This window comes from Acidobacteriota bacterium (assembly GCA_026393755.1).
Classification (GTDB): domain Bacteria; phylum Acidobacteriota; class Vicinamibacteria; order Vicinamibacterales; family JAKQTR01; genus JBAXOX01.
This window is the reverse complement of the sequence record JAPKZO010000028.1, coordinates 173,015-288,357: the sequence shown is the minus strand read 5'-3', so window position 1 is coordinate 288,357 and position 115,343 is coordinate 173,015. Positions and strand designations below refer to the sequence as shown.

Below are 115,343 nucleotides of genomic sequence, written 5' to 3'. Positions count from 1 at the left end.
CAGTGAGCGTTTCAAGAAGATGCGCGTGAAGGCAAGCGAGACATAGGGCGCGAAAGGGTTGGCGACGGACGTCCGGTTCGGCGGGCAGGGGCAGGTGTTGAAGCCAAGGCCCTGACCGCCTGGACGCGGGTGCGATAGACTGATCGCGCCGTCACGCAACAGCTTCGGCGGCGCAAGCGTAGCCAGCGGTTCGCGTATGACCAATCCCGCACCCATCATCAATGCCCTGACCATCGACGTGGAGGACTACTTCCAGGTCTCCGCGTTCGAGCGCGTGGTGGCGAGGGAGCGTTGGGGCGAGTACGAGAGCCGCGTGGCGGCGAACACCGACCGGTTGCTGGGGATTCTTGCCGAGGCGGACGTGCGGGTGACGTTCTTCGTTCTAGGGTGGGTGGCCGAGCGCGACGCGATGATCGTCAAGCGCATCGCCGGGGCCGGTCACGAGATCGCGTCGCACGGCTACGGGCACAGGCTGGTCTACAACCAGACGAGGGACGAATTCAGGGAAGACATCCGGCGGGCGAAGGGTGTGCTCGAGGCGGCGGGCGGGAAACCCGTGATGGGCTACCGGGCGCCGAGTTTCTCGATCACCGAGCGGTCGCTCTGGGCGCTCGACATCCTGATCGAGGAAGGGTTCACCTACGACGCCAGCATCTTCCCGATCCACCACGACCGGTACGGGATCCCGAACGCGCCGAGGCATCCGTTCTGGATATCCGCTGGCGCCGGAAGTGCGGGTGCGGCCGGGGCAGGCAATCTGGTTCGTGTAGGCGGGGACCACAGCCCCGGCGCCGTCAATGGTCCCGGGTTGCTCGAAATCCCCGGCTCCACCATCCGCGTTGGCGGCGTGAACTTTCCAGCTGGCGGCGGCGGCTTCTTTCGCCTTCTGCCGTACTGGTGGACCCGCGCCGGCATCCGTCGTGTGAACGAAACGGAAGGGCGGCCGGCGATCTTCTACCTGCATCCGTGGGAAGTCGATCCGAATCAGCCGAGGCTGGCCGCGTCCCCGCTCAGCCGGTTCCGGCACTATTGCAACCTGGCGAAGACCGAACCGAGGCTTCGACGGCTGCTCGGCGACTTCCGTTTCGGCACGATCGCGGAGACCATCGCGGCAACGGTCTGACGTGTTCGGCAGTTGGTGAGCTATTGTGTCTCTTGGCCAAGACCAGTTGACGGATGACGACTCTACTCTGGAAGTGTCTTCCACCGTCACTCCGGCCGAATGGGACGCCTATGTCGCGGCCCATCCTGACGCCTCCGGCTACCACCAGTGGTGCTGGCGGGGGCTCTTCGAGCGCGTCTTCGGCCACGAGACGATCTATCTAGCAGCTCGCAGGGACAGGCGGGGGGCGGAGGGCCCGCCTTCGCCTCACGGCTTCGGCGAGGCGAGCGGCAGCGCCAACGTCGTTGGCGTGCTGCCGCTCGTCAGCTTCAGGAGCCTCTTCTTCGGCAAGTTCCTCGTCTCCCTTCCTTTCGTCAACTACGGCGGCGTCATTGCGGATGACGACCACGCCGCGCGGGCGCTCGTTGACGCGGCGGGAATAGAGGCTGCGCGCCGCGGCGCCGCCTCAGTTGAACTGCGGCACACGCGCCGAATGTTCCCGGATTTGCCGGTGAAACAGCACAAGGTGGCGATGACGCTGGCGTTGCCGGCGGACGAGGAAACCGCCTGGAAGGGATTCGACAACAAACTGCGCAACCAGATCCGGAAGGCGGAGAAGAGCAACCTGGAAGCACGGGTCGGCGGCCTGGAGTTGCTGGACGATTTCTACACAGTGTTCGCACGCAACATGCGGGACCTCGGAACACCGGTCTACTCGCGCCGGCTCTTCGAACAGGTGCTTGAGAGCATTCCGGATGCGCGCGCCTACTCAGTTCGAATGGACGGTTCCCCAGTGGCGGCCGGGATTACCATAGGCTACCGGACGGCGGTTGAGAACCCGTGGGCGTCGTCGCTTCGCGAACACCGAGCGCTGAACCCGAACATGCTTCTCTATTGGACGATGCTCCGTGACTCAATCGGGCGGGGCTACAGGGTTTTCGACTTTGGGCGCTCGACGCCCAATGAAGGGACGTATCAGTTCAAGAAACAGTGGGGCGCGCAGGAGAGCCCGTTCTTCTGGGAGTACATCCTGAAGGACGGCGCGACGCTTCCTGATCACAATCCGAAGAGCACGAAGTTCTCGATGGCCGTTTCCGCTTGGCAGAAGCTGCCGCTTGGAATTGCCAACGCGCTTGGTCCACGCATCGTTCGGAGTATTCCATGATGATGATGCTGGCGCCCATCTTCATCCGGCTCCCGAGAAACTTCGGCTCATACGAATGCCTGCAGCCACGCAGCCAGTAGGCCCTGTCATCACTACCTATGGCCGAACCAGCATCATCTGTCATGCCCCGGCGTCTTGAGATCCACTTCGCCCATTCGACCCTTCGCGGCTGCGCGCGTGTGAACGAGCCGGTGACGCTAAGTGTGCCGCTGTCCAAGGGCCTTTGCGTCGACACGAACCAGTGGACCCTGTCCGGCACGGATGGCGTGCCGCTGGCTCTGCAGACGAGAGTCCTGAATCGCTGGAGTGACGGCTCTGTACGGTGGGCGTTGCTCGATTTCCAGGCGACGGCGGACGAATCTACGAACTTGCTGGCCGTTCTGGAACTTGACCGTGGAGGAACAGAGCTTGCAGGCCCGAAGATCGCCATCGCCGTGTCGGCTGAGGCGCTGGTGGTTGACACTGGTGCCGTCGTCTTTCACCTGGGCCCCGACGCGCCATGCCTTTTCCGCAGTGTCATCGCTGCGACCTCTTCTGTCATCGACGGCTCAGGGTCTCGGCTGAGGGTCCTGGCTGCAGACGGCGCGCCATGCGACGTCAAATGGCGGCCGCCGACGGTGGAAGAGCAGGGACAGCTGCGGACGGTTGTCAGGTTCGGTGGCGCGGTCACGGGCAAGCGACTCCGGTTGGAACTGGTCGCGCGGCTCCATTTCTTTGCAGGTTCCGCCGCCGTGCGGATTCAACTGACCGTTCGTAACCCGCGGAGGGCGAGGCATCGAGGCGGTTTCTGGGAACTCGGCGATTCAGGGTCAGTGTTGTTGAAGGAGCTGACCCTTGTGCTCAGGCGGGCCGCGGCCGCATCTCGACTTCAGTGCTCACTGGAACCCGGCACGCCTCCGCTGACGACCGAGCGGCGGATCGAGGTGTACCAGGATTCGAGCGGCGGCGATAGCTGGCAGAGCCCGAACCACGTGAATCGAGAAGGCAGAATCCCATGCCGATTCCGAGGCTATCGGGCGATGGCTGACGGGAGGGCGATCGAAGGGCTGCGCGCCACGCCGGTGGTCGTTACCCAAGGAGAAGAGCGATTTCTCGCGGCTTGCGTCCCTGAGTTCTGGCAGAACTTCCCACGCGCGGTGTCGGCCACGACGGCGGGAATCAGAGTTTCATTTTGGCCCTCTGAATGGGCCGACGTCCACGAACTGCAAGGAGGCGAGCAGAAGACGCACGAGGTCTGGCTTGCGTTCGGTCCCGATCCTGTGACCGATCTTCCTCTCGACTGGTCTCGGTCGCGTCTTCTCGTGCACGCGTCGCCCGAATGGTACGCGGCATCAGGCGCCGTGCCGTATCTCACGCCGGCTGCCAGCGACCCCCACACTAACTATCTGGCGCTGGTCAACGCTGCGATCGAAGGCGACGACACGTTTCTGCGCAAGCGAGAGCGAATCGACGAGTACGGCTGGCGGAATTTTGGCGACCTCTACGCAGACCACGAAGCAGTGAACGCTCCGGCCGGCCATTCGTTCGTGTCGCACTACAACAACCAGTACGATGTCGTCGGCGGCTTCGCCGTCCAGTTCCTGCGGAGCGCGGCCCCCCGCTGGTGGACGCAGATGGACGAGCTCGCTCGGCATGTCGTGGATATCGACATCTACCACACGGACGAGGACAAATCGGCTTACAACCACGGCCTGTTCTGGCACACCGCGCACTACTTGGATGCCGGGAGGGCGACCCATAGAACATACGCAAGAACGGGTGGAACAAACGGGGGCGGCCCGTCCAACGAACACGATTACACCACCGGGCTCCTGTACCACCACTTTCTCACCGGGGACACTTTGTCACGCGACGCTGTGCTCGAGCTGGCCCGGTGGGTCATCGACATGGACGATGGGCGAAGGACCGTCTTTCGATGGCTCGATAGAGGGAATACCGGACTGGCAAGCTCGACCGGATCAACTACCTACCACGGTCCCGGCCGGGGTTCGGCGAACTCGATTCTGACGCTGCTGAACGCTCACACACTGACCGGGAATAACCAGTACATCGCCAAGGCCGAAGAGTTGATTCGCAGGTGCATTCATCCGGCGTCCGACATTGCAACCCTAGATCTTCTGGATGCCGAGCGGAAGTGGTTCTATACAGTATTCCTGCAGGCGTTGGGAAGATATCTGCACTACAAGGCGGAACGCGCCGAACTGGATTCCTCCTACGCGTACGCCCGCGCGTCACTATTGCACTTCGCGCGTTGGATGGCCGCGAACGAGTATCCATACCTTGACAAGCCGGAGATCCTGGAATATCCGAATGAGACGTGGGCGGCGCAGGACATGCGCAAGAGCGAGGTCTTCATGCACGCCGCGCTGCACGCCGGCGGTGACGAGCGCCAGCGGTTCGAGGCGCGGGCCGGGTTCTTCTTCGACTACTCAACGCGGGCGCTTCTCTCCATGTCGTCGCACGTGCTGACCCGGCCGACCGTCCTCATGCTCACGAACGGCTACATGCGAGCCTGGTTCACCGGTCACCCCGAGACTCGGATGCCAGAGGCAGCGCAGCCGCTACCTGATTTCGAACCGCCGGGGATTTTCGTTCCGCAGCGGGTGAGGGCCGAGAGACGTGCCATCTTTGCAGCCGTGGCTGCCTGTCTGCTGGCGCTTGCGGCGGTTGTGGCGCTGTTCGTGAGATAGAGCGGGCCTGGAGGCTTCCCTAACCAGGTGGGCCTCCCGACCCGATAATCATGGATGAGATTCCGGGGATTCCATGCCTTCGCGTGGGCAACAGGGTTGAACGGATGACGACAACTGGCGAGCGCGGGCGACCTGTGGGTGGAACACGATTGAGATTGGTGTGCGTGGCAGGAGCTCGCCCGAACTTCATGAAGGTGGCGCCGGTCCTCGATGCGGCGCGGAGCCATTCCGACATTGACGCCAAACTGGTCCACACGGGACAGCACTACGACGAGCGGATGTCGGCGCTCTTCTTTGAGGAGCTGGGCCTGCCCAGGCCGGATGCGCACCTCGGCGTCGGGTCGGGAACCCACGCGGTTCAGACAGCCCGGATCATGGAGGCGTTCGACGGGTTCCTCGACAGGTCTCCGGCCGACATCGTGCTGGTTGTCGGCGACGTGAATTCGACAATCGCCTGCGGCCTCGTGGCGGTGAAGAGAGGTATTCGGGTGGCGCACGTCGAAGCAGGGCTTCGAAGCCGGGATTGGACGATGCCCGAAGAGGTCAATCGCATTCTGACGGACCAGATCTCCGACTACCTCTTCACGACGGAGCGTTCGGCCGAAGACAATCTGCGGGCGGAGGGCATCGCGGCGGAGCGGGTGCATTTCGTCGGCAACGTCATGATCGACACGCTGCTGCGCCACCGCGAGAAGGCTCGTGGGCGCGAGATTCTCCACGACCTGCGGCTGACGCCGCGAGGCTACGCCGCGTGCACGCTTCACCGGCCAGGCAACGTGGACACGCCGGAAGCCGCCGAGAACACCGTGCGGGCGCTCGAGGCGCTGGCTGCCCGATTGCCGGTGGTGCTGCCAATCCATCCACGGACCGAGTCGCGGTTCGCCGACTTCGGCTTGCTCGATCAATTGCGGGCGTGGCGGAACGTGATCCTGGTCGAGCCCCTTGGGTACCTGGACTTTCTGGCGCTGATGGACAACGCCAGGCTCGTGTTCACCGACTCGGGCGGAATCCAGGAAGAGACAACCGTGCTGGGCGTCCCGTGCCTCACATTCAGGGAGAATACGGAAAGACCAATCACCATCACCCAGGGAACGAACCAGCTCGTCGGGCTCGACCCCACCCGTGTCGCGGCGGCCGCCGACGAGATTCTCTCCGGGCATAGCCCGGCCGGCCGTATCCCCGACCTGTGGGACGGTCGGGCAGCGGAGCGCATCGTCGCAATTCTGGCGTGAGCTTCACCTCCTGGTCGCCATGAGCCGGATCACCATCATCGCCCTGTTGTTCCCACCTATCCAGCAGATTGGAGCCAGGCGTCCACTCCGCCTGGCCAACCACCTGGTGCGACAGGGCCACCGTGTGACCGTCTACGCCGTGCATCCACGCACGCCTGGGCTCGGCGACTACACGGGCGTCGATCCCGCCACGCTCTCCGAGATCGACCCCCGCGTGCGCGTGATCAGGACGCCGTCGTTTCACGGGTTCAAGATCATCATCGGATGGCGCGACCGCTGGCGCCGGCGGCGTGGTGGTCCGGGTGCCGGGGCCGCGGGTACGCCGGTCGGCGGACCGGCGCCGTCGCCCAAGGTGGCGTCCTCTGCCGCGACGACATCTGGCGGTGTTAAGCAGGTCATTTCGCGGATCCAGGGGTGGTTCGCCATCCCCGATACGTTCACGGGCTGGATCGTGACGACGCTGCCCGGGCTGCTGGTACGAAGTATCCTTCGGAGGCCGCACGCGATCTATGTGACCGCGCCGCCGTGGTCTCCGTTGATCCTGGGCGTGCTGACCGGGAAGCTGCTGCGCGTGCCGGTCCATGTCGATTTCCGCGACCCGTGGACGCTCAACCCCTATGTGCAGGCTCCTCCGCTGAGCGTCCGCCTCGAACGGTGGGTTGTCAGGAACAGCGCATCACTCATGGCGACGACCGAGGTCATGGCACAGAATTTCCGCCGCGTGTACCCGGAATGTGCGGATCGGGTTCTTGCCGTCTACAACGGCTACGACCAGAAGACCCGGCGACGCATCGAGGAGCTCCGGCGGCGGACACCGCGCCGGCAATCCGGGAAATTTGTCGTGTGTCACCTGGGCACGCTGTATCCGGCACGAATGCCGCGTTCGCTTGCGGAGCTGCTGGCACAGGTTGCAGTCGGGTGGGGACAGCCGCGCCCGCTGCGGTTCCGGTTTCTGGGACGCGTGTGGGAGCCAGCGACGCTGATCGAGGCATTCGCGTCGGCGGGCATTGGCAGCGCGCTGGAGTTGCCGGGCGAGGTGGGAAGCCAGGAGGCGCTCGGGGAAGCGGTCGGGGCAGACGTCCTCCTCCTCCTGCAGCTTGGGACAAGCCAGCAGGTGCCCGCGAAGCTGTTCGAATACGTCTTCACGGGAAACCCGCTGGTCTGTGCGGCCGACGAGGGGTCGGAGACCGCCCGCCTGGTTGAGAAGTACCATCTGGGCCACGTGTTGAGCAGCCGCGAGAGTGCCGACGCGCTTTTGCGGTACCTGGAAGGGCAGTGCCGTGGGAGCATCGTGACCGGCCGACTGGACAAGGCCTTCGAGGGCGACTTCGACGGCGAGCGCCTGGCCGAGGTCATGAGTCGCGTCGTTCTTGCGGGTGGCAGCCCCTCGTCTTCCCCTTCGGCATGAGCCTGACCGACATGGGCTGTGTGCTGGACTTCCGAATGACTTGCCGTGTGTCCCAGTCTGGCATGTGACGACCTTCGACTGGGACGCCTTCTGAGGGGCTGCTGCGGTTCCTCCTGCGCCGTTAACGCTACCCGGCCGTGAGTCAGTCGTCAGCCAGACGCGTCCAGGTGATCGCCCAGGACCGGCTTGCACGTTCTCTGCTTCTGGTGGCGTGATCACGGGGGAGTCTGGGACCGTTTCTTGCACTGTCCGCCTCGTGGGGTTTCCTTGCAGTTTGGGGAGACCACGGGGCGGGGAGTATCATCATTCGTCGAGGAGCCGCGCATGCCCAAAGACCAGAAGCCGAATCGTCGTGATTTTCTCGGAACTGTGCTCAAGTCATCCGTCGCCGGCACGGTGGCGGCTCTGGGGACTCTTCCCGCCTTCGGCCAGATAACTGCCCCCAGGAACGTCAGGATCGGGTCGAAAAGTGTAATCAGCCCGAGGGACCTGACGTGGCTGGGCGCGTGGAAGACCGCCGGGACGTTCAACGGATCATATTCCGGCCCGGCCTTGGGTCTGCGCTATGTGAGCGGTGAACGCCGATTCCTCTTCCATGAATGGAATGGTGGCGTGGGAATCCCTGGCGACATCGTTGAGATGAAAGCGCCGGCCAGCCCGACGCTCTATACCGGCACTGACATGGCAAATGCCCCCGCCATGATCGAAACGCGACGCTGGGCGGCGGCGGATTGGGCGCCCGCGTGGTACATCAGCGGCACCTTTGCTCAGGGAGGCACCATTAGTGACCTCTACTGGGACGACGCTCACGGGGTGCTTTGGTTTGCGGCGTACGGGCCATATTCGGCGGGTCTGAACGTACCAGCGTGGGGCGCCGTTCAACTCTTGGATACCGTGAAGACCGGCGTCTACCGCAACGTCGGGACGAAGTACGGGCCGTGGTCCTATGTCACGACTGACATTCGCGCGGCTTATACATACGCACGCATGGTCAATCAGTGGATCATTCCAGTCCCGCCCGACGAGCGGTCACTGGTCAATGGCGCGAAGTTCCTGATCGGCGCGGGGCATACGGGCTACAACGGCGATGCGCCGTTGGGACCGAACCTCCACGCCATGGCCGACTTTACCACCGGCATGGCTAACCCTGTGCCGATGGTGAAACAGTTGGCTGAGTACAGTCCGCTATCGCCCCTGGCTCGACGCGGCGCAAGGCGAAGCTCGACTAACTACTATGATGCACTAACCGACGATAGTACGTCCTACACCGTTGTTGATGGCGAGGGGAGTTGGAACGGAACCGGGATGATCAGTGGCGTCAAGGGTGCAGTGTGGGTCGACACAGGAGCCAAGCATGGGTTGATTATGTTTGGGTGTGAGGGGCAGGGAGGATGTGGGTATTGGCACCACAACCCAAAGGGGGACGCCCCATATCCAACACTGGTTGACCCAACCCTGCCGACCAACCCAGATCCCGGGAATGGTCCCAAGGCATCTGAGCATTATTTGTGGTTGCGGATTTTCAACCCTGACCACTTTGCTGAGGTCTATGCGGGTACCCGGTGTCCGTATGCCGACACGTACCTTGGCAAGCCCGGGATGCGGTACGCCCACGAAGTGAACATGCGGACGAACGTCACGAATGGAGCCAATATTCCGCTTTTCTACAGCCTGCTGGGTAATGCGACCCAGCCACGAGTCACCGGTCCTAATACGGACTACGGTGGCGCGGAATGGGATGCCACGGCGAGGCAGATCATCTGGATGCAGTACGGCACGGCCCCCCGCGCATCGGTCCTCAGTTTCTTCTCGGTGAGCTAGGGGAACGTACGGCAAGGCGTTCGACCGTATCCAGCAACGGTTGCAGGCGACGGTCCCACTGCATATCGCCGAGGCGAGCGGTGCTCGCGATGCGGCGACGGTCTCCAGGGGCAAGCGCCAGCAGGTTCGTCAGGGCTTCGGCGAATGCCTCGGGTGAGCCGGCCACGCGACAAGCGGGCATGACCTCGACCGGGAGTCCTTCGGCAACGACGGGGGTAACTACCGCCGGAAGACCAGCCGCTACGGCCTCCAGCACTTTGTTCTGGACTCCCCGCGCAATCATCAAGGGCGCCGCGGAAACCGCTCCGTTCCACAGATAAGGCCTGACGTCTGACACGGAGCCCGTCACAACCACCGACGTGTCCCGTCGAGGCAACTGCAGCAGCCGCCTCGTCGGGTTGGCGCCGACGAGCAGCAGGCGCGCCTCTCGCCGCGCTGCCGTCACCCGGGGCCACACCTCGCCCGCCATCCAAAGAGCCCCTTGCTCGTTCGGGGCGTAGTCCATCACACCGCAGAACACAACGTCGCTCGACGTCGCCGGCGGAGAAACCGGCGCCAGGCCAGACAGGTCGACGCCGTTTGGCAGGACCGTAATCCGGGCATGTTGTCCCGCCAGCGCCCGCAGGCTGGCGGCCTCGCGATCGTTGACCACGAACGTCCACCGCGCGCGGCAGGTCGCCTCAGCCTCGAACCGCTTCAGTTCTCTGGCTTCTCGCGCGTATATCCATCGCATCAGACGAGGTCCAGTCCGAGCCAACGCGGCCCACTTCTCAGAGTCCACGTCCACCATGTCCAGCAGGTAGGGGACACCTGCAAGCGGCGGTTCGAAGGCAAACCGGACCATGCCGGAGCAGTAGGCGATCACGAGGTCTGGACGAACCCGCGACACAAGACGCTCCAGCATCGGGAGAACCTGTGGAGCGTCGAGCAGGCTGTGGGTCAGAGGACGCGCTGTGGCGAGTCTCAATGCTCCGCGGGCGAGGTTCCGGAACCGTGGCACGAGCGCGGTACTCACGCTGGCGACCGTGCCGTGGAGGTCGCGGCCGTGCGAGCGCTCCTCCCGATCGTGCACCAGCGAGAGCAGATGTGTCTCGTGACGCGTGGTCAGCAGCCGGAGCTCGTGGAAGGCGCGAGTGCGGTCGCCGCGGTTCGGGGCGTAAGGAAGCCGGTGGGTGAGGAAGACGATCCTCATGCCGCCCCGCCTGCGCGCCTGGCCATCAATGCCTCGTAGATGCCTTCAACTGTCTTCATCCTCGTTTCAAACGACAGGGGTCCCTCGATGCGCTTTCTTGCTGCTGCAACTCGCGCGGCCGTGGCGGTTGGGTCCGAGATGGCGCGCTCTATGGCGGATTGCAGCGCACACACATTTCTCGGCGGCACGATGAGCGCATCTACTTCGTCCCGGGCGATTTCAACCGTTCCGCCGACATCCGTCGCAACGATCGGGGTCTCCATCGCCATGGCTTCGAGAACTGCGTTCGGCGTGCCCTCGCGGTCGGACGACTGGACGTATACGTCGAACGCATGATGGACCTTCGCGACGTTCGAGACCTGGCCGAGCAGGCGGCAAGATCCTCCGAGCCCGAGCTGCGTTATGGCACTCTCGAGCTGCGGCCTTACGCTCCCTTCGCCCGCGATCAGCAGCTTCAGATGGGCACGGTTGGCAACCAGGCGGGCGAACGCCTCGATCAACAGGTCGAATCGCTTCTCTGGCTCCAGCCGACCGATGCTGCCTAGAACGATGTCGTCTCTCGTCGCGCCGTACTCGCTGCGCACCGTCGATTCCTGCGCGCGATCCCGTCGAAAGAGCGTTGGGTCGATCCCGTTCAAGACGATCGTGATCCGATGCGGTCTGGCGCCCGCCTGCACGAGCTCGTCCCGAATCTTTCCTGAAACGGCGATCAGTCTGGGGTACCTCGCGAGGATTCTCTTGTCCGCCGGGTAGTACAACCACCGTTCGCGGGAACTGTACCCCGACCACCCATGCACTGTGGACAGGGGGATGACACCTTCGGCGCGGCGGAGCAGGAGGGCCAGCAGATTGGTCTTGTAGTCGTGGGCGTGAATGATCTCTATACTCCGGTGGCGAACAAGGCGCCTGAGTTGCGGCCAAATCCTCCAATCGAGCGAATGTCGCTCGAACACTTCGACGTAGTCGATGCCGAGGGGTCTCGCGCGATTGTCTATCTTGAACGCCTCATCCCGTTCGTCTCGCAGATAGCATACGGTGATCGCAAACCGCGAGGGATCTGTGCGCTTCGTGCCGAGCAGGATGGTCTTTTCCGGTCCGCCCCCGGTGCCCCGGACGCTTCGGAGCTCGAGGACGCGGATGGGGTCTGCCATGATGCCCCCTACCGGGAACGCCGATGCCGTGTGCGGAAAGCCAGGGCGAGCGCGCGCGCAACGTCGTAGGTGATCGCAACGGAGAACGCCTGAATCCATGCAAGTGGGCCCGAGGATCCGGGAGAGCGCAGCAGGCGGGCAGCGCGGAGCACAGCTGACGTAGCGACGACGAGCGCCGCTCCGGCGGCCAGCCAAAGGCCACTCCAGCCCGCGACGGCCAGTGAAAGGGAGATTACCGCAAGGCATGCCAAATCCACGAGCGGAATGACGACGCTGGGCAGGCCGCGCAGCGTCAGGCGTCGCAGGCTGACCCGCAGGTTGTCGCGCCCACGCCACAACTCGGATCGGAACAGGGCGCCGAGCGTCGCGGGATCGCCATGGTGAATGCTGCCGAGCCGCTCGTCGCTGACCAGTCGCCAGCCGGTCGCCTGAATCCTCTGACACAGATCGACATCCTCGCAGACTTCCAGCCGCGTGTCGAAGCCCCCCAGCTCGGTGAACACGTCCCGCCTGACGGCCAGGTTGCCGCTTCCGAGCCACTCCACGTCGCAACGCCCTGGCGGGCGGCTTCGGAGACGGCTGTACATGCGTTGAACCCACGTTCCGCCCGCGGGTGCCAGATACGCCGCTCCGGCGCCGCCGACGCCTCGTTCGGCGAGCAGCCTACAGGCGGCTTCGACCCAACCCGATACAATCTCGTGATCGGCGTCGACGAAGGCGAGGATCTGCCCGCGCGCTACCGCTGCACCCTGGTTTCGAAGCTGGCCAACGCGGAGCCCCGGGGACTCGAGGACGCAGGCGCCGGCCTCTCGAGCAACCGCAGAGGAGCCGTCGGCTGACCCGTTGTCTACCACGATGACCTCCGCGATTGCGGACGGGACGGCGTTGTTCCGGAGGCTTGCCAGACAGCGACGGAGGCCTGTCGCGTCGTTGAGCACTGGAATGACGACGGACACGCGCAAAGCGCCAGGTGGTTGCATCGGTGGCGGGCTCGCTCTCGTAGCATCTAATGTTATCCTACATGAGCCGTGTTACGAACGATCGCCTTCATCGTGATGATGACCGTCGGGACCGTGGCGGCGGCGTTCAACCGCTTTGCTGCGCTCCTCGTCTACCTGTGGTTTGCGCTCTTCAGACCGCAGGAATGGGTGTGGATTGACGTTTCGCAATTCAGGTTCTCTCTCGTACTGGGCGTGCTCCTGGTCGTTCCGGCGCTGTTTTCGGGGATCCTGCCGAACCTCACGCATCCGCTGAGCATCGGATCCGTTCTTTTCCTCGCTATGGGACTGCTCGCCCAGTTCGGCGCAGTCCGCCCGGACATCGGATGGCAGTGGCTCGATTTCCTGGCGCGGCTCATCCTGGTGTGCCTGCTGCTCGTGACGATGGTCAACACGAAGCGAAGGTTCGTCCTTGCCGTGGCCGTTATCGCCGGCTCGTTTGGATATCATCCCGCCAAGGCTGGCCTGGCGTCGCTCATCGGCGGAGGCGTGCAGTTCTACGAGGGATTGAGCGGGGCATTTGCCGACAACAACGGCTACGCGCTCGGGACGGTGATGATCATGCCCCTTCTCCTGGGTGCCGCCCAGAACCTGTCCAAGAGTGGGTCTTTCGAGCGTTGGGTCCGGATAGCGTTCTTCGCCTCGGTGCCCTTGAGCGCCTTCACCGTCGTCAGCTTGTTCTCGAGAGGCGGCTTCCTGGGCCTCGCCGCGGCCAGCTTGACGCTTGTGCTCCTGCAGAAGCGGCGGCTGCTTGCGATGGGTGGACTCGTCCTGGGGCTCGCCGCCGTGCTGCCCTTCGTCCCGATCCAGGCGGGCTACGTTGAACGCATGCAGACAATCGGGGCGTACCAGGAGGTTGGCGACGAGTCCGCCCTCGGCCGCCTGCATTTCTGGCAGGTCGCGGTGGAGATGGCAAAGCAGCACCCCGTTGGTGTCGGCGTGTGGAACTTCCAGTACGCCTACGACGCGCATGACTTCTCCGGGGGTCGATACGGTACCGGCCGCTCTGTACACAGCAGCCACTTCCAGGTGCTCGCGGAGATGGGATTTCCCGGCGCGATCCTGTGGGCTGGCGTTTTTGCCCTGGCTGTTCGAATTGCATGGAGGATCAGGCGGCGTGCTTCGACCCCGGGGTTGACGGACGCCGATCGGCACTTCCTGTTCACCATGTCGAACGCACTGGTCGCTTCGATGGCTGGTTTCGTCGTAGGCGGAGCCTTCGTTGCCCTCGCGTTGAACGACCTGACCTGGTTGACCTTTGCCCTGCTCGCCGCTCTTGACCGCCTTTCCGTGCGCGTGCTCGCAGGGGAAGCAACAGAGACGCAGCCCGTTGGGCCGCCGGCGCCAGCGGGCGCCGCGGGCGTGTAGTATGCCGGTGATTCGTATCTGCCACCGCGCCGTGGAGGAAACGCTGACGTGTGCGGCATCTGCGGCGTGATGGCGCTGGACGGGCCGCTGGACCCGCGGTACGGGACTGCGTTGCCGGCAATGACCGACGCGATTCGTCACCGGGGACCGGATGCCGGCGGCTCCTTCCTCGACGAGGTGGTGGCTCTCGGCCACCGTCGGCTGTCGATTATCGACCTCGCGACCGGCGACCAGCCCATCCCCAACGAGGACCGGAGCCGGTGGATTGTCTTCAACGGCGAGATCTACAACCACCGCGACCTGCGCCGCGACCTGGTCGCGCGCGGGCACGTCTTCCAGACGTCATCGGACACCGAGGCGATTCTCCACGCCTACGAGGAGTACGGCACGGCGTGCGTCAGCCACCTCGAAGGAATGTTCGCGTTTGCTGTCTACGATTCGGCCAGGCGCGAACTGTTCGTCGCGCGGGATCGTCTCGGCAAGAAGCCGCTGTTCTACGCGGTCCTAGGGGGTGTTTTTCATTTCGCCAGCGAGATGAAGTGCTTCTACGCGAGCCCCGCCTGGGACGGGTCGGTGGATCTGAGCAGCCTCGAAGGCTATCTGTCACTCGGGTACTTCCTGGCGCCCGACACCGTCTACCGAAACGTCAGAAAGCTCGAGCCCGGCCACTGGCTGCTCGCGTCGAACGGCAAGGTCGAGACGCGCCAGTACTGGGACGTTCCTGAGTTCGACACCGACCGGCGGCCCGAAGACGAAGTGCTCGAGGAACTCGACCACCTGCTGGCGGCGGCGGTGACCGAGCGCCTCGAGAGCGAGGTGCCCCTCGGTGCCTTCCTCTCGGGTGGCATCGACTCCGGCCTGGTCGTGTCGTACATGGCGGGAGCAGGAAGCGACGTCGTCACCGCGTCGGTCGGCTTCAGCAACGACACGCAGAACGAACTCGAGGCGGCCGCGCTCACCGCGGAGTTTTTTCATACGCGCCACCATCCCCACACATTGGAGGCGCGTCTCGAGGAGGTCCTCAGCCCGATCGTGACCGCCTTCGACGAGCCGTTTGCCGACTCGTCGGCCATCCCGACGTGGTACGTGTCGAAAGCTGCCCGCGAGCACGTGACCGTCGCGCTCAGCGGCGACGGCGGCGACGAGTTGTTCGCCGGGTACGACTTCAGGTACGTGCCGCATGCGCTCGAGGGCAGGGCGCGGCGTTTCATGCCAGGTGCGTTCGGCCGAGCGGCCGCCCGGGGCCTCGCCACCGTCTGGCCCCGGCATCCCGGGCTCCCGAAGCCGCTCCGACTGGGCACGATCCTCGACAACCTTGGACGCCAGGCCTGCGACGCGTACTACAACGACCTCTGCTTCCTGAAGCCGGCCGCCACGCGGCGTCTGCTTGGACGCACGCCTTCCGGAGATCCGCGCGAGAGCCCGATCTACGAGGCCGTCACCGCGCCGTACCGGCGCTGCTCGTCACCGAGCGCGGTGCAGCGGGCGCAGTACGCGGATCTCAAGGTGTATATGCCGAACGACCCGCTCGTGAAGGTGGACCGGATGGCCATGCAGCACGCCCTCGAGGTCCGCTGCCCGCTGCTCGATCGGCGCGTCGTCGAGTTCGCCTTCCGGCTGCCCACCGAGACCAAGATGAAAGACCTGCGCGGGAAGCACCTGCTGCGGGCGCTCGCCAGGCGCCGTTTGCCAGAGCGCCTGTCGCGACTCCCCAAGCTTGGCTTCACGGCTCCGGTCGCGACCTGGCTGGCCGGACCATACCGCGGAGTGCTGGCAGATGAGCTGTTTGCAGCCGACGCGTGCATCTCATCGCACATGGACATGCAGCACCTGCGGCGGCTGTACGACCAGCACGTGCGCGGCGAGGCAAACCACTGGTACCCGCTGTGGGCGTGCTGGGTGTTCGAGCGGTGGGCACGGAAGCGGCCCGGGACCGTCCGGCAGGGGCAGGGCTCGGTCGGGGCGACCGTGACGGCACAAGGACCCGCGTAGCAGGCGGAGGCGATGTGGAGCCGTTCGGCTGGATGCGAGAACTGAAACAGCGGGCATTTCCGAAAGGCGTGCGGCGATGGGGCGCACGCCAGGCCGCACGTGTCCTCGATCGGACCGGGGAGCGTGATTTCATTTGCTGCTTCGGCGCGCTGCAGATCCCTGCCGGCTCGGTGGTGTGCGTGCATGCGGCCATGAGCGGGTTCGGCTTTCTCCCCGACGGCCTCACCTCGGTGTTTTCCGCCCTGCAGAAGGCGGTGCCAGACTGCACGGCGATGATGCCGTCTTTCCCGTTCAGCGATTCGACCCTCCAGTACCTCGAGCAAGATCCGGTGTTCGAGCGCGACACGACGCCGTCGCAGAGCGGTGCATTGAGCGAGGCGTTTCGCCGGGTCCCCGGAGTGCTCCGGGGCTACCATCCGACGCATCCGTGTCTGGCGTTCGGCCCTCAGGCGGTCGCGCTCATCGATGGTAGCGAGAACTCGCCGACGCCATTCGGCGACGATTCCACCTACGGTCGCTACTCGAGACTGCCGAACGCGGTGCTCCTGGTGCTTCACACGAACAGCACGAGCCACGTCCACCGGCTCCAGGAACTCGTTGAGTGGCCGAACCTGTTCCTGCCGGGTACCGTACCCGCGCGCGGGTACGACGCGTCAGGCGCAGTCCGCACGTATCAGGTGCGCATCCATCGTCCGAGGCTGCCGCTCTACCCGGCTGTTCCCGGCGCCGCCGGCGAACCCAGGTATCTCTGGCTTCCCGACTACGTGCTTCAATTTCCAGCTGCGCGACGCGAGAAGATCCTCGCCCGGCTGGCCGGAACGAAGGCGGCCGAAATGTTGGCGGCCAGACAGGAAGCACTCCAGCGCGACGGCACGTTGAGGATCGCGCCGTGCGGTCCCGGGGAGGTGATGGCGGTTGACCTGCAGCGGTGGCAGGCGCGCATGTGCGACGATCTCCGTCGCTCGTTCGCCGAGTGGCAGGAAGCATACTCGCTCGAGGCCCTGACGGAGGCCGAGCGAAAGGGGCTGCTGGCATGATCCGGACCGTCAAAGGAGCGGCCAGGCGCGTCCGGAACGCGGCGACCGTTGCTTGGGAGAAGCAGACGCTCGGGAGGCTGTACTCGGATGCGGCCGGCAACCTCGATCCGGAGCTCCACCTGCGGGAGGCGATCGACTGGCTGCGTCGGGCTCAGGATGCGGGCAACGATCGCGGCTTCTCGTACGGTACACGGCTAGGCGGCGGCTTCCTGCCCAGTTATCCCGAAACCACCGGTTACATCATCCCGACTTTGCTCAGGGCGGCCGACGCGCGCTCGAACGCGGACCTCGAGGAGCGGGCCATCGAAGCTGCCGACTGGGAGATCGACGTGCAGATGACCTGCGGCGCGGTCATGGCCGGACGGGTCACCGAGAAGCCCAGGCCGGCCGTCTTCAACACGGGGCAGGTGCTGCTTGGGTGGGTGGCCGTCTTCGAGAGGACGCGCGAGGACCGGTTCCAGGCCGCGGCACGGCGGGCTGCCGACTGGTTGCTGGAGATGCAAGAGCCGGGCGGCGAGTGGATCAGGGGCAACTCGCCGCTGGCCAATCCCCGGTCCACCGTCTACAACGTGAAGGCCGCCTGGGGACTCTGCCGCGCGGGGATTGTATTCGAGAATCCCGCCTGGGTGCAGGGGGCGCTCCGGAACGCCGAGCAGGCGCTGCGACACCAGACCGACAACGGATGGTTCAGCTGCTGCTGCCTCACGGATCCGGATCGTCCACTGCTGCACACGCTCGCGTATACGCTGCAGGGTCTCGTCGGGATTGGGCTGCTGACCGGCAGGAGCGAGTTCTTGTCGGCGGCGGCGGCCAGCGCAGACGCGTTGATCCGGCTGATGGACGGTGGCGGCTTCATCCCCGGCCGGATCACCGCCGATTTCCAGGGCGCGGTCGACTGGTGTTGCCTGACCGGCAGCGCGCAGATGTCGGTCGTCTGGGCGCAGCTGTACGGCATAACGGGGAAGGAGCATTACCGTGAGGCGTGCGCGTGCGTCAATCGCTACCTGCTGGCGCACCACGATGTCAGCTCGCGAGATCCTGCCATTCGAGGCGGCGTTGCAGGGTCCTGGCCTGTCTGGGGCGAATACGGGCAGTATATGGTGCTGAACTGGGCGACGAAATTCTTCGTGGACGCGTTGCTGGCTGAGCGCGGCTTCGGCCAGCGCTCTTCCTCGGCAAACGCGGTCATGGGTTGAAGCGGGGAGCGGCAATGACTGACGTGGAGTCGACTATCGAACTGCGCTTCGATCTGCCCCCTCATCCGCCGCAGCTCAGCGACAACTACTTCTTCGGCGCGTGGCATCCGTCGGCGACGCTCAGTGTGGACTGCGCGGCGTTGCGACGATTGTCCGAAGTCGAAACGGCTGCCAGACGGAACTGGTTTGTGGCCGCGCGCCGATCGCCTCTCCATCCGGGGAACTCCTCGCTCGTCCACGTGGGGGCGCCGCCGGGTGGCGAGACCATCGCTGTCGCGTTCCGGGGCTACGTGCTCGAACCGCCAGCGCACTCGTACTCGCCGAGCGACGCGGTCCTCGCGTACTGGACGAAGCCGCTTGGCCGTGAACACAACGGTGTCTTCTCGGCAGTCGTCATTGCGGATGGGGGGGCGAGGCTGGAGCTCGTGGCGGATGCGTTCGGCATCGGGCCCCTGTACTACCGGACGATCGGCCGGACCGTGCTCTTCGCGACGAGCCCGAGGTATCTCACGACGCCCGATGATCGTCCGGACTACGTGGCGTGGCGCTGTCTGATCCAATCGGGACTTCTCGCCGCCGACCGCAGTCTGATCGAGGGCGTGCGGTGTGTGCCGGCAGCACACGTGGCCAGCTTCAACGAAGCGGGCGGGCACGCGGCCTCCTGGTTTGACTATGCGGGCCTGCCGGCGGGAGAGCGCCCAGTGAACGATACGGCTGTCTCCGAAGCGATAGAGGCCTTCGGCACAGGGCTCTCACGCTGCCTTCGGCTCGATGGCGCGCTGCCGCTGCTGGCTCTTTCCAGCGGCTGGGATAGCCGCCGAATCCTCGGCGGCCTCCTGAAGAGCGGTGTGCGGTTCGAGGCAATGACGAACCGCGTCTTCCACAAGCGGTCGTTCGACGTTGATGCCAGCGTGGCCGCGCGAATGGGGCGGGATTTCGGCTTTCGACACCGCGTGACCGAAGAGAACTCGCGGATCGGCACGCCAGAAGACGTCCACGACTACGTCGGGTACGACCGCATACGCCGCCTCATCGTCGACGCCGAAACGGGTGAGAACACCTGTATGGTACCGTTCCTCATGCAACTGCCGACCGAGCCTTGTTTCGTGATGGACGGCCTGGCGGGCGACGTGCTCGGCAACTCAGGGTTCGTGATTCAGGGCTTACACGATCATCCCGAGCGAGATCGCGACCTGATTGCGGACGACCTTGTTGGGGACAGTCACGACCGGGTCCTTTCGGACGCCTGGCCGTCGGCTGCGGATGTGCGTGTGGACCTGCTGCGATACCTCACGAAGCTGCCGGACGGCCGGAACGCATCGGAGCTCGCGTTTCTGCTTCTTCAGTCTCGGCGGAAGACTGCACCTTGGACCGCGCAGATGCTGCCGCCGGGTCACGTCGCGGTCTGCCCGTATCTCGATCTGGATCACGTCCGGGGACTTCTGGCGTTCAATCCCGCGCAGAAATATGCGGTGTTCATGCAGCGGGCCTGCCTCGAGAAGGCCGACCCCGAGCTCAGCGTATACGAAGGCAGTCGGTCGATGCCTCCCGACGTCCCACGGTACCCTGCGCGGTTCGTGGACGAGCGCTACCTGGGGTGCTACCGGCAACTCGAGCGGGAGACCGCATCTGCCAATGTGAGCGGCACGCTCGGCGGCCTACTGACTGGGAGGGGTTACGATGAGACGGCGTGCCGCGGCGTTCAGCGACGGATTCGCCGCACAAACGATGTGGGCGCTCGGACCCCTGATGGAGGTCGTGGCGCAGGACCGCACCAGAGCGACGTGCTGGACCCTCGTGCAGAACATGTGACAACAACGTGCAGCCGATGGGTGCTTCGCCCGTCGTCGTGGTCGAGGTCGCACCAAGTGGGAACGGCTGTGGCAACCTGCTGGCGACACACCAGCCGAGTCCGTCCACCGAGAGGATCAGGAAGGAGATCGGTGACTGCGACGTGGTCGTCGACGCGGTGCTGTGGGACGTGTTCCGGACCGACCACATCGTGGACCGAGACGACCTCAAGAGGATGAGGCCGAGGCGCTTGATAATCGACATCAGCTGCGACCCAGCCATGGCATCGAGAGCAGCCGGGGCACGACGATGGCGGCCGCCGTCTACTGGGTCGACCAGGTTCCACTAGGGCGTCGACCAGCAGGTGCGGCGGTTCGTGGACGATCTCGTCGAGGGACGTGAGAATGAGGTTCTGGCGGCGGTGACGATCATGAAGGACGCGGTCATGCTGGACGACGGCATGATTCGCTTTCAGGGACGGACGCTCGGAGTGTAGCCCGACTGATGGGACTCTCCGGCGGAGGAGCGCACGCACCCATGACGAGGTTCGCCCGGCACAGACGAGGAGCCCGTGGCCAAATCGATGGATAGGGTTCTCGTCCGAGGACTGGCATGGACGAGCGCCGGCAGTTGGGGCGGGCAGGTTGTGGCCTGGGGGGTCACGCTCCTGGTCGTCCGCCTGCTGACCCCTGCGGACTACGGTCTGGTCGCGATGGCGAACTTATACATGGGGCTGCTGAGGCTGGTCAACGAGCTCGGCCTCGGCGCGGCCGTCGTTCAGCGCCGGGACCTCACCCGCCAGGAGGTTGCTTCGTTGGGCGGCGTCTCGGTGCTGGTCGGCCTGGCCTGCTGCCTCGCGTCGGTTGCGGTGTCCGGGTGGCTTGCCGCGTTCTATCGTGAGCCCAGGCTGCAGCCGGTGCTCTGGGCGTTCAGCCTCAGTTTCATCGCAGCGGGTTTTCGCGTCGTGCCCACTTCGTTGCTCACGCGCGACCTCCGGTTCGGTCTGCTGGCGGCCCTCAATCTGGGCGAAGTGCTGGTCGGCGCGCTGGTCAGCTTGATCCTGGCGCTCACCGGCTTTGGGTACTGGGCTCTCGTGTGGGGCAGCGTGATTGGGGCGGTGGCAGGCACCGTGATCACGACGGCGGCGCGACCACACCCTATCGGCGCTCCGTTGCTGGTGCCAAATGTCAGATCGGCAATTGTCTTCGGCCTGCAGCTGGTGACGTCGAGGGTTGCGTCCTACGCCTACCGCAACGCCGACTTCGCGATTATCGGACGATGCCTTGGGGCTGCTCCGCTCGGGTTCTACCAGGTCGGCTGGGAAATGGCCGGGCGACCGGTAGAGAAGGTGAGCGCCGTTGCATCGCAGGTGGCCTATCCCGTGCTGGCCGCCGTCCGCGACAGCAAGGATAAACTGCGGCGCTATCTTCTGGCGTTGTCCGAGGGCCTGGCCGTGATGGCGTTCCCGATGGGGGTCGGCCTTGCCCTTGTGGCGGACGAGCTCGTGCAAGTGCTCCTCGGCGACAAGTGGCTTGGGGCGGTTCCGGCCTTCCGCATCCTCGCGCTCGCGCTGGCGGTGCGCATGCTCAACAGCGTAATGCACCAGGTGCTCGTTGCTGCTGGCAATACCAAGGTGGTGATGCGGATCACCCTGTGGGGCCTCGTCACCCTCCCGCCGCTCTTCTACCTTGGCACCCGATGGGGAATCACTGGCGTGGCCATGGTCTGGCTGGTCGGAAATCCGCTCCTGCTCTCTCTTCCTTCGACGGTCGCCGCGCTTCGCACGGCTGACACGCGCGCGCTCGATTACCTGTCCTCCCTGTGGCGGCCCGCGGCGGGTTCGATTGTCATGGCGGGCGTCGTGCTTGGAGTGATGTTCCTGGCCGGGCGAGATCTCGGCATCTGGTACCGCCTGGGGGTCAAGGTCGTCCTCGGCGGTGCGACCTATTCCGTCTGGGCATGGGCCTTCTACGGCTCACGGTTGTGGAGGATGGTGCGCCCTTCAGACGCCCTCGCAGAACTCTGAAGCGACAGCCGTGGGTGCGGAATGAGGCCAGGCTGAACCGGATGAGGACGCGTCGCGGGGCGACAACTGTGCTGAAGTTGGGGACGTGAACAGGGCAAGCGAGGATCGGCAAGCCGGCGCGCGGACGGGGATTCGTGACCGTGCGTGTCTGCTCATGTCACGCATCTTTGGCCGAGAGGGTCGGGCATGAGCACTGAAAAGCAAAGGGCGTGTTCCATTCCGTCTCTGGAGCAGGAACGACTGGAGAGAACGTTCGCAGCGCTGCCGGCGGACATCTCGAACGGTCTCGAAATCGGGTGCTACGACTTTCTCGTAACGGACCGCTTGCGCGCAAGAATGGACCTGGTGAGCATCGACCTGCCAAGGCGTGTGCCTGCGCATCAGGGATACAAGCTCGCCTTCGCGGATATTCAGGACCAGCCGTTCAGGGATCGCGCCTTTGATGTGGTGTTTTGCACCGAGGTGCTCGAACATCTCCCACCGGATGTTCTGGCGAGCGGCGTGAAGGAGATGCAGCGCGTCTGTCGCCGATACATCCTGGTCACGGTGCCGTACCGGCAACGTGTGTGGAACGAGAATGCGCGCACTGCGGATTCATAGGCAACAGAATGGGTCATCGTCGCTCCTTTGAAGAGGGAGATTTGCTACGATTGTTCGATTCGGCCGTCAGCCTGCGGACCGAGTTCATCGGGCGCGCCACCGGTTATGCTCCTGACTGGCTGTACGCAGCGGCCAACAGACTCGGCGGTGCCTGGTCCGACCACATTTTCGGTCTGTGCCCCAATTGCGGGGTGACAGCCAGGGCGGTGAGGCCGAACGTCTTCGGCTACGTCTTGCAGCGGCTTATCTGGCGGGCAGAGGCCAGGGCAAAGCCCGGGCCGGCCTGGGTTCTCATGCTCTTCAGGGTGCGCGAGTAGACGCTGCCACTCGGTCGATGCGGAAAACGGCAACGCGCAGATGTTTTGTGGGGCACTCATACGGTCATGACTCCTTTGAGACTTGTCATCGTCGGTTGCGGTGCGATCACCGCGAATTCTCATCTGCCATCCGCCCTTCGTTCGTCGAAGGTCGAAGTGACAGCTTTGGTGGATTCGGATGTGAGCCGTGCCGCGGCGTTGCTTCGGCAGTATGTGTGCCAGGCACAGGTCAGTGATCGGCTCGAGAAAGTCCTCGACCGGGCCGACGGTGTCCTGATCGCCACGCCAAACCACACGCACGCGGCCGTGGCGAGAATCGCCCTGGGTGCCGGCATTCCGGTTCTGATCGAGAAGCCGATCACCACGACCTACGAAGAAGCCCTTCGCCTGTGCGAGTTCGCCCTGGAGAACAAGACCTTCATTTCGGTTGGGTTCCGCACACGTCATCAGGGGAACGTGCAATTGATGAAGCGCCTTATCGACGACGGGTATTTCGGGACGCTGCGGAGCTTTCACTACGAGTTCGGCACGCGGGGCGGCTGGGCGCCGCTGTCGGGCTACAACCTAAACCGCGCGAGCACCGGAGGCGGGGTGCTCGTTGTCACGGGCACACACATTCTCGACAGGCTGCTGTACTGGTTCGGAGATCCTGAAATCGTTGAGTTCCAGGATGACAGCCGGGGCGGTGTCGAGGCCAACTGCAAGGCGCGGCTCCGCTTCCAGGCGCCCGGTGGACCGTTTGAAGGGACGTTCTTCTTCTCGAAGACCGTCGTGCTGAAGAATCGCTTCACGTTGGACAGCGACCTGTACCGTTGCGAATGGCCGGAGGCAGCGACTGAGGAGATCAAGGTCTATCCCAAAGATCGACCGGACCTGGAGATGCACTTGTTTCAGCGAGAGTCGTCCGACGCGAAGGCGCCGCCCGATTACTTCCTAATCCAACTGGATGAGTTCGCCGACTGCGTTCGCGCGGGGAAACCGCCCCTGGTTGACGGTTGGTTCGCCGCGCGATCGGTCAAACTCACCGAGGAACTGTACGCTTGCCGAACAGAGCTGCCGGAGCCGTGGGTCAGGTACGGTCGGCGGGAGAAGACACATGGCAAATGACAGGCTCGCCGTCATTGGCGCGTCGGGCTTCGTCGGTTCCGCGCTCTGTGAACGGTTGTGGTTCGAGGGCAATCGAGACTTTACGCCGTTCATACACGGCTCGGGCAGCGCCGCGCGGCTGGCCCGGCTGCCTCTGACGTTCAAGACAGTCGATGTGCTCGATCCTCAGCAGACACGCGAGGCGCTTGCCGGCCACTCGGTGGTCGTCAACTGCAGCCGGGGCGACGATCGGTTGATGATTCAAGGGCTGAAGAACCTGATCGACGCGGCGAAACGCAACGGCGTCCGGAAGCTCATCCACCTCAGCAGCATCGCCATCTACGGTGACGATCCGCCTTCGGAGAGCCAGAGCGAATCCTGTCCCGTGGCCAGGAAAGCGTCCGGTTACGGGTTGGTGAAGAAGAAGCAGGACGAAATGGTGCTCGAGTTGCGCCGGTCAGGGATTGCGTCGTACGCCTTCTGTCCGTCGAATATCTCGGGACCGTACAGCCCGTTCTCCCTCGGGCTCGCCCGGGCGCTGGAACGAGGCGTCATTGGACTCGTTGAGGACGGAAGCAATGCCTGCAACCTGGTGCACGTCGACAACCTGGTCGAGGCCATGCTGACCGCAGTGCGGGTGGACAAGGGAGCCGGGGAGCGGTACTTCGTGAACGAGCTGCGTCCGGTGAGCTGGAAGCAATATTTCGACGACATGATGGGCCTCACCGGGCTGAAGTGTGAATTCGTGCCGGTGTCACGCGACGAGATTGTCGCTGATCTCACGCCCCGGAAGGTGCCTTCGGGGATCGGCGACCACTTGAGAATCGCGGTCTCGGGTGAGTTTCGCAACGGGCTGTCCATGCTGCCGGTGTTCGGGCGACTGAACAGCCTGGCGTCCAAGACGTTCAACCGTCTTCCGATCCGCTTTCAGCAGACGGTGCGTGGCCGGGTTGAGGGCCCGGTTTTCATCCCCCACGAGAAACCCAGGCGTCCATTCTCGATCGACGAACCGTGGATCCGGGCGCAGATTCGACGTCCGTTCCATTCGCCCGAAAAGGCGGTGCGTGAGCTTGGATTCCAGCCGGTTCTGAGCTACCCAGGAGGGTTGGAGACGATTGCACAGTGGATGGAGTCTGTCGGCGTAGGTCGATCGTGAGGCCAGGCGGGAGCCTCAGCTTGCCTCCGAATCCTTGATCGCTGTCTGGGGATCTATGGGTTGCGCAGGCACACAACGCCGAGACGACCACGCGCTCAGGTCACATCGGCGACTGAGACTCGGTGGGCGTGAGCCTCTCTCACCGACGGAGAGTCGTCCTCAGGAACTGGTAGTCTGCGTTGAAGCGCTGGGCATCCGGCGGGTTCATGTAGTCCATGCGATTCAACGACTTCGTCTTAATGGCCAATTCGCGTGACCAAGGCTCGCCTCTCGATCGTGATACATCGCGGATGTTCTTTGTCAGCACCTCCGTAGCCAGCTCTGGTGTCATGTTCTGCATTACCCACTCTCTCGGCGAGAACTCCCGGTGTCTCTCCACCATCGTGAGCAATGTAGCTGGAAGGCGGCTCTCAGACGAGTAGCAACCCGTCATCCTGTTGATGTAGGGATACCGGAATCCGTAGTTAAACCCCTCCCGCAAGATGCACGGCACACCGGAGAGCATCCCTTCAATGATTGCCTTATTACAGCCCTCTTTCCTTGACCACACGATGTTCACTTTCGCGCGGTTGTACTGCTCATTGACCTCCGGCGGTCGCATCCCCTCGTAGGCCTCGACCTGGTCTTCCACGCCACAGTGTTCCGCGAGGTTCAAGACGTCCTGCTTTGTGAACTCAACGGCATACCCTACCAACACTGTCTTCAAGCGACGGCCTCGCAATCGATTCGTTCGCAGTGCCGAAAAGAGCGCCCTATGCCTCTTGAATCCGGCCCAACCCGCCACCATTATCAAATCGGTGTCCTTCTCAACGCCTCGGAGAGGTCGGAACACTCGATGGTCGATCCACCAATTCGACGCAGTTGAAACTGCCCTCAGATTGGTCCCCAGCCCCTCAATGAACTCCGCGTCGCGTGGCTCGCTGCACTGCACAAACACTGGCGTAGAGACTTGAGTGTAGACGAGAATCTCTGGAGTACAGTATCCGTTCCAACTCGGCTCGAGTACCAAGTAGTAACGATCTGTGATCGCCTCAAGGTCGAATAGCTTTGCCAGCAGGAAGAACGTCAGAGAGTAGTCGATGATGATCACGCCACGCTCAAGGGGCGAGGATTCCTTGACGACCAGCAATCGACTGCCGATGATCCTAAGCGGATCAGAGAAGAATTGCACCGTCCCACTATTCGGGGAGAAGTCCAGTGCCGCTTGGCGGTACGCCGCTGAGATAGGTGTCTCCCTTGACTTACCTCGCAGGAAGGCCTCGACAAACGAACTGACTCGCCGCGAGTATCCGGCTCGATGAACGGTCGACATCAGCGCCACGGCCCTTGATGTTTGGCCGAACACGTGCAGCATGAGCGCGGCACCAAAGAGAACGTATGCCAATGGCACCGTGAGTAGTGGGAGATCAAACTGGACGAGCTCCCTGGCCCTGTCCACCCAGAATCTGAATTCGTGGCCCCACCGCCTTCGCAGCCTGTCTTGGGTCCGCTCGATCTCTTCTCTCATTTGACCACCCACGCCTGTCCCCTGACCTGAGAGGCTCGGCATGATCCGCTGGGGATCGGCACATTCATTCCGGCGTTTCCGCTAATCAGGTGTTTCTGCCGGATCCTTCCGCATTTGCTCTGACGAGCCACGAGAACAAGCGGCGGACGCCGTCACACATCAGGTGCCGTGCAACGGCTAGAAAACTGACGGCGGCGACAATCAGGTGAGCGCCGGATTCTCTGCGTAGTTCCGGAGTCACTGTCCTCGCGATTCGGACACGAACGTTATCGGCTGAGCAGCACCGCTGGTTGAGTGGCGTTCGCCTTGTCTTCGCCCGATCTGGTCCGCTCTACGCCCCCATGCAGCGATCGTAGAGGTCTTTGTGCCTCCGAAGCATCAAGGGGAATCCGAACTCTTCCTCGCAGCGCCGTCGGTTCTGGCTCCCGAGGAGGCTGCGGAGGCGGGCGTCGGCAACCAGTTCAGCGATCGCCGCGGCGAACGCCGGGGCATCGTTCGGTGGGACGACGAACCGCCTGTTGCCCTCGCACACCATCTGACGCACGTCGCCCACGTCGGTGCTGACGATGGGTAGGGCGGTTGCCATGGCTTCGAGGACGGCGATCGGCATCTGCTCGCTCCGGGAGGACAGGCAGAAGACGTCGAATGTGCGGAGCAACGGCGCCGGTTCTGTCTGGTGACCGATCAACTTTATGTGGGCCGCGACCCCGTAGTCCGCGGCCTGCGCGGCGAGTCGGCTCCGTTCGGGACCGTCGCCGACGACGTAGAGTTCGGCCGCTCCCAGAGGCAGGCGCCGAAACGCGTCGAGCAGCAGGAGGTGGTTCTTCACCGAACTTAGGGATGCCACGATGCCGAGCACCGCAGGCGAGGTCCGACTAGGGGTTGAACGAGGCGAGAACCGTTCGAGATCGATGCCGTTCGGGATGTAGACGACATTGTCTCGCCTCACCTTCCACGAGGTCAGCGCAAGCGTCTGGAGTCGCAGGGAACACGCGTGCAGCCGGGTACAGCGGCCCGCGAAAATGCGGCGCACGATGCGGCGCTTGGGCAGTTCGACGTCGGCCTCGTCGGTGATGAAGCCCTCGATCGAGAACACATCCGGACAGACCTTGCGTACGCTGTTGCCGACGAGCCACTCGAATCCGCCCCACGAGTATGCGATCAGGAGGTCGGGACGGAGGCGCTCCAGCCATCGCCTGCTCACCGCAGCGTTTGCCAGGAACGAGCGTTCGGCAAAGCCCGGAGCGTGCAGGAGCGTGACGCTGTCCTGTTTGTCAATCAGGGCAGCCGCGGTGAAGTCGCCGTCGAGTGCGACGATGGTGTGGCGATAGCGGTCGCCCAGGCCGTTGATGATCTGGCACGTTCTCACTTCGGATCCACCGACTCGAAAGCCGTGGAACACGTGGACGATGTGCTTCTGGTCCATAGTCGGATTCGGCAGTGGTCGAAACGGCTAGAGGTGGGAGCGCATCCACAGCTCCAGGATCACGAGCGCATTGACGGGGTAGTCCAGATTGGCCGCTCCTGATACGTGGGTGTTCCAGACGGCGGCGATTTCCTTGCCATCGAGGTATCGTGAGATCTTGCTGTCCGGGCCCGTCAGCAGGTCCGACACGAAGTCCTTCAGGTCCTTCCGATACCACACGCTGGTCGGCTGGCTGAACCCGCGAGCCTTCTTCCGGCGCAGGATGGCCTCCGGGACGATGCCTTCCATCGCCTTCTTGAAGATGAGCTTCGTCATGTCCTGGGTGGCGGTTGGCTTCTGCAGCTTGAACCGCGCCGGCACCGCGAACCCAAGTTCCATCAGACGGTAGTCGATAAACGGTGTTCGGTTTGTGATCCCGTGCGCCGCGGACATGCGCTCGTTCTTGTACAGCAGGTCGTCGGCGAGGAACAACCGGGTTAGCAGGTAATTGTACCGGTTGATCGGATCCTTCACGGCCGTCGTGGACAGGTAGTGCCGAGTGGCGGGGTAGCCATACGTCGGGTTCGTGGTGCCCGGGTGCAGGCTGCGACGCAACGGGTTGTGGACGACCGGCGGCCACGTTGAGAGGCGTTCGTAGGTGGGCATGCCGAGGCGGCAGCCGAACCGGCGGACCTTGTGGGCAAACGAGCCGCCGGTGGGCATACCTCGGAAGACAACGCCGAGCGTCGATCGCCGGAGCCACTCCGGTACCGCCATGAATGGCTGAATGGAGCGCTCGCCGTGGGAGTGCCCAGTACAGAAGATCTCGTCGGACCCTTCACCTTCGAACGCCGCCTCGAGGCCAACCTCCCTGACCAGTTGCATGGCCTTGTACATCCCGACGTAGGCAACGTCGTTGACAGGAGAGTCGAGGTGCGCGGCGCCGGCAATCAGCCCTTCGCGGAACGCGTCCGGGGTAAGGAGCAGTTGGTGTCTCTCCACCTTGTGGCCCCGGTACACGTATTCCTGGAGGGCCGCATCCGAGTAGGCCAGTTCGTCGAACACGATGGAGAAGCCGTGCAGCGCACCGCGCGAGGCATCCTGAGCAAGGATGGATGCGATGGCGGTCGTGTCGACGCCGCCGCTGATCAGAGCCCCGAACGTGCCGGGAGCGGCGGCGCGGATCTTCACCGCATCGGTGAACACCTGCCTGATTTCGTCCGCGAACTCCTCCTCCGAACGGGTCCGGTCCTCCATGACCGCATGGAACGGCCAGTAGCAGTATTCCGACGTTACGCCATTCGCGTCGATAGCCATGTGGCCGGGACGGATCGACATGATCCGCTCGAAGATCGTCTCGGGCGGACTGATGGCGAGGCAGGCGAGGTAGCCGTCGAGGCCGCTCGGCGAGAGCCGCCGCTCCACGAGGCCGGTGGCGAACAGGGCCGGGATGGTCGTGGCGAAGCACGTCGCGTCCCCGGTGACAGAGTAGAAGAGGGAATGGGAGCCGGCATGGTCGCGAACGAGGTAGAGCGTCCGGGTGCTGGTGTCGAAGAGGGCAATGGTGAAGATCCCGTTCATCTCGCGCGGGAAGTCCTTCCCTCTCTTCTCGAACAGCGCCGGGACGATTTCGAAGCCCCGGGACGCCTCAGGGGAGCCGAGAGCCCTGGCGAGGTCGCGAGCGTTGTACAACTCGCCCTCGCACACGGCGAACACCGTGCCGGCCTGATTCGCAACGAGAAACGGGCCGACCTCGTACGGATGACATGACGCGCCGAGCGCGTAGCCCGGGCCCCGCTCCGTCGCCAGTTGCGTGCCGCGGAACGCCAAGGCAGCGTGCATCTGCCTGATCAGTGCATCCGACTGGGCCGCTCGTGAACCCACAACGCCGAGGATCGCAGCCATCGTGCCTCCTTCATTGACCCCTGGGCACGGGACACAGCCAAGGATCAGGCTCACAGATAACATCGACTATCGGGGCGCCCCAAGGGTCTCAAACCCGCGACCATCGAATGAAGACGCCGCCGCTCATCGATTCGCGAAGCTGCTGGTCAGTCCAAGCCGCGCGGCCAGCCACTGTCGGGCAGCGACGGGCCGAACCGCCTTTCGGATGAACTCGGAGACGAATGCCAAGCCCACCAGACACACGGAGACGTGGATGATCGATCGCTGGAGATATGAGAGCCGGAGACCGTTCAACAGGTCCCCAAGTGCATAGTACACGGGCATGTGCGCGATGAAGATGATCAGTGTATTGCGCGCGATGAACCGTACCCAACCTGGCGCCGAAGTCCTCCTCGCAACATGGAAAGAGAGCAGCGTGTACACGAGGTAGACGGTGGATGCGGCGATGGACGTAATCAGCGCGTCGGACACTCGTCCCGTCGACGACAGTCTCATGAACGGAAACGAGAACTCCCGGACTAGTGGCCGAACGGCGAGCGCCCACCCCGCGGCCCAACCCGCAAGCAGCAGTGAATAGCCAAAGACGCCGTTCCGCCAACCGCCAGACCGCGCCTCATCGGGACCACCTGTCGCCACGTGCGTTCGTTGCCCGAACCAGGTACCGAGTAGAAACACGGTAATCCAGTTCGGAACGAGCATGTAGGCGATGAACTTACCAACCGTCGCGAGCAGAACGGCTCGAGCGGCGATTTCCAGGAAGACCGACACCGCCAGCATCCACGGCTGGATGCGAAGCCGTCTGACGATGACAGCCCACACGATAAGCACGTGGAGGTAGGTGCCGATGTACCACGTCGTGGGATTAGCAGGAAAGTTGTTGAACAGGACGTTGACGCCGAGGAGGAAAGGCAGATAGTTGCTGAGATTGAGCGTGCCTTTCGTCAGGTACATGACTACCGACAACAGCAGGGCAATGGCGATGCCGAACAGGTAGATCTCGAAAAGACGATTGAGTAGCACCTGCAGCGGGCGCCGGGTCTCTCGAGCCAGGGAGAACCCCATGACGAACATGAAGAACGCGACCCCAAGCTGCTTCGGGAAGATGGGCGGCGTGAGGTGGTTGATTGGAGCAGAGGCGACGTGCCCGATCACGATGAGCGCAATGCCGATGCACTTCATCCAATCAACAAATGGCAGGTACTGCCTGGTCGCAGTTCTACTCTCGATGTCCATCGACGGGTGCCTCCTCATCCGCCCGAAGCCGGCGGACAAAGCGAGCCGGGTTTCCAGCGACCACGATCCCTGGTCGGACCCTCGTCGACACAACGGCACCGGTTCCGACTAGCGAACCTGCGCCGACGTTCACCATGACGATTGCCCCTTCACCTACCCACGCATTCTCGCCAACGTCCACTTGGTGCAGCCTGCTCAGGTCGGCCGGAAGCCATCTTCCGTGTTCGTCCAGAGCGTGGAGCAATGGCCCGCTCAGGATGCTCACCCTGCTTCCGATGAGGCAGCCCCTCCGCAGCCGCGCGGAACCGATGAGCGAATACGGTCCGACGTAGGCGCCGCTTTCTACCGCCACGCGTCGGTGAGTGAACACCATCCCGAATCCGAGGTGACAGTCCAGCGCGCACGATTCAAGCGTGAGGTGGTAGAAGGCCCGGCGGAGGTACATCCCGGGTAGGCCTGGGAGCAGCGCCATCACGTTCGTCCAGAAGCCGAACACCGACTCACCGTGCGGCGCCACTCTCGACTCGACCCAGCAGGTCAGCGCGCACGGAGACACCAGAACGAGCGCGAGGCCATTGGCTACGGCCTTCACCAAGGAGCGAACGGAAGCGGGCGTTTCGTCCATTGGCTATAAGGCTGGAGAGGCCACCAATCCCTCGATGAATTCGACGAGCCGCGGCACACTCCGGAACGGGCTTCGTGACTGCGACATCGCACGCTCGTCGCTCAGGCTCACTCGCGAGCCTTCGGCGCGCAGCCCCTCCTCGATGTCAATCAACAAGGCAACCAGACCCAGGGAATCCAGCGGCGAGCCAGGTCCAAAGACAATGGCGTCGTCCGACACGGTGAGGCGCTCGTCCTCCGGGCGCGAAAGGTTCGCGTTGCGCAGTGCCTCGAGAACCACGGCCTTGATGGCATCTCTGTCCATGTGGAACACGCCCTACCTCGGGATCAGCCGCCGGGCGGGAAACGCCGCCCGGCCGGCGATGTGCTTATCGGCCGAACAGATGGCGGAAATGAGTATCGCACACGAAGAACTGCAGGTCCCTTCAAATCGCGCCTCCGATCGCTCCGACAAACGGGGGGCCCAACCGTCCATCCCGAGCCGTCGCTTACTCCACCCAGCGACCGGGAATCACTGCCCGAGACAGACCGGCAAAAGTCCAACAGGCACACCCACAAAGCGACACATGTCGCGCTGGGGGATGACTATCAGCGAATCCTCACCGTCATCGAACTTCGTTTTGCCATAACTGGCAACAATGTCGCGCGTGCAACTTATTGCAAAATAGCACTTTATTTCCTGACATTGCACTTGCCACCCAACGCAACGCTGTGCTCAGTTGACTGGCACGGATCGTGATAAGGACTACGACGAAGAAAGAAGTGTCGATTGAGAGCGACACTCGTACGGTTACTACCTTCAGCCGATCGGTTTGCAGAGGAGAACACAAGATGCGAAAGATGTTGTTAGCGCTGTTCGTGGCGGCCGCGATGGTGATCACCGTCGCCCCGGCCCAGGCGGTACCCATCGTGATCGATTTCGGCACCGGGATCGCCGGATCCGGTGGCACCCTTTTCCGCGACGGAGCGGATGTGTGGGGATCAGGGATTCCCATCCAGATAATGAACGTCCAGGGAAGTGTCGTGCCCGGTAACTTCCTGACCTACGGCACTGCGGTCGGCGACGGTCACATCATACCTGGAACTTGGGCGAGTCTTGCCTTCGACACCCGCTCCGCCACCAATTTCATCAGCATCACGGGGTACATCCCTTCGCTCGGCGTGGGCGATGCCAACAATCTGGTGACGCTGTTGTCCGGGACAATCAACTCACATGGGAGCACTGCTCAAGGTTTGGTTTCTGCTACCGGTGTTGACACCAAGAGCCCGGAGGTGCTGCGTGCCCTCGGTATTCCCGTGGAGACGCCGTTTGCTTTCTTCGGGTTCTCACTGCATGCAGGTTGGATCGGAACCGCCCCGGATGAGCACGGAATTGCCATCAGCACGGACATCAAGAACACCTCGGTCCCCGAGCCCGCATCGATGCTGCTGTTTGGCTCGGGCCTGGTCGGCCTTGCCGGTGCGGTCCGTCGCCGCCTCAAGAAGTAGCGCTCGACGGTTTGGCTTGTTCTCCTCCGCTGAATCTCACCCCTGGCGCCCGATGGGTGCCAGGGGTTTTTCTGTCCGGCCCAGGTCGACAATAATCGTCTGTCGTCTGGTAAGATGCGCTCTAGTGTTGACATAGACGGCCACCCGCCTGCGGCGAGTGCGCTCGTTCCACTCTTGTGCCTATACCATGACCATGAAGCGGGCAGGCGTTGTTGCGGTGCTCGTGGCGAGTATCGCGTTCCTGTTTCGAGACGTCATCGCGAAACTGGTCCTCGACTGGTGGAACGACGACAACTACTCGCACGGCCTCCTGGTGGTCCCGCTGGCGGGTTACGTCTGGTGGCGTAGCCGAGCGCGCCTGGCGAGTCTCCCTGTCAAACCGTCGATGATCGGCTTGCTGCTGGTCGTTGGCAGCATCTTGACACTTGTCGCGGGAGTCATTGGCGCAGAGTTGTTCCTCACGCGCGTCGCCCTGCTGGGCACGGTCGCCGGCACGGTCCTCTTCCTCCGGGGCACGCAGTACCTCAAGGCGCTCGGGTTCGCGTTCCTGCTGCTGGCCCTCGCGATTCCGATCCCCGCCATCATCTTCAACCAGATCACGTTTCCCCTTCAGCTCCTGGCGTCTCGCTTTGGAGAGTTCGCCATTTCGGCGTGCCAGATCCCGGTGCTCCGCGAAGGCAACGTCATCACCCTCGCCTCGACCAGCCTCGAGGTTGTGGATGCGTGCAGCGGCATCCGCTCGCTGATGTCGCTGCTGACGCTCGCTTTGGTGTGGGGGTACCTGACGGAGTCCGCCTTGTGGCTGCGATGGGTGCTCGCGCTCTCGTCGGTGCCCATCGCGATCTTCGCCAACGGGATCAGGGTGGCCGGCACGGGCGTCGCAGCCCACTTTGTCGGCGCGGCAGCAGCAGAGGGCTTTCTTCACACATTCTCGGGCTGGATGGTCTTCGTCGTCGCCGGCGTGCTGCTGCTGGCGGTCGAGCGGCTGGCGAAATGGTTGGGCCCGGCGGCTCCCGCCGCGGCGGCGTCGGCGGATCCGCGCATGGGGCCGACGGCGTCCATCTCGCTGCAGGCGCAACAGGGCGCAGGCTTCATCACGAGAGCCCTGGTGGTCTCTGCGTGTCTTCTCGCGGGTGCCGGTGCGCTGGGAGCCGCAACGCGGACCGAAGCGATTCCGCTGCACCAGCGCCTGGTCACGCTGCCCCAGACGATTGGCGCCTGGGAGGGAACCGGAGACCAGACGCTGGACAGGAATGTCCTCGGCCAACTGCGCGTTGACGACTACCTCAATCGTGGCTACCGGGCACCGGGCCGGCCGGGAATCAGTCTCTACGTGGGGTACTACGAGAGCCAGCGGCAGGGGCAGACCATGCATTCGCCGCTCAACTGCATGCCGGGCGCGGGATGGGAACCCGTCTACCGGGGCCGCATCGCCATCCCAGCTGTGGACAACGGCACAGCTTCTCAGACGGCGGAAATCAACCAACTCGTCGTTCAGAAGGGGCTCGATCGATTGCTGGTGCTTTACTGGTATCAGGCCCACGGCCGAATCATCGCGAGCGAGTACTGGGGGAAGATCTACACGGTGGTGGACGCGATTCGATTGAACAGGAGCGACGCCGCCCTGGTCCGGGTGATCGTCCCCATCTCCCCTCAAGACACAACCGACGGACAGGCGGCGACGGCGACGGGGTTGGAATTCGTCAGCGAGTTGTTGCCTGTTCTCACCAAGCATCTGGGCGGGTAATCGAAGGAAGGGCACCGTGAGGCCATCTGGTCCATTCGTCCGCGCCGTTGCGCTCGTGGTTGTTCTCATCCCGGTTGTCTCGTGCTCGAAGGATCCCGAGACGGCCAAGCGGGACTATCTGGCGCGCGCAGATCGGTACGTCCAACAGAACAAGCTGCGCGAGGCGGTGATCGAATACCGGAACGCGATCAAGGTGGATGCGCGCTTCGGCGAGGCACGCTTCAAGCTGGCCGGCATCTACGAACGCCTGAGCGATCCCGAGAACGCCTTCCGCGAGTTCGTGAGGGCCGCGGACCTGCTTCCCGATAGAGACGACGTCCAGTTGAGAGCGGCGCAGTATCTGGTGCTCGCCGGCCGCCACGAAGACGGCAAGCGGATTGCGGAGGCGCTGCTGAGGAAGAACCCGAAAAACCTCACCGCACGACTCGCCCTGGCCAATGCTCTGGGCGGCCAGAAGGACCTGACTGGGGCCATCAAGGAACTCGAAATCGCCATCACGCTCGACCCGCACCGGGTGGATACCTACCTGAATCTCGCCGGCTACGTGCGGGACAGCGGGAACCCGGCGCAGGCGGAGACGATTCTGCGCAACGCGATCGCCGTCGAGCCAGCGTCGGTTGATGCCAGGATTGGACTGGTGAAGATCTACTGGGCCGCCGGCGACACCGCCAGGAGCGAAGCGCTCCTGAAGGAAGCGCTTGCGCTTCAGCCTACGCACGCTGACGCCAACCGGACTCTCGCGGCGTTCTACCTGCAGTCTGGCCGCACGAAGGAAGCCGAACAGCCCCTGCGCCGGCTGGCAGAAACGACGAAGGCCGTCGCCGACAGACTGCAACTCGCGGATTACTACTTCGTCAACACCCGGAGCGCGGAGGCAATCCCGGTGCTGGAGGCGCTGGCGAAGGAGCCGGACGGAAAGGTGCCGGCGACGCTCGCGCTGGCGCGATGGGATTTTACCGACAAACGACGCGAGCAGGCACACAAACGGCTCGACGAACTGCTGGCCGCCGAGCCCAACAACGCGCAAGTCCTCTTGCTGAAGGCAAGGTTCCTCAGCACTGATGGCAAGATCGATGAGGCCCTGGCGCGCGCACAGGCGGCAGCGGCGGCCGATCCGAGGCTGACAGACGCACAGTACGCCATCGGCCTGATGTACCTCGAGAAGAATGACACAGAGCAGGCGCAAAAGGCCTTCAGGGAAGTGCTGAAACTGAAACCGAGCTCGCTGGACGCGGCTCTCCAGATCGCCAAGATTCAATTTGGAACAGGCGCGCTCGAGCCCGCTCAGAAGACGCTCGAGGAAGTCGTCGGCAGACAGCCGGGCAACCTCGACGCCCGCCTCACACTCGTCCGTCTCCTGCTCGCGCGCGGCGATATCGCCCGGGCGACCACGGAATCGGCGACGCTTGTCGCGCAGGCACCCCGCTCGCCGGACGTGCACATCCTGGCCGGGACCGTCGCTGCCGCTAAGAAGGATTATGCAACGGCACGTGCCGCCTTTGCGCGGGCCCAGGAACTGGACGGCACCTCTATCCCGGCGCTGGCGGGGCTGGTGGGTCTCGACGTTGCAAGCGGGAAGCCGGCCGACGCCCTAGCCCGAATCGGCGCGCGGCTGGCCAAGGACCCTGCGAATCCGGCGGTTCTCGAGTTTGCCGGGCGCGCATACATGTCGCTGGGAGATGTGAAACAGGCAGAGCAGGCCTGGCGAAGACTGGTTGAGGTCCAACCCAACAACATGAGTGCCTACGCCGCGCTGGGCCAGATCTTCTACACCCAGGGTCGCGTGGACGACGCCCGCCGAGAGTTCGAGCGGATTGCGGACAAGGAACCCACCAACGTCGGCGCCAACACGATGGTCGGCATGATGCTGCAGACGCAGAACCGCCTCGACGAAGCACAGAAGCGGTACGAGCGCACAATAGAAATCGGACGCGATGCGCCGGTTGCCGCCAATAACCTCGCTTGGCTCTACGCGGAACGAGGTGGCAATCTCGATGTCGCGCTGCAGTTGGCCCAGACCGCAAAGCGCCAACTTGCCGACCGGCACGAAGTGGACGACACGCTGGGCTGGGTCTACCTTAAGAAGGGACTTGCCCCGCTCGCGATCGCGTCGTTTCAGCGAAGCGCGGCCAAGGACCCGGGTAACGCCATATACCAGTACCATCTCGGGCTGGCGTACCTAAAGAACGGCGAAAGGCCCCAGGCGAAGCAGGCCCTCGAGAGGGCGCTCTCGCTGAAGCGCGACTTCGACGGCGCCGCGGAGGCCAGGAAGATTCTGGCGACTCTCTAACAGACGGCCGAAATCGCTCGCGGGCCGGCGCGGCCGACACGAACGGGCCGGGTCTGGGCTGGATCGGTGCCGACGCGCTGGGCCGCCCCCGAAGTCATTGCAGATCCCGCATAGAAGACTATTTGTCGGCGTCCGCGGCGACAAATGACGCCTCGTTGTATCACTCTCACTCCGTGTACCAAGTGAAATAGGCCAAGAAACTCTAATTTCAAGGCTAGGCCCACCGCGCCCTTGATCTGGATCCACATTTGCTAGTAAGTAAACAAACTAGCCCCATCGCCCACGTGGTTCACGGTTGCCGTTGGGGAAGTTCTGGAGACATTCGCCGTTAGAGACATTCGCCAGGGCCGTAGTCGTGATGGGCTGGGCTGAGACGGGGAGTGCATCGGCGATTGTTGGCGTGACCGCACACGTGATTGCCTGGTGCGTTGCCGGCGTCCAACGCTGGCGGGTCTTGGGATGGAGACGGCCGATGAAGAAGCTGCTGTTTGTCGCCATCGTCACGCTAGTCACCTGTGTGGGGACTGCCCAGGCAGGCACTATTGACCTGACGGCGAAGTTTGCCTCCACCAACGCCGCGCAGATTTTGGTCCTGGGTGGGATGATCGTCCAAGGGGTCAATCCACAGGCCACTGGAACGGGGTTCATCGATCCGTTCCTGAAGTTCATGCCGACCAAGGATACAAATGGCGGCATCACGCAGGCGTACAACTACGATGCGGCCAACCTCGGCAGCGTAGATTACAACGGCGCGTATGGATCGGCCAACTGGACGAGCCTCGTGCAGACCGATCAGTTGGCCGCGCTCTCCGTCTATTGGGGACTGGCCCCCGATGATAAACAGCTTACTGGGTACCATTATCAGTGGTTGGACGAACTCTATACCGGCTCCGGACAGGCCTACTGGAAGTTCATCATTGACATAGACCAGCAGGGCGGCGCTCCTCTCATTTCGTTAGATCAGCTGGGCTTCTACACCTCTGACAGTCCCGCCAGGAACCCCGGCGTCGCCTTGGTCAACGGGGTGCCTCAGTACCCACAGTCAAGTGACACCGCGGCGGGATTGGGCAACCAGTTCTGGAGTCTCGGATCGAACTCGCTATTGCTGAACTATAAATGGGACAACGGGAGCGGGTCGGGTGACTATGCGTTCTACGTACCGATCCCAACCAGTTATGGCGATTACCTGTATCTTTACAACGCCATGGGCATTACCGGCGGCATCTACGCGAACAACGACGGCCCCGATGAGTGGATTCAAGTGATTGGCGACCCCCTTCCCCCAGAGGTTCCCGAGCCGGCCACCATTCTGCTGCTCGGCACTGGCCTGGTCGGCCTCGCGCGTGCGGCGCGGAAGCGGAAGAAGTAGGAATGGAGTGGGCGGCATGCGCCGCCGCAACACCGAGACAGATCGAAGGGCCGCCCGGGTAACCGAGCGGCCCTTCTTGTTGTACGCCGTGCGCGGTCGTTCACTTGGAGGTGCAAGTCCTTAAGAGTCAGAACGGATCCGCCGGGGCAGACTGTTTGTGCTCACAAAGAAGACTAAGTCTTTTTGCGCCTGTCAGTCTCATCTCACAAAGCGGTTGCTATTGGCCAACAAACGCTGATTTCACGCCCGAATGTCGGCCAGCCTCGATCTGGCTTCACATTTGCATGGAATAGAGCAAACTAGCTGTACTGTCCTTGACTTAACTCGGTGCCGGTTGGAAAGCGATAATGTTGAAGAATCTCGTAGCGGCAGGAGTGGCGATCGTCGTAATGGCGTGGGCCGGAACCGCGAGTGCGTCGACTTTCACGCTCAATCAGAGTGCTTGCTGTGGCACCGGGCCATTCGGCACAGTCGTACTCACGCAGTTTGCATCCAGCTCGGACGGGTCGGCGAACGTGGTAGATGTGCTGGTCACGTTGAATGCAGGCATCGGCTTCGTTACGACAGGCAGCGAGACCAATAACCACCCCGACTTCGCGTGGAACCTTTCTGGCGTGACGACGCTTACTCCGTCAAATGTTACTTTGATTCAAGATGGCCTGGGCGTTGCTGGCGGTTCGCCGGACGTGGCTTGGATTTGGCGCCTCGGTGGGGACGCTCCCACCAGCGACGCCGGACAATTCGGCTTCTCGTATCTGTGTAGTGGGAAATATGCTGAGAGCACCGCTTATTGCGGTAAAGGTGCTTCTCACCCAAACCCAGGTCCGCTCGAGTTTAGAATCGGTTCGTCTGGCATAACGCCCGATTGGTTCATTCCCAATGCCGCCGGGCATCACTTTGCGGCAGACATCACCAACGGTTTCTATACCGGCGCCAATACGGGTATGGTGTGGGACGGCCCCGGTTGTTCTGCGGCGGGAGATTGCACCCCCGCCCCTGAGCCCGCGTCGATGGTCCTCCTGGGCACGGGCCTGGTCGGGCTCGCAAGAATCGTCCGTCGTCGCCCTCGGTAGCCAACCGTCGGCGTCGGTGCTCCACTGGCGGCGCCAGACGCGCCACGCTGTCACTTTCCGGAAATGGCCGGCGCATACCGGACCGTCGTGAGAAGGAAGTCGGGAAATACAGGATTCTGCGACCAAGGGAACAAAAGTCCCCGCCACAAGCGACTTTGTCTTGGCTGGCCTGCCGCCGTGCACGAACCCAGTGCAGCCAAAAAAGCCAAATAGTGGAGTATTTCGTTGAATTTCTGCATTCAATAGACGTTGCTACGACAGGTCCTATCCAGGTGGCACGTATCTAGCAATAATTCATAGTTAGTTCGGCGGTTTCCGATCGCGAGCGCTCGGCGAATTTATGCCTGCCGATTGGAGTGCTCACATTGCGCGGCTCTATCTTCAGCGGGTTTGGGCAAGAGGGTTTCAATACGGTCTGTCGTTCTGGAGAGAATCGGTCGAATTGCCATAATTTCGAAGTGTATGCGTCTGGTGACTGACTTATGGGCACGGTCGAGTGGATCTTCGGCGCGCAGGGCAGCGCCGGGCTTGTTATCTTTAGGAGGATGAAGATGAAGAGACTGGTGATTGTTTTCACGGCTCTTGCGTTGGCGATGACGCTCGGGGCACGCGCCGCAAACGCCTCGTCGATTCTGTACTTCAACGACTTGAATGTCGGGACCGACCGGATGGCTGCGGCACTGGTAGCCGTCAGCGGGTCGCATACGGTCACCACGGCAGCCGACCTGGCGTCGTTCACGACGCTCCTGACCGGAGGCGGCTACGACCTGGCGATCTTCTTCCAACAGAACTCGTCGGGTGCGTCTTTCGATTCGGCCTGGACGGCGGTCGCAGCGCACCTGGCGGCTGGTGGTGCCGCTATCGGAGCGGACTGGACGAGGACTGACGGGCACGCCAGCGCCTTCTCGACCGCGTTCACCGGCACCTACAATCAGGGGACGGTCACGGTGACGGCGGCATCGCTGTTGACGGGAATCACAAACCCCGTCAGCCTCTACAATCCGGGTTGGGGCGTATTTTCGACCGACCTGACCCCGGGCATCTGCGCAGCGACATTCACCAACGGGGATTGCGCGATCACGTTCGGGAGCGGGACCCGCGCGATCTTCAACGGATTCCTGAGCGACACCTTCACTGACGGCGCGACAGGCACGCAGCTCTATGTCAACGAGATCAACACCGCGCTTGGGCCCGTCCCCGAGCCCGCGACGCTGACCCTCCTCGGCCTCGGCCTGGCGGGCGTGGCACGCGCGGCTCGGAAGCGGAAGAAGTAGGAACCGAATAGGCGGCACACGCCGCCGCAAGACTGAGATAGATCAAAGGGCCGCTCGGGCAACCGGGCGGTCCTTCTTCATTCGCAGCCACCGACGTCGCCAGTCCCTCTCCTGGCCGACAACAGTCTGCCCGTGGGGTGAATTACGCCTTGCCCCAGGGGTTTCTGACCCATCGAGCCGTTACTATAAGTCCCACACTGTGAATTAGTTGCGGCAACCGTAGCTCTCGAAGCCGCCTCGGAGGATTGCGGGCACATGGTTTGCTAATGCGGAGAGTCAGTAGAAGGACTGCTGCGCCTCGACTCCCGTTGACTGACGAAGTCAGATTCCCGAGGAGTGTTGGGATCAGTCGTTTGCTACTTGTGCCTCCCAGAGGAAGAACGTGAAACGACTCCTGGTCGCCCTTGCCATCACCGCGATCCTGCCTGTGGCGAATGCCTCAGCGGACACCATCATCATCAGCCAGACACTTGGGCCCGGGACGTACGGCTTTAGTGCGAGCTACGACAACGGGTCCGCCACCGAGAACTACGGCTATTTCGCCGGTCAACTGATGTTGCACGATCAGACGACCAACAAGGACTACATCGCCTACTGCCTCGATTTCTTCAGCTACCTCAAGTGGACCGAAGAAATGGCCCTCCTTGACATTGCAGCCTACCCTGGCGGTGGCGCGTCACCGGCTCCACCCCATGCCCAACCCGGAATCGGACCGAAGCTCGGCTGGATCTTGAACCAGACCAGACCATCTGACGTTGGTCTCAACGACTTCGCTGGGGCCATTCAGTTGGCGCTCTGGGAGGTCGCGTACGAGGACCCGAATATTGCGTACAGTTTGGCCACTGGTTGGTTCAAAGCCACTCCAAACTCGATTGTCACGAGCGAGACTACCCGACTGTTTGGCTTGATGAACGCCAATTCATCCGGACCCGGCACCTGGTTCAACGGGACCGGTGGGCCTGAGGGGAGCGGCTTGAATCAGGACTTCGGCTCGGCGGATCCGATTCCAGAACCCGCCTCGGTGATCCTTTTCGGAACCGGACTGATCGGCCTCGCCCGCGCGCTTCGGCGCAAGGCGACTAAGTAGCCGTTCGCCCGCCCTGTTGCCGGCCCACGGACCGGCCGACAACAGGATCGATGAGACGAACCGTACTCCTCCTCGTTTTCGCCCTCGCGCTGCTGACCCTCGCCGGCCCCGCTTTCGCCCAGACCGCCGACAACGTCCTCCTCGTCGCCAACGAGTCGTCTGCCGACTCGCTGCGCATCGCGGAGCACTACGTGCACGTGCGCGGTGTGCCGCCGGGCCAGTTGCTGCGCGTCAAAGTGGACGCGGCCGCCGACGAGATCGAGCGCGACGTGTTCAACCTGCAGATCCAGCTTCCCATCGCCAACTGGCTTCGCGGCCACGCGGCCCAGGACCGCATTCTCTATATCGTGCTCACCAAGGGGATTCCACTTCGCGTCAAGGGCACCGCCGGCCGGACGGGCACGGTCGCCAGCGTGGATTCGGAGCTGACGCTGCTCTACCGGAGGCTGCTCGGCGGCGACCCTGCGCTGGCTGGCCCGCTCGCCAATCCCTATTACCTGGGCGAAGCCGCCATCGCCAGCGCGAAGCCGTCCACGCACCGGACGACGGACCTCTATCTGGTGACGCGCCTCGACGGCTACACGGTAGACGATGTGCTGAAGCTCGTTGACCGCGGAGCGGCGCCATCGCGCGAGGGGAAGATCGTGCTCGACCAGAAGGCGACCTTGATTGACGCCGGCGGCGACCGGTGGTTGAAGGCGACGGCGGACTGGATGACCGCGAACGGGTTCGGCGACCGCGTCGTGCTGGACACGAGCAGCCGCGTGCTGATGGGCGAGAAGAACGTCCTCGGCTACTACTCGTGGGGCTCGAACGATCCGGCGATCACCGTGCGGCAGTTCGGATTCGGCTTCGTGCCTGGCGCGATCGCCGGAATGTTTGTGAGCACCGACGGTCGCACGTTCCGCGAGCCGCCCACTGGCTGGACCATCGGCCCGTGGACGGATCGAACCAAGTTCTTCGCGAACTCGCCGCAGTCGCTCGCGGGCGATCTGATTCGCGAGGGCATCACCGGCGTCGCAGGCCACGTGGACGAGCCGTATCTGGATGCGACCATTCGACCGAACGTGCTGTTCCCTGCTTACCTTTCGGGCTTCAACCTCGCCGAATCGTTCTACCTGGCCATGCCATTCGTGAGCTGGCAGACGGTCGTCGTGGGCGACCCGCTGTGCGCGCCGTTCCCGCGCAAGGCGCTGCAGCCGTCGGATATCGACCCGGGGATCGTGATGGCCACCGAACTGCCGGCGTTCTTCTCGGCGCGGCGGCTCAAAGCGATCGAGGCGCAGGGCATCAAGCCGGAGGTGGCGCAACTGCTGGTGCGCGCGGAGGCACGTACGGGCAGAGGAGACAACGCCGGCGCACAGAAGGCGCTCGAGGAGGCGACCACGATCGACCCGCGCCTGCGATCGGCGCACCTGTTGCTGGCGGCCGCCTACGAGCAGCAACGGGAGTACGACAAGGCGATCGCGCGATACCGGAAGATGCTCGAGGCGCTGCCAGACGACGTAGTGGCGCTCAACAACCTCGCGTACGCCCTCGCGGTGCGCAAGGGCCAGCCAGGCGAGGCGTTGGGCTACGCCGAGCGGGCGTTCACGCTGTCGAAGGAGAACCCGACGGTGGGCGACACGCTGGCCTGGGTGCAGCACCTGCTGGGACGCGACCGCGAGGCGGAGGTGCTGCTGGCCCGGGCGGCCGCGGCGCTGCCGACCAACGCGGAGGTCCGGCTGCACAACGCGGTGGTGCTGGCGGCGGTGGGGAAGATGGTCGAAGCGGAGACGGAACTGCGAAAGGCGCTCCGGCTCGACCCGGGGCTCGCGGCGAGTGCCGAGGTCAAGACGCTCGAGGCGAAGCTGAAGGCACCGGTTCGCAGTTCCGCCTACTTCGGCAGTGAGTCGAGCGCGCGGCGGGCGTCGGCGGCCTGCGGAAGCTTCGGATCCAGCTTGAGCGCCTGCGTAAGCGACTCCTTCGCCCGCACCGGGTCGTTGTTCTTCAGGTACGCGAGCCCGAGCCTGTAGTGGTAGGCCGCATTGGTCGGCGCCTTCGCCAGCGCGTCCCGGAACGAGGTGATGGCCAGGGTGTTCAACCCCTTCTTGTAGTAGATCCAGCCAAGCGTGTCGTCCACATCCGGCGAGTTCGGGATCACCGACTTGGCGGTCTTGGCAAGCTGCAGCGCCACGTCCAGGTTCTCGTTGGCGTCGGCCATCATCCACGCCAGATTGTTCGCGGCCACCGGCGCCCGCGGATCGAGATCGAGGATCTTCTCGTAGCTCTTCCGCGCTTCCGCGTTCTTGCCCTGCGTCGAGTAGATCATCCCGATCATCGTCTGCGCGGCCACCGACTTCGGCTGGCGCGCGACGATGTCCTCGAACCGCGCCTTCGCCTGGTCGAGCTTGTTCTGGGAGACATACAACTGCCCGAGCATGCCGTACGCCTGCAGGTTCGAGGGATCGACCTCAATGATCTTGACAAGCGCCTGCTCGGCCTTTGTCATGTCGCCCGCGGAGCCATAGGTTCGCGCGGCCAGGATCAGCAGAGGCGCGTTGTCCGGCGTCTTCGCGAGCGCGGCGTCTACGCGCGCCCGGGCGTCGGCAGGCTTCTTCGCGTTGAAGTCGAGCGCCACCAGCCCGCCCAGCGCGTCGAGCGACGCGGGATCGATCTGCAGCGCGCGCTCGAACGACTTGCGCGCACCCGCCATGTCGCCCTTTCGGCCCTGGAGCAATCCCGTCAGCGCGTGCACCTCGGCGGCATTCGGGAACTTCTCCGCAAGCAGCTTGGTCTCCGTCTCCGCGCGGGTGACGTCGCCACGGGCGATGAGCGCGCGGCACAGGATCAGGTGCGCGGCGGGGTTGTCGGGCTGGCCCTTGACGGCCTGCTCGGCAAACTGCACCGCGGGCCCGAGGGCGCCGCGGGCGAGGTTGAGCCGCGCGAGCTGCAATTGCGCCGGCACCGCACGCGGGTTCAGCTTCAGGACTTCGCTGTACGCCTTGATCGCTTCGTCCGCCTCGTCTCGTGACGCGTAGATCGTCCCCAGGAGGTACTGCGCCGCGGGGTTGCGCGGATCGGCTGTGACCGCCGCTTTCACGCGCCCGAGCGCGTCATCGGTCTTCTTCTCGGCGAGGAGGAACTGCGCCTTCGTTAGGAGCGCATTCACGTTGGCCGGCTCCTGCGCGAGCACCTCGTCAATCGTCTTGTGCGCCTCGGCGGGCTTCCGATCCATGTACTGGATGCTGGCGATGCGCGTCTTGGCGGTGGCGAATGTCTGCTTCTCCTTCGAGAGCGTCTCGAGTATGGCAATCGCGTCGGCGTGACGCTGCATGTAGACGAAGTAGCTGGCCAGCGCCATCTGCGATCCGCCGTCCTTGGTGGTGTCGGCGACGGCTTTCAAGTACGCCTCGGCCTCGGGCGCCCGGTTGGTCGAGAGGTAGAAGCTCGCCAGTGCGCGGTTCGCCGCAACGTTCTTGGGATCGAGCTCACTGGCTTTGGTCAGTGACTGCTCGGCCTCGGGTGCGCGCCCCGTCGCCCCGTAGAAGTTCGCAAGCGCCAGTCGCGCCGTCACGCTCTTTGGATCGATCTCGACCGCCTGCTTGAAGGTGGCCTCGGCCTCGGCCTTCATGCCGCTCGCCATCTGGAGCGCGCCGAGATTGAGGTAGGTGCGGGCGTCCTTCGGGTCGAACTCGATGGCTTTCCGGATCTCGGTGATCGCGCCATCCAGGTTCTTCAAGCCGGCGGTCGCGTTGGCGATCAGCACCTGCGCCTGGACGTTTCTGGCGTCGATGGCCAGCACCTTCTGCGCGCGCACCTTCGCATCGTCGAAGCGGCCGGCGAGCAGCAGGAACGTGCCGGCCTTCAGCTGCGCGTCCTTGTCGGCGGGCAGCAGGTCGGACGCGCGGACGTACTCGCGGAACGCGCCAGGCATGTCGCCGAGTTCAGCCAGCGTCTCGGCCAGCTTGTAACGCGCCACGCCGAAGTTCGGGTCCTTCTGGACGGCGTTCTTGTACTCAATGGCGGCTTCCTTGAGCTTCTTCTGCGCCACGTACTGGTTGCCGCTCTCGAAGTAGCTCTTCGCGCTCTTCGAGCACGACGCGGCCGCTACACAAAGAGCCACGACAAGGCACACGCCGGTGACGGATTTTGCCTGGAACATGGGTCAAATCTCCTGCCTGCTGCGAACCGGCTGCCTACCGCGAACCGGCTGCCTGCGCCGGCCCCCCGGCCGCGCGGCGACGCCGCAATTGTAGCTCAAGGAGATGCCAATCACTCCCGGAGTAATTAGGGCGGGGCCAATCACTCCGGGAGTGATGCCACGCCAACGCGGCTTCCGCCGGTTCGTCGGCCTCCAATTCCCTGGAGTCTTCGTGGCCACCGGTCACGTCGCGCAGAGTCAGGTCGTCGACGAATGCCGCGTCGCCCGCGCTCTCCAGATGCCGGCCGACGTGCGCCAGCTCGTGCAGGAGGCAGAACCAGAAGTGGTCGACACGATCGTAGCGAAGCGTCAGCGCAACAACGGGCTTGCCGTCGGTTCCGGCTGCGGTACCGCCGGGTCTTCAGAACGCGGCGCAGACGATGCGTTCAAATAGCGAGACCGAGATGATCACCGTGTTTCCCAGTCGGCGTGCAACAGTGAAATCGTGGTCGCCGGTGATCAGGTAGTCGGCGTGGCAGGCGAGAGCGCAGGACAGGAACACGGCGTCTGCGGGGTCCCGAGCGAACTCGACCGTCGGCCCCGTCCCGACGGGCTCCGTGGCTGATGCCAGGAGGTGGAGCCAATCGGCCAGAGTCGCGGAGTCGAGACCGAACTTGGGCCGCGCAAGGACCTCGCGGTACTCGGCGAGGATCTCATCGGCCACCATCCAATGCCAGTCCTCGTGAGAAACCACCCACCGGATCACCCGCTCTGGGCCCCTGCCCTTGAGTGCGGCGGAGACCAGAACGTTCGTATCGATGACGACCTTCATCGTCTTGTCGCGCGATAGGCGGCGATTTCGGCGGCGATTTCCTGCTCGGTGATCTCTCGTGCGGCAGGCAGTCCCTGGGTGCGCCTCAACACGGCATTCAACTCGGCGACCTGGCCTGTCCGGGCGCCCTCGGAACGGTCGCTGTCGACCAGGACGATCACGTCGGCCTGGCTGCCGGCGATCAATTCTGGCGAGCGGATCTCAATCAACCCGCCCGGCTGCACCTTTACCTTCTGACGCAATGCGCTTGTCATAATCCCTCGCGTCGTTCGAGTGTACACCCTTCCAGACGGTGAATGAGCCCACTCTTCTCTCCTCGCCCACGTGCAGCGAGTGCTCCCTTTCGCGCCGCAGCGCCCAGAGAGGGCATCACGCTGGACGTGAGCGAGATGAGGCTCACGAAATGCCGCTCAACGCCCGCGAAGCACCTCGTTGATCGACTGGCGGGACACGCCCACGGCCTCAGCCAGGCTGGAGACGGTGAGCCCGAAGTCCGGCAGAAGATCCTCCCGCAACATCTCGCCGGGATGTGTGGGCCGGCGCATCAACCGCCCCGTGTTTGGAACGCTCATCTCAGACTTCTCCCGGCATTCTCTTCAACGCGCCAGCGGGACGATCGTCGACTTCAGGATACGCCGGTCTCTGGTGAGCAGCGGGATGCCCTCCGCGACGCTGGTGGCGGCGATCAGTTCGTCGGCCGGGTCGGACCCACGACAATCTGCGGGGACTGCTGGCGCGCTGACGCAGGGTCCGGCGTTCTTGCCGCTTCATCCTGACGCGATTGACTACGCCGGCATCCCCTGCTCGACCGGTTCCGCCCGCCGCACCCGGACTTTCACCTCCACGCGCGCTCCGAGCCGGTTGAGGATCGACATCAGGCGATCGAGGGTGAACCGTCCGAGATCAGCATGGCGGATGCGCGAAAAATCGGCCGCGGCAATGCCGGTGCGGCCGTGCGCGGCGCGCACGGTCAGGTGTTCCCGATCGAGCGCCTTGATGATCTCGGCCGCCAGGATGGCCTTGAATTGTTCGGCGTCGGCGTTCCCATGCCCCAGATCGCGGAACACATTGCCGCTTCCCCGCACAAGCTCCAGCGTTTCGTTCTTCATCGCAGCATTTCCTTGAGTCTCTTCAAACGGTCCTTGATCAAGTTGATTTCGCGTTGCGGCGTCTTGATGCCACGCGTCGACTTCTTCTGGAACGCATGCAGCACCCATATGTCATTGGCGAGCTGCACCGCGTAGACCACGCGAAAGGCATCGCCCTTGAACGCCATCGCGATTTCGAACACGCCCGGGCCCAGACCGCGCATGGGCTTTGCGATGTCGGCCTTGCCGCCCTCGCCGGCGATCGTCAGGGCCGCAAGACAGATTGACTTGCTCCCTTCCGGGAACGTCTCAAATGCCTTCAGCGCCGCACTGATCCATGAAACAGGCCGTGTCTTTCTGGTCATTGGCCGGCCGCTACTGTATCCCTTTTGTGTCGCTCATGTTGTCAGATATGACAATACTCGTCAAGAGAGCCAGCTGAGACGCGAGGAAATAGCGCTCAACGCCCGAGGTATCACCGGTTGTTCAGAACGCGGCGGAGATTCGAGACAAGAAGGCAGAGCTGCAGTTCGCCGCCGAAGCCCTCTGCGAGCCCAAGCAGGCGCGATCACTGAAACCGTCGAAGCATTACAAAGTTCGTATTTCGACTGTCAGGCCGGCTGCGGCATCACGGCTCGCTAAGCGCCGCTATTTCCAATAAACACAACAACTTAGTTCCACGTTGGCAGAACGGCACGCCCGTTGCTCAAACGGTGGATGGCGCCGCCTCGATCCCAGAACGGGATCCGCGCCAGCCAGGGGCCCAGAACGCCAATCATGCACGCCGTTTCCAACTTGGATGCGATGTCGACCGGAACGCGGCAAGGGCCTTCTACGCCCTGGCCGGGAGTTAGGGTTTCTCGGCTGCTCCGCGCCCTCGCGGTGCTTGTCGTGATGCTGGGGAGCGCGTCGGCGGCTGCGGCCCAGACGGCCATCACCCTCGCGTGGGACGCGAATACGGAGCCGGATATCGCCGGTTACGAGGTGTCCTACGGGACCCAGTCGGGGGTGTATTCGACCATCATCGACGTCGGCAACGTCACGAGCCAGCCGTTTACTCTTACATCGGGCGTCGTCTACTACTTCGCGGTGAAGGCGTACAACTCGGCGAGCCCGCGCCAGTACTCACCGTATTCGGTAGAGGTTTCTACGGGCGCTGCGATCATCAACAGAGCTCCAACGCTCACGCAGCCGGCGAATCAGACCAGCGCGGAAAACACGAACATCTCGCTGCAACTCGTCGCCAGCGATCCAGACCTCAACCCGCTGACATTCAGCGCGACAGGCTTGCCGGCATCGCTGATGCTTAACGCCACTACAGGCGTCATCTCCGGCACGTTGACGTCCACGAGCGCGGGCACCTACGCAGTGATGGCGACGGTGTCGGACGGCGCGCTGACGAACAGCCAGACCTTCGCGTGGACGGTCACCGACGTCGTCGTGAAGACGACGCCGGTCATCACGTGGGCGAATCCGGCCTCCATCGTATACGGCACTCCGCTTAGTGGCACCCAGTTGAACGCGACGGCGAACGTGGCGGGAACGTTCGTGTATAGCCCAGCGGCAGGAACGATCTTGAACGCTGGGACGAAGACGCTGTCAGTCACATTCACGCCAAGCGACACGGCGAAGTACACGGCGACGACCAGGACGGTCACGATCAGCGTGGCGAAGGCGACAACGACGGTAGCGTGGTCCAGTCCGAAGCGCATCACGAAGGGAAAGCCGCTCAGTTCCACCGAACTGAATGCCACAGCAGCCGTGACGGGAACGGTGTCTGATGTGACGCAGGCCGACGCGAAGCCGCCCGTGGCGGGGACCTTCGTCTACACGCCTCCGGCTGGGACGGTGCTGGCCGTGGGGACGTACACGCTCTCGGTGACCTTTACCCCCACCGACAGCGTCAACTATTCGACGGCGACGGCGACGATGAGCCTGGATGTGCTGGCGCAAGACGGGGCGAACCAGGCCCCGATTGGGGCGTTCGATACGCCGGCCGACGGCGCGACGGGGCTGCAGGGATCGTTCGCGGTGACGGGGTGGGCGCTCGATGATGTCGGCGTGGACCGCGTGGAGCTGTGGCGCGATCTCGTGGCGGGCGAGGACCCGGCCGACGCCTATACAACGGACCCAACGCATCCCGCGTACGGCAAGGTGTTCATCACCAACACGTTGTTCGTGACCAACTCGCGGCCCGACGTGGAGGGTCTGTATTCAACGTATCCGTTCGCGAACCGGGCGGGCTGGGGCTACCTGCTGTTGTCGTGGGGGCTGCCCAACCAGGGGAACGGCGTGTACACGCTCTACGCGATTGCGTTTGACGGGGACGGGCAGCACACGCTGTTGGGGACCAAGACCCTGGCGATGGATAACGCCCATGCGACAAAGCCGTTTGGGGCGCTCGACACGCCTGGCTATGGGGCGACCGTCTCCGGCGCGTTCTGGAACTACGGCTGGGCGCTGACCCCCGGCACTGAGTGCGCGGTCACCAACGGCCACGTGTCCATGGCCATCGACTCGGGGCCGTACGTCACGGCGCAATACGGCGCGGCCCGCTCCGACATCGCCGCCGCATTTCCAGGATCGACCAACGCGGGCAACGCAGGCGGGGCCTACTACATCGACACCTCGAAGCTCTCCAACGGCCTGCACCAGATTGGGTGGGTGGTGACCGATAGTTGCGGCCGGCAGGACGGGATCGGCAGCCGGTTCTTCACGGTGATGAATGGCGCGGGCGCCGCACGCGGCGCGCTCGGCGACGGTGGTGGCGCGCTCGGCGACGGTGCTGGCGCGGTCGGCGACGGTGGTGGCGCGGTCGGCGACGGTGCTGGCGCGCAACTCCCGACTGTCGCGGACAATACGCTCGCCACGAGTGCAGTGACTGTCTCTGCCGTCACACCCAACGGCGCAGGGACTTTGTCTGCCGTCACACCAAACGGCGCAGGGACTTTGTCTGCCGCCACACCCAGCGGCGCGGCGCGAAGCGCGGGCTCTGACCAGACCGTAGGGGCGCAATTGATTGCGCCCGATCAGGATGCAGTTCTGGCGGCCCGACCATCGCCGGAACCGCTGGCGGCCACTACCGGGAGCGTGGCTGTTCGCCAACTGGGAAGCGACTGGCAGGACGTGCAGCTTGATGGTGAAGGGCGGTACGCGGTTGATGTCGCGCAAGGTGGACGCCTAGAGATTCGACTCCCGCGCGCAGAGGGCACTTACGCGGGCTTCCATGAAGTGCGGGAGCACCGGCGTCTGTTGCCGTCGGGCTCGTCCTTCGACCGACAGGCCGGAGTCTTCTATTGGCAGCCGGACGCGGCCTTCCTCGGCACGTTCGATCTGGTGTTCGACGGGGCGGGTGGCGAGGCTGTGCACCTGCGCGTCGTCGTAAAGTAGCGCCGTTTCCCGTCGCCGTGCGACAGGTCCTCGGCGATCGCGGTGATCCGCGACCCCAGGTGCGGGCCGCACGCCCCATCCACTGGTGACATCGTCTACAGAGAAACACGCGCAACAACGGCGAAGCAATAGCGCAACAAGAGCGAAAACAGTTTCATCGCGGCGCGGGTGTGGCCACGCCACATGGGGAACCTGTGTGGAAGGCCGAACCTCCCAGTGCGTCGATCCCGTCGGCGCCCAAAGAGAGCGTCACGCTGGAGGTGAGCTCTTAGAGCCGGCGAAAGATGTCGGGCGCGACGGCCGCGAGCGTCCTCCTTACGCGGCGGTGCGCCGGCGACGTGGACCCGCGGGGCCGACCTTGGTGGAGTGGGCGTAACGCTCGGCGTACCGGTCGAGCAGCCGCCGGATCATCTTCTGGTAGCGGATATTGTGCCGAAGGGCCTCGGCCTTGAAGAACTCGACGCTCCGCTTACTGAGCGCAATGGTTACCTTCACGGCCTCCTCGCGGAAGACCAGTTCCTCGGGCGGCGGCAGAAAGTCGGGGACGGCACGCACCGCGCCGATCGGCTCATCCGTGTACTTGATTGCCTTGTTCATAGATCTTCTTCCCCTTCCGCCAGTATCCTGCCCCGATGATCCGGATCACGCCGACCCGATGCGTGAAGCGAACAGTCAGAATGCCCTCTCCCACCCGCCCAAGGCAGAAATAGCGCTGCTCCAGCTCGCCGTGCGACAGGTCCTCGGCGATCACACGCTGGGGATCGGCAAAGGCGAACTGAGCATCGGCGAAGGCTACTCCGTGCTTCTGTTGATTCTCGGTGTCCTTCGAAGGATCCCATTCGAACCGGGTCATCACCATGGACTGTACCATGGGCTGCTCATCTATGTGCCATATCTTTATATGGCTGTCACCGTCGCCCCGGGAAGGTATTGCTGGCCCCGATCTTCCAGGCGATAGGGATGAGACCGCGTTCTCTCTTCTCGTCCTGTTTGTGCGGGAGCGCAAAGAGGGCCTCACGCTGGAGGTGAGCGAGCGGAGACGCGCGAGCGTCAGCAGGCTCACTAGCGCCGCGAGTCAACCACGCCTGGTCAGCAAGATTCCCAAGGACAGAACGGCAGCTGTGCACCTGTGCGCAGCCGTGCGCAGGCGCACAGCTGCGGGCGCAGTCGCACAGCCGATGCGGCGTCGGCCAGATACGTGTCCCGATGACGCACGACTCGGTTCCTCACGTCATCTCTGCGATCCAGGGCAAACGCAGTCACTGGAACTCCTAGAGCCACAACACAATCCGCGCCCTGATCATCGCGCCCGCGCACGGGATCGCGGTGCCTGGCCTTCCGTCATCTCCAATCGGCGCAGGCGTCCACTCCACGTTGGTACCGCGGTACGTCGGTTGCTCTAACAGCAGATGGCACCGCCCCGATCCCGCAAGGGCTTCGGGGCACGCAGATCTTCGAAAGGGCAACCATGCACGCTGTCTCCAACTCCAACGTGATTTCGATCGCTGCGCTGCGAAGGCGTCGCACGCCCTGGTTGGGAGTTGGGAGCTTGCGAATGCTCTGCGCTCTCGCCGTCCTTGGCGTGTTACTGGGGAGCGCGGCAGTCGTCGAAGCCCAGACAACCATCACGCTCGCGTGGGACGCGAACACGGAGTCGGATATCGGCGGCTACGAAGTTTCCTACGGGACCCAGTCGGGAGTGTATTCGACGATCGTCGACGTCGGGAACGTGACGAGCCAGCCCTTTACCATCGCGTCGGGCGGCGTCTACTACTTCGCCGTCAAGGCCTACAACTCGTCGAGCCCGCGCCAGTACTCGCCCTATTCGCTAGAGGTCTCAACCGGGGTTGTGACCAACAGACCTCCCACGCTCACACAACCGGCGAATCAGACCAGCGCGGAGCACACGAGCATCTCGCTACAACTCGTCGCCAGCGATCCAGACCTTAACCCGCTGACATATGGCGCGACGGGTCTGCCGGCGGCCTTGGCGATCAACGCGACAACCGGCCTCATCTCCGGCACGCTGACGTACACGAGCGCAGGCAGTTACATGGTGACGGCCACCGTATCGGATGGCGCACTGACGAACAGCCAGACGTTTGCATGGACGGTGACGGACGTGGCAAAGCCGACGCCGGCGATCACGTGGGCGAATGCGGCTGCCATCACATACGGCACCGCGCTCAGCGGCATTCAGTTGAACGCAACAGCAAGTGTGGCGGGCACGTTTGTGTATAGCCCGGCGGCAGGAACAACCCTGACCGCAGGGACACAGGCGCTCTCGGTTACGTTCACGCCGACCGACACGGTGAACTACAGCTCCGCCAGCAAGTCCGTCACGATCGACGTGGCGAAAGCGACGCCAGTCGTCACATGGGCGACTCCCGCGTCGGTGGTGGCGGGCTCGGTGCTCGGCGCGACGCAGTTGAATGCGACCGCGAATGTGGCGGGGACGTTTGTGTATAGCCCGGCGGCAGGAACAACCCTGACCGCGGGGACGCAGACGCTCTCAGTCACCTTCACGCCGACCGACACGGTGAACTACACGACGGCGAATAGCACGGTCACCCTCACCGTCACAGCCATCGTGAAGACGACGCCCGTCATCACGTGGGCGAATGCGGCTGCCATCACATACGGCACGCCGCTCAGCAGCATCCAGTTGAACGCGACAGCAGACGTGGCGGGCACCTTCGTCTACAACCCGGTGGCGGGAACGGTGCTCAACAAGGGGACGCGGACGCTCTCTGTTGTCTTCACGCCGGCGGACACGGTGAACTACACGACCGCGACCAAGACCGTCACGATCGATGTGACCAGGGCCGCTCCGGTCGTCAGGTGGCCCAAGCCGAAGAGCATTGCGCAAGGCACGGCGCTCAGTTCCACGGAACTGAATGCAACCGTAGACACCACGGTGACCGGTGCGGCGCGATCGAACGGTGCGGCGCGATTGGACGGGACATCGCCCATCGCCGGGACGTTTGTCTACGCTCCTTCGGCAGGGACGGTACTGGCCCTGGGGAGCCACACGCTCTCGGTGACCTTCATGCCCACCGATGGCGACAACTACTCGCCGGCAATGGCGTCGACGAACCTGGCTGTGCTGACAGAGGAAGAGGCGGCGGCGAATCAGATTCCGTTCGGCGCGTTTGACACGCCAGCCGATGGCACGACGCGAATGCAGGGGTCGTTTGCGCTGACCGGCTGGGCGCTCGACGATGTGGGGATCGACCGCGTCGAGATCTGGCGCGACCTGGCGGCGGGGGAGGACCCGACGCACGCGTATACGACCGACCCCTCGCATCCAGCGCATGGCAAGGTGTTCATCGCGAATCCCTTCTTTGTCAAGAACTCGCGGACCGACGTCGAGGCGTTATATCCCGACTATCCGTTCGCGAACCGCGCGGGCTGGGGCTACCTGCTGATGTCACGGGGCCTGCACGCACAAGGGAACGGCACCTACACGCTGTACGCGTTCGCCTTCGACGTCGATGGCCACAGCGCGTCACTGGGCACCAAGACCATTACGGTCGACAACGCCCGCGCTGCGAAGCCGTTTGGAGCAATTGACACGCCGGGGTATGGCGAGACGATGACCGGGACGTTCTACAACTTCGGCTGGGCTCTGACGCCGGCCGGGCCCTCGTCGTGCCGGATCGAGAACGGCGGCGTGTCGGTGAGTATCGATTCGGGCCCGCTGGCGCCCGCCATGTATGGCGACGCGCGCAGTGATATCGCGGCCGCGTTCCCCGACTTGTTGAACAGCGCGAACGCGAGCGGCGCGTTCGCGGTGGATACGAAGAAGCTCAGTAATGGGATGCATCAAATCGGCTGGCTGGTGACCGACAACTGCGGGCGGCAGGAAGGCGTCGGGAGCCGGTTCTTCAACGTGCTGAATGGTTCGGCGCGAGGCGCGGGATCTGACCCGGCGGCCGGCCTCGTGTCTGGGCGGAGCGCGGGCTCTGACCAGACCGTAGGGGCGCAATTGATTGCGCCCGATCAGGATGCAGCCCTGGCGGCCCGGCCGTCGTCAGCACCGCTGCCGGCCATTGAGGAGACCGTGGGCGTTCGCCAACTGGGAAGCGACTGGCAGGACGTGCAGCTTGACGATGAAGGGCGCTACGTCATCGACGTTGCTCAAGGGGGACGCATCGAGGTGCAGCTCCCGCTCGCAGAGAGCAAGTACGCGGGCTTCCACGAAGTCCAGGAACAGCACCGTCTGTTGCCGCTGGGCTCGTCCTTCGACGCCAAGGCCGGGGTCTTCTACTGGCAGCCGGACGCGGCCTTCCTGGGCAGCTACGACCTGGTGTTTGAAGTGCCCGGCACTGGCGCGGTGCGCGTGCGCGTCGTCGTGAAGTAGCGCAAGCTGGCCAATCACTCCCGGAGTAATTACGAAACTGTAATCACTCCGGGAGTGACGTCGCCCCACTGGGCGGGCACGGCCCGATCGACCGCCTCAGCCCTGGGAGAGGAACTCCTCAATCGGGAGGCCCCCGGTGCCGACCAGTTGCGTCGTCACAGACGAGCCGAACGCCGATCGGAAGGCCCCGAGTCCTTCGAGCGATCCGGTCGTCGCGCCGCTCTTGACCTCGATCGCGGTCACGTCCGCCCCCCGAACCGTCACATAGTCGACCTCGACGTCCAATCCGCGCACCTTCGTCCGCCAGTAATAGACCGCACCGCGGTCGCGGCGCGCCTGCGCAAGCAGGTGCGCGCCGACCGCGGCTTCCACCGATCGACCCCAGGCGGCTGGATCCGATCGGGTGCTGGAGAAGGAGCGACCCATCACCGCGCTGACGAGCGCCGTGTTGTGCGCCACGAGCTTGGGTGTCGAACGCCGCCGCCGTGACGCGTCACCGGCGTACTTTTGAAGCCCCGCGACGAGACCGGCCGAATCCAGCAAGTCGAGATAGTGCGCCACGGTGGTCGTGTTGCCAGCATCGTTGAGTCGTCCGAGCATCTTCTCGAACGTCAGCTCGCGTCCCGCATATTCGCACGCCAGGTGGAAGACCCGCCGGAGGAGCGCGGGCTTATCGATGCGCGTCATGAGGAGCATGTCGCGCGAGACGGTGGTCTCGATCACGGAGTCGAGGACGTACGCGCGCCATCGCTCGATGTCGTCGATCAAGGGCGCCGCTCCCGGGTATCCGCCGAAGAAGATGAAGGTGTCGAGATCCCATCCGAACGCGTCGCGACATTCGGGCCACACCCAGTGGGTCATGGGAAGCGTCTCGAAGCGTCCGGCCAGACTCTCGGCCAGCCCCTGCTGCATGAGGAGTGGAGAAGAGCCGCTGAGGAGCACACGCACATCACGACCCGCGTAGCTGTCCTCATCCCACAGACGTTTCACCCAGGACGCCCAGTTGGAGATCTTCTGCACCTCGTCGACCGCCAGCACGACGGGGCGCTGCGAGTCCGAGCACATCTGGCGGGCGCGCGCCCACTGCTCGTCAAGCCAGGTGGCGGATTGGAGCGTCGCCGTGTCGGCGGTGACATAGTGTGATGGGAAGTCGATGGCAGACAGCACCTGCCGGATCGACGTGGTCTTCCCCACCTGCCTGGGCCCGAGGATGACCTGCATGAGGCGGCGGGGCTCCCGGAGTCGGGCCAGGATCTGACGGTTGATTGCGCGTTCGAACATGGGACACCCCGATGGCGCCAAACAACTCAATTATGTGAGATGTTTATCTCGGTTGGTTGATATATTAACACATGACGAACATTCGGGATCTTCAACGCCGCAACATTCAACGCCGCGAGATCATCGTAGGTGTCTTTGAGGTCTTCCTGAAGTGCCTCCTGGGTTTCCCCCATGCCGGCGGCCAAAGAAGACCTCACGCCTGGCGTGAGTGAGCTGAGACTCGAGAAATGGCGCTCAACGCCGCCAGCCGAAGCAGCCTTATGCGGCGCTGCGCCGGCGCAATCACTCCGGGAGTAATTAGCGGCGGGCCAATTACTCCGGGAGTGATTAGCCCCCCACCCTCCACGGAGCGTAGCCTCGTCTCGAGGGAAGCCAACAAAATTGGGCACTCTGTCCACCGGCGATGAGCCGGGTGCCAATTAGTGTCACCGACCGGACTGGTGCGCAGGGTCCTTCCAGGCGCCAGAATTGGCGACTTTCACCAAAATTGAACACAAGTCGCCCTCAAGAAGGTCTTTGTCCACCATTGCGACGCCCAGAGGACTGAATTATGCACACGACTGAACCGATAAGAGGTTCGGAGTTCTTTTCGTGCCTCTGGTCAGGCGCCCCTGTGACTCACGGGGCGAAGCTTTATCGAGCAGGTCCTTTGACCACCCAAGGTTGTAGAACGCTGTGATTCCGAGAACTTTTTCCGCCATCGCTGTCTTCGTTCTCGTCCTGTCGATTGTCTCCCCGGCCGACGGGCAGGCACCCGCGGACTTACAGACGCCCGCCGGCGCGGCTCAGGGAAAGGGCAGCTACGTCATCGGCCCTCAGGACGTGCTGTCGATTACGGTCTGGGATCAGGCCGACATGTCCGGCAAGTTCACCGTCGAAACCGACGGTAGCTTCACGTTCCCGCTCATCGGCCGGATTGCAGCAGCCGGCCTGACGCTGCGCGAGCTCGAGACGGCACTTCGGAAGCGCCTCGCGGACGGTTACTTCAAGTCGCCCCAGGTGTCCGTCGCGGTGGAGCAATACCGCAGCCAGCGCATCTTCGTCATCGGCGAAGTGCGATCGCCTGGCGCCTATCAACTGACCGGCGACATGACGCTGATCGAGGCCCTGGCCCGCGCCGGATCGACCACGGTGGATGCCGCTGGCGAAGCGGTGATCTCGCGCCCGCCCGCCGGCAAAGCGGCGACCGCGCCCGTCATGCCCAACCCGGACGCCGGTGTGGAAGTGATCCGCGTCAACATCCGAGACCTGCAGAGCGGCCAGCTCTCACAGAATGTCGCGCTCCGGGACGGGGACACGATCTACGTGCCACGCGCCGAGACGATCTACGTGTTCGGCCAGGTGAAGAGCCCCGGCGCCTACCCGCTGCGCACGATGGATACGACGGTGCTGCAGGCGCTGTCGCTGGCTGGCGGCATCACGGACCGCGGCTCGACGAGCCGGATCAAGATTGTCAGGCTGGTGAACGGCCAGAAGAAGGAAATCAACGCCAAGCTTGGCGACGCGGTCAAGCCCGGCGACACGATCATCGTTCGCGAGCGGTTCTTCTAACGGACAATCAATCCGGGATTGATTGTGGCAGGACGCGCAGACAATCAATCCCGGATTGATTGTCCCTAGAACTCGTAGGTGGCCGCGAGGCCGTAGCGCAAGGTCTTGTAGGCGCTGCCGTATGTGACCGAGCGGCGCTGATAGTAATCGACGTTGGCGCCCATGCGGATGCCAGGACTGAGACGATAGCCGATTCCTCCACCGTACGAATGAACGCGATCAACCCGTCCCGCGACGCTTTCAGTAATGCCGGACACCTGGCGGTAGGCCAGTTGTTGCGTGGCCCCGCGGGCCTCGACGTCCCAGCCCAGGCCCAACCCCTGGCGCACCGAACCAGTGACGCCCGTCAAGACGTAGTACGGCTGAGTAACGCTGTACGAAAACTGAGGTTCGCGATTGACGCCGACGCCAAAACGGGTCTGGCCAAGCAGGACATAGCTCAGATTGACTTCCGCCACCAGGCCCGCGAAGTCGGGGATGGTGGGCGAGATCATATTGACGCGCCGGTACCCCACCTTGGCGCTGCCTTTGATCAGGGCGAACGGATCGAGTTCGACGCCGGCCATGACGCGGTACGAGTCGTTGTTGCGCGCGAGCGACTCGTCGAATCGTTCCTGCCCGTACTCGCCCAGCAGCGTCAGCGTGGTCAACGGCGTCGCCGCGTAACGCAGAGTGGCAATGCCGAACGTGCCTTTCTGATTCAGGAGATGCGCCAGCGTGGTTCCCGCGAATGTCTCGCCCCTGGCAAACGCATAAGTGGTACGCCGGCCAGCAAAGTCGAGACGTGTCTTGCCGGCAAGCCGCATGTCCAGCCCTCCACCCAACGCAGTCTCGGTGTGGCGGGCGCGCGTGTCGATTTCGTAGCCGGGCCGGTCCTTGATCGACGAGTACGAGCCCAGCGCATAGGGCCGCAGCCGGTTGCCCCGGTACTCGATCCGCAGGCTGTGGCTGTGGTTCATGGCCCGCTGAGACGCATACGTCGCGAAGTACATGCCGTCCAACGAGTCGCTCCCGATCAGGCGCATGTCTCCCGCGCGCAACCACCAGTTGACGAGCCCGCCCGCCGTCACGGTGAAGTCCTTCTTGGGATTCACGAGTTCGTTGAACACGTTGGTGTCCCAACCGAGGTTCTTCAGCAGGAAGCTGGGCGTAAAGGCCAGCGGACCGATCCTGACACGCGCTTGTTCCCACGGGTCCTGCGATTGGATTGGGTCTGCGGGTGGTGGCGCCGGGGCCTGGATCTGGGCGAATGCGGGCCCGCAGATCACCAGCACGGCCAGACCGCAGCGAACGACAGTCTTAATGGCGTATGACAGACGGCAAGGTGTGAGCTGCACGCAGGGCAGTATACCGAATCTTGTCCACGAAGGATCTAAGGCAATGCTCATCGAAGGGTCCCGGGAAATGTCTGATCACGTGAACCCCGGTGCGCCAGTACCGGCCACTCCGACTCCTGGCACGCCAACTCCGGGCGCGCCGGCCCGATCGGCGCGGGAGAGGCGAGGGCAGGGGCAGGGCCAGGGCCAGGGGTACGGCGGTTACGGGTCGTACGGCGGGTATGGTGGATATAGCCCGTACGGCGGCCCTGTCGGTCCCGACGGCGGCGCGCGCGCGAAGGCGGCCCAACTGGTGGGCAACGTCAAGACGATCTACCGGCATCGATGGATCGCGTTGACGACGGCGGTTGTCATCTTCCTGATCGTGGCGGTCCAGACGTTTACGGCCACGCCCATCTACCAGGCCCGCGTTCAACTGCTCCTCGAGCCCGAAAATCCAAACGTCGTCTCTTTCAAGCAAGTCATCGATCAGGAGCAGTGGACCGAGGAGTACTACCGGACGCAGTTCACCATTCTGCAGAGCCGCGCTCTTGCTCGCCGCACGATCAACACACTCAAGCTGTGGGAGAACCCTGAATTTGGCGGCAGTGGCGGCCAGAAGAAGACGCCGTTCAGCGTAATGGGAACCGTCAGGGGAGCCACATCGGCCGCGACGGGTTGGGTGATGGGCCTCTTCTCCGGCCCTCCGAAGGCCACAGCCAGCGTGGCGAACGCCAACGAAACCGCCGCGCAGTCGGGGTTGATTGACGCGTTCCTCGGCGGCCTCTCTGTGACCCCGATTCGCAACAGCCGCCTGGTGGACATCGAGTACGCATCGCCCGACCCGGCGATGGCGGCGACGATCATCAATACGGTGGCCAAGCAGTACATCGAACAGAACCTCGAGTACAAGTTTCTGTCGAGCAAGGAAGCCTCGGACTGGCTCGGGCAGCAACTGGTCGTCGAACGCAAGAAACTCGAAGACAGCGAGCGGGCGCTGCAGGAGTACCGCGAGCAAGGTGATGCGGTTGCCCTCGAAGACCGTCAGAACATCGTTGTCCAGCGCCTGACCGATCTGAACACCGCCTACACCAAGGCGCGAACGGATCGTTTCGAGAAGGAAGCGCTATATAGCCAGTTGAGCAGCCTTCAAAACAACCGCTCGGCCCTCGATACCTTCCCCGCGATTCTGTCGAACACGTTCATTCAACAACTGAAGTCGCAGTTGTCGGACCTGCAGCGGCAGCGCGCGCAGATGGCCGAACGTCTGGGCGACAAGCACCCCGACATGATCAAACTGGTGATGGCGATCCAGGGCGCGGAGGCTCGGCTCGACGCCGAAATCAACAAGGTTGTCCAGTCCGTGCACAACGAGTTCCTGTCGGCTCAGGCCCAGGAACGCAGTCTGGCTGGCGCTCTCGAAGGGCAGAAGCGGGACGCGCTCTCGCTGAACGCCAAGGGCATCCAGTACGGCGTGCTGCGCCGCGAGGCCGAGAGTAACAAGCTGATGTACGACGCGCTGATGCAGCGCTCCAAGGAAACCGGCATCTCGGGCGAGCTGAAGACCAGCAACATCCGGATTGTCGATCAGGCCGAGGTCCCGCGCAGCCCGATCCTGCCGCGGAAATCCAGGGACCTGCTGCTGGGATTGCTGGGCGGACTGATGGCCGGCATCGCCCTGGCGTTCGTCGTCGAATACGTGGACAACCGCATCAGGAACCCCGAAGAGCTCAAGCAACTTGGCCTGTCATTCCTGGGATTGATTCCGGCTCTTGGCAAGAAGGAGATGGTCATCGCCGGCTCGCCGTTCCTGCACGACGGCGTGCCGACGAGCTTCACCGAGGCGTTCCGCGCGATTCGCACGAACGTTCTTTTCTCGACCGCCGAAGCGGGTTCGCGGTCGATGGTGATCACCAGCACGCAGCCGGGCGAGGGGAAGACGACGGTCGCGGCGAATTTGGCGATGACATTGGCGCAGACCGGGCAGCGGGTGCTGCTGGTGGACGCCGACATGCGCAAGTCGCGCCACCACGACATATTCAAGATCCCGACGAATCCTGGTCTCTCGAGCATTCTGGTTGGCGTCGCCAAGCCTGGCGAGGCCGTCGTCAAGACCGCCATGCCGTCACTCTGGGTGTTGCCGGCCGGCCCGCATCCGCCGAACCCGTCGGAACTGCTGGGCTCAGCGCGCTTCAAGGACCTGCTGGCCAGCTTCCAGCAGAACTTCGACTGGGTGATCCTGGATGCGCCCCCTGTGATGGCGGTGACCGATGCGTCGGTGGTTGCCCACCTCACCAACGGCGTGGTGTTCATCGTTGGATGTGAACAGGTGAGCCGTTACATGGTGGGGACCGCCCTCGAACAGTTGCGCGCGTCGAAGGCCACGATCATGGGCTTCGTCCTGAACCGCGTCAATCTGCAGCGCAACCCGTACTACTACTCGCACTACTACAAGCGCGAGTACGCCACCTACTACTCGAGCGACGCGAAGACGTAGCGATAGAGATAGCGACCGTGACGTCCCGACTTCTGCAATTTGTCTTGCCGCTTCTGGTGGCCGCATTGGCGAGCCTGGCGCTGACGCCACTGGCTCGTCGCCTGGCCATTGCGGTTGGGGCGGTGGATCGGCCGAATCCACGCAAGGTTCACCGCGAGCCGATGCCTCTGCTGGGCGGCGTGGCGGTGATCGGATCGATCGTGCTGACGTTTACGTTGCTGGGGCTGGCCTGGCCGAACCACGCGGTCCGTACGATCAATGGCTCGTTTGTGATTGGCATTGGTCTCGGGCTCGTGCCGATCGTGTTCGTCTCGCTCTGGGACGACATCCGGGCGCTGCCCGCATGGCCCAAGATCATCGCCCACGGGGTGGGCGCGGCCATCGCGATCAGCTTCGGCGTGTGTCTGTCGCCAGTCGTGCACTTGTTCGGCCGCGAGGTGTACATCGGCGTGCTCGCGATTCCGCTGTCGATGTTGTGGATCATGGGCGTCACGAATGCCTTCAACATCGTTGACGGTCTCGACGGGCTGTCTGCGGGTTTGGCTCTCGTGTCGACCGCCAGTCTGGCTGCGATCTTCTCGATCGAGCACGAGCTGGGCATGGCTGCCGCCGCCGTCGTGGTGGCTGGCGGCCTGATCGGCTTCCTCCCGTACAACCTGCATCCCGCCAGGATCTTCCTGGGAGACACCGGGGCGACCGCCATCGGGTTCTTCCTGGGATGTCTGGCGCTGCCCGGCAGCGCGACCCTCTCGTCCGGCTTTGCAGCCGCGATGCCCGTGTTCCTGCTTGGTCTGCCGATCACCGATACGGCCGTATCGATGGCCAGGAGAACGATTCGCCGCATCAGCCAGCCTGGCAGCAACCACCTGTACGAAGCGGATCGGAACCACTTCCATCATCGGTTGCTTGCGCGCGGCATTGGCCATCGCAAGGTCGTGTTCATCCTCTACGGCGTCGGTCTCTTCTTTGCAGCCGCCGGGATGCTCTCGATCCTGATGAGGGCCTTCGATGCCGGGCTGCTCCTGCTGGGCCTGCTGATGGCGGGCTTCGTCGGTGTGGCGCGTCTCGGCTACGAAGAATTTGCGGTGATTCGGAGCGGCCTCGTGCTGCGGTTCTACGAGGCGCCCGTTCTGCGCAAGTCGTTCTTCTCGGTGTTCGCGGACGCGGCCATGGTGATGTTCGCCGTGTACGTGGCGCTGGCGCTCAAGCTCGACAAGTGGGACCTGACCTCCTTTGGAACCCAGGCCATGACCATGGTCGCCGTGCTGGTGCCGACCACCGTGGTGGCGCTGTGGAGCTTCAAGCTGTATCGCGGGACGTGGCGGCTGGCGGCGCTTGACGACTTCCGGCGGCTGACTCTCGCAATTCTCAGCGCGACGTTTATCTCGCTGCTCGCGCACCGGCTCATGTTCGGCGACCAGAGCCCGAGTTCGGTGTTCGTGATCTACGCGCTCGTCAAGATGATCCTGGCCAGTGGGGCCAGAATTTCGTATCGCGTGCTGGTCAGCCGGCGCGACGCGGCCAGGGAAGACGGGATCCCGGTTCTCGTGTATGGCGCGGGCATGACCGGGGGCCTGTTGCTGCCGCAGTTGCTGGCCAACGATGCGTTTGGCATGCGGGCGGTCGGCTTCATCGATGACGATCCGGCCAAGAGCGGCGGGATGGTCAACGGCGTTCCCGTGTGGGGAGACATCGGCAGCCTCGAGCGTGCGGTGGCGGAAACGTCCGCGCGGAAGTTGATTATGGCGTGCCGGCACGTCACGCCCGAACGCCTGGACGCCGCGCGTTCGGAATGTAAGCGACTGAGCATCGAGGTTGTGAGGATGGAGATCGAGTTCGATCGCCGTCTCGTGCGGAGGCCGCAGCGCCGCGAGCTTCGCCTGGTCGATGGCGACTTCGATCCGGCCGTCGAAAGCGTTGGCGGGTATCGCGCGTCAGGCAACGATCGGCGCGAGCTTCGGGCGGGATCAACGGATCGCCGCCGCGCCGATCGGAGATCGGGCACGTATGCTGGCGCCCGCGAGCAACATTCGGTCCATGTCGGACCCTGGCGTGCTGCCAAATAGGACAGACGGTATACTTCCGCCCTGAGACCACACCCCTCCGGGAGTGGTCTTCGATTGGCGACGGGCACACCATGACCACTCTCAACCCCGACTCCAGAATCTTCGTGGCCGGCCATGCCGGTCTTGTCGGCTCGGCCATCCTGCGCCGGCTGAACGCCGGAGGTTTCCAGCGCGTTCTGTGCGCGACCAGAGACCAGCTTGACCTGCGCGATCAGGCTGCCGTGAATTACTGGTTCCGGGCCAACCGCCCGGAATTCGTGTTTCTGGTGGCAGGCACCGTCGGCGGCATCATGGCGAACTCCACGCGGCCGGCGGAATTCATCTACGACAACATGATGATTCACGCCACCGTTGTCCACGCCGCGCATCTGTTCAAGGCAGAGAAGCTGCTCTATCTGGGCAGTTCCTGCATCTACCCGCGCGAGTGCCCGCAGCCTATTCGCGAGGAGTATCTCCTGACCGGTCCGCTTGAACCCACCAACGAGGCGTATGCCATCGCGAAGATTGCCGGCATCAAGTTGTGTCAGTCGTACAGGCGCCAGTACGGCAGCAACTTCATCTCGGCGATGCCGACGAACCTATACGGCCCCAACGACAACTTCGATTTGCAGAGCTCGCACGTGCTGCCCGCGCTCATCAGGAAGTTTCACGATGCCAGGGAGGCGGGGAATCCGGACGTGACTATCTGGGGCACCGGCTCGCCCAAGCGCGAGTTCCTCCACGTGGACGATCTCGCTGACTGCTGCGTGTATCTGATGGGTCACTACGAAGACACCGGCCACATCAACGTGGGCACCGGGGTCGACCTGTCCATCAGGGAACTCGCGGACATGGTGCGCCTGGCTGTCTATCCCGCCGCGCGCCTGGTCTTCGACACCACCAAGCCCGACGGCTCGCCGCGGAAGCTCCTCGACGTGTCGCGCTTGCACGCGCTTGGCTGGCGCCACCGCATTGCGCTCGAAGAAGGCATCGCCCAGTCGTATCGCTGGTTCCTCGAGAACCACGCCGCGGCCCGTGGCGCGATGTCGGTTGCGTAGGATGGCGCGGTGATTTCGTATCGCGTCGCTCCTCCCTGTGTCGTAGGGGGGCTGGGCCACGCGCTCTCCGTGGCCTGACCCGGAAATCCATGTTCTTCCTGACGAAAATCTACGTCCTGCTCTACGGGTGGGTTCAGGATCGCTTCGGGATCCAGCTGAAGGGGCTGGGATTTTTCCTGAGGTTGAATCGGCGCGACCGCAACTTCTCGATCCACGGCCAGACCATGCGCTTTGACCATCGTGTCGCCGCAGCCTATTGCAGACTGGTTGCCGGCAGCTGGAATGAGCCTGAGACCCATCTCTTTCTGGACACCGTGATTGGCGGGCACGAGGGGCCGGTAACGTTCATCGATGTCGGCGCGAGCGTCGGGGAGTTCGTAATCGATGTCGCCCGCCACACCAACGTCGCCCGCATCGTGGCGTTCGAGCCGATCGAGGAATGTGCGGAAGCCGTCCGCAGGAGCGCCGAGCTGAACGGTCGACGCAATGTCGAAGTGATCGGGAAGTTGGTCAACGAGGACGGACGCCCGGGGGTTCTGCGCTTCGAAGTGCGAAGGCCAACAGCTGCCTCGACGGCGGAAACGGTCGAGGGGGTATCCCGCGACATACCCGCAACGACGCTGGATCTGGCGCTCGGTGGCGTCGAGGGGACCTCGGCGCTGCTCATTGATGTGGAAGGCGCCGAGCCGGGAGTGCTCCGAGGTGGCCGGGAATTTCTGCGCCGCTGTGCTCCGTTGATCATCTTCGAGTTCAATGCCACGAGTCGAGAGCACTTCAGCCTCGACGACATTCGCGGCGTGCTCGGAGAGGGATGGAAGATCTATCGACTGACCAGGTCGGGCACGCTCGACCTGGACTTCGAACGATCGTGGAATTGCGTGGCGGTCAGCGCGAAGAGCCCGTTCGGGCCGGTGTGCGAAAACCTGTTTCACTCTCGCCGGTCTTGAAGCTGTCCCGATTGGCCCCTGTGGCGACGGCAGCGACTGTCAGGTAACCGCCAATGCGATTGTCGCTGCCGTCAATCAACCTGACCACGATCGCCTACGCGTCGTGTCCAGATGCGCTGCGTCCAGCTCTGGACAGGCTGAAGAACTCTGAGACCGGCTCCCGGCTCGCCCGGGGAGTCGTCTGGTCGATTGCCGGAGCGGCAAGCTCGAAAACGCTGATGCTGGCCGCCTGGATCATCGTGGTTCGAGTGCTGGGCAAGGCGGGCTACGGCGAACTCGGGATGATCCAGGCCACGGTGGGCATGTTCGCGATCTTCGCCGGGTTCAGTCTGGGGCTGACCGCGACCAAACACGTCGCCGAGTTCCGCCACAGCGATCCGAACCGGGCCGGACGGATTATCGCTCTCTCGAGTCTCGTCGCGATTGCGACTGGCGGACTTCTGGCGCTGGGACTTGCCGCGTTCGCCCCATGGATTGCCGACCGTACTCTCAATGCTCCTCAGTTGGCGGGCGTATTGAGGATCGCGGCGGTGATACTGTTTCTCAGCGCGCTCAATGGCGCCCAGACCGGGGCCCTGTCTGGCTTTGAAGCTTTCAGGACCATTGCTCACATCAATCTGCTGGTCGGACTGATCTCGTTTCCCATTCTGGTTGCCGGGGCTTACTTTGGCGGTTTGACCGGAGCCGTCTGGGCGCTGGCACTCAATTGTGGCGTCAACTGGCTTCTCAACCATCTGGCCCTGCGCAGGGAAACGCACCGGCACAGGATTCCATTCAACCTCAGAGGCAGCGGGCGGGAGATCTCGGTGATGTGGCGGTTCGCCCTGCCGGCCGTCTTCGCCGAAGCGATGCTTGGCCCCGCCAATTGGCTGTGCGCGGCGTTGCTCGTCAACCAGTCGCACGGCTACGAGGAGATGGGAGTGCTTGGCGCCGCCAATCAGTGGTTCACGGTGCTGTTCTTCCTTCCGGTTCAACTAGGCCAGGTCTTGTTACCTGTGTTCTCGGAACGACTTGGTCAGCAGGACCGGACGCAAACGATGAAGATACTCGTCTTCATGATGAAGTTGAATGCGCTCATCGTCTTGCCGTTTGTTCTGATAGCGAGCATTGCCAGCCCCTACCTCATGAGCCTGTACGGCGAGGGCTTCAGAAGCGGTTGGCCGACGCTGGTCGTCGTTCTCGTCACGACCGGACTGGTCAGCGTGCTCAAGCCTGTGGAACAGATCATTGCCGCGGCTGGAAACATGTGGCTCAGGACGCTGATGAACCTGGGATGGGCCATTGTGTTCATCTCGGGAACGCTGCTGCTTGTCCATCACGGATCGGTGGGCGTGGCCAGTGCGAGAGCCGCGGGCTATATGCTCCAGACAGTCTGGATGCTGGCCTTCGTTCACCGGCTCCTGGCCGCAGCCAGGACGGCCACACGCGCCGGCGCGTCCGACGCTGGCGGCCGGACGAATCCGTGAACGTCATCGCGAGGAATCCGTCTTGTGGCATACGGTCACAATCCCACACACACGTCAACCGCCGACACCATGCCGCAGTTGCGCAGTAATTCGTCGCTTCTCACAGTCGTGCTGATCAGCACGGGTCTGTCGATGATCCCTGGCGAAGTGATGCCCGGGATCCCCCTCTCGGCCGTGGCATGGGTCGTCCCGCTCGCCTGGGCTCTGGCGGTCGCCATCGGTACGCCGGGCAACACCACCTTTCCGGTCGGGATCTGGATGCCCTGGCTCGGGTTGGTTGTTCTCTACCTGGCAGTATCTGACAACCCGAACGCGTTCCAGCGATCCGTCATGATGTTCTGCCCCCTGGCAATCGGGGCCGTCGTGTCGAGGGCCCGCATCTGCCCCAGCGATCTCGATCGCGCACGCGGTCACCTGGTCACACTGCAGATCGCCATCGTGATTGTTGCGCTGGTACGAACCGCAATCCTCGCCACCGGCGCGCTGCCGATGACGAGCAATCTGGCGGCGTTGGTCATGACAGCCGCGCTTCTCTGTACCACGTTGGCGACGCGCTTTGCATTGGGGGACAGGAAGGCGCTGCTCTGGTGGGTGCCGATGGCGGCCATCCCGGTCGTTGGGGTGACCCGGACCGGCATTGCGGTTGCCCTCCTGACATTGCCCCTGACGCTGGCGCCGCTGAGTCTGAAGCGGCGGCTGCTCGTGCTGGTCGTGCTTGCCTCGGCCGGTTTCGCCGTCTTTCAGACTGAGCCCATTCAGCGAAAGATGTTCTATTCCGGGAGCGGCACCCTTGCGGAAATCCGCGCCGACAACGCCGATTTTGCAACCACGGGGCGAAGTGCGATGTGGGTCGAAATGAACGAGGCCATCGCCAAGAGACCCTTGCTGGGACATGGGGCAAACGCCTCGGAGTCGTTAATCGTTGATGTGACCAAGGGAGCCCTGACGCATCCGCACAATGACTGGCTGCGCTTGTCGTACGACTACGGCTACCTGGGGGCAGCGATATTTGCTCTGACCCTTCTGGCTCAAACCCTCCACACGCTGAAGCATGCCAGGAGGGCCACGGGCGAAGCTCGCATCCTCCTGTTCAGCGGGGCTTCGTCATTCGTTTCCTTCGCCCTGTTCATGTTCACCGACAACATCCTCCTCTACGCCGCGTTCTTCGGTAACCTCCAGTTCGCGATTCTCGGGCTCGGCTATGCCGCCCTCAGAACGCAACAAAACGAGGGAGGATTGTGAGTCGTCGTGTCGTCATCGTTACCGGCGATTACCCTCCGCGGCACACCGGGGTAGGCGACTATTCCTCGCATCTTGCTGCGGCGCTGGCCGGAAGGGGCGTCGCCGTGGAGGTGCTGACGACCCGTCTCGCCGACGGCGTGGAAGACCCTCAAGCAGGGGTTGCGGTGACACGCGATCTGCACCAGTGGACGATGCGCGAGCTCGGCCGGGTGGTGAGGCGGGTCCGCTCCGGAGCGCCGCCGATCGTCGACATCCAGTACAACTGCCCCTCGGTGTACCGGCGCAACCCAATGGTCAACATTCTGCCGCTCGCGCTCCGGCTTGCGGCGCCCCAGTGCACCGTCGTGACGACGATGCACGGGTTCTGGGAGCAATCTCTGTTCTACCGGTTGCGCACCATTCCGATGTTGCGGGCATCGTCTGGCATCGTGCTTGTCGACGAGCACAACCGCGAACCGTTGCGCCGTTTCGGTGGCCTGTCGGCGCACCGGATGGCGTTCATCCAAATCTGCTCGAACATCGTTCCCATCCCGTACGATGTCGCGCTGCGGGAGCGCTGGCGCACTGAGCGAGGGATCACATTGGATGACTTCGTCGTGGCTTTCTTCGGTGGGATCGGCCGCGTCAAGGGCTTCGAATACCTGGTCGAAGGCGTGGCGGAGGCGCGGCGGCGGTCGGCCCGTAACGTGATTCTCATGGCGCTTGGAGGTTTTCGCGCCGACGGAACCAACGAGGGCTACCACGAGACGATCCGGCGGCGGCTCGCCGACGTGGACAAGGACGGATGGGTCCGCATTGTCGCCGATCCGTCGCGCGAGGAGGTTTCCGCGTGCCTGCATTGCGCCGATGCCGCAGTCTACCCGTTCACTGGCGGCGTGGGATCCAACAGCAGCAGCGCGTTGGCGGCGCTCTTCCACGGACTGCCGACCGTCCTGACTGACGGGATCACAGAGGCGCGGTCGTTCTATGATGCGTTCGGCGTGCTCTGGGTTCGCCCGCGGGACAGCGCGGGGATTGCCGCCCGGCTACTCGAGTTGATGGGCTCTCCCGAACTGCGTGGGAGCTCGCGAAACGCGGCGCTGACAGCGAGCGCGGGACTAACCTGGGACCGCGTCGCCGGCGCGACATTGGCCTTCTTCGACCGGGTCTCGAACAGCGCGAGACAATGACGGCCCCTTTGCCCTCGCGGTCTGCCATCTTCTGAATTGCTCCACAGATCGATTCGCCAGATGACCAAGAAGATCCTCCAGTTTGTCTCCTCCCATCGCATCGGGGTTACCGATCAACTCGTCTCCCAGGCACAAGCGTCGCTCACCGTCGGGGACGCCGCGTGGGTGTTCGTGTCCGGAGAGAAGGAACAGCATCAAGGGCTCGGCGAAACGTTACGTCGCGCGGGTGGGGTGCACGCGATCATCCCTGGCCTCGACGACCACGGAGAGTTCGCCAGGCTCTCTCGCGCTCTGGCGGAGCTCATCAGGCTCCACCGGCCCAATTACGTTTCGGTGCACACCAACTGGCAGCTCGCGCTTGCGGTCCACGCGGCGGCCCGATTGCGGCCGCGCCCGCGGCTCGTCTACACGATCCACGGCTTCCGCCACAACCACCCCGTCAGATCGGTGGTGGCCCGACTCGTCATCGGGGCGGCCCTGTGGCTTTTTGCGTGGCGCGTGATCGCCCCGTCGCGCTTCCTGGCGGGGCGTTTTCGAGCCATCCGCAAGCAGATTCGCGTTATTCCCCTTGGCGAGAGCGAATTGTTCTTTCGCGAAGTCCCGCCGCCGGATTTTTCGGTCCCACTTCGATTCGTCTTCCCGGGCGAATTTCGCAGCGGGAAGAACCAGGATTTGCTGATCCGGGCCTTCGCGAAGTTCGTGTCGGCGTCGAGCGATCGTGGCGCCGAACTCGTGCTGCCCGGGGCGGGCGCGCAACTCGAGGGCTGCCGCAGTCTCGCCCGGCACCTTGGCCTGGAGGGGAGAGTGATCTTTCCGGGGTTCCTCAACAGGGAAGAGATGGTCGGGTGGTACCTGCGGTCGCAGTGCGCCGTTGTGCCGACCAACGTCGAGACGTTCGGCCACTGCATCGTGGAGCCGCTTGTTCTCGGGCGAGTGGTCCTGACCCGGCGTGTTGGCGTGGCCGAGGACGTCATCGTGCATGGGGAAAACGGCTTCCTGTTCGACACGGAGGACGAACTCGTCGAGATGCTTCTCAGCCTCGACGGGCGGCGGGACGAACTGGCGGCGATCGCGAAGCGCGCCCTGGCCTGCCGGGACCGCTTCGGCTGGGAGACGATCATGCGCCAACACTTGGAGGAGGTGTTCACATGAACAAAGAGCGCTCACGTTTGAGGTCACGGGACTGAACGGTGAAAGTTCTTTTGGTCCACAACCTCTACGGTTCATCCGCCCCATCAGGCGAAAACCAGGTCTTCGAGGCCGAGAAGGCGTTGCTGCAGGGCCGTGGCCATGAGGTGGAGACCTTCACCCGCGAGAGCGACGAGATTCGCGACCAGGGCGGGTGGGGAGCGGTGAAAGGCGCGCTGGCGACACCGTGGAACCCGTGGATGACACATGCCGTGCGGCTGGCTGTTGAACGCTTCAAGCCCGACGTGGTCCATGTGCACAACACGTTTCCGTTGATTTCGCCGGGGATCTTTCACGCTATCGGCCATCGCGCTGCACGGGTCCTGACGCTGCACAACTACCGGCTGTTCTGTGCCGCAGGCATTCCGATGCGTGCGGGACGGGTGTGCACCGACTGTCTCGACGTGCATACGCCCTGGCCAGCGCTGAGACACGGCTGCTATCGAGGGAGCCGCGTTGCCACATTGCCGCTGGCGTTCAGCGTTGGTCTGCACCGGGTGACGGGCACTTGGGCGAAACACGTGGATGGCTTCATTGCGCTCTCTGAGTTCCAACGGCAGCGGATGGCTGATTCCGGTCTGCCGCTGGAGAAAGTACACGTGAAGCCGAACTTTTATCCAGGGATGCCGCGCGTGCAGCCCTGGCACGAGCGGGCGCCCCATGTGGTCTTTGTCGGTCGCCTGAAGGCGGAGAAGGGGGTCGCGGGTTTGTTGCGAGCATGGGCAGCTTGGGGCCCGGATCCGCCGGAGTTGCGCGTGGTTGGGGACGGTGAATTGCGGCCGGAATTAGAGCGCATGGCAGAGGGGCTGCCGGTTCGGTTCCTGGGCCAGGTGCCGGCCGCCGAGGCGCAGGCGCAGATCGCGGCAGCGCGTTTGCTGGTGCTGCCGTCGGAATGCTTCGAGGGCTTTCCCATGGTGGTGCGCGAGGCGTTTGCCTTTGGCACGCCGGCGGCTGTCTCGAATCTGGGGCCGTTGCCCGGCATCGTTCGCACTGGCGAAAGCGGCGTGGTGTTCGAGCCCGCGAATCCTGAGTCTCTGCTGAGTGCCGTGCGGACGGCCTGGCAGACACCTGGCTTGCTGGAACGGCTGGGCCACGGCGCGCGGGCCGAGTTCGAAGCGAAGTACACGGAAGAAGCGAACTACTCGACACTGATGGAAATCTATCGGCGTGCCATCGACGTGTCTCGCAGGGCGGCCTAGAGCGTTCCCGGTATGAAAGAGGACATCCTTGGCTACGGAGTGGATGACCACTCGGTGGACCAATGCGCGGACAGCCTGTTCGCGGTTCTCCGGAGTCCCGGCAGTCCCAGAGGCTGCGTCTGGCTAGCCTGCCTGAACCCGCACTCGTACGCGGTGGCACGGAATGATGAGCTGTTCAGTCGGGCACTGCAGGACGCAGACTGGCTGGCGCCGGACGGTGCCGGAATCGTGCTGGCGTCGCGCCTGCTGGGGGGCGGCATTCGGGAAAGGGTGACAGGCTCGGACGTGTTCCGCGAACTACATCGGCGCATGAATGCCGCCGGTGGCATGAGTGTGTTCTTCCTGGGATCAACCGAGGAGACGCTGGCCTTGATTCGGGCGCGGATGGCGAGAGATTACCCGGCCGTGCGAGTGACCGGGACCTATTCGCCCCCGTTCAAACCGGCCTATTCGCCCGCCGAACTGGACGCAATGGTCGATGCGGTGAACACCACAGCGCCGGATGTGTTGTGGGTGGGGATGACGGCTCCGAAGCAGGAAAAGTGGATATATGAGAATCGCGCCCGATTGAACGTGAAGTTCGCCGGGGCGATCGGGGCGGTGTTCGAGTTCTATACCGGGCGCGTGAAGCGCTCCCATCCAGCGTTTCAGAAGCTGGGGTTGGAGTGGCTGCCGAGGCTGCTTCAACAGCCCCGACGGTTGTGGCGGCGAATGTTCATTTCGGCGCCGGTGTTTATGTTCGCCGTGCTGCGGGCCAGAGTGCAGCGTTGACGACCTCCGATTCGGTCCGTCACCACGGCGCGATCCCGCGCCAGAGACAATAGCCGGCCATGCCAATCAGTTCCTTGGCGATCTTTGTCCGGCTGACTGCTTCCGAATCGCGCGACGCGGGGATTGAAACATACCGAATGTCGGGCACGACTTTGCGAAACGTCTGCAGGGCGCGGCGGGAGTGGTACCAGGACGTGACCAGGATCACCTTGCGCGCGCCAAGACGACGCAGAATCGGCGCCGAGAGCGTGGCGTTGGTATAGGTGGTCGTGGAGTTGCGCTCGCGGATGACTGTCTCCGGCGACATTCCATGGGCCCGGGCAAAGTCGTTGGCCGGCGGATAGTTGGCGTAGCCGGTGAGGAGGATCGTGGGGGCGAGCCCCCGCGCATAGAGCTGGGCGGCCCATTCGAGCCTGGGGCCGTCGCCAGTGCCGAGGACGACGATGACATCGGCCTTCTCGGGAGGATCCAAGACTTCGAGATAGTCGGACGCGGCCCGAAGTGGGGCGTCGGTCAGCCAGAAAGCGAGCGCGGCGATCAAGATCAGAGCTACCGGGCACGCGATCAACAACAAGACAATCTTCTTCATCTTCTCGTCACTCGCTGACCGGTCCAGTACATCGTCGCGTGGAACCGAACACGACCGAATTATCGCTGAAGCGGCCGACGCGTCAAGTCACACCGCCGAACATCGCATGACCGAGATCAATCCTGACGGCCAGCGCCTCGTCGCGGTGCTCGCGAAGAGCGCCGAGGTGGAGCAGAACCTGAGTGAGGCGGAGTGGGAACGCCTGCTCGCGCTGGCGAAGCATCACGACGTCGTGCCCGTCGCGTATGCGCGCTTGAAAGAACGCGACGTGGTCCCGCCGCCGCCAACTGCGGCACGACTGCGACAGGCCTACCTCGTGAGCGCCGCGCGCAACGTGCGCCTGTTTGATGAACTCGCCAAAATCCTGGGCGCCTTTGAGGCCGCGGGCATCCAGGTGGTTCCCTTCAAGGGCGCGAGCCTCGCAAGAACGGCTTACGGCGACATCGCCCTGCGCCCGATGGCGGATCTCGACTTGTGGGTGCGGCGCGAGCACATCGAGGCGGCGCGCTCGGCGATGGAGTCTCTCGGCTATGCCCCACCTTCCGAGGCCGGCGGGGACTACGCGTGGCAGGCCGCATTGACAGGCGAAACGCAGATGTCCAAGGAGCACGCACCACTGGTCGAGCTCCACTGGAAGATCTTTCCGGGCGAGTGGGTGCGACACACCGCACGCATAGACGAGGACGCTATCTGGCAACGGGCGCTCGCGCGCGAGGGAACCGGCCCACGCGGCCTCTCGCACGAAGACGCCGTCATCCACAACTGTATCCATCTCGCCGTCACTCACAAGATGTCGGACGGCGGGCTCCGAACACTGCTGGACCTGGACGTCGCGCGCCAGGCATGGGCGATCGACTGGCGAACGGTTGCCGAACGTGCGCGCGCCTGGCGGGTGTCATGCGCGACATGGGTTGTGCTTCACGCCCTGGCGGAGCTGTTTGGCGACCCCGACAACGAGTTGCCCCTGGCGGATCTCGCGCCTTCTTCGTTGCGCCAATCACTCCTGAAGCGACTCGCTTCTACGCGCGAACTCGTGGAAGCGAGACAGCTGAGCGGCGGTCCGAAGCGATTCCTGCTGCTGCTGCTGCTGGTCGATCGCCCTGCCAGCGCCTTCAAGCTCGTGTGGCGCGCGGTGTTCCGCGATCGCCACTGGCTGCAGTTGCGCTACGACCTGCCGAATGCGCCATTGTGGCGAATCTGGCAACTGCGCCTGAAGCACATCGTGCACTTCAAGGTATCGGGAGAGATCTGAGAGTTGGCCTCACCACTCATGTCAGCACGACCCACTCCCCGCCAGCGCATCCAGGCCGCATTCCGGCTGGGCCGCGCCCTGCACCTGGTCTGGCAGACGGCGCCGCGGTGGACGCTTGCCAACGCCGCACTCGTGGTCGTGCAAGGTGGATTGCCTCTGGCGGCGCTCTATGTGATGAAGCGCATCCTGGACGCGGTCTCAGCCACGGTCGGCGCGCCGGGCCGGCCAGAACTCGTCCACGGGGTGTTCCTCTGGATCCTGATTGCCGCCGGCGTCGCGCTTCTCACCGCGCTCACGCGCCTGCTCACCGAATACGCCACGGAGGCGCAGTCGCTGCAAGTGACCGACGCGGTGGCGGAGATCCTGCACGCGCAGTCCATCGCGGTGGACCTGGCGTACTACGAAGATCCCTCCTACTACGACACGCTGCACCGCGCCCAAGGCGAAGCGCCCTATCGCCCCTCGCGCATCGTCAACGGCCTGATTCAGATCGCGCAGAACGGCCTGGCGCTCGCCGGCATCGCGGCCTGGCTGATCTCGCTGAACTGGCTGCTGGCCGCCGCCCTGTTCATCGGAGTCCTGCCTGGTGCGTTCGCCCGCCTGATGTACTCGCGCCGGCTCTTCGGCCTGCAGCAGGCACAGACAGAGCAGGAACGCCGGGCGTGGTACTACCACACGGTGATGACCGAGATGCGCCACGCGAAGGAATTGCGCATCTTCGACCTGGGCGCGCTGTTCCGGTCGCGCTACCAGGACCTGCGCCGGGCCATCCGTACCGGGACGCTCACCCTCGCCCGCTACCGGATCGTGACTGATCTTTTCGCGCAGATCGTGGCGATTGCCGCCCTCTTCGGCTCGCTCGCCTGGATCGCGCTCCAGACGATTCGCGGCGCCGTCACCCTGGGCGACCTGGCGGTGTACTACATCGGATTCCAGACAGGCCTCTCACTGCTGCAGGCCGTGCTGCGCTCGCTGGCGGGGCTGTACGAAGACAACCTGTTCCTCACGAATCTCTATCGATTTCTCGACCTCGTGCCGAACGTTGCCGCCCCACATCAGCCGAAGGCCGTACCAGAGCCGATGACCCGCGGCATCAGCTTTCATGACGTTGCGTTCCGCTATCCAAGTCATGCTTCGGACACGCTGGAACACATCGACGTGACGGTGGCGCCGGGGGAAGTCGTCGCACTTGTCGGGGAGAACGGATCGGGCAAGACCACGCTCATCAAGCTGCTCTGCCGGCTGTACGATCCGACACGCGGAGCCGTCACGGTGGACGGCATCGACCTGCGCGATCTCGATCCCGTCCAGTGGCGGCGCCAGATCAGCGCGGCCTTCCAGGATTACGCGCACTACGCGCTAACCGCCAAAGAGAACATCTGGCTTGGCGACGTCGCGACACCTCCCGACGCTGTGCGCATCGCGGAAGTTGGCCGCCGCTCCGGCGCCGACTCGGTCGTCGGCCGCCTGCCTCTCGGCTACGACACGCTGCTCGGCCGCTGGTTTCGGGAGGGACAGGAGCTCAGCGAGGGCGAGTGGCAACGGATCGCGATGGGGCGCGCGTTCTGGCGTGACGCGCGCGTTCTGATTCTCGACGAGCCCTCCAGCGCACTCGATCCTCTCGCCGAAGCCGAGCTACTCGGCCAGTTTCGCGAGCTCCTGGGCGGACGCAGCGCCATCATCATCAGCCATCGCCTCTCCACCGTGCAGATGGCCGACTGCATCTACGTGATGGACCAGGGCCGGATCGTCGAGAAGGGGCGGCATGCGGTGCTCCTCGAGAGCAACGGGCACTACGCGCGGCTCTACCGGGCGCAGGCGCAGCACTACCGGGACCAGTGAAGACCGCTGCTCACGTCCCACTCCCGGAGTGATTGCGGTGGGGCTAATTACTCCCGGAGTGATTGCGATGGGGCTAATTACTCCGGGAGTGATAGCCCGGTTGCCGCCGCGGGCTGACGCAGTCAGTGTTACCGAACGGAACATCAGGTATCGTTTGTGCAGTCAATGCTTTACAGCCGTTCGTACTCACGGCGAGAAGAGGCTGTTGGTTTGACACGTACGGCGAATGGCGGATATCGTCTGAGATGGAAGACTGTCTGATCTGGAAGTTCTAGACCGTGGAAGGGCGCTACCAGCGCCCCTGCTATCGCGATCGGTAATTCAAAGAGAGAAGACACTATGAAGCAGGAAAACACACCCCGGACCGCACCGCAGAGCGGGACACCCGGCACACAGAAGTTGTCGTATGAGGCACCCAAGGCAACTTTTGTCCCTCTCAAGCTTGAGGAGAGACTGCTCGTCTGCGATAAGTCGATGGATATCTGTTTTGGTCACGAGGGCCATCCGCAGAATCAGCAGAACAAGAGCTAGGCCGCCCCTTACCCCGTTTACCGCCTGTGGACCCAACACGCACCGCAGGCGAACAGGCGTTCGAACAGGGCAGCCGCCGCACCCGCGGCCGGACGTGCGGTGGCGGCAAGAATGGCCCGTTTCCCGACCCCGGCCCGTTCACTCGATCAGGCGCTGTTGCGCCGAAATGAACACCTCAACACAACAAGGAGTGCGCGCGCTTCGTCTATCGCGCTAGGCATTTCAAAGAGAGAAGAAGCCATGAAACAACAGAACCCACCCGCGACCACGCCGCAGAGCGGGACGCCCGTCGCGGAGAAGTTGACCTACGAGCCGCCGGAGGCGACGTTTGTTCCTCTCAAGCTTGAGGAGCGACTGTTGACATGCGCCAAGCAGCCCAGTGCTGGCGGCGGTGACAGCGGCAAACGCCCAGGTCCCAGTTGCAGTGGATCCCCTTCCGGCAGTTAGGCCCTGCTGGCTTGCGACCCTCTGGCCTTCAGTGCGGGCTGCTGAGTGTAGTCGGGCCACGGGAATCCCGACAGATCCGCCTTGCTTGGAGAAGCGGCCGCCGGAAGAAACCACGCTTGCTTCCGACCCCGAAGTTCTACTGGACCCCGTCGAGCCGCAAGGACAAGACACGATCAGGAGAATTCAGTGAAACGTAAAGCAGACTTCATGATGCAACAGGTCGGCGGGGAGCGCCTGCTCGTGCCGCTCGGCGCGCAAGTCATGAACCTGAATGGCCTTCTCACGTTGAACGAGACGGGGGCCTGCGTGTGGGAACGGCTGGCAGAAGAGCGCTCAATGGACGATTTGGTCGCCGCCGTGGCTGAACGGTTTGCCGTCTCAGACGCCACGGCCCGCGCCGATGTGCAGACGTTTGTCGGCGAGATGACACGATTAGGCCTGCTGGAACGATGACCACGGTGAGCGCAGCGCTTCCGACAGATTACGGCCCGCTGGTGCGCGAACTCCAGCGCCGCGCCGCCGCCGAGCGTCAGCCAGTCAACGGCACGTTCGAGTTGACCGAGCGCTGCAATCTGGGCTGCCGCATGTGCTACGTCTGCCAATCGGCCGGCGATGTGGCGCGGAAAGCCAGAGAACTTTCGGCGAGCCAATGGCTGGACCTGGCACATCAGGCCGTGGACAACGGCATGGTCTTTCTGTTGCTCACCGGCGGCGAGGTGTTGCTGCGCCCCGATTTCTTCGAGCTGTACACCCCGCTCACGCGGATGGGTCTCATCCTCACCCTGTTCACCAACGGCACGCTCATCACCGATGCACTGGCCGCGCGCCTGGCGGACGCGCCCCCCAGCCGCACCGAAATCACGATCTACGGCGCGACCACTGCCACTTATGAAGCGGTCACGGGCGTCCCCGGCAGCTACGCCCGCTGTTGCGCCGGCATCGAAGCGCTCGTCAAGCGTCGCGTCCCGCTCGGCCTGAAGACCACGGTGACGCGCCAGAACGTGGACGAACTGGACGCCATGCGGCAGATGGCGCACAACTGGGGACTGCCGTTCTCTGGAGGCTGGCTGCTCTCCACCCGGCGCGACGGCGCGATGTCGGGGGTTGCCGATTGCCGCCTCTCTGCCTCGGACTGTGTTGCGCTCGAAGCGACCGACCGCGCATCCGCGACCGAGTGGACCGAGACCGCTTTGCGCGAGTCGTCTTCAAGTAGTGGTCGCAGCTTTTTCTGTCAGGCTGGCCAGGCCGCCTTTATCATCAATCCGCAGGGCGAAATGAATGCGTGTATCGACCTGCCCTTGCCCGCGGCTCGTCCGCTTGAGATCGGTTTTCTCGCAGCGTGGGAGCAGGTGCAGCGCTTTGTCGATTCTGCGCCGCCACAGGCGCCGCTCTGCCTGGCGTGCGACGTGCGCGGCTTTTGCCCAACCTGCCCGGCGTGGTCGAAGCTGGAAACCGGCACCCTGACTGAACCCGTGCCCTATCTGTGTGACATCGCCCGCGCGCGCAAGGACCGCTATGGCCACCCCGCATAACATCCCGATCCGCATCGCCAACCTCTTGATTGAGTTGACCAGCCCACTTTCCGCGGTCGAACTGGGTATCGAAGGGCGGCTCGGTCCGTTCCGCGCAGAAGAGGGCGCGCTTGAGAATCCGCTATCCCGCGTGGCGCTGCGTTGGGAAGACAGCAAGAACCCTCCCGCCCCGCAGGGCGAGCTGATCTACGACCCGGGCTCCATCTGGAAGATGTACCGCGCGGGCTCGGATTTCTGCGCCACGCTCGCCTACGAGAACCAGGGCCAATCGGTGCCCGTGCAGGGCCTGCTTCGCGCGAACCGCGCGTGGGACGACGCGATCCTGACGGAACATCGCAGCGGTCTGGGCTGGCAGAGCCTGCTCAACCTCGGCGCGGGCGAACTGATCTTTCGTACCGCCATCCTCTCAAGCGGCGGGCTGGTCCTTCATTCCTCCGGCCTCGACGACAACGGCAAGGGCATCGTCTTCATCGGGCATTCCGGAGCGGGCAAGAGCACGCAGGTCGGCCTGTGGAGTCACGAGCCGGGCGTCGTGGCGATGAACGACGATCGCATCGCCGTGCGCGTGGAGGCCGGCGGCCCGGTGTGTTACGGCACGCCATGGGGCGGCACGGCCGAAATTGCCCGCAACCACGCCGCACCGCTGGCGGCGCTGATCGTGCTCGAACAGGCGTCCGAGAACGCCATTCAACCGCTGGCTCCGGCGGCCGCAGCACCACTGTTGATGGCTCGCGCATTCCTGCCGTATTGGGACGCCGCGCTGATGCAGCGCGCGATGGCGAATCTCAACACGATCCTGGCGCGCGTGCCCGTGTATCGGTTGCGCTGCCGCCCGGAGGGGGCGGTCATTTCGCTGGTGCGATCGATCTTGTGATTCTCCCCAGCCGCGACTTCATGCCGGTTGTTCGCGCCGCACTGGAACGCGGTCAACGGGTAAAGATGACGGTGACCGGCACCAGCATGTGGCCCTTCCTCCGCAACGAAGACGTCGTGGAACTCAAGCCCGCCGGCGGGCTCCGGTTAGGGGACATGGTGCTGGTGCAAGCGGCTCCACCGGATACGTCAGAGCGCTACGTGTTGCACCGCGTCGTTCGAATGCAGGGCGGCGGGACATTCGTTCTTCGTGGCGATGCCCAGCCGCATTGCGAAGGACCGTTTGCCCCGAACGCCGCGTTGGGCGTGGTCACCACGGTCTGGCGCCACGGCCGTGTGCATCACCTGGACCGCGGCCTCTGGCGTCTCGCCGGGATCGCGTGGGCGCGGACGAGCCCCCTGGGGCCGCTACTCCTCCAGCTCACACGGCCTCTGTGGCAACTGCGACGGAAGAATCACTCGGGGAGTGATGTTCCACCTGAGAAGGCTCAATCGAATAGGGAATAAGATCATCCCGTGAACATCCTCGTCACCGGCGCGGCCGGCTTTATCGGTTCCCACGTTGCGCTCCGGCTGCTGGCGCGCGGCGACACGGTTATCGGACTCGATAACCTCAACCAGTACTACGACGTGTCGCTCAAGCAGGCGCGGCTGGCCCGCCTGACAAGCCAGCCGGGGTTCCGCTTCGTCAAGCTGGACGTCGCGGATCGTGACGGCATGGCCGCGATGTTCAACGAGCAGCAGCCGGAACGCGTCGTGCACCTGGCGGCCCAGGCGGGCGTTCGTTACTCACTGGCGAACCCCCATGTCTATGTCGACAGCAACCTCGCCGGATTCGTGAACATACTCGAGGGCTGCCGCCACGCAAACGTGGCCCACCTCGTGTACGCCAGCTCGTCCAGCGTCTATGGCGGCAACACGCGGATGCCGTTCTCGGAACACGACAGCATCGACCATCCGATCAGCCTGTACGCCGCTACGAAGAAGGCGAACGAGTTGATGGCGCACACGTACAGCCATCTGTTCAGGCTGCCGACGACGGGCCTCCGGTTCTTCACTGTATACGGCCCGTGGGGCCGGCCGGACATGGCGCTGTTCCTGTTTACCAGGGCCATCCTCGAGGGGCGGCCCATCGAGGTCTTCAACCACGGCCAGATGGTGCGCGACTTCACGTACATCGACGACATCGTCGAAGGCGTCATCCGCGTCGCCGATCGCCCGGCCGAGCCCAATCCCGCCTTCGACACCGCGTCACCTGACCCGGCCACGAGCAATGCGCCCTACCGGGTCTTCAACATCGGCAACAGTCAGCCCACGCCGCTCGTCGACTACATCGCGGCGCTCGAGGAGGCTCTGGGCAAGACGGCCGAGAGGCACTATCTCCCCATGCAGCCGGGCGACGTGCCCGCCACCTCTGCCAACACCGACGAACTGGATGCCTGGGTGGGCTTCAAGCCAGGCACCCCCGTCCGCGAGGGCGTGCGGAGGTTTGTCGAGTGGTACCGCGGGTATTACGGCATATGAACATGGCCGTGCCCGTGCTGGTGATGGTGGCCTGGGGGGCCCTGGCGTTTGGCGCGGTGTACGACTGGGCCTACTGGCCATTGCTCGCCGCTGGCGCGATCGTGGGCGTGTGGGGCTTGTTGCGACATGTGCCGCGCGTGCGGAGACGAGCTGGAGGGGCGCTGCTTCTCGGCATCCTGCTCGTTGCGGCTGCGATCGGCGCGCAGCTGATTCCGGTCGACCGCGCGACCCTCGTGCGCATGAGTCCGGCCACCGACGAGTTCCTGCGACAGTACGACGTGGCGTACGCCTTCGGCGTCGTCATGGAAACCCGGGCGGCCGCGCAGCAGCAGGCGATGCTTCGGGCGCAGCAGCGACAAGCAGAAACCCCGCCTGCCCCGCCGAAGCCGTTGTTGCCGTCAGCCGGCGAAGGCGGGACGTCCGCCCCTGTCGCCCCGGCGCGAGAATCCATCACTCATCCGATCAGCATCAATCCCGACAAGACGCTGCTGGGTCTGGTGTTCGTTGTGGGATTCGGTCTGCTGCTGCTCGGATTGCAGCGCGGTCTCAACGGCCTGGACCTCCGCGCGTTCGCTCCGGGCCTCACCGTGCTCGGCGTCGTTCTGGCCTTGATCGGCATTGTCCAGAAGGCGCTCTGGAACGGGAAGGTGTACGGATTCTGGGTGCCCGAGAACACGTACTTCCAGGCGTTCGGGCCGTTCATCAACCGCAACCATTTTGCGGGTTGGATGCTGCTGGCGCTGCCGGTGGTGATTGGCTACTTCGCGTCGCAGGTGGCCAAGGGCATGGTGGGGATATCGCCGGACTGGCGCAGTCGGATCGGCTGGTTTTCGACGCCCGCTGCCAGTCGTGCGGTGCTCACCGGATTCAGTGTTCTTGTGATGGGACTCGCGCTGACGCTCTCGTTGTCGCGCAGTGGCATCTCGTGCTTCCTGCTGGCGATCGTCTTGTCGGCCGTCAGTGTGTGGCGTCACCAGACGGGCTCGACGAAGGGCCGGCTGCTGGCCGCGTACTTCCTGGTCGTATTCGTGGCGGCCGTCAGCTGGACGGGGATTGACGCGATCGGCCAGCGGTTCGGCGAGGTGGGTTGGGAGTTTGGGGGCCGCACCGGTGCGTGGACGGACGCGTGGCGCATCCATCAGATGTTCCCGGCGTTTGGCACAGGGTTCAATACGTACGGGACGGCGACCACGTTGCTGCAGCAGTTTCTGGCGGCCTACCTGCATTTCAGTGAGGCGCACAACGACTACTTGCAGGTGCTCACCGAGGGCGGCTATTTCGTCGCGGTGCCGGCCGCACTGTTGATCCTCATCTTCGTGTGGCAGGTGATCGCACGGTTCCGCGAGGGCCACGACGATCGGACCAGTTACTGGATTCGCGTTGGCGCCACGACGGGAATTGTCGCGATGGCCTTCCAGGAGATCGTGGAGTTCAGTCTGCAGATTCCCGGCGACGCCGCGCTGTTCGTCGTGTTGTGCGCGATCGCGGTCCGACGTACTTCACCGAAGAACCATCCGCCTCTCTTCGACCGGGCGACGGTGGAGAGACCGCACGCCCCGGACCATACCGCCCCGGGTCCAGGGACCAGATTCCGGGCCACGGGTATCCGCTCCTGCACGGCCGCGATCGGGATCGCGCTTGTCGTTTCGTGCGCACTTGCTTCTGGCGCGTGCCGCAGTGGTTCCGGCGGGTCGCCCCCGGCGAAGGCGGTCTACGAGAAGGACACGGGCAAGCTGACACTGCTCATGTTCGACACGAACAAGGACGGGAAGACCGACGTGTGGAGTCACATGGACGGCACGCGTCTGGTCCGAATGGAGATCGACACGAACTTCGATGGCGTGATCGACCGGTGGGAGTACTACACTCCCGACGGCGCGCTCGAGAAGGTGGGGTCCTCGCGGTTCAATGACGGGCGAGTCGACGCATGGGCATTTGAAGCCGCCGGCGGCGGGATCGCGCGCATGGAGATCTCGACGCGCCGCGACGGCAAGGTCTCGCGCTGGGAAGTCTACGAGAATGGCGCACTGGCGCGCGCCGAAGAAGACACCACTGGCAATGGCAAGCCAGACAAGTGGGAAACGTACAGCAACGGGACGCTGGCGAGCGTCGCCTTTGACACGCAGAAGCGCGGGACGCCCGATCGCCGACTGGTGTACGGGCCGGGCGGGGTCACGGTCGAGAAGTTGAAATAGCCCGGCCGCGTGACGCCGGGTCGCAGTGCCGCAATGCCATCCTCCTCAATTACGCGGGGATTTCGAGCCGATCCGCCGGCCGGGTTGACTTATTCCCGCGATCCGCCGATATTCTAAAGTACCAGGGGTGTCTCTTCGTGTCTCTGCATCGAGGGATGAAATGGGGGCCGCGCCAGAGCGCGCGGCCGTTGATGACTTGAAAGTCTGGGTGAAACAATGAAACGCATTTTGATTTTGACGATGGTCCTGGCGTTGGGCGTCTCTGGAGTGCCATTGGCGGCCCAGCAACCGCAGATTGGCACGATCGAGGGCTTCGCCAGGGACGCGTGCCAGAGCCGGCTGAAGGACGCCAAGATTCAACTGAGGAATGTTGACACTGGCGTTCTGGCGGGTTCGACGATCACTGACAAGGAAGGCAAGTTCACGTTTGCCGGCATTCTCCCGGCCAACTACGTGGCTGAACTTCTCAACAAGGACGGCAAGGTGACCGACGTCAGCAAGTCCGTTGCGGTCGCGGCCGGCGCGGTCGTAAAGGACGTAGCGGTCGGGTCGAGTGCGCCCTGTGCGGTTCCGTTCTTCTTGAGCACCGCCGGCCTCCTTCTCCTGGGTGCCATTGCGGCGGGCGCGGTCGTGGGGGTCGTGGTGACCAACACCAGCCCTTCGCGGTAAGCACCGCGCACCTGCCCCGGTATCGGGGACGCTAACGGCTTGGTTGTGGCCCTGGAGGCGACGCCAAGCCGTTTCTGTGTACGGTCTTGCGCGCGTGGGCAGCGCACTCGCGCACATGGTTTGAAGGTGTGCACCCTGTGCGCGGCCGCCCACTGCTGTGCTCAGGGCGCGCACTTCGGTCATGCGTTCATCGCGCTCGTCTCGTCTTCATCAGCGACCGGATCGAGTTGGCCCGATCAGAATTGTTCGCGCGTCGACGATTCTCGTACTTCACGTTCGCGCGAAGTGCGCGATTCGGCAGACCCACCGGGAAAACACGCCCAAACGCCCCGAAAAACCGTGCACCGACTGGCAGTCGTGTGCACCGCATTTTCAATCCAGGACATGGCAATGCCCTTGCTCTAACGAGGGTGGGCTGCAACGAGACGCGCACATGTCGTGCGCACTCGAACGAGACGACAGCCCGCTGTTCAGAGCACATCAAGAAGGGCTGCCATGTCACACCGAATGTTCGCCGCCGCCGCCGTCGTTCTCATGTTGGTCTTGCCGGTGGCCGCACGCGAAGCCAGCGCACAGGCACTCGCTCCCGTCGGCGCCCAGGCGCTTGTTCCCGTCGGCGCACTGGCGCTCGTTCCCGTCCGCGCGCAGGCCCGGCTGTTCGAAGCGCTTCCGCTGCAGGCGGACGTTCCCAGCAACGCAGAGCCGCAAGTCGTTCCTGCGTCAGCGCAGTTGTCTTCGTCGGCGCAGGTGTCGACACCGCTTCGGGATCGGATTGCGCCGAGGAGTTCAGGTCCCGTCTCCGGCGGAATGTGGGCGCTCTATACCGCGACGATCGCGATGCAGGCGCTCGACTATCACTCCACGATGAGTGGGCTTAGAGGCGGCGCGGTCGAAGCGAATCCGTTGATGAGCAACGTCACGAAGAACCGCACCGCCTTCCTGGCGGTCAAGGCCGCGGTGGCGACCGGCGCGATTCTGGCCGCGAGGAGCATCGCGAAGCGCAACAAGCTGGCGGCTGTCGTGATGCTTGTCGCCGTCAACTCGGCCTACGCCTACGTGGCCATGCACAACTACAAGGTCGCGGGCAGCCTTCGTTAGGACCGCCCCCCGGGAGACCCGACCACGCGCCTCGCCGCGCCCTTCGGTCAGGCCGCCGGCCGGTCTCACAAGAGCAGGGGCACTTCTCGGCACATGTCCGGGGGGTGCCTTCTGCTTTGTACGGCCGGCCACAACCGCCGGTGACGGAGTGCACCGACGTATAATCAAAACCTGATGCGCATCTCGTGCGACCTCGACGGGGTTCTGGCAGACATGGATGGCGCCCTGGCCGCGCTGGCCGAGGAGGAATTCGGGATCTCGGCCAAGGGCCGAAAGCCGAAATCAGAAGGCGGGGAGAAGGCGGAGGCCCGCGTCCAGAAGGCGGCCGACAAGAATCAGGCCGATGACGGCGAAGGCGACGGCCCGTCGGAGCTGCCCAGCGCGGCGGTGCTCTCACGGCTGACCGCCCGGCAGCAGACGCGGCTCTGGCAACGCGTTCGCGACACGCGAAATTTCTGGGAATCGCTCAAAGAGCACGAGCCCGGCATCGTGCGTCGCCTCCAGCACCTGGCCTACCAACGCCGGTGGGATGTCCTGTTTGTCACGCAGCGGCCGTCGACCGCGGGGCGAACCGCGCAAGTGCAATCGCAGCGGTGGTTGCGCCGCCACGGGTTCGACCTGCCGGCGGTGTACACGACCGAAGGATCGCGCGGGGCCATAGCCGCCGCGCTCACAATCGACGCGCACATCGACGACCGGCTCGAGAACTGCGTAGACATCTCGAGCGACTCCAAAGCGCGGTCGATTCTTGTGTGGCGCGACGAGGAATCCTACGACCCGATTTCGAAAGGCGCCCGCAAGCTTGGCATTACCGTTGTGCACACGGTCGCCGAGGCGCTCGCGCTGCTCGAAGCCAGACCCTGATGCCGCCGAGCATGCGCGAGAATCACAGGGCGCTCGCGGCCGCTCCTTCGTCTTTCTTCCCCAGCGCAAACGTCATCGTGCCTTCGGCGCAGACGACGCCATTGACGCGGGCGACGCCGTGCAGCGACCCGATCCGGCTGCGCAGGCGGCGGACAGTGGCCTCGATTTCCACCTGATCGCCGGCGTACACAGGCCGGCGGAAGCGCACGCGGTCGATGCCCATGAAGAAGATGAGCTTATCCTTGTTCTCCGGCTTCGCGAGGATCATGATCGCGCCGACCTGCGCGACCGCTTCCGTCAGAATCGTCGGCGGCAGCGTGGGCACTCTTCCCGGTTCCACCGCCAGCACCTGCTCGTTGCGGGAGACGTTCTTGATGCCGACAATTCGCTTGTCGGGCTCGAGCGCAATGATCCGGTCCACCAGCAGAAACGGATACCTGTGCGGCAGGATGCGCTGGATGACGGTCTGATCGAACGGCAGTTCAAATTCCACAGTGCGTCCTTGTCTCGTCTCGCGTCACCCCGGGGTCAATCACTCCCGGAGTAATTAGCCCGCCCGCAATCACTCCGGGAGTGATTACAATTTCGTAATTACTCCGGGAGTGATTAGCCCGCCCGCAATCACTCCGGGAGTGATTATTCTCCCCCCCAGTATAATGCGGTCTGTGACTGAGCCTCTCGATCTCGACTTGCTGGCGGCTGCGGCGTCTTCCGACCAGTCTGCCGCCAAGAGCGACCGGCAGATGCTGACGACGCTCTTTGCGCTGGGGCGCGAAGTGTCGTCGGTCCTTGATCTGGATGAACTGCTTCGCAAGCTGCCGGATCTGATCGCGCGCGTCACCGATTACCACGCGTTTGCGATCTACCTGCTGGACGAGGAGCGCGGCGAACTGCACATCGCGTATTCGACGGGCTATCCGGAGGGCAGCCGGGAACTGAGGCTGAAAGTGGGGGAGGGCCTGGTCGGCGCGGCGGTCGAGGCGGCCCGGCCTCTGCTCGCGAACGACGTCACGAATGACTCCCGCTACATCGAAGCGGTTCCGGGGACGCGGGCTGAACTGGTGCTGCCGCTCCGACGGAAGGGCCGCGCCATCGGCGCGCTGAACCTGCTGAGCCGCAATGTGGGCGAATTCACGCCGGCCGAGGTCGAGACGCTGCGCAACTTTGCGGCGTCGGTGGCCATCGCGATCGAAAACGCGCGGCTGTTTGCCACGGAACGGCGCTATGCGGACACGCTCGAAGCGCTGGGGGAAATAGGCCGCGATTTCGCGTCCACCCTCGACCTGGACGAGTTGCTCGAGCGCATCGCCCGGACGATCAAGCGCGTCATCGACTACCGCACGTTTGGCATTCTGCTGGTCGACGAAGACGCGCACGCCGTCGTGCTCAGGCTTGCCGTGAAGTACGACGAGCAGATCCTCCAGAAGCGGATTCCGATTGGCGAAGGTCTTGTCGGCTACGCGGCGCTGCACAAGACGCCGGTCCTTGTCGGGGACGTGCGCCTGGATCCGCGCTACATCAAGGTGGTCGAAGACGTCCGGTCCGAACTCGTGATTCCGCTGCTCGTCAAGGACCGCTGCGTGGGGCTGTTCGATCTCGAGAGCCCCGAGCTGAACGCCTTCGACAAGCGGCACGTGGAACTGCTGACGCCGCTGGCGTCAAGCGCGGCGGTGGCGGTCGAAAACGCGCGCCTCTACGACGAGGTCCGCCGCAACGAGATCCGGCTCGACAAGGAGATGCGCTTCGCCCAGCGTGTGCAGCAGGCCCTGCTGCCGACGGCTTTGCCGAAACGGCTCAAAGGCGTGGACGTCGGGTGGCGGTTTGAGCCGGCTCGCGAGCTCGGCGGCGACCTGTACGAGTTCCTGTCGCTCGAACCCCACAAACTGACGGTGGCGGTCGGCGACGTGTCGGGCAAGGGGGCGCCCGCGGCCCTCTACAGTGCGTTTGCGGGCGAACTGCTTCGTTCCCGCACCTTCCGCCGGCGCCACAGCGCGGCGGCACCGAGCCCGGCCGAAGTGCTGGCGTCGATGAACCGCATCATGCACGAGCGGCGGCTCGAGGAGTACTACTGCACGTTGCTGTATGCCCAGTTCGATGTCAGGCAGCACCGCGTGACGCTGGCCAACAGCGGTTTGCCGTTTCCGATTCACTGCAGCGGCGAGCGCTGCACGCAGATCGAGTGCCCGGGTGTGCCGCTGGGGGCCTTTCCGGAGAGTTCGTACGACGATCTCACCATCAGCCTTGGCATCGGCGACGTGTTCGCGTCCTGCTCGGATGGCGTGTTCGAGGCGATGAACGAAGGGGGTGACGAGTTCGGGGCGGAGCGCCTGATGGCCGTGATTCAGCATGCGCGGACGAAATCCGCCCGCGAGATTGTCGATGCGATCTTTGACGCGGCCACGGCGTTTCGCGGCACGGCGGCGCAGAACGACGACATGACGGCCGTCGTCGTGAAGATGACGACGTAATCGTGTGGCGCGGAAGAAGGCCCTTTCCGTGCGCCAGCATGACGAATCACACAGTGTGTGCAGGCAGGTGCGTGAGCCGCGCCGGATCGCCCTGCCATTCGGGGTGGTGATGCCAGCGCCTGCCTGTTGTTAATCACCCCGTTGATCCGACGCGGCCTGCTCCCCGTCGCTTCAAGAGTCGTGCCGGGCGAGAGACCCGGATTGTCGCCTGTTTCAGGTGGTTCCCGGGGTGGGGCGTCCTCAACCGCGGACGTTGCTTGACCTCTGCGCTGGACTATACTGAGCGAAGAATGTTAACTGTCCAGTTCGCGGCCCACTGATGTCGAAACAACTCGAAACTCTCCTCCGCCAGTCAGACCTGCTGACCGAGGCTCAGCTGATCCGGGATCTGGAACAGGCGCGGAAGCAGAACATGTCACTCATCGACGTGGTACTGCAGGAAGAGCGCCTGACCGAAGAACAACTGGCCGATCTGTTTGCGGCGGCCACGAAGATTCCGCGGATACGCGTGGCCGCGTCTGCGGTTGATCCGGTGGCGATCGAGAATGTCCCCGACAAACTCGCGCGCCGGTACTGCTGCCTGCCGTTGTCGGTCGAGGGGCGCGTGCTCACGCTGGCGTTGGCGGACCCGGGCGACTATCTGGCCATCCAGGACATCGAGTTCGCCTCGGGGTTGTCGGTTCGCCCGGTGATTGCCACGCGGACGGAGATTCTCGACGGCATCGAGGAGCGTTACGCGGCCGAGGATCGGATCGGGAGTTTTCTCGCCAACGTCCCCGACGTGACCGATCTGCACATCGGCGCCGACGATCCGACCGAGGATCTCGCCGTGTCGGTCGTCGATTCCCGCTCGGCGGCCGACGTGGCCCCGGTCGTCAAGATGTGCAATCTCATCGTCCACGATGCGATCAAGGCGGGCGCCAGCGATTCGCACATCGAGCCGACCATGCACGACGTGAACGTGCGGATGCGCGTGGACGGCGTGCTGCGCGATTACACCCACGTGCCCAAGTGGCTGCACAGCCCGCTGGTCTCGCGCCTGAAGATTCTCGCCAAGCTCGACATCTCCGAACGGCGGCTGCCGCAGGACGGACGCATCAACGTGCAGTACCAGGGGCGCACGATCGACATTCGGGTGTCCACGCTGCCGACGCACTTCGGCGAGAAAGCCGTGCTCCGGTACCTTGGTGGCGGGGTGTTGCCCAAGGTCGATCGGATGGGCTTGAACGCCACCCAGTCGACCCTTCTGGAAGACGTGATCCGACAGCCCCAGGGCATGATTCTCGTCACCGGGCCGACCGGATCGGGGAAGACGACGACGTTGTACGCGCTGCTGGCCAGGCGCCGGTCTACTGAAGTCAACATCGTCACGGTCGAAGATCCGATCGAGTACCACCTGCCGGGCATCAACCAGGTGCAGATCAATCCGAAGGCCGGCCTGTCGTTCGCGAACGCGTTGAGGTCGATTCTGCGTCAGGATCCTGATGTGATTCTGGTCGGCGAGACACGCGATCAGGAAACGGCTGAAGTGGCGTTCCAGTCGGCGATGACCGGACACCTCGTGCTGAGCACGCTGCACACCAACAGCGCGGTGGCGGCGATCCCTCGCCTCTACGATCTTGGCGTCGAACCGAGCATTCTGGCCACGTCGCTGACGCTGGTGATCGCGCAGCGCCTCGTCCGGCGCATCTGCGACGGGTGCAAGGAACCGTACATGCCGGACGCCGAGACGTCGCTCAAAGTGGGCCTCTCCTCAATCGACGGCATGGTGTACCGGGGCAAGGGATGCGCTTCCTGCGGGGGAACGGGCTTCGCCGGGCGGGTGGGCATCTACGAGTTCTTCCGGCCGACCACCGCTGTGCGGAAGATGATCGGCGCTCGAGCGAGCGAGAGCGATTTGCGGGCGGCGGCGCGTCAGGGCGGCATGAAGTTGCTTCGCGAGGACGCGCTCGACAAGGTGAAGCAGGGGATTACGTCACCGGATGAAGTGCTGCGCGTGGTGCAGATCGATCAGACCGAGTCGCCCTGCGCGTACTGCGGCGCGCTCATCGAGATTGACTTTTCCACGTGTCCGTACTGCCTGAGCAATCTCAAGAAGACGTGTGCGAGTTGCGGGCAGGATCTCAAGATCGAGTGGAAAGCGTGCCCGTACTGCAACTCGAAGGCCGCGCCGTTGGAACTCGGCGAGGTGACGGTGGCGCTCACGTCGGCCGCTTCATCTGACGGGCGCGTGGCACAGCGGCCTGTGACGCCGGGTCGCGCCGCGGCTGGAGCGCCGAGTGTGTCGAGCGCGGATCCGATGAGCTGGCCGGGCGTTCGCACATTTGATTTCGACATCGGCGACGCGACATTGCCGGATCAGACGGCCGCGGCCCGGCCGGAAGCGCGTGTCTCCTCGCCGTCAGACGCGCACCGCGTGAGCGCACCAACCGCGGCGGCCCGAGATCGTACGCCCGCTGCCGAGGTGGCGGCGCGGGCACCCAGTGAGGCGTCGGAGCCCGAAGCGCGGCGGCTCCGCGTCCTGGTGGTGGATGACGACGAGGACATCCGGCAGGTCGTGGCGTTCACGCTGAAGAGCCTGGCGGTGCCGGTCGATGTCGCTCAGGCGGTGGACGGCCAGGAAGCCGTTGAACTGGCCACGGTACAGCCCCCCGATCTGGTCGTGCTCGACGTCATGATGCCGCGGCTGGACGGTTTCGAAACGTGCACGAAACTGCGGCAGAGCGTGCGGACGGCCTTTATTCCCATTCTCATGTTGACCGCGAGCGCGGACGAGATGAGCCGATCGAAGGGGTATCTGGTCGGGACCGACGATTACATGAGCAAGCCGTTCCAGCCGGCCGATCTGAAGCAGCGCGTGACGACGTTGTTGAGACGATCGTACGGAATATAGATCTCGAATCGGGCGCAACGTGTTGCGCCCCTACGGGACAGTACGGACGAATCCGTCGTAGGGGCGGGCCTCGTGCCCGCCCGAGCGTCTGCGTAGGGGCACGGCATGCCGTGCCCGCCGGAACGTGGGCGCGATTGATCGCGCCCGATCGGAAACCTGTGAGCAAGACTGACGACAAAGGCGCAATTGCCGGCGAGCAGGCCCTCGTGTCGATGCTCATCCATGAATTGCGCACACCGCTGACGGCGCTCCGCGGATCGCTCGGCCTCTTGACCGAGGAGGCCAAGGACGCCGCGCCGGAGGTCCGGAGTTTCGCGGCGATTGCCGCGCGCAACGCCGGCAAGCTGGTGTCCATGCTGGATGATGCCGCCGACTACTGGCGGCTCAGCGATTCGAAGGCGCCGTTGCCGTGCGAACCCACAGACATCGCTGACACGGTGCAGCGCGCGCTGGACCAGGTCCAGGCACTCGTCGAGGAGCGCGGCATCCTGCTGGATGTTCAGGCCACGCCGGCCGAGGCAAGTGTCAATCCGGCATTGGTCCGAGCGGCGGTCGTCCGCGTGCTGTCGTATGCGCTGAGCGTGTCGCCGAAGAAGGCCGCTCTGCAGGTCCGTGTCGATCGCGCCAAGAGGGCCGGCGCAAGCATCGTGGTGTCGGTGTCGGATGGTGGCACGGCGATTCCCGCCGATGCGGCCGCGCGCATCTTCGAGCCGTTCAGCGTGGTGGCGCGGCGCGGCGCGGAGCCGGCCAGGCCCACGGGGCTCGGCCTCGCCATTGCCCGGAGAATCGTGAAGCTGCACGGGGGGTCGCTCGTTTTCACCTCGAACGAGCAGGGTGGGCTGTTCTCGATCAAGCTGCCTGTCCGGCGCCCGAAACCCCGCTCGCGGCGCCGTGGAAAAGCACTCCCGGAGTAATTATCGGTGCGTCGTGGGGACAATTACTCCGGGAGTGTTTTTCCCATCGTCGGCCTGGCGACGGGAATCGTGATCCAGAACGTCGATCCGACTCCTGTCTCGCTGGTGACCCCGACCGATCCGCCCTGAATCTCGACGAGCGCCTTGGTGATGGCCAGGCCCAGGCCTGTTCCGTGGAACCTGCGCGTGTTGGCCCCATCGATCTGCTGGAACTTCTGAAAGAGCTGGCCAAGTTTGTCGGCCGCAATGCCGCGTCCCCGGTCGGTGATGGCGAAGGTCACGAACCCGGGCGGGTCTGGCCTCACTTCCAGCGTCACTTCTGACCGGGCGGGCGCGTACTTGAGTGCGTTCGACAGGAGGTTGACGATGGCCTGGATCGTGCGGTCCGGGTCGGCGTTGACCTTCGGGAGATCGGGCGGAATGATGGGCGTGAGCGTCACCGACGACCCTCTGGCAATCTGGCCGACGCTCTCGATGGAGTGCGTCACCAGTTCGCGGGCGTCGTACGGCCGCGGGTTGAGTTCGAGCTTTCCCGCCTCGATCTTCGAAATGTCGAGGATGTCGTTGATGATGCGCACGAGCCGATCCGTGTTTGCCAGGGCCACATCCATCAGGATGAGATGGTCCGGATCGAGCCCGGGCACATCGGACCTCAACAGCTGCAGCGAGCCCTTGATCGACGTGAGCGGCGTGCGCAACTCGTGCGAGACAACGGACACGAACTCGTTCTTGAGCCGGTCGACCTCATAGAGACTTGTGATGTCCTGGAACGCGGCGACGGCGCCGGTGATCACGCCCAGGTCGTTGCGCAGCGGCGCCGCGCTGACCAGCATGGGAACGACTCTGCCGTCCTGCGGCTTGACGATCAATTCCTGACCGACCACCACGTCTCCGCGCAGCGCGCGACGGGGTCCCCATTCATCCACCGGGCAGGCTCCGCCGTCCCGGTACGTGGCGTGGAAGCTCTCCCAGTACAGCTGTCGATCGTGCTCGGTGTCGGGTTCGCGGCCGATGAGCATGTCGGCGGCCGCGTTCTGAAGGACCACGCGCCCGCCGGGCGCCTCCAGGATGACCAGTGCCGCCGGCACCGTCGCGATCGTGGCCTGGAGCCGTGCCGATTCCTGCTCCGCGTTGACGCGGAGCGCGGCGTACATCTGAGAGATCTCGCGCTCCCGTGTGAGCGCGTTGGTCAGGTCGTGCTGCCGGCGCTGGACAGCGGCGCTCATGTCGCGAAACGCCCCGACGAGCGTTCCGATCTCGTCACGCTTGGCAGGCGGCGGCAGCCGGACATCGAAGTTGCCGCCCGAGATCTGGCGCGCCGATTCGGCCATCGCGGCCAGCGGATCCAGCAGGATGCGCGCCAGCACGGCGACCAGCACGAGCAGCATGATGATATCGACAGCCGGCAGCGCCAGCGTGAAGAGCGCGTTGTCGAAACTCGATTGCGATGCGTTCCTGATCTGGTCGCTGAGGAACACGAAATCGTGCCGCTGATGCGCATCGAGCGAGTTCAGGATCTGCCGGATGGGCGGAGCGGTCTGATCCCGCAGCACCTCTGGCAGATCGGTCAGCCGATCGCGGCGGTCCATCAGGTCTGTGACCATCCGATACCACTGCTGGAGCTGCCGGTCGAGATCGGCCAGCGACCGCTTGTCCTTTTCCTCGTCAACCAGCGCAAGCAGCAGCGTCGGGAGGTTGACGTACTCGCTCCACCGGCGGTCGAAGTTCGCACGGAACGCCGGCAGTCCCGTCAGCAGGTAGGACCGCTGCTCGTTCTCCAGTTCCACGACGACGCGGTTCATGCGGGACTGGTGATCGAACCGCTGCCCGGCGCGCAGGATCGTCCTGTCGCTGGAATTGCGCGAGGCTTCGAACCACATGACGGCCCCGGCCTGAAGGAAGGCCGCGACCACCATGAGGCCGATCACCGCGAAGATGCGCCCGCGCAGGCTCACAGTCAATTACCCGAGCTGTTTTCCGAGAATCGTCAGCACCTGCTGACCGAGCGTCAGCGCGTCGAACGGCTTGCCGACGCACCCGGCAGCGCCAAGCGCGAGCGCCTTGGCGACTTCAGATTCCTGCACTTTGGCCGTCAGGAAGATCACGGGGATCGCCTTGGTGGCCGGATCGGCTTTGAGCCGCTTGCAGGTTTCGAAGCCATCCATGTCGGGCATCATCCAGTCGAGCAGGATGGCATCGGGCGCTTCGGCGCCCACGCGCTCGAGCACCTCGAGACCGTTGTTGACCGTGACGACCTCGAATCCCGCACGCTTGAGCGAGAGGCGGGCGATCAGCTGCACGTCCGGTTCGTCTTCCGCAAGCAGGAGTTTCATAGTTAACACCAATATAATCAACGCGTTACGGCCTCGACCGCCGGAAATCAGGCTGGCTCGAGGCCCGCCTCGCCCGCCGGTCCGGAACGCTTCCCTGTGAGTATCGGCGCTTTCGCGATGCGGGGTCAATGTTCAACTGCCAACCAAGCAGGCGGGCTGCACGTCTGAGCTTGTGTAGTTGACACACTTCGTTTTGGAGGGGGTTATGCGTTTATCTCGTGCAATCGGACTGACGGTGATGATTCTCGCCCTGGCGGCAGCGGCGGCGGCGTGGGCGCCGGCGATCGCGGCTCAGCAGGACGACAAGGCGGTGCAGCAACCGCAGAAGCTCGAGAAGCTGGAAAAGATGATTGTGATGGTCGATGGGCGAACCGGGGCGGCTCAGCGCCAGAACTGGGTCGCCCAGACCGGGAACGTCTATACGCTGGGCGGACCACGTCTCGGCGTCTCGGTTCGCGATGTCGAGACGGCCGATGTGAGCAAGATGAAACTGTCGGGGCCGGCCGGCGTCGTGATCGAAGAGGTGACGAACGACTCGGCTGCGGCCAAGGCCGGGCTGAAGGCGGGCGATGTCATCATCCAGTTCGATGGCGAAGCGGTTCGCAGCACGCGCCAGTTCACTCGCCTGGTCAACGAATCGGCCGCTGGCCGAGCGTTGAAGCTCAGCGTGACGCGCGACGGGAAGCGCACCGATCTCGAGGCCACTCTGACTGGCGGGGAAGGCCCCCTTGCCAACATCACGATTGATCGCGATCGCATCCGGAGCGAAGTCGAACGGGGGCTGGCGGAGGCCCGGCGCGGGCTCGCGCAGGCCGACCGCGACAAGGCGCAGGCCGAACGCAACCTGGCCCAGGTCGCGCCGCTGATGCGTCAGTTCAGGATGGAGCGCCAGCCTGGTGGGACGACAGGGACGCCTGGTCCCGGGATGCCATCAGAAGGCGTCTTCACGTTCGAGGGCCCATTCGGCGGGGCGCTCGCAGCCCGGGGGCGTCTTGGCGTGACGGTTCAGGAACTGACTCCCGAGCTGGCAGCCTATTTCGGCGTCAAGGACGGCGTTCTTGTCTCGACGGTGCGCGCAGACAGCCCGGCTGCCAAAGCGGGCATCAAAGCCGGGGATGTGATCACGACGGTGAATGACAAGCCCGTGACCGATGCCAGCGTGCTGGTGGCGCAGTTGCGAGACAAAGAGGGCGAGGTGACTGTTGGCCTCTCGCGCGACAAGAAGACGTTGAGCGTGAAGGCGACCCTCGAGAAGGCGACAGGGGCCAGGTCACGGGTCGTGGTGCGGGGAAAGCCGGCGTAGGAAAGAGCTTATTCGGGTTCTTCTGTCAGGAGCTGCGCCAGCGCCGCAAGAACCCGCTCGAACTCGGATTCCACCTGCGTGAGCACGGCGGCCGCATCATCAAGCGTGCCGTGGTCGCCGAACTCCTCGAGTGTCGCGCACATGGCGGCCATTCCGGCCGCTCCCAACATCGCGCAATTGGTCTTCAGCGTGTGAGCCCCCACCGCGAGCATCCGGGCATCGCCGCCCGCAATCGCGCTCCTGAGCTGTTCGATCCGCTTCGGAGCGTTCGATCGGTAGATCTCGACGAGTTGCCTGATGAGCAGCGGCGTGCGGCATTCGTCTCTCGCCCGACGCAACTCGGTGATCGTGCCGGGATCGAGGACCGGTGAAATGTTGTTCCCCACGTCAAGAACTGTGCGATCCCGCGGGCGGAGCATTCGCGGAGGGCGCCGGTGTGATGAGCGTCGCCAGCTGCGCCGCCAGGATCGTGGCGACGGCGCGGACGGCGTCGGTCGGCTCGACATTCTTCTTCAACTCGATGGCCATCGCGCCCGTGCATCCCTCGGCGGTGACCAGCGGTACGACCAGGGCCCCTCCCGACAGCGGCTCGGCGGGCATCGTCTGCACGGTTCGGGTCCGGTAGGCCGTGGCCGTCGCGTTGTCGGCATCGGATCCGATTGCACCCATGCGCGCCAGCGTGGCCGAGGCATATCCGTGCGCGAGGACAGGGTGCAGGAGCCCGGGCGGCCCGTTCGGCATCCAGATGATGACACCGGTCGCATCGAGCGCGCCGGCCACGCGCTCCAGCAGTGCCGGCAACTCCCGCGTGCTCTGGACGCGGGCCAGCGACGCGCAGATGTCGGCAGCCGCCGCCAGGTTATTCGCGCGATCCTGACCCGCCGGCCAGGCTGACGTTGCGGCGGGCGTCCTGGTCGCCTCTTTGCCAGCGACCCCGCTTGACGGATGCGACAGACCGAGGCCAGAGCCCGACTCGGCGCCGGTCATCGGATCGCGGCCGTCCTGGGTCTTCGGGGTGGGTACCAGCGCAATCAGGATCACGAGCGTCAACCCGAGAGCGCCGCCGACATAGAACATCTGCGTCCGCCGCGCTGTGGCCGCGGCCGCCTCGTGCCTGGCGGTCTCGTGGAGGCGCGCTTCCTCGACGGAGGCGATGGCCTTGTTCAGCAGGTCATGACCATCGGCGAAAATGACGTCCGACGCCGAGAGACCCTGGCCTGAACTGACATAGTTGCGGGCCTTCTGGTCGGCCTTGCCAAACGACGCCATCGTCTCAATGGCGGCCTCGAGCGCGCCCTGTGCCTCGGGTGTCCCGGCCGCGGTCCGAAGATCCGTCAACTTCGACACGGCGTCCGCCATCATCTGGGTCAACTGCGTCTGCCATCGCTCGCTGTTCTGGCCTTCGGCCACGTATCCCCGCTGGGTCGCGCCGATCTCGGCAAGCGACTGCGACAACCCGCGCACCCGCGTCTCAAATTCGGTGATGGACGCCCGATCGGCCCGCGCCTGCTGGTCCAGGCTCCACGCCTGATAGCCCGCTGCAGCCAGCGCCGCGACGGCGATTGCGACCAAGAGAACGCGAACGGTCTGGTTCCTCATCAAGTCCCCCTCAACCGGCCCGGGCGGCTCCGATAGACCCTGGCGCGGTCCCCCGGACACACGGCATATCAGAACGTCGGCAGGTACGACGACAGGTACTGGGCGATCACGGTGAGGCGGTTGGTGATCATCAGGACGCCGACCGCCACGAGCAGGACGCCCGACGCGACCTCGATCGCGTGATAGTGCCTGCGGATGCGCGCGAAGACCGCGAAGAACTGGTTGATGGCGAGCGAGGTGATCAGAAACGGAATCCCGAGACCAAGCGAGTACGCCAGCAGCAGTTCGATTCCCTGCCACACCGTGTCTTTGCTGGCGGCGATGGCCAGGATGGCGGCCAGGATGGGCCCGATACAGGGGGTCCATCCGAAGGCGAACGCAATGCCGACCACCACTGCGCCAAGGGGGCCCGTCGGCTTCTTCCGGGCCTGCACGCGCTTCTCGTTGTAGAGCCAGCTGATCTTCAGCACGCCCATCATGTGCAGGCCGAACACGATGATGACGGCTCCCGCCACCTTGCCGAGAATGCTGAGGCGCGTCATCAGGAATTCGCCGACCGCGCTCGCCGACGCACCGAGGGACACGAAGACCAGCGTGAATCCGCAGATGAAGCCGAGCGACGACAACAGCACCTTGCCGCGGGCGCGCGCGGTGCCCTGAGTGTCGTCTCCGCCGCGCATTTCTTCGAGCGACACCCCCGAGACAAACGACAGGTAGCCCGGGATGAGCGGCAGCACGCACGGCGAGACAAACGACAGCAGGCCGGCGGCGAAGGCGGCGAAGAGGGTGACGTTATCCATTCGGACACCTGAGACAGAAAGTAGTCAGCTACTGACTATTTCCCAATCAATTCCGCTCTCACCACGTGCGGCTCGCCTTTGACCGGCGGCAGGTCCTGGAACAACTGATCCCACTTGCAGCGCTCGGACGGATTCGACGCGTGCATCCTCATGCGCGCGGTCTGCGGTCTGGCGAAACCGACGTCGGCGATGCCGGCGATCCCCGGAAGGCCACCCATCTCCTCGGCGATCGCGGCGCGCACGGCCGCCGCATCCGCGTACGTCAGCGGCAGGCCAAGTGCCCCGGCGACCTCGGTCAGCGCCAGCCAGTCTTCGCGCGCCTCACCGGGCGCGTTCATCACGCGCGAGGTGGCCTGCAGACGGCCGCCGTCGTTGGTGTAGGTCGCGTCCTTTTCCGTCCAGGCGGCGCCAGGCAGCACCACGTCAGCGGCCGCCGCCAGCGCCGTCTGCACGGGGCCCTGCACGATGAGGTGCGCCAGTTTGCCTGACGATCGGGCATCGACTATCCAGGAGACATCGCCAGCGCTGCCGTCGGGCCCGGGATCGAGCACAAACAGCGCCTTGACGTCGCCCGATTCAACCGCGCCGCGCAACGCCGACAGATCAGCGCGATCCGATCCGCCTGCCGGCAGATTGAATCCGAAGACGCGGGCGCCGGCGATGTTGGGCGCGTCGACGGCCGGCACTTTGAACTTCGCCGCGGCGGGCTGCGCTTTTTCCGACGTGGTCCAGCTCACATCAACCCGCCGCTCGGCATCCGGTCCCTGTGTCTGCCGTACGATCTGGCGCACGAGGAACAGCTCTTCGTGCGATGCATGCGCCGACACCAGAACACGGAACGCTGACGGATTGGTCTGCAGCACCGGCCTGACGATCTCGGCGAGGCGGGCAAGGGCATCGGGCCAGGTGGCGGCGGTCTGCGCGCCCGAGCCGTGGCGCGCCAGGGGCGCCGTCAGCCGCGCGTCGCGTTCGACCCAGTGATACTGGAAGCGACCGATATCGCACATCCAGTAGCCGTTTACGTCGGCGTTGTACCGTGGTGTGATCCGAATCAGCCGGGCGCCCTTCGCCCACTCGGGCTTGGCCTTGATCCACGCGGTGGTGTTGCAGCCCTTTGCGCAGAGTGTGCACGTCGTGTCGACCGCCACCGGGTTGTCCCACGGCCGCGACTTGAAGCGGTAGTCGCGCGTCGTGATGGCCCCCACGGGGCACACGTCCATCAGGTTGCCCGAGACGAGCGAGTGCACGCCGCGTTCCTGAAACGTCGAAATCTGGCTCCTGTTGCCGCGATCGACGATTCCGATCTGCGCCTCGCCGCCGACCTCGCGCATGAAGCGCACGCAGCGCGTGCACAGGATGCAGCGATTGCGGTTCAACATCAGCGTCGGGCCGAAATCGACGTCGGCCTTCACGCCCTCGCCGTCGAACGTGCGGCGCGGGAACTCCATCCGGCTGCCGGCCGTGCCGAACGTGTACGAGTAATCCTGCAGCGGGCACTCGCCGCCCTTGTCGCACACGGGGCAATCAAGGGGGTGGTTGATGAGCAGGAACTCGAACACGCTCGCGCGCGCCTCGATCACCTCGCGGCTGCGCGTCTCGACCACCATGCCATCGGTGCAGACAGTCGAGCAGGACGTCTGCAGCTTCGGCATCTTCTCGACCTTGACGATGCAGACGCGGCAGGAGCCGTCGACCCCGAGACCGGGGTGGTAGCAGTAGTAGGGGATCGAAATGCCGTTGTCGAGGGCGGCATGAAGAATGGTCTTGCCCTTCTCGGTTGTAATCTCGCGCCCATCGATGCGCAGGGTGACGGTATCCATGCGTGCCATCATAACAAGGGTTTGGCCGGGCGCCTACCGCCGGGCGATGTCGACGATCGTGAGGCCGTCCCGGTTGACAACGACGTCGCGCAGCCGGCCCTTGAGGGGCAGGCGGAGCTCCGTGACGCGGTCGACGATCGAAACGAGCGCATCTTCGGCCGGGCCGGTTGTGTAACGCACCGTCACCGTCACCGGGTATTCGTACGTAACGCCGATCTGTTCCAGCCGCACGACGACGGTCGGGCTGGAGGCTTCCGGGTCCTGCTGCCAGGACGGTTTCAGTACGGGTACGCCTGTTCCGTGGATCCACTGCTCGAAGAACTGCTCGAGCGATTGCCCGCTTTCCGCCTCGAAGGCCTGCTGCACGTTGTCGGTTCCCGCCTTGCGGAAACGCCAGTCCTTGTAGAATCGCCGGAGTCCGCGGAAGAACATCTCGTCGCCCAGACGCCGGCGCAGCATGTCGAGCACGACGGCCGACTTGTTGTAGGCGATGGCGCGGAAGATCTGCGAGTCTCCGCGGATGTGCCCCAGCCGATAGCCGAGCGAGATGGGTCCATCCTCGGTCTTGTCTCGGCCCCATCGGGCCATCTGGCGAATCAGGTCGTCAAATGCCTCGTCGCCGCGGACCTGGCGCGCGTACAACGCCGCGAAGTACTGCGCGAATCCTTCACTGATCCAGCGTTCGTGATAGCTGCGCCATCCGACCGCCTGGCCCCACCACTGATGCGCCAGTTCGTGGGCGACGAAGAACTCCGGAAAGTTGGGGAACGCCGCGGGGTCGTGGCTCCAGTTGAACGTCGAGGCTGGCAGCGGCTGATTCAGCAGGGACAGATACGCGGGGCTGTGGCCGCCGGGCGTTTCGCCTTCGATCAGGCCGACGGTCAGACTCTGATAGGGCGCGTCGCCGATGATGGACGTGTAGTGCCGGAACACGCGCTCGGCGATTGGCAGCATCTCGCGTCCCTTCGTGACCTGGCGCGGATTGGCCTCGAGGCTCAGCGAGACGCCGCCGACATCACCCGCACCCTCGTAGGTGGTCGGGATTGTCGTCGTGCCGACGCGTTCAAAGCGGCTGATGACGCAGGCCAGATACCGGACTGGTTGCGTCGTGTCGAACTCGTACTGGATGGCGGGGATCTTCCCGTTGATGGCAGGGGCGGCCTTCGGGAATCCCGGCACGAGGCTGCCGCTGGCCAGGACCTGAAACCGTTCCGGCACGGTCAATTTCATGCGGGCCGATCCGTACGACGCGACGGCGCCCTGCGGGTACCACGCGCTGTTGATTGAGTACAGCGCGCTCGGCTCGCCGGTGAAGCGGACCTCGTCTACCACTCCGGCCGGGTCCTGGGGAAACTGCGGGCCGATGCCTTCGTGATCGGGCGGCGGCGGAACAAGCCGTCCGGAATAGCCCACCAGCAGGGTGATCTCCGTGCCGCTGGCGGCAATGGCGGGCAGAGAGATCATGGCGCTGGCCTGGTTGCGAACGCGGAGCGACAGGAGGCGCCCAAATTCCGGGCTGTAGATCCCGGTGATGGCGAGTGATTCTGCCAGCCGGAGCGTCAGCCTGTTGAGCGCCGGATCCTTGACGCGCAGCCGGATGCGGGCCACGCCTTCGAGCCAGTACCGATCCGGATCGATCGTCAGGTTCAGGTCCGTACTCTCCACCGCAAATGGCGCGTGCGCGTCCTCGTTAAAGAACCGGCCCTGCGACGCTTCGCGGGATGCCGACGGATAGACGCTGATATTCCGCCGGCGCGCGCGATCGAACAGCGAGATGTCTTCGGGCTCGCCCAACACCTTGGTGTAGGTCAGCGTCCGGAACTGCTTCGTGTGGATTTCGGCCAGCAGATCGCCACGTTGCGGCCCGGACGACCAGGCGTCGCGGCTCAAGTCCGCCAGGTCCAGGCCGAACGACTTGGTCACATCTTCGCGGAAGACGGCCGCGGCGCGCCCAAAGAGCCCCTGATCGACCGGTTCGGCCGACAGCGTGGCTGCCGGGAACCACGTGTCGAAATCGTCGGGGTGGACGCGCACGAAGACGGTGGTGTATTGATCCTGCAAGACGTCGGATCCGCAGTAGATCCTGACCTGGCCGCGCTCGGTTGCGGGCGTTGGCTTGAAGACGAACTTCCCGCCGCGCGACGGCATCAGGACGACGGCGGTCGGGCCCCCGGTGGCCTCGGCGACGAACATGCGGCCGTCGGCCAGATCGATGCTGAGATCGTCCGACCGGAGAGAGAGATTGCGCACCCGGTACTGCTTCACGGGATTGAGCGCGAGCCGAAACAGGCCATCGAGCGCGGTCAACGCGTTCTGATCACTGATTCGCCATTCCCCCTCAGCCGTCGTGCCAGCCGTGCGCCGGACATCCAGCTGCCAGGTCGTGATGCGCGCCCGGATCCCGCGCTCGGTCAGGATCTCGATCATGAGTCGGTAGCCGTCGCCTGGCAGCGTGCCGTCCAGCGGCGCGCGATCCCGTTCGCGGACCACCGCGCGGGTGATATCCGAATCAATCAGCGATTGCGCTGCCTGCGCGGCCCGGAGGGGAATCGCCCGTTCGGACAGCAGATCGAAGTACGCGTCGGGCAGGCCTGCGGCGATGGTCTGTTCGAGTTTGAGCAGGAGCGATGCGACGCCGTTCCGGGGCGGCGCGGTCTTCTGCGGCGCGGCGCCCGCAGTCTGGACGACGACCAACGCCGCGACGAACATCAGCACGACCAGACGCGTCACCGTGACGTATTATCCCTCGATTTTCTGTGGTACACTTTTGCTGTTCTTCCTCCGTGTTTCCCCCGACCGGTCAGTCCCCCCGAGACACTGCGAGACGCGGCGGATATCCCATGATTCGCGGCTGTGACTAGCCAAGCGCCGCAACCCCGTCGTTGCGGCGTGACGAGATGCGAAGGAGCATGACCGATGACCGTTGATTACGAGCAGTTGCGTCGCGAGACGACGTGGGATGTTGCCCGCCGGGAGCTCGGCTGCACCGAGGGCGGCCAGGTGAACATTGGTTACCTCGCGGCCGATCGCCACGTCGAAGCGGGCCGCGGCGGGAAGCTGGCGCTCGTTCACGAGAGTCACGACGGAACGCTCCGGCAGTTCACATTCAGTGACGTGCAGCAGTTATCCAATGGGTGGGCCCACTTCCTGCGCGCCACGGTGTCTATTCGTCAACTCGACCGCGTCTGCCTGTTTCTCGACAAGGTTCCCGAGCTCTACATCGGGTTTCTCGGCGTGCTCAAGACCGGCGCCGTTGCCGAGCCACTCTTTTCGGCGTTTGGTGAAGATGCGCTTATCGCCCGGATGCAGGACAGCCGGGCGACCGCGATCATCACGCAGAAGCGGCACGTCGGCAAGGTCCGCAAAGCCAAGGACCGGCTGCCCGACCTGAAGACGATCATCGTCATCGATCACGACGAAGACGGGCGCCAGCTGAGAGACGGCGAGATCGCCTACCGGATGACGGACCATCGGGCCGACGCCTTCGCGATCGCTCCCACGTATGCCGAGACCCCGAGCGTGCTGCACTACACGAGCGGCACGACCGGCGCGCCCAAGGGCGCGATGCACGTGCACGGCAGCGTGTTCGCGCAGTATCTGACGACCAAGCTCGTGCTCGACGTCAAAGACGACGACATCTACTGGTGCACGGCGGACCCCGGATGGGTGACGGGCACCAGTTACGGCATCATCGGGCCATGGGTGATGGGCGCCACGCAGGTGGTGCTCGATGCGGGGTTCTCGAGCGATCGCTGGTACGCGACGATCGAACGGCATCATGTGACGGTGTGGTACACCGCACCGACCGCCATCCGCATGCTGATGAGAGACGGACTGGAGCCGGTCCGCGGCCACGATCTCACGAGTCTTCGGCACATGTGCAGCGTGGGCGAGCCGCTCAATCCCGAGGCCGTGCGCTGGGGCCACGAGGCGTTCGGGCTGTGGTTTCACGACACGTTCTGGCAGACCGAAACGGGCTCCATTGTCGTGACGAACCTGCCCGGCATGCCGGTGAAGCCAGGGAGCATGGGGCGGCCGTTCCCGGCGCTGACCGCAGCGGTGGTGGAGCCGAAGACGGGCGAGCCCATCACCGAACCAGGGCGCGTCGGCCTGATTGCCATCCGGCCGCCCTGGCCGAGCCTGATGCGGACGTACTGGAACAACACCGCCACCTACTACGGCAAGTTCCTGAACGGCTGGTACATCTGCGGCGACCAGGCCAGCGTCGACAAGGACGGGTATTTCTGGTTCTGCGGCCGCGATGATGATGTGATCAACACCGGTGGCCACCTGGTGGGACCGTTCGAAATCGAGAGCGCGCTGCTGGAGCATCCGGCCGTCGCCGAGTCGGCGGCCATTGGCAAGCCCGACCCGGTCAACATGGAGGTGGTGAAGGCATTCGTGGCGCTGCGGCCGGGGTTCTCGCCGAACGCGGATCTCGAGCTCGACATCATGAACTATGTGCGGAAAAAGTTGTCGCCGCTGGCGATGCCGCAGGAGATAGAGTTTGTCGAGAAGGTGCCGAAGACGCGCAGCGGGAAGATCCTGCGGCGCGTGCTGAAGGCGAAAGAACTTGGACAACCGATCGGCGATATCAGTACGATGGATGACGATTAGCCTGGCCGCCGTCGCCACGGCTTCGCGCTTCGCGCTTCGTCTGGCTATGGCGCCCACGGGCGCGCGAGAAGGTACAACGGGTGTGAAGGGAGCTTGCCGTGAAAGACATGATTCTGGACTACATCAGGAATGAATACCTCGACGAAGACGAGGCCGACGATATCGATCTCAACGAGAACACGCCCCTGATCTCCGGCGGCATCGTCGACAGCTTCAGCATGGTGAGCCTGAAGCGGTTTCTGGAGAAGAAGTTTGTTATCAGCATCCCCGATGCCGAGGCGTCTCCGGAGGCGTTCGACACAGTGACGAGCATTCTCGCGCTGGTAAACAAGCATCTGGCGAAGAAGGGAGCTTGAGATGGCGTACCCGGCTGCTGTCAAGGATGCATTCCAGGGTGAGCTGGCGGGGATTCGCGAGAAGGGCCTGTTCAAGGAAGAGCGCGCGATCCATTCTCCGCAGTCCGCGCACATCAAGGTCGAGTTTCCGCGCGGCGCAGAGCTGCGCGACGTCATCAATCTCTGCGCGAACAATTATCTCGGGCTGTCGAGCCATCCGGACGTGGTGGCCGCGGCGCACAAAGCGCTCGACGAGCGCGGCTACGGCATGTCGAGCGTGCGGTTCATCTGCGGCACCCAGGACCTGCACCGGATCCTGGAGAACAAGCTGACGGAGTTCCTCGGCACCGAAGACACGATCCTGTTTGCCAGCTGTCTCGATGCCAACGCCGGCGTGTTCGAGGCGATTCTCGGGCCAGACGACGTGATGATCTCGGACCGTCTGGTCCACGCGAGCATCGTCGACGGCATCCGCCTGTGCAAGGCGATGCACGACACCTACAAGCACTGCGACATGGCGCATCTGGAGCAGAAGCTGCAGGAACACCAGGACAAGCGCGTGCGCGTCATCATCACGGATGGCGTCTTCAGCATGGACGGCGATCTGGCGCCGATGGATGAGATCTGCCGGCTGGCCGAGCAGTACGACGCGCTGGTATTTCTCGACGACAGCCACGCCAGCGGCTTCATCGGCAAGACCGGGCGCGGCGTGCACGAGCATTTCGGCGTGATGGGCAAGATCGACATTCTGACGACCACGCTCGGCAAGGCGCTCGGCGGAGCGAGTGGCGGCTGCGTGTCGGGCCGGAAGGAAATTGTCGAACTGTGCCGCCAGCGCGCGCGGCCGTATCTGTTCAGCAATGCCGTGCCGCCGCCGATCGCGGCTTCGACCATCAAAGTGCTCGAGTTGCTCAGCGCCAGCACCGAGCGCCGCGACAGGCTCGAGGCGAACGCGAAATTCTGGCGAAAGGGCCTGAAAGAGGCTGGATTCGTCATCAAGGAAGGCGACAGCCCGATTGTGCCGGTGATGCTCTTCAACGCGAAACTCGCCCAGGATGTCGCGCGCGATCTCTACTTCGAGGGCATCTACGTGGTCGGGTTCTTCTTTCCGGTGGTGCCGGCCGGCCAGGCCAGGATTCGCACCCAATTGTCTGCGGATCACGACATTCCCATGCTGGCGCGCGCGCTGGAGTCGTTCAAGAAAGTGGGCGCGAAACACGGGATTCTGGGGCTCGACAAGAAAGGCATCATCGAAAAATTCGGCAGTTGACGCCGCCTTTTGTGCTGCCTCTTTTTGCCTGAAAGACCGCGCGATTCTACGAATCGTGTCGGCGCGCGCCAAAGACTGTCAGTCCGTCGGTTGCCTGGCCGCCCCCGCCGGGTTGGCGGCACGGCCTAAACGGCCGTTTTTCAACACGTTCCGCGAAATTCACAACCCTCGCCGCGCCCCCGGTGTATGGTCTGAATCCTGCATGTAAAGATCGAGAATCGGGTGAGCCTGTGGACCCGTCCGGCTAATTTGCCGCCGAGATCGGCCGATACGTCTAGTGTGGATCTTGCGGGGGGATTGAGCATCAACATGGACCATCGACCTGGACGGCTCCGTGACCGCCACAACAGGGGTTTCTCGATGCTCGAGATCCTGATCGTCCTGGCGATCTTCGGCATTCTGGCCGCGATTGTCATGCCGGTGGGCGGCGCGGCGGTGGACAGCTACAAATTGTCCGGGCAGGCGCATGCGATTGCGTACCAGATTGCGCTGGCCAAGATGCGGGCGGCCGCTTCTTTCACGCAGGCGCGCGTGTTCATCGACCTGGCCAACAAGACCTATCGTCTCGAGACGTGGAACTCCACGACGAGCCTCTGGACTGTGGACGGAGGCACCGAGCAGTTGCCTCGGCTCATCAGCTTCAGCGTCGGTTCCGCCGATGCGCCTCCGCCCAGTACGCAGGGCGCCATCGGCCAGGCCGCGGCGTGTCTCAACGGTGTCGACACCGCATCGGGCACGGTGGATAGCAGCAGTTGCGTCGTGTTCAATTCGCGTGGCGTTCCCATCGACGCGACGGGCGCGCCAACCGGTGACGACGCGGTCTACTTGACCGACGGCTCAGCGGTGTACGGGACGACGGTATCCGCCACGGGCATGACTCAGCAGTGGCGAACTCCCGTCCAGGTGACCTCGTGGCAGCGACAGTGAGGAAGGGCATGACGGTGGGGCATACGTTGGATGCCGGGCACAAGGCACGCCTGCGATCGGAGGCCGGGCTCAGTCTGCTCGAGGTCGTGATCGCGCTGAGTATCCTGCTGGTCCTTTCGCTGGGGATCCTTCCGCTCGGCGTGCTCGCGATCGCGCGGACCGAGAACGAAGGCCACCTGGCCGCGCGCACCACCGAGTACTCGCAGGACAAGATGGAACAGTTGCTGTCGCTGGCCTACAACGATGCGGTCACCGACACCCGCGTCTTCCCGTCGGCGACCACTGGAGGCACCGGGCTGGCCGTGGGCGGGAGCTCCGATCCCAACGCCCCGGCGGCCAGCTACGTTGACTACCTCGACCTGGCCGGCAATCTCGTGCCGTCGGTCGGGACCGCTGCGCCCGCCGGCTGGTTCTACAAGCGCGTCTGGCAGATCACCAGCCCGTTCACCAACATCAAGCAGGTGGCGGTGACCACGATTGTTGCGAGAGGATTCGGCCACGGCCGGACACCGCAGGCCACTCTTGTGGCGTTGAAGAGCCTTCCGTTCTGAGCCCGGACGACCTATGAGAGTTGGATCCGTTCGCCCATCGATCCGGTTGCGGTTCGCATCAGCGGATCAGGGATTTACCCTGCTCGAAACACTCGTGGCGCTGGCGGTGCTTCTGACGGTGATGAGCGTCGTGATGACGAGCATGATTCAGTTTTCGCAGACGCAGAGTCTGGTGTGGAACCGGGCGAACATGCACGGCGCGGTCCGAAGCGCGACGGAGCTGCTGCAGCAGGAGGTCGGGCAGGCGGGTCGCGTGTCGCTGGCGCCCGGTCTGACGACAAGCTCGGCCACCACCACAGGCGGATCGCAGACGGTCAACGTCACCTCGACCACCAACATGTTCGTGGGCGAACAGCTGGTGATCGATGCCGGCCAGAGCGAAGAGACGGTGACGGTGACGGCGGTCGATTCGGCCACGAGTTTCACGGCGACCTTCGCGTTGCCGCACAACTCCGGGTCGGCGGTGACGGTGCGGGGCGGCTTCGCCAGCGGCGTGGTCCCGACGACGATGACCAACGGGTCGACCGGCGGCGTGCTGAAGCTCTATGGCGACGTCAACGGCGACGGCAACATGGTGTACGTCGAGTACGTGTGCGCCACGGGCACGGAAGCCGTCCCCGGCTTCCTCTACCGCAACACGATGTCGTATTCCGCGGCCAGCAAGGCAGCGCCGAACGCCGGGCAGATCCTGCTGACCAACCTGCTTTCGAATCCCGGCAACACGCCGTGCTTCACCTACGAGCAGAAGGTCGTGAATGGAGAGGCGTACGTGATCAACGTCGCGATTACGCTGACGACGCAGACGCAGTTCGTGGACCGCATCACGAGACAGTTTCAAACCGAGACGAAGGCGCTCCTCAACGTGGCGCCGAGAAACGTGTTCGAGGCCTGGCAACTGGCGAGCATGGGCTCGACCAACCGCATCCAGCCGATGCCGGCGACCGTCACGAATCTGCTGGCGCCTCCGCACTAGACCTGTTTCAAGGCCCGGAACGTCCCGGGTGCGGCGCGGATCGAATGGCGGGCTGCGGCGAGGGCGGCGTTGGGGATGTCAATACCGGGTGAGCCGAGGGAAGGCCGATATGAGACTGGCTGACGAAAAGGGCGTGGCGCTCATCATGGTGTTGATCCTGATGGGGGTCCTCTCAGTTCTGGGTGCATCGCTCATCTTCGTGTCTCAGACCGAGACCTGGGCGAGCCAGAACTACCGGCTCATGTCCGACGCGCGCTACGGGGCCGAATCGGGGATCCACAGGGCGGCGAACTTCTTCCTCTACAGCACCAGCTACTCCTCCTCGGCGCCCGGCACCCCGGCCGACCCGTTGAGCAACTACAACATCACGAAATCGCCTGTGGAATACAACGGGCAACCGGTTCAGCTGCGATCGAACGGGGCCTCCAATTACCCGGTCCAGTCCATCAAGGACGCATTCACCACCAACGCGCACGGGACGCTGACGAGCGGATACCCGCTGGTCTATGACGCGCGCGCCACGCTGCTCTCCATGCGCCAGGTCGTGGTCTATGGATCGGCGACGCCGGTGACTGTCCAGACATGGCAGATCGTCGGGGAAGGCTCGATTGCTGGAGGGAAACCGGCGCGGGTCGATGTTTCGGCCATCGTCGAACGGCAGATCCAGCCGATGTTCAATTACGCGGCGTTTGCGACCGACCCGGGGTGCGCGGCGCTGTCGTGGTCGGGCGGTGCGAATACCGACAGCTATGATTCCAGCGCGGCGCTGGTCGGGGGAGAGCCGGTGATCTCGGAATCGGGCGGCAACGTCGGCACCAACGGCAACCTCGACGAGAACGGAGCCCCGACCATCATCAATGGCAGCTTATCTACGCCTCGCACCGGCGTCGGATCCTGCACGCAGGGCACCGTGACGGCCCTCACCTTGTCCGGGTCGCCCGCGCCGTCTGCGGGCCTGATCGAGCTGGCGCAAAACGTGACCTACCCGACGCCTGATGTTCCGAATCCGGCGCCGACCGGCAACTTCACGGTCAATAACGGCGCGACTGTCAGCAAGACGGGTGGTGGTTCTTATGGGGACATCACCATCAAAGGCAAGCTGCAGCTAAGCGCCGGCACGTACAACATCAACACACTGACGATGAACGCCGGTGGCATCCTGGAGATTCTCACCGGGCCGGTGATTCTGAACGTGGCGGGCTATTCGACGGCGGGGAATCCCGCGAGCGGGCTCAGCGCCACCCCAATCAACATGACTGGCGGGTCGTTGACCACCGCCGCCGGCTTTGATCCGGCCAATTTCCAGCTGACGTATGCTGGCACGGGGACCATCAAGATGGCCGGCGGCGCGAAGAACACGGGGCTCATCTATGCGCCCAATGCCACCATACAAGACACCAGCGCCAACTCCGAGTGGTACGGCGCGGTGATCGGGAAGAAGGTGAGTTCAGCGGGCCATTCTCAGATTCACTACGACCGGCGTCTCCAGACCGGATCCATGACGGTCGGCCCGTGGATGATGAATTCGTTCAGCTGGCGGCGGTTCTGAGTCCGTTCGTTCCCTCCACCGCGAACGGCGCCAGTCTATAATCCTTCTCCATGGGCACAACTGAATCGGCCTCCCACTATGCCGATGAACTGGTCGGCCGGGCGCGCGAGGCCGCGCGCCGATTCAAGCAGTACGACCAGGCTCAGGTCGATCTCATCGTCCGTGCGGTCTACGAGGCAGCCTACTCGGCCAGAATGCACCTGGCCCGGCTCGCGTCGGCCGAGACAGGCATGGGGCTTTACGAGCACAAGGTCGTCAAGAACGCGTGGGCGAGCCTGCTGGTGTACGACGACATCCGCGACGTCAGGACCGTCGGCGAGATCCACACCGATTCGGTGCGCGGAATCACCAAGATTGCACAACCCAAGGGTCCGATTCTCGCGACCGTTCCGATCACCAACCCGACCTCCACGGCGATCTTCAAGACGCTGATCTGCATGAAGACACGGAACCCCGTGATCTTCAGTACTCACCGGGGCGCGAGGAAGTGCGTCAAGGAGACCGTCCGCATTCTGGCCGAGGCCGCCGAAGCAGCTGGGGCGCCGGCGCGCGCGATCCAGATCATGACGCACGGCCAGAAGAATCACCTCGAGCACGTGATGAAACATCCTGAGCTGGCAATGATTCTGGCGACCGGCACCAGCGCAATCGTCCAATTGGCCCAGCATTCGGGAACACCCACGCTTGGGGTCGGCCCTGGCAATGTCCCGGTCTACGTGCACGCCACCGCGGATCTCCCGATGGCCGCACGATCGATCGTGCACTCGAAGACGTTCGACAATGGCACCGTCTGCGCGAGCGAACAGGCGCTGGTGGTGGAACGCGATGTTGCGGAGCGCCTGCAGCCGCTGCTCGAGGAACGCGGCGCGTACTTCTGCACCACCGATCAGGCCGTCGCGCTGGGGCCCGTGTGCTTCGACATGGACACGCTGCGGATGCGGCCGGAGGCCGTTGGACAGCCTGCGGCGGCACTCGCTGAACGGGCCGGGTTCAAGGTGCCGAAGGGGACGCGGCTGCTCGTTGCCGAGCCGGATGGCGTCGGCCCCGAGCATCCGTTGTCGCACGAACTCCTGATGCCGGTGCTCTCGTACTATCGCTGCGATTCCTATGAAGAGGCACTGAGCGTGTGCCGGGCCGTGAACCACCGGGGCGGGATCGGCCACACGGTTGGCGTGTACGCGAACGACCAGTCCGTGCTCGATGATTTCGCCAAGATGGACGCCGCCAGGATTCTGGTGAATACGCCCTCCACACAGGGCGCGATTGGCGGCATCTTCAACAGCCTTCGGCCGTCACTCTCGCTGGGATGCGGCGCCGGTGCCGGCAACATGACGACCGACAACATCTCGGTCGATCATCTGCTGAACATCCATCGCGTCGCCAGGTTCAGACCCAACTCGCGATGGCTCGGGGCGTGGGAGACGACACTGGACGAGAAGGTGGGACCGGAAGAGATCCTGGCGCGATATAACAGGAATTACTGATCAGTACATCAGGAAGATCCCCACCCATGGCAGCAGGGCGGCGACCACGTAGATACCCGTCAACGCGGCGAGAATGCCGTGCACGCCAAGCCGATGCAGAGACATGCCCAGGATGGCCGCGAAGATCTTGGCACTGGTGAGGGCGGCGCCGAGGCCGAACGACGTGATGAGGGTGAGCAACAGGGGATTGGCTTCAAGCCCCACGCCCATCGTCGAAAGGCCGATATAGGTACACATCCCGTCGGCCGCCTGCGCGAGCAGAAAGAGCAGGATGACGGCGTCCCCAAACCACGATCGCGTTGGACTCCACCGAAACGGACGCACGACTTCCTCCCCCGAAGCGATCCCGCCCCGACTCGAGACCATTTCTGGTGTGATGACCTTGAGACCGCCACGCGGACCAGATGGCCGGCGACCGGCGGACAACCGTCGATACTGCAAGATGCGATCACAAACGCATCAGCGCGCGGACCGCCCCACTTTGGGCCATTTTAAGGGTATTTCTGTCGATCGGTCAGATCGGCACGCGACAACTTGTGATGGAAGTCGGAAAACAAGACAACACCGAATCGCGGTCCCGTGTTCATCGATGACGGCTGCCCGAATCCGAATCACCGACGAAGATGTCCGCTGATCGCCACGGCCCTGGAGACCACGCAGTTGGCAGCAGCGGACCCACGCGCGGCGTGCCGCAGCCAGCATAGGGTCCGGGCAGCAGGAGTTGGACGCTGGCCACCTCGAGGCCGACTACGCCGATGGCCTGCGACCGGCTGATCCACGCGGCAACGGCTGGCATCGGGCCGGCCCACGTCGACAGCGCGGGAGGCCATGGCTGGATTGGTACTCGTGAACGCCCCCGAACGAACTCCACATAGCGATCCAAAGGCAACAGAACCGGCCGCTGGCCTCCGGCGAGGTGGAGCGCGTCAGCCAACGTGTTGTCCGAGACAGGGTTGGCCCACTCGAAACCGGCGCCGCGCATGTAGAAATAGAAGGGGTGCACGAAACGGTCCGGGGGCAGTGCGGCGAGCAGCGCCGGAGTCGCCCTGCCAGCACGGCGTTCCTGGTCGCGCACCTCGAGAACGCAGTCTCTTGCCGACCGAAGCGTGTGCTGTTCGACCACGGTGCGGGCCAGCGTCGAGCGGTACTGCGGAATCGGCACCAGCGTCATGAGCATGACGATAACCGCCGGTCGCGCGACGGTGAGCCCCAACCCTCCCAGGAAGCCGAACACCAGGGCGAACGCCGTCGGGCGAAAGATCGATGCATTGCGGAAGATCCTGACCGCCCCCACCCAAATCTCGATCGGCCCGTAGACCAGCGCCACGACGGCCAGCGCCGTTGCCGTGGCACCCATCATCAGGAATACGGTGCGCAGGCTCCGGGGCATCTTCAGCCCGAGCGACCGCTCATGCAGCATCGTGGTCAACCGATCGGTGGGAACGCGGGACATTTCGAGGAGCGAACTGATGGCATATCCGGCTGCCAGCGCGAATGGCGGCAAGAATGGGTACACGTAGTGCAGCAGTTTCGAAGTGCCGAACGAGATCGCCGTCAACGGCAACACAGCCCAGATCAGCACCGCGATGCCTTCCGGCCAGCGATCCCGCACGGATCGCACCACGATCAGCAGCCCGCCGGCCGCGGCCAACCACACCGTCCCAGATCCGAGCGTCCACGCGTCGAGTTCCGAGAGATAGAAGCTCCACGGCTGCAGATGCCCAGGCTCAAGCGTGCCGGTCATCCGCTGGACCACGTGTGTGGTGAATATGACGTCCCAGAGAAAATGGCCGACGTGGACCGCCTCGTAGGCGAACCAGGGAACGATGAGCGCCGCTGCGAGCGCCGCCACGCCTCCCCACAACCGCCAGTCGCGGCGGAGTTTCGCGCGCATCGCCGGAACCAGCAGGCTCGTCGTGATGAGGATCATCGGCAGGAAGAGAACAGCGACGAACTTGGTCATGAAGCCGAGGACGAAGAACAGACCCACAGCCAACGCGTGCCACCTTCGCGGGCCAGGATCGATCGACGCTGACCAACGCAGAAAGTGGAAGACCCCGCCGCAATAGGCCAGGACGAGCGGTGCCTCCATGACGTTGGCGCGCAGACCGTGGATGAACAACAGGGGCGGAAACGCGTACAGGACAAACAACGCAATCAGGCCGCAGAGCGGCCCCGCCATGCGCCGCGCCAGGGCAAACACATATAGAAACGCGGCGCTGGCGAATAGTGCGT

General features: G+C 64.1%; 89 protein-coding genes and 3 pseudogenes (2 of these 92 running past the window's edge). 61 read left to right on the top strand and 31 right to left on the bottom strand.

Going from position 1 to position 115,343, the window contains the following annotated elements; all coding sequences use genetic code 11:
* The 7 genes from NTV05_11700 to NTV05_11670 all read left to right on the top strand — a co-directional run.
* A protein-coding gene (locus NTV05_11700) for a fatty acid--CoA ligase family protein (protein ID MCX6545058.1) crosses the window boundary here: on the top strand, positions 1 to 46 show its 3' portion. The gene continues 1,307 nt to the left of window position 1, outside the view; the window shows 46 of its 1,353 coding nt (coding positions 1,308-1,353); its start codon lies beyond the left edge, outside the window; the stop codon is at positions 44 to 46.
* A 150-nt stretch (positions 47 to 196) separates the two neighbouring features.
* Complete coding sequence (locus tag NTV05_11695; GenBank protein ID MCX6545057.1) at positions 197 to 1,123, top strand: DUF3473 domain-containing protein; 927 nt, start codon at positions 197 to 199, stop codon at positions 1,121 to 1,123.
* A gap of 25 nt (positions 1,124 to 1,148) precedes the next feature.
* Positions 1,149 to 2,267 (top strand): FemAB family PEP-CTERM system-associated protein, encoded by a 1,119-nt coding sequence (locus NTV05_11690; protein MCX6545056.1) that lies wholly within the window; start codon positions 1,149 to 1,151, stop codon positions 2,265 to 2,267.
* A 122-nt stretch (positions 2,268 to 2,389) separates the two neighbouring features.
* On the top strand, positions 2,390 to 4,957 hold the full coding sequence (locus NTV05_11685) for a hypothetical protein (GenBank protein MCX6545055.1): 2,568 nt from the start codon (positions 2,390 to 2,392) through the stop codon (positions 4,955 to 4,957).
* Positions 4,958 to 5,121: 164 nt separating this feature from the next.
* Positions 5,122 to 6,189, top strand: coding sequence for a UDP-N-acetylglucosamine 2-epimerase (non-hydrolyzing) (wecB, locus tag NTV05_11680; GenBank protein ID MCX6545054.1), 1,068 nt, complete (start codon positions 5,122 to 5,124; stop codon positions 6,187 to 6,189).
* 19 nt (positions 6,190 to 6,208) lie between these two features.
* Positions 6,209 to 7,597 (top strand): hypothetical protein, encoded by a 1,389-nt coding sequence (locus NTV05_11675; protein MCX6545053.1) that lies wholly within the window; start codon positions 6,209 to 6,211, stop codon positions 7,595 to 7,597.
* 324 nt (positions 7,598 to 7,921) lie between these two features.
* Positions 7,922 to 9,418 carry a hypothetical protein gene (locus NTV05_11670; GenBank protein ID MCX6545052.1) on the top strand — a complete coding sequence of 499 codons (1,497 nt, stop codon included), beginning with the start codon at positions 7,922 to 7,924 and terminating at the stop codon, positions 9,416 to 9,418.
* Here NTV05_11670 and NTV05_11665 read toward each other — a convergent pair.
* The 3 genes from NTV05_11665 to NTV05_11655 are packed head-to-tail and all read right to left on the bottom strand — an operon-like array spanning position 9,396 to position 12,741.
* Positions 9,396 to 10,610 (bottom strand): glycosyltransferase, encoded by a 1,215-nt coding sequence (locus NTV05_11665; protein MCX6545051.1) that lies wholly within the window; start codon positions 10,608 to 10,610, stop codon positions 9,396 to 9,398. The genes NTV05_11670 and NTV05_11665 overlap by 23 nt on opposite strands.
* On the bottom strand, positions 10,607 to 11,761 hold the full coding sequence (locus NTV05_11660; protein ID MCX6545050.1) for a glycosyltransferase: 1,155 nt from the start codon (positions 11,759 to 11,761) through the stop codon (positions 10,607 to 10,609). Before NTV05_11660 ends, NTV05_11665 begins: the two co-directional genes overlap by 4 nt.
* Before the next feature lie 8 nt (positions 11,762 to 11,769).
* Positions 11,770 to 12,741, bottom strand: a complete 972-nt coding sequence (locus NTV05_11655; protein ID MCX6545049.1) for a glycosyltransferase — start codon at positions 12,739 to 12,741, stop codon at positions 11,770 to 11,772.
* A 48-nt stretch (positions 12,742 to 12,789) separates the two neighbouring features.
* Here NTV05_11655 and NTV05_11650 point away from each other — a divergent pair, with 48 nt between their 5' ends.
* The 10 genes from NTV05_11650 (at position 12,790) to NTV05_11605 (ending at position 25,328) form a co-directional block, all read left to right on the top strand.
* The gene (locus tag NTV05_11650; protein ID MCX6545048.1) at positions 12,790 to 14,127 is read left to right on the top strand and encodes an O-antigen ligase family protein; all 1,338 of its coding nucleotides are present in this window, start codon (positions 12,790 to 12,792) and stop codon (positions 14,125 to 14,127) included.
* A gap of 48 nt (positions 14,128 to 14,175) precedes the next feature.
* The gene (gene asnB, locus NTV05_11645; GenBank protein ID MCX6545047.1) at positions 14,176 to 16,119 is read left to right on the top strand and encodes an asparagine synthase (glutamine-hydrolyzing); all 1,944 of its coding nucleotides are present in this window, start codon (positions 14,176 to 14,178) and stop codon (positions 16,117 to 16,119) included.
* 32 nt (positions 16,120 to 16,151) lie between these two features.
* Positions 16,152 to 17,156 (top strand): AAC(3) family N-acetyltransferase, encoded by a 1,005-nt coding sequence (locus tag NTV05_11640; GenBank protein MCX6545046.1) that lies wholly within the window; start codon positions 16,152 to 16,154, stop codon positions 17,154 to 17,156.
* Positions 17,153 to 18,352 carry a hypothetical protein gene (locus NTV05_11635; GenBank protein MCX6545045.1) on the top strand — a complete coding sequence of 400 codons (1,200 nt, stop codon included), beginning with the start codon at positions 17,153 to 17,155 and terminating at the stop codon, positions 18,350 to 18,352. Before NTV05_11640 ends, NTV05_11635 begins: the two co-directional genes overlap by 4 nt.
* Before the next feature lie 14 nt (positions 18,353 to 18,366).
* On the top strand, positions 18,367 to 20,382 hold the full coding sequence (locus NTV05_11630; protein ID MCX6545044.1) for a hypothetical protein: 2,016 nt from the start codon (positions 18,367 to 18,369) through the stop codon (positions 20,380 to 20,382).
* A 344-nt stretch (positions 20,383 to 20,726) separates the two neighbouring features.
* Positions 20,727 to 22,169 carry a lipopolysaccharide biosynthesis protein gene (locus NTV05_11625; GenBank protein ID MCX6545043.1) on the top strand — a complete coding sequence of 481 codons (1,443 nt, stop codon included), beginning with the start codon at positions 20,727 to 20,729 and terminating at the stop codon, positions 22,167 to 22,169.
* 186 nt (positions 22,170 to 22,355) lie between these two features.
* Complete coding sequence (locus NTV05_11620) at positions 22,356 to 22,769, top strand: class I SAM-dependent methyltransferase (protein ID MCX6545042.1); 414 nt, start codon at positions 22,356 to 22,358, stop codon at positions 22,767 to 22,769.
* Between the two features lie 41 nt (positions 22,770 to 22,810).
* A complete protein-coding gene (locus NTV05_11615; protein ID MCX6545041.1) occupies positions 22,811 to 23,086 on the top strand; it encodes a hypothetical protein in 276 nt (91 codons plus the stop codon).
* A 66-nt stretch (positions 23,087 to 23,152) separates the two neighbouring features.
* Entirely contained in the window at positions 23,153 to 24,193 is a 1,041-nt protein-coding gene (locus NTV05_11610; protein ID MCX6545040.1) for a Gfo/Idh/MocA family oxidoreductase, read from the top strand.
* Entirely contained in the window at positions 24,183 to 25,328 is a 1,146-nt protein-coding gene (locus NTV05_11605; GenBank protein ID MCX6545039.1) for an NAD-dependent epimerase/dehydratase family protein, read from the top strand. Before NTV05_11610 ends, NTV05_11605 begins: the two co-directional genes overlap by 11 nt.
* 139 nt (positions 25,329 to 25,467) lie before the next feature.
* On the opposite strand, the gene NTV05_11600 is transcribed toward NTV05_11605, so the two are convergent.
* From NTV05_11600 to NTV05_11575, 6 genes are all read right to left on the bottom strand, one after another.
* Positions 25,468 to 26,835 carry a glycosyltransferase gene (locus NTV05_11600; protein MCX6545038.1) on the bottom strand — a complete coding sequence of 456 codons (1,368 nt, stop codon included), beginning with the start codon at positions 26,833 to 26,835 and terminating at the stop codon, positions 25,468 to 25,470.
* 331 nt (positions 26,836 to 27,166) lie between these two features.
* On the bottom strand, positions 27,167 to 28,261 hold the full coding sequence (locus NTV05_11595; protein ID MCX6545037.1) for a glycosyltransferase: 1,095 nt from the start codon (positions 28,259 to 28,261) through the stop codon (positions 27,167 to 27,169).
* 27 nt (positions 28,262 to 28,288) lie between these two features.
* Complete coding sequence (locus tag NTV05_11590; protein MCX6545036.1) at positions 28,289 to 30,145, bottom strand: asparagine synthase-related protein; 1,857 nt, start codon at positions 30,143 to 30,145, stop codon at positions 28,289 to 28,291.
* Positions 30,146 to 30,268: 123 nt separating this feature from the next.
* Complete coding sequence (locus tag NTV05_11585; protein MCX6545035.1) at positions 30,269 to 31,378, bottom strand: acyltransferase; 1,110 nt, start codon at positions 31,376 to 31,378, stop codon at positions 30,269 to 30,271.
* Positions 31,362 to 31,895, bottom strand: a complete 534-nt coding sequence (locus NTV05_11580) for an acyltransferase (protein ID MCX6545034.1) — start codon at positions 31,893 to 31,895, stop codon at positions 31,362 to 31,364. The genes NTV05_11585 and NTV05_11580 overlap by 17 nt, the downstream gene beginning before the upstream one ends.
* Positions 31,896 to 32,006: 111 nt before the next feature.
* Positions 32,007 to 32,306, bottom strand: coding sequence for a hypothetical protein (locus tag NTV05_11575; protein MCX6545033.1), 300 nt, complete (start codon positions 32,304 to 32,306; stop codon positions 32,007 to 32,009).
* Positions 32,307 to 32,833: 527 nt separating this feature from the next.
* Between NTV05_11575 and NTV05_11570 the strand changes: the two genes are divergently transcribed.
* The 8 genes and pseudogenes from NTV05_11570 (at position 32,834) to NTV05_11535 (ending at position 43,823) form a co-directional block, all read left to right on the top strand.
* The gene (locus NTV05_11570; protein MCX6545032.1) at positions 32,834 to 33,490 is read left to right on the top strand and encodes a PEP-CTERM sorting domain-containing protein; all 657 of its coding nucleotides are present in this window, start codon (positions 32,834 to 32,836) and stop codon (positions 33,488 to 33,490) included.
* A gap of 187 nt (positions 33,491 to 33,677) precedes the next feature.
* Positions 33,678 to 35,237 carry a VPLPA-CTERM-specific exosortase XrtD gene (xrtD, locus tag NTV05_11565; GenBank protein MCX6545031.1) on the top strand — a complete coding sequence of 520 codons (1,560 nt, stop codon included), beginning with the start codon at positions 33,678 to 33,680 and terminating at the stop codon, positions 35,235 to 35,237.
* A gap of 16 nt (positions 35,238 to 35,253) precedes the next feature.
* Positions 35,254 to 37,527: a tetratricopeptide repeat protein gene (locus NTV05_11560; GenBank protein MCX6545030.1), complete on the top strand. Its 2,274-nt coding sequence runs from the start codon at positions 35,254 to 35,256 to the stop codon at positions 37,525 to 37,527.
* A 472-nt stretch (positions 37,528 to 37,999) separates the two neighbouring features.
* The gene (locus NTV05_11555; GenBank protein ID MCX6545029.1) at positions 38,000 to 38,896 is read left to right on the top strand and encodes a PEP-CTERM sorting domain-containing protein; all 897 of its coding nucleotides are present in this window, start codon (positions 38,000 to 38,002) and stop codon (positions 38,894 to 38,896) included.
* Between the two features lie 347 nt (positions 38,897 to 39,243).
* A complete protein-coding gene (locus NTV05_11550; GenBank protein ID MCX6545028.1) occupies positions 39,244 to 39,969 on the top strand; it encodes a PEP-CTERM sorting domain-containing protein in 726 nt (241 codons plus the stop codon).
* Between the two features lie 551 nt (positions 39,970 to 40,520).
* The gene (locus tag NTV05_11545; protein ID MCX6545027.1) at positions 40,521 to 41,243 is read left to right on the top strand and encodes a PEP-CTERM sorting domain-containing protein; all 723 of its coding nucleotides are present in this window, start codon (positions 40,521 to 40,523) and stop codon (positions 41,241 to 41,243) included.
* 382 nt (positions 41,244 to 41,625) lie between these two features.
* Positions 41,626 to 42,330: a PEP-CTERM sorting domain-containing protein gene (locus NTV05_11540; protein MCX6545026.1), complete on the top strand. Its 705-nt coding sequence runs from the start codon at positions 41,626 to 41,628 to the stop codon at positions 42,328 to 42,330.
* 50 nt (positions 42,331 to 42,380) lie between these two features.
* A pseudogene (locus NTV05_11535) lies at positions 42,381 to 43,823 on the top strand (TIGR03790 family protein).
* A 383-nt stretch (positions 43,824 to 44,206) separates the two neighbouring features.
* Here NTV05_11535 and NTV05_11530 read toward each other — a convergent pair.
* The 7 genes and pseudogenes from NTV05_11530 to NTV05_11500 all read right to left on the bottom strand — a co-directional run bounded on the left by NTV05_11530 (position 44,207) and on the right by NTV05_11500 (position 48,738).
* Complete coding sequence (locus NTV05_11530) at positions 44,207 to 46,474, bottom strand: tetratricopeptide repeat protein (protein MCX6545025.1); 2,268 nt, start codon at positions 46,472 to 46,474, stop codon at positions 44,207 to 44,209.
* A gap of 268 nt (positions 46,475 to 46,742) precedes the next feature.
* Positions 46,743 to 46,847 (bottom strand): annotated as a pseudogene (locus tag NTV05_11525) (metal-dependent peptidase).
* Positions 46,848 to 46,874: 27 nt separating this feature from the next.
* Positions 46,875 to 47,285: a putative toxin-antitoxin system toxin component, PIN family gene (locus tag NTV05_11520; protein MCX6545024.1), complete on the bottom strand. Its 411-nt coding sequence runs from the start codon at positions 47,283 to 47,285 to the stop codon at positions 46,875 to 46,877.
* The gene (locus NTV05_11515; GenBank protein MCX6545023.1) at positions 47,282 to 47,539 is read right to left on the bottom strand and encodes a hypothetical protein; all 258 of its coding nucleotides are present in this window, start codon (positions 47,537 to 47,539) and stop codon (positions 47,282 to 47,284) included. Before NTV05_11515 ends, NTV05_11520 begins: the two co-directional genes overlap by 4 nt.
* Before the next feature lie 159 nt (positions 47,540 to 47,698).
* Positions 47,699 to 47,857: pseudogene (locus tag NTV05_11510) on the bottom strand (HigA family addiction module antitoxin).
* A 213-nt stretch (positions 47,858 to 48,070) separates the two neighbouring features.
* A complete protein-coding gene (locus tag NTV05_11505; protein ID MCX6545022.1) occupies positions 48,071 to 48,394 on the bottom strand; it encodes a helix-turn-helix transcriptional regulator in 324 nt (107 codons plus the stop codon).
* Positions 48,391 to 48,738 carry a type II toxin-antitoxin system RelE/ParE family toxin gene (locus NTV05_11500; GenBank protein MCX6545021.1) on the bottom strand — a complete coding sequence of 116 codons (348 nt, stop codon included), beginning with the start codon at positions 48,736 to 48,738 and terminating at the stop codon, positions 48,391 to 48,393. Before NTV05_11500 ends, NTV05_11505 begins: the two co-directional genes overlap by 4 nt.
* A gap of 412 nt (positions 48,739 to 49,150) precedes the next feature.
* Here NTV05_11500 and NTV05_11495 point away from each other — a divergent pair, with 412 nt between their 5' ends.
* On the top strand, positions 49,151 to 51,763 hold the full coding sequence (locus NTV05_11495; GenBank protein MCX6545020.1) for an Ig domain-containing protein: 2,613 nt from the start codon (positions 49,151 to 49,153) through the stop codon (positions 51,761 to 51,763).
* Positions 51,764 to 52,078: 315 nt separating this feature from the next.
* Here the strand turns inward: NTV05_11495 and NTV05_11490 are convergent, their stop codons facing one another.
* Together NTV05_11490 and NTV05_11485 are read right to left on the bottom strand one after the other, a co-directional pair.
* Complete coding sequence (locus tag NTV05_11490; protein MCX6545019.1) at positions 52,079 to 52,360, bottom strand: CopG family transcriptional regulator; 282 nt, start codon at positions 52,358 to 52,360, stop codon at positions 52,079 to 52,081.
* A complete protein-coding gene (locus NTV05_11485; protein MCX6545018.1) occupies positions 52,332 to 52,622 on the bottom strand; it encodes a BrnT family toxin in 291 nt (96 codons plus the stop codon). The genes NTV05_11490 and NTV05_11485 overlap by 29 nt, the downstream gene beginning before the upstream one ends.
* Before the next feature lie 696 nt (positions 52,623 to 53,318).
* Here NTV05_11485 and NTV05_11480 point away from each other — a divergent pair.
* Entirely contained in the window at positions 53,319 to 56,126 is a 2,808-nt protein-coding gene (locus NTV05_11480; GenBank protein ID MCX6545017.1) for a putative Ig domain-containing protein, read from the top strand.
* A gap of 96 nt (positions 56,127 to 56,222) precedes the next feature.
* Here the strand turns inward: NTV05_11480 and NTV05_11475 are convergent, their stop codons facing one another.
* Positions 56,223 to 57,407 carry an AAA family ATPase gene (locus NTV05_11475; protein ID MCX6545016.1) on the bottom strand — a complete coding sequence of 395 codons (1,185 nt, stop codon included), beginning with the start codon at positions 57,405 to 57,407 and terminating at the stop codon, positions 56,223 to 56,225.
* A 675-nt stretch (positions 57,408 to 58,082) separates the two neighbouring features.
* Between NTV05_11475 and NTV05_11470 the strand changes: the two genes are divergently transcribed.
* Positions 58,083 to 58,958, top strand: a complete 876-nt coding sequence (locus tag NTV05_11470; GenBank protein MCX6545015.1) for a polysaccharide export protein — start codon at positions 58,083 to 58,085, stop codon at positions 58,956 to 58,958.
* Positions 58,959 to 59,023: 65 nt separating this feature from the next.
* Here NTV05_11470 and NTV05_11465 read toward each other — a convergent pair whose 3' ends face one another.
* Entirely contained in the window at positions 59,024 to 60,232 is a 1,209-nt protein-coding gene (locus tag NTV05_11465) for an outer membrane beta-barrel protein (protein MCX6545014.1), read from the bottom strand.
* Positions 60,233 to 60,362: 130 nt separating this feature from the next.
* Between NTV05_11465 and NTV05_11460 the strand changes: the two genes are divergently transcribed.
* The 10 genes from NTV05_11460 (at position 60,363) to NTV05_11415 (ending at position 73,856) form a co-directional block, all read left to right on the top strand.
* Entirely contained in the window at positions 60,363 to 62,771 is a 2,409-nt protein-coding gene (locus tag NTV05_11460) for a polysaccharide biosynthesis tyrosine autokinase (protein ID MCX6545013.1), read from the top strand.
* Positions 62,772 to 62,788: 17 nt separating this feature from the next.
* Complete coding sequence (locus NTV05_11455) at positions 62,789 to 64,837, top strand: hypothetical protein (GenBank protein ID MCX6545012.1); 2,049 nt, start codon at positions 62,789 to 62,791, stop codon at positions 64,835 to 64,837.
* A 71-nt stretch (positions 64,838 to 64,908) separates the two neighbouring features.
* Positions 64,909 to 65,874, top strand: a complete 966-nt coding sequence (locus NTV05_11450; protein MCX6545011.1) for a GDP-L-fucose synthase — start codon at positions 64,909 to 64,911, stop codon at positions 65,872 to 65,874.
* Positions 65,875 to 65,963: 89 nt separating this feature from the next.
* Positions 65,964 to 66,821 carry an FkbM family methyltransferase gene (locus NTV05_11445; GenBank protein ID MCX6545010.1) on the top strand — a complete coding sequence of 286 codons (858 nt, stop codon included), beginning with the start codon at positions 65,964 to 65,966 and terminating at the stop codon, positions 66,819 to 66,821.
* Positions 66,822 to 66,874: 53 nt separating this feature from the next.
* Complete coding sequence (locus tag NTV05_11440) at positions 66,875 to 68,287, top strand: oligosaccharide flippase family protein (protein MCX6545009.1); 1,413 nt, start codon at positions 66,875 to 66,877, stop codon at positions 68,285 to 68,287.
* Positions 68,288 to 68,311: 24 nt separating this feature from the next.
* Positions 68,312 to 69,529: an O-antigen ligase family protein gene (locus NTV05_11435; protein MCX6545008.1), complete on the top strand. Its 1,218-nt coding sequence runs from the start codon at positions 68,312 to 68,314 to the stop codon at positions 69,527 to 69,529.
* Positions 69,526 to 70,698: a glycosyltransferase family 4 protein gene (locus tag NTV05_11430; GenBank protein ID MCX6545007.1), complete on the top strand. Its 1,173-nt coding sequence runs from the start codon at positions 69,526 to 69,528 to the stop codon at positions 70,696 to 70,698. The genes NTV05_11435 and NTV05_11430 overlap by 4 nt, the downstream gene beginning before the upstream one ends.
* A 60-nt stretch (positions 70,699 to 70,758) precedes the next feature.
* Positions 70,759 to 71,850, top strand: a complete 1,092-nt coding sequence (locus NTV05_11425) for a glycosyltransferase family 4 protein (protein MCX6545006.1) — start codon at positions 70,759 to 70,761, stop codon at positions 71,848 to 71,850.
* A 38-nt stretch (positions 71,851 to 71,888) separates the two neighbouring features.
* Positions 71,889 to 73,085: a glycosyltransferase family 4 protein gene (locus NTV05_11420; protein ID MCX6545005.1), complete on the top strand. Its 1,197-nt coding sequence runs from the start codon at positions 71,889 to 71,891 to the stop codon at positions 73,083 to 73,085.
* Positions 73,086 to 73,097: 12 nt separating this feature from the next.
* The gene (locus NTV05_11415; protein ID MCX6545004.1) at positions 73,098 to 73,856 is read left to right on the top strand and encodes a WecB/TagA/CpsF family glycosyltransferase; all 759 of its coding nucleotides are present in this window, start codon (positions 73,098 to 73,100) and stop codon (positions 73,854 to 73,856) included.
* A gap of 19 nt (positions 73,857 to 73,875) precedes the next feature.
* Here the strand turns inward: NTV05_11415 and NTV05_11410 are convergent, their stop codons facing one another.
* Complete coding sequence (locus NTV05_11410; GenBank protein MCX6545003.1) at positions 73,876 to 74,445, bottom strand: YdcF family protein; 570 nt, start codon at positions 74,443 to 74,445, stop codon at positions 73,876 to 73,878.
* A 106-nt stretch (positions 74,446 to 74,551) separates the two neighbouring features.
* On the opposite strand from NTV05_11410, the gene NTV05_11405 reads away from it, so the two are divergent.
* The 11 genes from NTV05_11405 to NTV05_11355 all read left to right on the top strand — a co-directional run bounded on the left by NTV05_11405 (position 74,552) and on the right by NTV05_11355 (position 87,272).
* Positions 74,552 to 75,697: a nucleotidyltransferase family protein gene (locus NTV05_11405; GenBank protein ID MCX6545002.1), complete on the top strand. Its 1,146-nt coding sequence runs from the start codon at positions 74,552 to 74,554 to the stop codon at positions 75,695 to 75,697.
* Between the two features lie 18 nt (positions 75,698 to 75,715).
* Positions 75,716 to 77,539, top strand: a complete 1,824-nt coding sequence (locus NTV05_11400; GenBank protein ID MCX6545001.1) for an ABC transporter ATP-binding protein — start codon at positions 75,716 to 75,718, stop codon at positions 77,537 to 77,539.
* 1,164 nt (positions 77,540 to 78,703) lie between these two features.
* The gene (locus NTV05_11395; protein MCX6545000.1) at positions 78,704 to 78,970 is read left to right on the top strand and encodes a PqqD family protein; all 267 of its coding nucleotides are present in this window, start codon (positions 78,704 to 78,706) and stop codon (positions 78,968 to 78,970) included.
* Between the two features lie 5 nt (positions 78,971 to 78,975).
* Positions 78,976 to 80,049: a radical SAM protein gene (locus NTV05_11390; protein ID MCX6544999.1), complete on the top strand. Its 1,074-nt coding sequence runs from the start codon at positions 78,976 to 78,978 to the stop codon at positions 80,047 to 80,049.
* A complete protein-coding gene (locus tag NTV05_11385; GenBank protein MCX6544998.1) occupies positions 80,033 to 80,923 on the top strand; it encodes a hypothetical protein in 891 nt (296 codons plus the stop codon). Before NTV05_11390 ends, NTV05_11385 begins: the two co-directional genes overlap by 17 nt.
* Positions 80,920 to 81,429 carry a S24/S26 family peptidase gene (locus NTV05_11380; protein ID MCX6544997.1) on the top strand — a complete coding sequence of 170 codons (510 nt, stop codon included), beginning with the start codon at positions 80,920 to 80,922 and terminating at the stop codon, positions 81,427 to 81,429. Before NTV05_11385 ends, NTV05_11380 begins: the two co-directional genes overlap by 4 nt.
* Before the next feature lie 9 nt (positions 81,430 to 81,438).
* The gene (locus tag NTV05_11375; protein ID MCX6544996.1) at positions 81,439 to 82,446 is read left to right on the top strand and encodes an NAD-dependent epimerase; all 1,008 of its coding nucleotides are present in this window, start codon (positions 81,439 to 81,441) and stop codon (positions 82,444 to 82,446) included.
* Positions 82,443 to 84,641, top strand: coding sequence for an O-antigen ligase family protein (locus tag NTV05_11370; protein ID MCX6544995.1), 2,199 nt, complete (start codon positions 82,443 to 82,445; stop codon positions 84,639 to 84,641). The genes NTV05_11375 and NTV05_11370 overlap by 4 nt, the downstream gene beginning before the upstream one ends.
* A 216-nt stretch (positions 84,642 to 84,857) precedes the next feature.
* A complete protein-coding gene (locus tag NTV05_11365) occupies positions 84,858 to 85,310 on the top strand; it encodes a carboxypeptidase-like regulatory domain-containing protein (GenBank protein MCX6544994.1) in 453 nt (150 codons plus the stop codon).
* Positions 85,311 to 85,805: 495 nt separating this feature from the next.
* Positions 85,806 to 86,408: a DUF5658 family protein gene (locus NTV05_11360; protein MCX6544993.1), complete on the top strand. Its 603-nt coding sequence runs from the start codon at positions 85,806 to 85,808 to the stop codon at positions 86,406 to 86,408.
* Between the two features lie 174 nt (positions 86,409 to 86,582).
* Complete coding sequence (locus NTV05_11355) at positions 86,583 to 87,272, top strand: hypothetical protein (protein MCX6544992.1); 690 nt, start codon at positions 86,583 to 86,585, stop codon at positions 87,270 to 87,272.
* Positions 87,273 to 87,294: 22 nt separating this feature from the next.
* Here NTV05_11355 and fabZ read toward each other — a convergent pair whose 3' ends face one another.
* Positions 87,295 to 87,765, bottom strand: coding sequence for a 3-hydroxyacyl-ACP dehydratase FabZ (gene fabZ, locus NTV05_11350; protein MCX6544991.1), 471 nt, complete (start codon positions 87,763 to 87,765; stop codon positions 87,295 to 87,297).
* A 172-nt stretch (positions 87,766 to 87,937) separates the two neighbouring features.
* Here fabZ and NTV05_11345 point away from each other — a divergent pair, with 172 nt between their 5' ends.
* From NTV05_11345 to NTV05_11335, 3 genes are all read left to right on the top strand, one after another.
* Positions 87,938 to 89,740: a GAF domain-containing protein gene (locus NTV05_11345; protein MCX6544990.1), complete on the top strand. Its 1,803-nt coding sequence runs from the start codon at positions 87,938 to 87,940 to the stop codon at positions 89,738 to 89,740.
* 319 nt (positions 89,741 to 90,059) lie between these two features.
* Positions 90,060 to 92,633 carry an ATPase, T2SS/T4P/T4SS family gene (locus NTV05_11340; GenBank protein MCX6544989.1) on the top strand — a complete coding sequence of 858 codons (2,574 nt, stop codon included), beginning with the start codon at positions 90,060 to 90,062 and terminating at the stop codon, positions 92,631 to 92,633.
* A 158-nt stretch (positions 92,634 to 92,791) separates the two neighbouring features.
* Positions 92,792 to 93,547 (top strand): HAMP domain-containing sensor histidine kinase, encoded by a 756-nt coding sequence (locus NTV05_11335; protein MCX6544988.1) that lies wholly within the window; start codon positions 92,792 to 92,794, stop codon positions 93,545 to 93,547.
* Positions 93,548 to 93,570: 23 nt separating this feature from the next.
* Here the strand turns inward: NTV05_11335 and NTV05_11330 are convergent, their stop codons facing one another.
* Together NTV05_11330 and NTV05_11325 are read right to left on the bottom strand one after the other, a co-directional pair.
* Positions 93,571 to 95,502 (bottom strand): ATP-binding protein, encoded by a 1,932-nt coding sequence (locus tag NTV05_11330; protein ID MCX6544987.1) that lies wholly within the window; start codon positions 95,500 to 95,502, stop codon positions 93,571 to 93,573.
* Positions 95,503 to 95,508: 6 nt separating this feature from the next.
* Entirely contained in the window at positions 95,509 to 95,880 is a 372-nt protein-coding gene (locus NTV05_11325) for a response regulator (GenBank protein MCX6544986.1), read from the bottom strand.
* 205 nt (positions 95,881 to 96,085) lie between these two features.
* On the opposite strand from NTV05_11325, the gene NTV05_11320 reads away from it, so the two are divergent.
* Positions 96,086 to 97,183, top strand: a complete 1,098-nt coding sequence (locus NTV05_11320) for a PDZ domain-containing protein (GenBank protein MCX6544985.1) — start codon at positions 96,086 to 96,088, stop codon at positions 97,181 to 97,183.
* 8 nt (positions 97,184 to 97,191) lie between these two features.
* On the opposite strand, the gene NTV05_11315 is transcribed toward NTV05_11320, so the two are convergent.
* The 5 genes from NTV05_11315 to NTV05_11295 form a co-directional block, all read right to left on the bottom strand.
* Positions 97,192 to 97,569, bottom strand: coding sequence for an Hpt domain-containing protein (locus tag NTV05_11315; protein MCX6544984.1), 378 nt, complete (start codon positions 97,567 to 97,569; stop codon positions 97,192 to 97,194).
* 1 nt (position 97,570) lies between these two features.
* Entirely contained in the window at positions 97,571 to 98,782 is a 1,212-nt protein-coding gene (locus NTV05_11310) for a hypothetical protein (protein MCX6544983.1), read from the bottom strand.
* A 68-nt stretch (positions 98,783 to 98,850) separates the two neighbouring features.
* A complete protein-coding gene (locus NTV05_11305) occupies positions 98,851 to 99,582 on the bottom strand; it encodes a cytochrome c biogenesis protein CcdA (GenBank protein ID MCX6544982.1) in 732 nt (243 codons plus the stop codon).
* Positions 99,583 to 99,617: 35 nt separating this feature from the next.
* A complete protein-coding gene (locus tag NTV05_11300) occupies positions 99,618 to 101,402 on the bottom strand; it encodes a molybdopterin-dependent oxidoreductase (GenBank protein ID MCX6544981.1) in 1,785 nt (594 codons plus the stop codon).
* A gap of 33 nt (positions 101,403 to 101,435) precedes the next feature.
* Positions 101,436 to 104,132, bottom strand: a complete 2,697-nt coding sequence (locus tag NTV05_11295) for a M1 family aminopeptidase (protein ID MCX6544980.1) — start codon at positions 104,130 to 104,132, stop codon at positions 101,436 to 101,438.
* A gap of 186 nt (positions 104,133 to 104,318) precedes the next feature.
* On the opposite strand from NTV05_11295, the gene acsA reads away from it, so the two are divergent.
* From acsA to NTV05_11255, 8 genes are all read left to right on the top strand, one after another.
* Positions 104,319 to 106,019, top strand: coding sequence for an acetate--CoA ligase (gene acsA / locus NTV05_11290; protein MCX6544979.1), 1,701 nt, complete (start codon positions 104,319 to 104,321; stop codon positions 106,017 to 106,019).
* A 98-nt stretch (positions 106,020 to 106,117) separates the two neighbouring features.
* Positions 106,118 to 106,375 carry an acyl carrier protein gene (locus NTV05_11285; protein MCX6544978.1) on the top strand — a complete coding sequence of 86 codons (258 nt, stop codon included), beginning with the start codon at positions 106,118 to 106,120 and terminating at the stop codon, positions 106,373 to 106,375.
* 1 nt (position 106,376) lies between these two features.
* Entirely contained in the window at positions 106,377 to 107,624 is a 1,248-nt protein-coding gene (gene kbl / locus NTV05_11280) for a glycine C-acetyltransferase (GenBank protein ID MCX6544977.1), read from the top strand.
* Between the two features lie 309 nt (positions 107,625 to 107,933).
* Entirely contained in the window at positions 107,934 to 108,551 is a 618-nt protein-coding gene (locus tag NTV05_11275; GenBank protein ID MCX6544976.1) for a prepilin-type N-terminal cleavage/methylation domain-containing protein, read from the top strand.
* Positions 108,536 to 109,102 carry a hypothetical protein gene (locus tag NTV05_11270; protein MCX6544975.1) on the top strand — a complete coding sequence of 189 codons (567 nt, stop codon included), beginning with the start codon at positions 108,536 to 108,538 and terminating at the stop codon, positions 109,100 to 109,102. The genes NTV05_11275 and NTV05_11270 overlap by 16 nt, the downstream gene beginning before the upstream one ends.
* 13 nt (positions 109,103 to 109,115) lie before the next feature.
* A complete protein-coding gene (locus NTV05_11265) occupies positions 109,116 to 110,075 on the top strand; it encodes a type II secretion system protein (GenBank protein MCX6544974.1) in 960 nt (319 codons plus the stop codon).
* Positions 110,076 to 110,184: 109 nt separating this feature from the next.
* Positions 110,185 to 111,624, top strand: coding sequence for a pilus assembly PilX N-terminal domain-containing protein (locus NTV05_11260; GenBank protein ID MCX6544973.1), 1,440 nt, complete (start codon positions 110,185 to 110,187; stop codon positions 111,622 to 111,624).
* Positions 111,625 to 111,674: 50 nt separating this feature from the next.
* A complete protein-coding gene (locus NTV05_11255) occupies positions 111,675 to 113,108 on the top strand; it encodes an aldehyde dehydrogenase family protein (GenBank protein MCX6544972.1) in 1,434 nt (477 codons plus the stop codon).
* On the opposite strand, the gene NTV05_11250 is transcribed toward NTV05_11255, so the two are convergent.
* Positions 113,109 to 113,432, bottom strand: a complete 324-nt coding sequence (locus tag NTV05_11250) for a hypothetical protein (GenBank protein ID MCX6544971.1) — start codon at positions 113,430 to 113,432, stop codon at positions 113,109 to 113,111.
* Between the two features lie 259 nt (positions 113,433 to 113,691).
* Positions 113,692 to 115,343 carry the 3' portion of a glycosyltransferase family 39 protein gene (locus tag NTV05_11245; protein ID MCX6544970.1) on the bottom strand. It continues 364 nt past the right edge of the window, so 1,652 of the gene's 2,016 nt are visible here — the last part of the coding sequence; its start codon lies beyond the right edge, outside the window; its stop codon occupies positions 113,692 to 113,694.

Excerpts from the sequence above, each read along its gene's own strand:
- NTV05_11695 (MCX6545057.1), top strand. The coding sequence starts at position 197 with ATGACCAATCCCGCACCCATCATCAATGCCCTGACCATCGACGTGGAG.
- NTV05_11685 (MCX6545055.1), top strand. The coding sequence starts at position 2,390 with ATGCCCCGGCGTCTTGAGATCCACTTCGCCCATTCGACCCTTCGCGGC.
- NTV05_11675 (MCX6545053.1), top strand. The coding sequence starts at position 6,209 with ATGAGCCGGATCACCATCATCGCCCTGTTGTTCCCACCTATCCAGCAG.
- NTV05_11670 (MCX6545052.1), top strand. The coding sequence starts at position 7,922 with ATGCCCAAAGACCAGAAGCCGAATCGTCGTGATTTTCTCGGAACTGTG.
- NTV05_11665 (MCX6545051.1), bottom strand. The coding sequence starts at position 10,610 with ATGAGGATCGTCTTCCTCACCCACCGGCTTCCTTACGCCCCGAACCGC.
- NTV05_11660 (MCX6545050.1), bottom strand. The coding sequence starts at position 11,761 with ATGGCAGACCCCATCCGCGTCCTCGAGCTCCGAAGCGTCCGGGGCACC.
- NTV05_11655 (MCX6545049.1), bottom strand. The coding sequence starts at position 12,741 with ATGCAACCACCTGGCGCTTTGCGCGTGTCCGTCGTCATTCCAGTGCTC.
- NTV05_11640 (MCX6545046.1), top strand. The coding sequence starts at position 16,152 with ATGCGAGAACTGAAACAGCGGGCATTTCCGAAAGGCGTGCGGCGATGG.
- NTV05_11635 (MCX6545045.1), top strand. The coding sequence starts at position 17,153 with ATGATCCGGACCGTCAAAGGAGCGGCCAGGCGCGTCCGGAACGCGGCG.
- NTV05_11630 (MCX6545044.1), top strand. The coding sequence starts at position 18,367 with ATGACTGACGTGGAGTCGACTATCGAACTGCGCTTCGATCTGCCCCCT.
- NTV05_11625 (MCX6545043.1), top strand. The coding sequence starts at position 20,727 with ATGGATAGGGTTCTCGTCCGAGGACTGGCATGGACGAGCGCCGGCAGT.
- NTV05_11620 (MCX6545042.1), top strand. The coding sequence starts at position 22,356 with ATGAGCACTGAAAAGCAAAGGGCGTGTTCCATTCCGTCTCTGGAGCAG.
- NTV05_11610 (MCX6545040.1), top strand. The coding sequence starts at position 23,153 with ATGACTCCTTTGAGACTTGTCATCGTCGGTTGCGGTGCGATCACCGCG.
- NTV05_11605 (MCX6545039.1), top strand. The coding sequence starts at position 24,183 with ATGGCAAATGACAGGCTCGCCGTCATTGGCGCGTCGGGCTTCGTCGGT.
- NTV05_11600 (MCX6545038.1), bottom strand. The coding sequence starts at position 26,835 with ATGAGAGAAGAGATCGAGCGGACCCAAGACAGGCTGCGAAGGCGGTGG.
- NTV05_11595 (MCX6545037.1), bottom strand. The coding sequence starts at position 28,261 with ATGGACCAGAAGCACATCGTCCACGTGTTCCACGGCTTTCGAGTCGGT.
- NTV05_11590 (MCX6545036.1), bottom strand. The coding sequence starts at position 30,145 with ATGGCTGCGATCCTCGGCGTTGTGGGTTCACGAGCGGCCCAGTCGGAT.
- NTV05_11585 (MCX6545035.1), bottom strand. The coding sequence starts at position 31,378 with ATGGACATCGAGAGTAGAACTGCGACCAGGCAGTACCTGCCATTTGTT.
- NTV05_11575 (MCX6545033.1), bottom strand. The coding sequence starts at position 32,306 with ATGGACAGAGATGCCATCAAGGCCGTGGTTCTCGAGGCACTGCGCAAC.
- NTV05_11570 (MCX6545032.1), top strand. The coding sequence starts at position 32,834 with ATGCGAAAGATGTTGTTAGCGCTGTTCGTGGCGGCCGCGATGGTGATC.
- xrtD (MCX6545031.1), top strand. The coding sequence starts at position 33,678 with ATGACCATGAAGCGGGCAGGCGTTGTTGCGGTGCTCGTGGCGAGTATC.
- NTV05_11555 (MCX6545029.1), top strand. The coding sequence starts at position 38,000 with ATGAAGAAGCTGCTGTTTGTCGCCATCGTCACGCTAGTCACCTGTGTG.
- NTV05_11550 (MCX6545028.1), top strand. The coding sequence starts at position 39,244 with ATGTTGAAGAATCTCGTAGCGGCAGGAGTGGCGATCGTCGTAATGGCG.
- NTV05_11545 (MCX6545027.1), top strand. The coding sequence starts at position 40,521 with ATGAAGAGACTGGTGATTGTTTTCACGGCTCTTGCGTTGGCGATGACG.
- NTV05_11530 (MCX6545025.1), bottom strand. The coding sequence starts at position 46,474 with ATGTTCCAGGCAAAATCCGTCACCGGCGTGTGCCTTGTCGTGGCTCTT.
- NTV05_11520 (MCX6545024.1), bottom strand. The coding sequence starts at position 47,285 with ATGAAGGTCGTCATCGATACGAACGTTCTGGTCTCCGCCGCACTCAAG.
- NTV05_11515 (MCX6545023.1), bottom strand. The coding sequence starts at position 47,539 with ATGACAAGCGCATTGCGTCAGAAGGTAAAGGTGCAGCCGGGCGGGTTG.
- NTV05_11505 (MCX6545022.1), bottom strand. The coding sequence starts at position 48,394 with ATGAAGAACGAAACGCTGGAGCTTGTGCGGGGAAGCGGCAATGTGTTC.
- NTV05_11500 (MCX6545021.1), bottom strand. The coding sequence starts at position 48,738 with ATGACCAGAAAGACACGGCCTGTTTCATGGATCAGTGCGGCGCTGAAG.
- NTV05_11495 (MCX6545020.1), top strand. The coding sequence starts at position 49,151 with ATGCACGCCGTTTCCAACTTGGATGCGATGTCGACCGGAACGCGGCAA.
- NTV05_11490 (MCX6545019.1), bottom strand. The coding sequence starts at position 52,360 with ATGAACAAGGCAATCAAGTACACGGATGAGCCGATCGGCGCGGTGCGT.
- NTV05_11485 (MCX6545018.1), bottom strand. The coding sequence starts at position 52,622 with ATGGTGATGACCCGGTTCGAATGGGATCCTTCGAAGGACACCGAGAAT.
- NTV05_11480 (MCX6545017.1), top strand. The coding sequence starts at position 53,319 with ATGCTCTGCGCTCTCGCCGTCCTTGGCGTGTTACTGGGGAGCGCGGCA.
- NTV05_11475 (MCX6545016.1), bottom strand. The coding sequence starts at position 57,407 with ATGTTCGAACGCGCAATCAACCGTCAGATCCTGGCCCGACTCCGGGAG.
- NTV05_11460 (MCX6545013.1), top strand. The coding sequence starts at position 60,363 with ATGTCTGATCACGTGAACCCCGGTGCGCCAGTACCGGCCACTCCGACT.
- NTV05_11450 (MCX6545011.1), top strand. The coding sequence starts at position 64,909 with ATGACCACTCTCAACCCCGACTCCAGAATCTTCGTGGCCGGCCATGCC.
- NTV05_11445 (MCX6545010.1), top strand. The coding sequence starts at position 65,964 with ATGTTCTTCCTGACGAAAATCTACGTCCTGCTCTACGGGTGGGTTCAG.
- NTV05_11440 (MCX6545009.1), top strand. The coding sequence starts at position 66,875 with ATGCGATTGTCGCTGCCGTCAATCAACCTGACCACGATCGCCTACGCG.
- NTV05_11425 (MCX6545006.1), top strand. The coding sequence starts at position 70,759 with ATGACCAAGAAGATCCTCCAGTTTGTCTCCTCCCATCGCATCGGGGTT.
- NTV05_11415 (MCX6545004.1), top strand. The coding sequence starts at position 73,098 with ATGAAAGAGGACATCCTTGGCTACGGAGTGGATGACCACTCGGTGGAC.
- NTV05_11410 (MCX6545003.1), bottom strand. The coding sequence starts at position 74,445 with ATGAAGAAGATTGTCTTGTTGTTGATCGCGTGCCCGGTAGCTCTGATC.
- NTV05_11405 (MCX6545002.1), top strand. The coding sequence starts at position 74,552 with ATGACCGAGATCAATCCTGACGGCCAGCGCCTCGTCGCGGTGCTCGCG.
- NTV05_11400 (MCX6545001.1), top strand. The coding sequence starts at position 75,716 with ATGTCAGCACGACCCACTCCCCGCCAGCGCATCCAGGCCGCATTCCGG.
- NTV05_11385 (MCX6544998.1), top strand. The coding sequence starts at position 80,033 with ATGGCCACCCCGCATAACATCCCGATCCGCATCGCCAACCTCTTGATT.
- NTV05_11370 (MCX6544995.1), top strand. The coding sequence starts at position 82,443 with ATGAACATGGCCGTGCCCGTGCTGGTGATGGTGGCCTGGGGGGCCCTG.
- NTV05_11365 (MCX6544994.1), top strand. The coding sequence starts at position 84,858 with ATGAAACGCATTTTGATTTTGACGATGGTCCTGGCGTTGGGCGTCTCT.
- NTV05_11360 (MCX6544993.1), top strand. The coding sequence starts at position 85,806 with ATGTCACACCGAATGTTCGCCGCCGCCGCCGTCGTTCTCATGTTGGTC.
- NTV05_11355 (MCX6544992.1), top strand. The coding sequence starts at position 86,583 with ATGCGCATCTCGTGCGACCTCGACGGGGTTCTGGCAGACATGGATGGC.
- NTV05_11340 (MCX6544989.1), top strand. The coding sequence starts at position 90,060 with ATGTCGAAACAACTCGAAACTCTCCTCCGCCAGTCAGACCTGCTGACC.
- NTV05_11325 (MCX6544986.1), bottom strand. The coding sequence starts at position 95,880 with ATGAAACTCCTGCTTGCGGAAGACGAACCGGACGTGCAGCTGATCGCC.
- NTV05_11320 (MCX6544985.1), top strand. The coding sequence starts at position 96,086 with ATGCGTTTATCTCGTGCAATCGGACTGACGGTGATGATTCTCGCCCTG.
- NTV05_11310 (MCX6544983.1), bottom strand. The coding sequence starts at position 98,782 with ATGAGGAACCAGACCGTTCGCGTTCTCTTGGTCGCAATCGCCGTCGCG.
- NTV05_11305 (MCX6544982.1), bottom strand. The coding sequence starts at position 99,582 with ATGGATAACGTCACCCTCTTCGCCGCCTTCGCCGCCGGCCTGCTGTCG.
- NTV05_11300 (MCX6544981.1), bottom strand. The coding sequence starts at position 101,402 with ATGGATACCGTCACCCTGCGCATCGATGGGCGCGAGATTACAACCGAG.
- acsA (MCX6544979.1), top strand. The coding sequence starts at position 104,319 with ATGACCGTTGATTACGAGCAGTTGCGTCGCGAGACGACGTGGGATGTT.
- kbl (MCX6544977.1), top strand. The coding sequence starts at position 106,377 with ATGGCGTACCCGGCTGCTGTCAAGGATGCATTCCAGGGTGAGCTGGCG.
- NTV05_11275 (MCX6544976.1), top strand. The coding sequence starts at position 107,934 with ATGGACCATCGACCTGGACGGCTCCGTGACCGCCACAACAGGGGTTTC.
- NTV05_11265 (MCX6544974.1), top strand. The coding sequence starts at position 109,116 with ATGAGAGTTGGATCCGTTCGCCCATCGATCCGGTTGCGGTTCGCATCA.
- NTV05_11260 (MCX6544973.1), top strand. The coding sequence starts at position 110,185 with ATGAGACTGGCTGACGAAAAGGGCGTGGCGCTCATCATGGTGTTGATC.
- NTV05_11255 (MCX6544972.1), top strand. The coding sequence starts at position 111,675 with ATGGGCACAACTGAATCGGCCTCCCACTATGCCGATGAACTGGTCGGC.